This is a genomic window from Streptomyces diversicolor (assembly GCF_057537855.1).
This window is the reverse complement of the sequence record NZ_BAAJXA010000025.1, coordinates 1-114,632: the sequence shown is the minus strand read 5'-3', so window position 1 is coordinate 114,632 and position 114,632 is coordinate 1. Positions and strand designations below refer to the sequence as shown.

Sequence of the window (114,632 nt, the reverse complement as noted above, 5' to 3'; positions counted from 1 at the left end):
GGAGCTGGCGTTCTTCCCGGTGTGGTCCTACGCCCACCCGAAGGCCGTGGAGCTGGCCGAGCGGCTGGCCGACTACGCGCCGGGCGACCTGAACAAGGTCTTCTTCACCACCGGCGGCGGCGAGGCCGTCGAGACCGCCTGGAAGCTCGCCAAGCAGTACTTCAAGCTGACCGGCAAGCCCACCAAGCACAAGGTCATCTCCCGCGCGGTCGCCTACCACGGCACCCCGCAGGGCGCCCTGTCCATCACCGGCCTGCCGGGCCTGAAGGCCCCCTTCGAGCCGCTGGTGCCCGGCGCGCACAAGGTGCCCAACACCAACATCTACCGCGCCCCGCTCTTCGGCGACGACCCGGAGGCGTTCGGCCGCTGGGCCGCCGACCAGATCGAGCAGCAGATCCTCTTCGAGGGCCCGGACACCGTCGCCGCGGTCTTCCTGGAGCCGGTGCAGAACGCCGGCGGCTGCTTCCCGCCGCCGCCCGGCTACTTCCAGCGGGTGCGCGAGATCTGCGACCGGTACGACGTGCTGCTGGTCTCCGACGAGGTCATCTGCGCCTTCGGCCGGCTCGGCACGATGTTCGCGTGCGACAAGTTCGGCTACGTACCGGACATGATCACCTGCGCCAAGGGCATGACCTCCGGCTACTCCCCGATCGGCGCCTGCATCATCTCCGACCGCCTGGCCGAGCCGTTCTACAAGGGCGACAACACCTTCCTGCACGGCTACACCTTCGGCGGCCACCCGGTCTCCGCCGCGGTGGGCCTCGCCAACCTCGACCTGTTCGAGCGCGAGGGCCTCAACCAGCACGTGCTGGACAACGAGCCCGCCTTCCTGGCCACCCTGCAGAAGCTGCACGACCTGCCGATCGTCGGCGACGTCCGCGGCAACGGCTTCTTCTACGGCATCGAACTGGTCAAGGACAAGAACACCAAGGAGACCTTCGACGACGAGGAGACCGAGCGCGTCCTGTACGGCTTCCTCTCCAAGGCGCTCTTCGACAACGGCCTGTACTGCCGGGCCGACGACCGCGGTGACCCGGTCGTCCAGCTCGCTCCGCCGCTGATCTCCGACCAGGAGACCTTCGACGAGATCGAGCAGATCCTGCGCGCCACGCTGACGGAGGCATGGACCAAGCTCTGAGCGCCGAGCCCCGCACCTCGGCGCGGCGGTGCGGCTCCGCCCGCTCCGCGCCGCTGATCAGCTGATCGACGGCCCCGGTGTCGCCCGTTCGAATGAAGAACGGCGGCCCGGGGCCGTGTGCTGTCCGGCCACCCCGCGGCGGCTGCCTAGCGTGCCAGTGACCGATCGGCCCGGCCTTCGTTCCCCCGGAAGGGGGACCAGGCGCCGGGAACAGCGGATCAGAACCGAGGTGTACGCCCATGGAGGCCCCGCCGGACAACGACGTGCTCTGGGCACGCTCCCTGCACTTCACCCACCACGACGGCTCGCCCGCCCTCGGTGGTGTCTCGCTCGGTGTGCGGGAGGGCGAGATCATCGCAGTCAGCGGGCCGCGCGGCAGCGGCAAGACGACGCTGCTGCGCTGTCTGTCCGGGCTCCTGCCGGTCCGGCGCGGCGAGGTCTGGTTCAACAGCGCGCCCGTGCACACCATGGGCCCGCTGGCCCGGGAACGGCTGCGCCGCGACCGGTTCGGCTGGATCGACCCGGTGCCGGCCCTGCTCCCGGAGCTGAACGTGTGGGAGAACACCGCCCTGCCCCTGATGCTGCGCGGCACCAGCCGCCGCCGCGCCAAGACCGCCGCCCTGGAGTGGCTGGAACGGCTCGACGTCGGCCACCGGTCCCATCGGCATCCGCACCAGCTGCGGCAGTCCGAACGCCAGCGGGTCGCGATCGCCCGGGCGCTCGCCCCGGCCCCCACCGTGCTGTTCGCGGACGAGCCCACGGCCCCGCTGCACCGCGCCGACCGCGCCCAGGTGCTGCGCACGCTGACGACGGCCGCCCGCTCGCACGGCATCACCGTCGTCCTCGCCACCCACGACGCGGAGACCGCGGCCCTCGCCGACCGCACGGTGGCGCTGCTCGACGGGCGGCGCGTGACCACCGTGCACCTGCCGCCGGTCACCGAGTCGGAAGGCCGGGCGGCGTGCTCGCTCTCCGTCTGACCCGCGGCGCCCGTCCCGCGGTCCATCTGCGCCGCCTCCTGGTGGCGACGGCCGCGGCGGGCACGGGCTTCCTGCTGCTGAGCACCCTCGCCCATGCCCTGGCACACCCCGAGAACCCGACGGAGTCGGTGACCGGCCTGGCCTGGTGCGCGGTGCCGCTGGCCGCCACCGTCCACTTCGCGGTGGCGGTCGCCCGCACCGACCCGGGCACCAGGCCACGCCCCGGGCTCTCGGCACTCGGCCTCGGACCGGGCCGGCTGATGGCGATCTCGGTCCTGGCCACGGCCCTGTCCTGCACGCTGGGCTCGGCGGTGGCCCTGCTGGTCTTCCTCCATCTGCGCGGCGACCTGACGGGCATGCCCTTCGACGGGGCCGGGCGGCAGCTGCTGGCCGCGGGCGAGCCGCTGCCGTTGCCCGCCGCCCTCACCCTCCTCCTGCCGGTTCCGCTGATCGCGTCGGGCACGGTGGCCCTGGTGCTGCGGCCCCGGGGCGCCCGTCCCGCGCGGCCCGCGGCATGGACGTACGGCCGCTTCGGCTCCTACGGGCGGGCGCGCTCACCCGAGGCCCTGGGGACGCACCCCGCCTTCGCCGCCCGGTCGGCGGACGGCACCGTCCGACCGGCCGCCGCGACACGGGTCGTCAGTGCGGTGCCGGTCCCGCACCGGGGCGACACCGGGCAGCGGCCCGGCCGCTGGGACGAACGGCCCGCCCCGGTGGACGGCGAGCGGGACCCCGCACACCACGAACCGGCCGACGGCGCCCCCGCCGACCAGGCACCACCGGGCGCCGGCTGGACGCACGCCCTCACCGATCCGCGGCGCGCGCCCTCCGGCCTGCCCTGGGGCATCGCGGTCCTCGCCGTCGGCCTGAGCGTGGAGGCGTACGGCGACCCGTCCGCCGGCCCGGACCCCGCCCTGCCCGGTGTGCTGATCGGCTGGGCCCTGACCGCCGTGGGGCTGGTCCTGGCCGGCCCCGGCCTCACCCATCTGTGCGGCCGGCTGCTGCAGACGGCCCGGCCGGGCGCGCTGCGGCTGCTCGCCGGGCGGGCGCTGATGGCGGAGGCCGTCCGTATCGGCCGCCCGCTCGGCGTCGTCTGCGCGGCCGTCTCGGGCGCGTTGGCCCTCACTGTGTTCTCGTCGTTCTCGTCGTTCTCGTCGCTCTCGTGGCTCTCGTCGGAATCCTCCGTCGTCCCCTCCTCCGGCCCGCTCACGACCCTCGGCGTCCTGCTGGTCACCGGCTGCACCGTGGCGACCCTGCTGACGGCGGCCGTGGAGGTCCGGCAGTGCCGCGCCGACACCATCGACGCCCTGGTGCGGCTCGGCGCCCCCGCGACCCTGCTGCGCGGCGCCGCGGCCCTGCGCGCGGGCGCCCTGCTCGCCGTGTTCGGACCGCTCAGCGTGGCGGTGGCCGACCTGGTGGCGCTCCCGCTGGGCCGCTGAAGGATCCGCGCGGCGGCAGGACAGGGGTCCGCGCCCACCGATGAGTTTCCCCGCGGCCCCCGGTCTACCCCTCGAACGGCACACACCCGAGGGAAGAGGCCCCCATGTACCAGCAGATGATCTTCGTGAATCTCGCCACCGCCGACGTCGAGGCGTCGAAGAGGTTCTTCACCGAGCTGGGGTACACGATCAACCCGCAGTTCAGTGGGGACGACTGCGCCTGCGTCGTCATCAGCGACACCATCGTCGCGATGCTGCTCGGCAAGCAGCGCTACGCCGACTTCACCTCGAAGGAGATCGTCGACTCGGCCAAGGCCAGCGAGGTGCTGCTGTGTCTGAGCGCCGAAAGCCGCGAGAAGGTCGATGAGTTGGTGGACCGGGCGATCGCGGCGGGCGGCACGGCGAGCGGCACCCCCCAGGACCACGGCTTCATGTACGGCCGCGCCTTCGACGACCTCGACGGCCACACCTGGGAGGTCATGTGGATGGATCCGGCGGCGGTGCAGGGCTGACATCGCGCCGGGCGGCCGGATCGAATCGGTTCCGAAGTCATTGAAACCTCCCGGGAGTTAACAAGAGTGCAAAGCCGGCGCCCATGGGGGGCATCCGGATTGACAGTGCTTATGAACCGCTTATAGACCTGTGAGTCTCAAGGGGGTGCTGAAGCGGGACTTCGTCGTTGCCTCATCACCCCCGCAAGCCCCCCGCAGATGCACTCTGTAAAGGACAAACGTGTCCATAACTCGCCGTAGCGCACGTCGTTCCGTGCGCATTCTGGGTGTTGCCTCCGCGACCGTGGCGCTCGCACTGGGCGTCACCAACTCCGCGCTCGCCTGCAACATCAGTGAGTTCTCCGCCGAAGCCAAGTGCGACGGCACCAACGGCGTCATCGTCGTCACCGACAAGGACGCCTCCGGTACGCCCGCTGTCATCACCGTGTTCCTGGAGAACAACGGTGCCGACGAGAAGCAGGTCGGTGAGCCCCAGGAGATCAAGGGCTCGCGTGAGGGCACCACCGTCACGTTCACCGAGGACTGGAAGCCCAACGCGACGTACCGGATCCACGTCAAGGCCGGCAACCAGGTGGACGAGGACATCAAGCCCGACCTCACCACCCCGTCCACGGCCTGCAAGACCGAGGACACCCCGACCCCGACGCCGTCGGAGGACACTCCGTCGCCGTCGGAGTCCGAGTCCACTCCCCCTGCCGAGTCCGAGACCCCGACCCCGTCGGCCTCGCAGAGCACCAGCACCGCCCCGGCGGACACGTCGAGCAACGCGCCGTCCCCGGCGGCCGGTGACTCGAACCTCGCCGAGACGGGTGCGAACTCCAACACCGGTCTGATCGCCGGTCTGGCCGCCGCCTTCGTCGTCGTCGGCGGTGGCGCCGTGTTCTTCGGCATGCGCCGCCGCGGGGCGAACAGCGGTCGCTGACACCCCGGTTCGGCATTCCGCCGTGGCCCGTCCCCGCACTGCGGGGGCGGGCCACGGCCGTTCAGCCGAACGCCGTACGCTCCAGCCAGAACTCCAGCACCGCCCGCTCGCCCACGATCTCCAACTCCGGGCTGTCCAGCGGCAGTCGGCGGTAGGCAGCGAGCAGCACGGAGGTCAGCGGGCCGCGCAGGGCCACCGTCGCCCGCGCGTGGCCGCGGCTGTGCCGCACGCCGTCCTCGTCGAGGTGGATGAGCCATTCGGCATCGAGTCCGGGCGGGGCGTCGGTGGCGTGCAGATGGATGCTCCGGTCCGGGCCGCGCACATCGCGCGCCGGATCGCGCGCCATGGTGTGCTGCGCCCACTCCACCAGTTCCAGCCCCTCGTCGATCGCGTCGGCGGCGATGTCCGGCGCGACCTCGTAGGGCAGTCGGGCCGCCAGGGCGGCGTCCGCGCGGTGCACGGTGATCTCGTGTGCCGTCCGGCGGGCCCAGAAGCCCGAGGAGCGGTCACCGGCCCAGGCCCACACCTCGGTGTCGGGTCCGGCCTCGCGCAGCGCGTCCACCACCAGCCGGCCGCTGTCCGCTAACCACGCGTCCAGGACGGCGGGGGCGCTGCCCGGCCCCGGTCCCGCGAACTCCGGGACCTCGTCGCCCGGAATGTGCTCCTCGGCCCGGCCGGCGACGGTCGCGGCGACCCAGCGCAGGGCACCGCCGACGTGCCACACCAGTTCCTCAAGGCGCCAGTCCGGGCAGGTCGGCACGGGCGCGGACAGATCGGCGCCACCGGTCACCACGTCCCGCAACTGCGCTACCTGGCCGGCGATCTCATCGACGTAACGGTCATGGGCAAGACGGGCCATGGCGCTCACCCTAGAGGCACGGCCCTCAGTCCAGCACGACTGTTTCCGCCACATCGAAGACCACCCCGACCTCGGCCCCGGCCTCCGGGGCCGACCGCAGCGCGCACGCCGCCTCCAGGCGGGGCCCGTCCGCCGGCTGGAGATGGACGGTGACATGGGTGCCCCTGAAGGTGCGGGCAGTCACCGTGCAGCGCAGCCCCTCGTCCGCCGGTCCGAGCCGTACACCGGTGGGCCGCACCAGCAGGGTGCGCCGGCCCTGCGGCGCGGGCTCGGGCACCGGCAGCTTCCCCCACGGCGTGACCGCCACGCCGCCGGTGATCTGTGCGCCGACGACGTTCTCGAAGCCGAGGAAGCGCGCCACGAACTCGTCCGCGGGCCGCTGCCACACCTCAAGGGGCGTACCGGACTGGGCGATCCGGCCGTCGCGCATCACCACCACCCGGTCGGCGAGCGCGAATGCCTCCCCCTGGTCGTGTGTGACGGCGAGCACGGTGGTGCCCAACCGGCCGAAAAGCTCCCGCAGTTCGACCACCAGCCGCTCCCGCAGCGAGCGATCGAGCTGGCCGAGCGGTTCGTCCAGCATCAGCAGCCGCGGCCCGGGCGCGAGGGCCCGGGCGAGCGCCACCCGCTGCTGCTCGCCCCCGGAGAGCCGGTCCACGGCCCGCCGGGCGGCGCCCGGCAGCCCGACCAGTTCCAGCAACTCCCGTACGCCGGAGTGCTGCCGCTCCTTCGAGGCGCCGCGCATCCGCAGTCCGAACGCCACATTGCCGCCCACGTCCCGCTGCGGGAACAACTGGTGGTCCTGGAACATCAGGCCGACCTCGCGCCGGTGCGCGGGCACGCCCGTCTGGTCCCGCCCGTCGAGCAGGACCCGACCAAAGTCCAGGGGCTGCAGTCCGGCCACCGCCCGGAGCAGCGTCGACTTGCCGCTGCCGCTGGGCCCGAGCACACACACGATCTCGTGCTCGGCCACCTCCAGGTCCACGGCGTCGAGCACGGTCCGCCCGCCGAAGCGGACGGTCGCGGACATGAGGCTCAGCAGCATCAGAACTCCCCGCTCCGGTGCGGGCGCAGCCGTTCGAGCACCAGCAGGGCCGCCGCGCACACCACCATCAGAATCGTGGAAAGGGCCATCGCCTGGCCGTAGTTGAGGTCTCCGGGCCGGCCGAGCAGCCGGGCCACGGCGACCGGCAGCGTGGGGTTGTCGGGCCGGGCGATGAACACGGTCGCGCCGAACTCCCCGAGCGACACGGCGAACGCGAACCCGGCCGCGACCAGCAGCGCCCGCCGCACCAGCGGCAGATCGACCTCCCGCCACACCCGCCAGGGCGACGCCCCGAGCACGGCCGCCGCCTCCCGCAGCCGCCCGTCGACGGCCCGCAGCACCGGCAGCATCGTGCGGACCACGAAGGGCACGCCGACCAGTGCCTGCGCGAGCGGGACGAGGATCCAGGACTGCCGCAGATCCAGCGGCGGTTCGTCGAGGGCGATGAGGAATCCGAAGCCGACGGTCACGGCCGACACACCGAGCGGCAGCATCAGCAGCGCGTCGAAGCCCCGGACGACCCGGTCCGCGACGGGGACGCCCCCGGTCGGGCGGCGCCGGGAAGGGGGAAGCCGGGACAGCGCGGCGGCGGCCAGGGCGCCGATCAGCACCGCGATGGCGGTGGCGACGACCGCGTACCACAGGGAGTTGCCGACCGCCGCGATCGGCGCCACCAGGAACGTGCCGCCGTCCTCGTGGGTCAGGGCCTTGTAGTAGCGCAGCCCGGGGGCGTCGAGGGAGCGCTGCACCAGCACCGCGAGCGGCAGCAGGACGAGCGCCGTGACGGTGACGAGGACGCCGGCGAGCAGCGCCCACTGCCCCGCCCCGCGCGGCCGGCGCGCCGTCAGCGAGGCGTCGACCAGACGCAGCGCGGTCTCCCGCCGCCGTACCGTCCAGGCGTGCACGGCGAGGACCGCGCCCACCGCGGCGAACTGGACGAGGGTGAGGACCGCGGCCGTCGACAGGTCGAAGATCTGGGACGTCTGCCGGTAGATCTCCACTTCGAGCGTGGCGAAGGTGGGGCCGCCGAGGATCTGCACCACGCCGAAGGAGGTGAAGGTGAACAGGAACACCATCAGCGCCGCGGCGGCCACCGCCGGGGCCAGCGCCGGCAGGGTCACCTTGCGCCAGGCGGTCAGCGGCCCGGCACCCAGCATCCGCGCGGCCTCCTCCTGGCGCGGGTCGAGCCCGGACCACAGGCCGCCGACGGTGCGCACGACGACGGCGTAGTTGAAGAAGACGTGCGCGAGCAGGATCGCCCACACCGTGGTGTCCAGCCGTAGGCCCCACAGGTCGTCGAGGAGCCCGCCGCGCCCGACGAGGGCGAGGAACGCCGTGCCGACCACGACGGTCGGCAGCACGAACGGCACGGTGACCACGGCCCGCAGCAGCCGCTTGCCGGGGAAGTCGAGGCGCGCGAAGACATACGCGCCGGGCAGCGCCACCAGCAGGGTGAGCGCCGTGGAGGCGAGCGCCTGCCAGGTGGTGAACCACAGCACGTGCCGGACGTCGGAGCGGGTCACGACGTCCGTGATCCGCCCCAACTGCCAGGCGCCGTCCGGCTTCAGCCCGCGGGCGACGATCGCGGCCACCGGCCAGGCGAAGAAGACGGCGAAGAACGCGACCGGCCCGGCCATCAGCGCGAGCCGCGCCACGCTCCCCGTACGCCGCCCGCCCGGGCCCGCACCGGACGCTTCCTCGGGCCCGGTCGCCCGGGCCGCCTCGGCCGCCTCCGTGGCGTCGGCTACTTCAGTACGAGCGAGGTCCACGACTTGACCCACTGGTCACGGTTGGCGGCGATCCGGTCGGGCGCCAGAGTCTGGGGGTCCTTGGCCTGCGGGCCGTACTTCACGAACTCCTTGGGCACCTTCGCGTCCGCGCGCACCGGATAGACGTACATGGTGAGCGGCATGTCCTCCTGGAACTCCTTGCCGATCAGGAAGTCGAGCAGGGCCTTGCCGCCCGCGCTGTTGCGGGCGCCGGTGAGCAGTCCGGCGTACTCGGTCTGCCGGAAACAGGTGCCGGCGGCCACTCCGGTGGGCGCGGTGGCCGGCTTCGGGTCGGCGTAGACGACCTCGGCGGGCGGCGAGGAGGCGTAGGACACGACGAGCGGCCGGTCGCCGCCCGCCTTACGGCCGCCGGCCGAACCGGAGAACTCCTCGTCGTACGCCTGCTCCCAGCCGTCCACCACCTTGACGCCGTTGGCCTTGAGCTTCTTCCAGTACTCCGGCCAGCCCCCGTCGCCGTACCTGGCGGCGGTGCCGAGCAGAAAGCCGAGGCCCGGCGAGGAGGTGGCGGCGTTCTCGGTGACGAGGAGGTTCTTGTACGCGGGTTCGACCAGGTCGTCGAAGGTCTGCGGCGGGGTCAGCCCGTGCCGGTCGAAGTACTCCTTGTCGTAGTTGACGCAGATGTCGCCGGTGTCGACGGGGGTCACCCGGTGCCCGGACGTGCCGGACCTGAACTCGGGCCGCAGCCGGTCGGAGCCGCGGGCCTCGTACGGCTGGAACAGCCCGTTGTCCAGGGCCCGCGACAGCAGGGTGTTGTCGACGCCGAAGAAGACGTCGCCCTGCGGGTTGTCCTTGGTCAGGATCGCCTTGTTGACGGCCTGTCCGGCGTCGCCGTCCTTCAGGACCTTGACGGTGTAGCCCGACCGCTGCTCGAAATCCTTGAGGACGTTCTTCGAGACGGCCCACGAGTCGTGGCTGACGAGGGTGACGGTCTTGGAGTCCGCGGCGGTCCCGTCGTCGGTGGACCCGCACGCGGACAGCGTGACCAGCGCGAGCCCGGCCGCGGCGGCCACCAGGGTCTTGGTGTGCAACTGGATTCCTCCTGGGGTTGACCAGGAAGAGACGCGGCCCTGCCCGGACTCCGCGAGGGATGTCCGGGCAGGGCGCAACAGCTTGAGTGAGGACCGATCTCCCTACCCAGAATGACCTGGGCGAGGTTCGGAGGGTCTGCGGCCCGTGTGCCGCACTCTCAGCGCTGTGGCGCTCCCCTGTCGGAATATTCGGAATATGAAGTTTCGGAAGGCGAGGCTTCGGAAGCCGGTGTCGACGATAGGAAGGTGTGACGTGATGGACGCCCTCAGACTACCGTCCGGCTACCGCTCGGTGGCAGCCAGCTGACCGCAGGCGCCGTCGATCTCCTGACCGCGGGTGTCCCGGATGGTCACCGGCACCCCGTGCGCCTCGATGGCCGCCACGAATGCCTTCTCGTCCTCGGGCCTTGACGCGGTCCACTGCGAGCCCGGTGTCGGGTTGAGCGGGATCAGATTGACGTGCACGGGCCTGCCCTTGAGCAGCCGGCCGAGCCGGTCGCCGCGCCACGCCTGGTCGTTGATGTCCCGGATCAGCGCGTACTCGATGGACAGCCGGCGCCCGGACCGCGCGGCGTACTCGAAGCCGGCGTCCAGCACTTCCCGCACCTTCCACCGCGTGTTGACGGGCACGAGGGTGTCGCGCAGTTCGTCGTCGGGCGCGTGCAGCGAGATGGCGAGGCGGCACTTGAAGCCCTCGTCGGCGAACCGGTGGATGGCCGGGACGAGTCCGACGGTGGAGACGGTGATGCCGCGCTGGGACAGGCCGAGCCCGTCAGGCTCGGGATCGGTGAGGGCCCGGATGGCGCCCACGACCCGCTTGTAGTTGGCCAGCGGCTCGCCCATGCCCATGAAGACGATGTTGGACAGCCGGGCGGGGCCGCCCGGCACCTCGCCGTCCCTGAGGGCACGCATGCCGTCCACGATCTGGTGCACGATCTCGGCGGTCGACAGGTTCCGGTCAAGACCGGCCTGCCCGGTGGCGCAGAACGGGCAGTTCATGCCGCAGCCCGCCTGCGAGCTGATGCACATGGTCACCCGGTCCGGGTAGCGCATGAGCACCGACTCGACGAGCGTCCCGTCGAACAGCCGCCACAGGGTCTTGCGGGTGGTGCCCTGGTCGGTCGACAGATGCCGTACGACCGTCATCAGCTCAGGGAACAGCGCCTCGCGCAGCCGGGCCCGCGAGGCGGCCGGAATGTCGGTCCACTGCTCGGGGTCGTGCGTGTACCGCGCGAAGTAGTGCTGCGCGAGTTGCTTCGCCCGGAACGGCTTCTCACCGATCGCGGCGACCGCCTCCTTGCGTTCGGCGGGCGACAGATCGGCAAGATGCCGCGGCGGCCGCTGAGCACCGCGCGGGGCAACAAAGGTAAGTTCTCCGGGCTTAGGCATGGCCGTACCAGTGTCGCACGAGTGGCCTCGTGGCCACGCCGGTCGGTCGGTCCGGCGGTCCTGTGACGGTCGCCGACGGTCACCGCGACTGCTCCGGGCCTGCCCGGAGCGTGTACAGGGCCGCGCAGCGCCCCGCCGCCGACAGGGGTGCGGGGAAACTGCGCGGCCGGCCGCGACACGGCCATGGACCGGCAGACGGGGAGGCGAGCCGACAGGTGACGGCCGTCACCGCCCCGGCAGGAGAGGGTTCATGTGGAGCCGACGAACAGGACCATCAGCAGCCACACCACGGGCGCCGTCGGCAGCAGTGAGTCGAGGCGGTCCATGATGCCGCCGTGACCGGGGAGCAGCGTCCCCATGTCCTTGATGCCCAGATCCCGCTTGATCATGGACTCGCCGAGGTCGCCGAGGGTGGCGCTGGCCGCGACCGCGAGGCCGAGGAGAAGTCCCTGCCACCAGGCGCCGCCGTCGATCAGGAACTGCATGCACAGGGCGCCGGCGACCATGGCGAACAGCACCGCGCCGAGCAGCCCTTCGCGGGTCTTGCCGGGGCTGATCCGCGGGGCGAGCTTGTGACTGCCGAAGCGCCAGCCCACCGCGTACGCGCCGGTGTCGCTGACGACGGTGAGGATCAGGAAGGTCAGGACGCGGCGCGGGCCGTCGTCGGCGTCCAGCATCATCGCCACGAACGTGGCGAGGAACGGCACGTAGAACGCCGCGAAGACGCCCGCCGTGACGTCTCTGAGATAGCCCTCCGGCGGCTGCGTCATGCGCCATACGAGGACCGCGAGCGCGGTCAGCGCCATGGCCACCCAGGCGCCCTGGGCGCCGCGGACATAACCGGCGACGACCATCGCGGCGCCGCCGAGCGCCAGCGGGACCAGGGGTGCCCTGATGCCCTTGCGCTCCTGTAGCCGGTTGGTCAGCTCCCACAGCCCGACCACCACGGCGACCGCTATGACGCCGACGAAGACGGCCTTGACGATGAACAGGGACGCGAGGATGACCACTCCGAGCCCGATGCCGACGCCTATGGCGGCACCCAGGTCCCGGCCCGCACTCTTCTTCTGCGGTGCGGGAGCGGGCTGTCGGGCGTCGGGCATGGGCTCCGGATTCTGCGGCGCCGCCCCGTGGGGCCGCGCCGACGGGGTCTCGGTGTAGTACGCACCGTCGTGGTACGCACCGCTGCGGAACGTCTCGTCGCGGGCCGGGGGGCCGCTCAGCCGAGCGGCCCCCCGGTCCCGGTCCTGGTCTCCGCCCTGCGCGGGTACGTCGTCGGGGACGATGGGCATGGGGCGAGTCTGCTGCGCGTCATGCGCATCGTACGCGGGACCCGCCGGGGCGGCCCCCCGGCCGTACCCCTGACCGGGGCCGTGCTCGGCGGGCCCCCAGTACCCGGCTTGTGGCGGCGCCCCCCAGGAAGAGTCGTTCATCAGACCTCAAGCAGCTCCGCTTCCTTGTGCTTGAGGAGCTCGTCCACCTGGGCGACGTACTTCGCCGTGGTGTCGTCAAGCTCCTTCTCCGCACGGCGGCCCTCGTCCTCGCCGACCTCGCCGTCCTTGATCAGCTTGTCGATGGCTTCCTTGGCCTTGCGCCGCACCGAGCGGATGGAGATCTTGGCGTCCTCGGCCTTGCCCTTGGCGACCTTGATGTACTCGCGCCGGCGTTCCTCGGTGAGCTCGGGGAACACCACACGGATGATGTTGCCGTCGTTGCTGGGGTTGACCCCCAGGTCGGAGTCGCGGATCGCCTGCTCGATGTTGCGCAGCGCGCTCTTGTCGAACGGGGTGACGACCGCCATCCGCGGCTCCGGCACGGAGAACGAGGCCAGTTGGTTGATCGGCGTCGGCGCGCCGTAGTAGTCGGCCACGATCTTGTTGAACATGGCCGGGTGCGCACGGCCGGTGCGGATCGCGGCGAAGTCCTCCTTGGCGACCACGACGGCCTTCTCCATCTTCTCCTCGGCTTCGAGGAGGGTCTCTTCGATCACCACTTGCTCCTGCGTGTCTTGAGTAGGCCCGGCTGCGGTTCCTGGTCGGGGCCCACGGCCGGCTGCGTCGCGTCTTCTTCCTGCACGGTTCCCGACCGGGCAGGTCATTGTCCATCCCCCGGTCAGGGTCCGGGTGATTCTCCGGTCAGTGCCGACCGTCCTGGTCACCCACGAGTGTGCCGATCTTCTCACCCTTGACGGCACGGGCGATATTGCCCTCCGCGAGAAGCTCGAAGACAAGGATGGGCAGCTTGTTGTCGCGGCACAGCGTGATGGCGGTGGCGTCGGCGACCTTGAGGTCGCGGGTGATGACCTCGCCGTAGCCGAGGGAGTCGAACCGGACGGCGTCCGGGTTGGCCTTCGGGTCCGAGTCGTACACCCCGTCCACCCCGTTCTTGCCCATCAGCAGCGCCTCGGCGTCGATCTCCAGGGCGCGCTGGGCCGCGGTGGTGTCGGTGGAGAAGTACGGCATGCCCATACCGGCGCCGAAGATCACCACGCGGCCCTTCTCCAGGTGCCGCACCGCACGCAGCGGGATGTACGGCTCGGCGACCTGCCCCATGGTGATGGCGGTCTGCACCCGGGACTGGATGCCCTCCTTCTCCAGGAAGTCCTGGAGGGCGAGGCAGTTCATCACCGTGCCGAGCATGCCCATGTAGTCGGAGCGGGCCCGGTCCATGCCGCGCTGCTGGAGCTCGGCACCGCGGAAGAAGTTGCCGCCGCCGATGACGACCGCGATCTGCGCGCCGTCCCGGACGACGGCGGCGATCTCACGGGCGATCTTGTGCACCACATCGGGATCCACGCCCAGGCCCCCGCCACCGGAGAATGCCTCTCCGGACAGCTTCAGCAGAAACCGGCCGCGAACTTTGCCGTCGTCGCTCTTTTGGGGCTTGGTGGTCATGGGATCCGCCTCTTTCACGTGGTGCGCATGCGAAGAAGGCCATTGCCGATGGGGTCGCTCTTCGCTCCCATGCGCGGCAATGGCCTCCTCGTCAGATCTGCTGCCGTCCGCCGCGTGCCCGGGTGCGGCGGTGTGCGCGGACGACTGCTGTCGACCCTATCGGGGTCGCGTGTCGATCGCGGTACGGACTCAGATGCCGACCTTGATGCGCGTGAAGCGCTTCAGGGTGACACCGGCCTCCTCCAGGACCTTCTGGACCGACTTCTTGTTGTCGAGGGCGTACGGCTGGCCGAGCAGCGTCGCGTCCTTGAAGAAGCCGTTCAGACGGCCCTCGACGATCTTGCCGATCGCGGCCTCGGGCTTGCCCTCGGCGCGGGTGGTCTCCTCGGCGATGCGACGCTCGGACTCGACGACCTCGGCCGGGACGTCATCCTTGGAGAGGTACTTGGGCGCGAAGGCGGCGATGTGCTGGGCGACGCCCTTGGCGATCTCGGCGTTCGGCTTGTCGAGCTCGACCAGGACACCGATCTGCGGGGGCAGGTCGGGCATGGTGCGGTGCATGTACGCGGTCACGAAGCCGTCGGCGAACTGCGCGAAGCGGTCCAGGACGATCTTCTCGCCGAGGTTGGCGTTGGCCTCGTCCACGAACGCCTGGACGGTCTTGCCGGCCTCGATCTCGGAGGCGAGCAGCGCCTCGATGTCGGCCGGGGAGGTCTTCGCGACGTGTTCGGCGATCGCGCCGGCCACGGACTGGAACTTCTCGCCCTTGGCGACGAAGTCCGTCTCGCACTTCAGCTCGACGAGGACGCCGGAGGAGTTGTCGTCGGCGATGACCGAGACCACGGCGCCGTTCTCGGCGGAGCGGCCCTCGCGCTTGGCGACGCCCTTCTGGCCCTTGATGCGGAGCGCCTCGACGGCCTTCTCGACGTTGCCCTCGGCCTCGTCCAGCGCCTTCTTGCAGTCCATCATGCCGGCGCCCGTGAGCTCGCGGAGCTTCTTGACGTCGGCGGCGGTGTAGTTCGCCATGAGTCTGTGAATCTTTCTCGAAGTCTGGAGAATCGAAGATCTGCACGGTCTGCGATCTACATGTAGGGGCAGATCCCCGACTCGGTGCTGACCTACGGGTGAACGGCGGGAGCGGACTTCATGTCGCCGCTCCCGCCGTCAACGCTGGCGCTGACGGGGTCAGGCCTGCTCGCCCTCGGCGGCCGGCGCCTCAGCGGCGGCGGGAGCCTCCGCGGCCGGGGCCTCCGCAGCCTGGGTCTCCGCGGCCGGGGTCTCCGCGGCGGGAGCCTCCTCGGCCTTCTTCTCGCCCTCAAGCAGGTCGCGCTCCCACTCGGCCAGCGGCTCGCCCGCGGCCTTCTCGCCCTTGCCCTCGGTGGCGACACCGGAGCGGGCGATCAGGCCCTCGGCGACGGCGTCGGCGATCACGCGGGTGAGCAGCGTGACGGAGCGGATCGCGTCGTCGTTGCCCGGGATCTTGTAGTCGACCTCGTCGGGGTCGCAGTTGGTGTCGAGGATGGCGACGACCGGGATGTTGAGCTTCCGGGCCTCGCCGACCGCGATGTGCTCCTTCTTGGTGTCCACGATCCAGACGGCGCTGGGCACCTTCTGCATCTCGCGGATACCACCGAGGGTCTTCTCCAGCTTGGCCTTCTCGCGCGAGAGCACGAGAAGCTCCTTCTTGGTCAGACCGGAGGCGGCGACGTCCTCGAAGTCGATCTGCTCAAGCTCCTTCAGGCGCTGCAGACGCTTGTAGACGGTCGAGAAGTTGGTGAGCATGCCGCCCAGCCAGCGCTGGTTGACGTACGGCATGCCGACGCGGGTGGCCTGCTCGGCGATGGCCTCCTGCGCCTGCTTCTTGGTACCGACGAACATGACCGTGCCGCCGTGGGCGACGGTCTCCTTGACGAACTCGTAGGCACGGTCGATGTACGACAGCGACTGGAGCAGGTCGATGATGTAGATGCCGTTGCGCTCGGTGAAGATGAAGCGCTTCATCTTCGGGTTCCAGCGACGGGTCTGGTGACCGAAGTGGACGCCGCTCTCCAGCAGCTCCCGCATCGTGACGACGGCCATGGCCGTATCTCCTTGGGTTTCTCGGTTGTGCCGCGGATGCCGGACGGCTTCCGCGCCTGACGCCCACGTGCGCCGTTGCCACAGGGGGACCGAGGGGCGCTGACACCGTCGGACCGTTGCCGGCCGGTGGGTGTCGGGGCGTGCGAAGTCGACCCGGTGACCCGGGTCGCCACCAGAAGTGTACGGGACCGGCGGGGCACCGGGTGACGCCGCTGTCCACAACCGGTGAGTAGTCCACGGCTCCCGGCCATGATCGGCGCGGGTGCGGGACGGTTCTCGCATGAGTGCGATGCCGGCGATGCCTGCGGTACGAACCGCGCGGCCCCGACGAACAGTTCGGACCGGGCGGGCTCGGGGCGTACGTGGAAAGGGGTGCTGAGGGTGCGATGGGTGCCGGGTGTGCGTGGGGTGCTGGGTGCCGGGCCGGCTGAGGGTGCCCCATGTCTGATGCCGATGCGGGGCGTGCTTCAGGCGCTTCGAATGCTGGGCGTGCCGAGGTGGCCGGCGGTTTGGGCGGTGGTCATGGCGGCGGTGGTGACGGCGGCCCTGGGCTGTTCGGCCCTGCCGGCCCGGGCGCAGCCGCCGCGACCTGCGGCCCTGGCGCCCCTGCCCGCCGCTTCCCCACCCGCCGCTTCCCCGCCTCCCGCTCCGCCTCCTGCCGCGCCCCCGCCGGCCTCGGTCCCGGCGCTCGCCCGGTTCTGGCCGGTGGGGACGCGACCCGTCGTGGTACGGGGCTGGGAGCCCCCGGCCACGCCGTACGGACCCGGGCACCGGGGCGTCGACCTGGGCGCGCCACCCGGCGCTCCGGTACGGGCGGTGGCGGCGGGCCGGGTGTCCTTCGCCGGCCGGGTGGCCGGGCGGGGCGTGGTCGCGATCGAGCTGGCGGGCACGGAACTGCGGACGACCTACGAGCCGGTGGACCCGTCGGTGCGCACGGGCGACGAGGTGGCGGCGGGCGAGGTGGTGGGGCGGGTGGAACCGACCGGGTCGCACTGCACCGCCGGCACCTGTGTCCACTGGGGCCTGCTCAGCGGCGACACCTACCTGAACCCGCTCCTGCTGCTCCCCCCATGGCTGCTGCACCGGGGCCCGTCAAGACTGCTACCGATCCTGACCAGGCCACCCACCCAGGCACAGGGCCCCACCGCCACCGGCCCCCGAACGAACACTCAGCCCCGCACACCCGACACGGCCATCGCCACCACCGCGTCGCTGATCTCCGCACGACGCCCGGCCGCACCCGACTCAACCCACCGCGCCCCACCCCCACCCGGCCGAATTCAGCCCCGCACGCCCCGCAGGGCCATCGTCACGGCCGCGTCGGTGATGTCCTCGGGGGGCTCGGCCGCGCCCAGTTCGATGCGTCGGACCGCCGCGTCGACCACGCCCTGGACCAGCATCGCCGCCAGGCGCGGCTGGGCGTGGCCCAGCTCCTCCAGCGCCTCGACGATCATCGCGACGAGCCCGCCGTGCGCGGCCCGGATCTTCTCCCGCGCCCCGGCGTCCAGCTCGCTCGCCGAGATCGCCACGACGGCCCGGTGCCGCCGGTCCCCGACCAGCGCCAGCTGCGTGCGCACATACGCCTCGACCTTGCCCTCGGCCGAGTCCGCCCGCTCCATCGCCGCCGACACCTCGGCGGCCCACACGGGGAAGTCGACCTCGCACAGCTCCTCGACGACGGCGGCCCGCGAACGGAAGTACTCGTACACGGACGACCGGGCAAGACCCGTGCGTTCGGCGAGGGCCGGGAAGGTCAGCGCCTCCGTACCGCCCTCGGACAGCAGGCTCCGGGCCGCGTCCAGCAGGGCGGCTCGCTGCATCGACCGGTGCTCGGCCACGGAGGCCGCTCGAATCCTAGGCACGCCCACCACTGTACGGACGCGCCCGCCCCGACGGGAGTCGCACGGTGCCACGCGGAGCGTCCGCGCCGCTTGCCCCGCACGCCGGCGGGGGCGGCTCAGCGGCCAAAACTGGCCAGCTTCGCCCGCAGCTGGAGCACGGACTTGGTGTGGATCTGACTGACCCGGCTCTCGGTCACCCCCAGCACGTTCCCGATCTCGGCCAGGGTCAGGCCCTCGTAGTAGTACAGCGTCACCACGGTCTTCTCCCGGTCGGGCAGCGTGTTGATCGCCCGCGCCAGAAAGCGCCGCAGCTCCCGGTCCTCCGCGACCTCCACCGGGTTGTCCGCCGCGGTGTCCTCCAGCGTGTCCATGAGGCTCAGCCGGTCCCCGCCCTCGCCGCCCACATGCAGCAGCTCCTCAAGCGCCACCACGTTCGCCAGGGACAGCTGGCCGAAGACCGCGTGCAGCTCGTCGATCCCGATCCCCAGCTCCGCCGCCACCTCGCCCTCCGACGGCGTGCGCCGCAACCGCGCCTCAAGCGTCGCGTACGCCCGCTCCACGTTCCGCGCCTTCTGCCGCACCGAGCGCGGAATCCAGTCCAGCGCCCGCAGCTCGTCGATCATCGCGCCCCGGATCCGCGTGATCGCGTACGTCTCGAACTTGATCTCCCGGCCGATGTCGAACTTCTCGATCGCGTCGATCAGTCCGAACACACCGGACGACACGAAGTCCGCCTGCTCCACGTTCGGCGGGAGCCCCACGCTCACCCGTCCCGCCACGTACTTCACCAGCGGTGAGTAGTGCAGGATCAGCTGCTCCCGCAGCCGCTCGTCCCCCGTCGCCTTGTACGACCGCCACAGCTCGTCGAGCGTCGAGGGAGCGGGCGGCCGCGCGCTGCCACCGTCGCGGGCGGCTGGGGGGATGGCCGCCCGGTCGGACCCGGAGGTGTGCTGGGGCATTCGTCGCCTTGTGCCGTTCTGCCGTGAAGTGCCGTGAAGTGCTGTGGAGAAGGGTGCCTGGGTGGGCTGTCGGTCTGGTATCGAGTTGGGCCGGTCTGCGCCGGGGTCCTCGTGAGCGTAGCGTGACTGAGGAGTCGCGGTGTGCGAACCTCGGGGCTCCACCCGTGAACGGACCCGCTTCAGGACGCGCCCCGGCGGCCCCGGCACATCGCGGTGCGTGACCGGTGTGGCGGGTCAACTCCCAGAAATCCCAAGGACGTCGGGATTCCCCCGGACGGCCGAACACCCTCGGTCAGCAGCCGGCCCGACCGGCCCGGACCGATATCACCGCCTGGCGTGTCAACTTCCAGCCATCGCCGTGTCGTTCGACGTATCCAAGTGCTCTGAGTTCGTACAGCCTCGCGATCGCCTCGTCCGGTGTGGTCTGCGCGCCCGACGCGATCTCCCGCGGCTGTGCCGCCCGACGCGCCGGCAGGGCGGCCAGGACCCGCCGGGCGCCGGGTTCCAGCAGGTCGCGCGGGAGCACCGGGCCGCGCCGGGCCGGGGCCAGCTCGCCCATGTCCCCCACCAGCTCCACGACGTCCGCCGCATCGGTGACCAGCACGCCCTCCCCGCGCAGCAGCTCGTGCACACCCGCGGAGAGCGCGCTGGTGGCGGGCCCGGGCACGCCCATCGTGAACCGGCCGAGGCGCAGTGCCGCCCGCGCGGTGACCAGGGAGCCGCTGCGGTGGGCGGCCTCCACGACGACCGTGCCCCGGGTGAGCGCCGCGATCACCCGGTTGCGCAGGATGAACCGGCTCGGCGTCGGATGATCGCCGGGCGGCAACTCCCCCACCACCAGCCCCTGTTCCGCGATCCTGTCGATCAGCTCGGCGTGTCCGCGGGGGTAGGGCCGGTCGACGCCGCAGGCCAGGACGGCGACGGTGGCGCCGCCCGCGCCGAGGGCGCCCCGGTGGGCGGCGCCGTCGATGCCGTAGGCGCCGCCGGACACCACGACCCAGCCGCGCTCGGCGAGCCCCGCGGCGAGGGTGGCCGCCATGTGGGCGCCGTACTCGGTGCAGGCCCGGGCGCCGACGACGGCGACGGATCTGAGCGCCCACATCCGCAGGCTGGGCCGGCCGCGCAGCCACAGCCCCAGGGGCCGGGCGTCCCCGAGGTCGTCGAGCTGGGCCGGCCACTCGGCGTCCCCGGGGGCGACGAACCGCACCCCTGCGGCGCGCGCGATCTCCAGGTCCCGGCGCGGCTCGGCCCGTGCGGCGCGCGCCCGCAGGCCGGCCCAGCGCGTGCCGCTGACCCCCGGCAGCGGCACGCCGCCGTCCCGCAGCCGCCGGGCGACCTCCCTCACCCCGTACTCCCGCGCCCACCGGCCCCCGACCTCGTCACCGGGCTCGATGACCCGGGTGAGCAGCACACGCGAGAGCAGACCGTCGTCCGGTTCGGGGTCCGTGGTCACGCCGGTGCCCCGATGGCCATGGGCACGCCCCGTGGGACGCCGGTGCGCAGTTGCAGGGCGAGCGCGACGTCGGTGGCGTCGGGCCGGTCGTGACGGGCGAGGTCGGCCACCGTCCAGGCGACGCGCAGGACCCGGTCGAGCCCTCGGGCGGTCAGCACGCCCCGCTCCAGGTTCCGCTCCGCCTCGTCCATGGCCCCGCTCGCGGCGTGCCAGCGGCTGCGCAGCTCCCGTCCGGGCACTTCGCTGTTGGTCCGCCACGGACTTCCCGCGAACCGCGCGGCGGCACGCTCACGCGCCTCCCGGACCCGGTCGGCGACCGTCGCGGTGGGCTCCCCTCGCGCACCGGGCTGGGTGAGTTCGGCGCGTGTGACGGGATCCACCTCGACGCGGAGGTCGACCCGGTCGAGCAGCGGGCCGGACAGCCGCGCCTGGTAGCGGCGGATCGCCGACGGCGGGCACTCGCACAGCGTGTCCCGCTGCGAGAAACGCCCGCACGGGCACGGGTTGGCCGCCAGCACCATCAGGAACCGGGCCGGGAACCGGACCACTCCGGCGCTGCGCGCGATCACCACGTGGCCCGCCTCCAGGGGCTGCCGCAGGGCGTCCAGGGTCTGGCTGTGGAACTCTGGCGCCTCATCGAGGAAGAGCACGCCCCGGTGGGCCAGGGACACCGCCCCGGGGCGCGCGATGCCGGGGCCGCCGCCGACGAGGGACTGCATGGTCGCCGAGTGGTGCGGGGCGCAGTAGGGCGCGACATCGATCAGCGGTTTGCCCGGTGGCAGCAGCCCGGCCACCGAGTGGACGGCCGTGACCTCCAGTGATTCCTCGCGGCCGAGCCGGGGCAGCACGGCGGGCAGCCGCTCCGCCAGCATCGTCTTGCCCGCGCCGGGCGGTCCTTCGAGGAACAGGTGGTGACCTCCGGCGGCGGACACCTCCACCGCCGTGCGCGCCGAGTGCTGCCCCACCACGTCGGCGAGGTCGTGGTCGTGCTGGGCGGCGCCGATGCTGTGCATGCCGGTGGCCGCGCCGGTGCCGGGCACCCGCAGGCCGGCGAGGAGCGGATCCGGGCGGCCCAGGTCGTCGGGTTCCTCGTCGGGCACGGGTTCGTCCGTCAGCAGGGCGATCAGCTGGCGCAGGCTGCGGATGCCGAGCACCGACACGCCGGGCACCAGCGATGCCTCGGCCGCGGCGCACTCGGGCACCACCACCTGCTCGTATCCGGCGTCGGCCGCGGCGAGCACCGCCGGCAGGATGCCCCGGACCGGACGCACCCTGCCGTCGAGCCCCAGTTCGCCGATCATCATGATGTCGGCGAGCACCCTGGGATCGATCCGCTCGGCGGCGCCGAGGACCGCGCAGGCCACGGCGAGGTCGAAGCCGCTGCCTGCCTTCGGTACCGAGGCCGGGCTGAGGCCCACCGTGAGCTTCTTCTGCGGCCAGTCGGCGCCCGAGTTGACGACCGCCGCCCGGACCCGGTCGCGGCTTTCCGTCAGGCTCTTGTCCGGCAGCCCCACCAGCGTGAACGCCGCCACCCCCGGCTCCAGGTCGGCCTGGACCTCCACGACCACGCCCTCCACGCCCACCAGGGCCACGGAACACGTACGGGCGAATCCCATCTCAGGCCACCCCCCGCGCGTGCTCCACCACGGGGGCGCCGCGGTCCGGGAGGACGACTCCGACCAGGTCGATGCGGACGCCGCCGGGCGGGGCCCCGCCGTGGCTCTGGATCCAGCGTTCCGCGAGGTCACGCAGGCGTTCCGCCTTCTCCGGCGTCACCGCGGCCATCGGATGCTCGTAGCACCCGCCCCGGCGCGTCTTGACCTCGCAGACGACGAGCGCGTCCCCGTCCCGGGCCACGATGTCGATCTCGCCGGACCTGCCGCAGCGCCAGTTGCGCTCAAGGACCGTCATCCCGGCGTCGGTCAGCCGCCGCACGGCCAGATCCTCGCCGTACCTGCCGAGTGCGTTGCGTGCCTGATCCGGCCCCGGCGTCTGCTGTGACCGGTGCGGCCATTGTGACCGGTGCTCCTGCTGTGACCGGTGCGGCTGTTGCGACCGGTGCTCCTGCTGTGCGTTCATGTGGGCACCACCTCCGGCGCCCACCGTCGCGCACCCGGCCGCAAGCAGTTGATCTTGGTGGGTTACCCACCGGTTGTGGACAATCCCGTCACCCGCCCGGCAGCTCCAGATCGCTCTTGTTCAGCTCCTCAATGTTCACGTCCTTGAACGTCAGGACGCGCACCTGCTTCACGAAACGGGCCGGGCGGTACATGTCCCAGACCCAGGCGTCCGCCATGGACACCTCGAAGAAGACCTCACCCTGCACCGAGTGCACCTGCATCTCGTAGTCGTTGGTGAGGTAGAAGCGCCGCTCGGTCTCGATCACGTATTTGAACAGACCGACGACATCGCGGTACTCCCGGTAGAGCTTCAGCTCCATCTCGGTCTCGTACTTTTCGAGGTCCTCGGCGCTCATGGCATGTTCCCCTTCAGCCGTGCGATCCCACCATTGTGCGCCAGTCCCGCGCGCCTCTAGACGATTTCCGTGTCAAGGGTTATGGGACCGGCCGGGGGACCTTCGTCGAGCAGCGTCCGGAGCAGCTCGGCAAGTCTGGTCGGGTACACCGTCTCATGCGACCGGGCCAGTTCCCGACACGTCCACCAACGCGCTCCGACGACGCTGCGCCGCTCCAGCTCCGTCAGGGCCACCGCCTCGGTCGCCGTCTGCGTCGTACGGGCCAGGTAGTACCACTCGTCCTGGTCCCAGCGGCGGCCGGCGAACGGGAAGGAGCACCGGCGCCGCCACAGCACCGGACCGAGTGCGACATCGGTGATGCCGGTCTCCTCGGCCAGCTCCCGCAGCGCGGCCTGCTCGCGGGTCTCATCGCCCTCCAGGCCCCCGCCGGGCGTGAACCACCAGTCGTCGGCCGGGTCGTCCGGTTCGTGGCCGTGCAGCAGCAGGACGCGGTCGTCGGGGTCCAGCAGCACCACCCGGGCCACCTTGCGCAGACCGCCCGTGTACGCGTCCTCGCCCGCGTCCCGGGCCTCAGTGGACACCGGCGGGCTCCGGGCGGGTACGGGAGCGGCCCAGCCGCTTGGCGACCGGCCCGTAGGCGGCGCCGCCGAGGACCAGGACCGCGCCGACGACGATCAGGACGACGACGGTGCGCAGCGGGCCCGGCGCGGACAGGGTGCCCAGGGCCTCGAAGCCGGTGGGGGGCTTGAGCATGCCCTTCATGGGCCAGGCCACGGCGTCGACGCGGGCGGACACGGCACCGCGGGCGACGGTGCCGCGGGCGGCGTCGGTGAGGTGGGCGGTGGAGTCCAGGGAGCCCTGCCGCTCGTCGCCGAGGAGGAAGAGGCGGCCCTCGGGGACCTTGACCGTCGGGAAGTCCGTGATCTCGGCGAGGCTGCCCTTGGGGAGGTAGGGCTCCTCGATCTGTTTGCCGTTGACGGTCAGCTTGCCGTCCGTGCAGCAGCCGACGGTGTCGCCGCCGACCGCGACCACCCGCTTGACCACGTCGGAGTCGGTCACCCAGTTCGTGTCGCGGAAGACGACGACGTCGCCCCGGCGTATCTCGCCGCCGTCGACGCGCTGGGCGAGGACCCGGTCACCGGCGTCGATCGTCGGGGCCATCGAGCTCGTGGGCACGGTGTAGGGCCGGTAGACCACCGCCCCCCACGCGAATCCGCCGAGGAACAGCACCAGGCCCAGTGCCACGGCCACCCCTGACAGCCGCTGGCCGAGCGGGCTGCCGATCCGCTCCGCGCCGGTGCCGCGCGGGGCCGTATGTGTCGTGCTCTCGCCACCCATGGACCCGCACCCTACCCGGCGGTACCGAAGGGGGCCCAGCCTCCCTCCCGACTCGGCCGGGAGCGGGACCGGACCCAGGCTTCCCCAGACGCGCGGGCCCGGCCGTCCCCGCATCGTAGGGGCCCGGCCGTCCCCAGACGTGCGGGCGCTCAGCGGGTGCGGCTCGCCGTGGCGCGCCGACGGCGCCACACCGCCACCGGCAGTACGCCCACGAGCGCGACGCCCCCCGGTGCCACCGACAGCGAGGCGGCGCCGGAGGACCGCTGGTCGAGGCCGGACTGGTCGAAGGTGTCCGGGACCGGCAGGGTGCCCCAGCGGTTGATCGGCCATGCCTTGACGATGGCGCGGCCGACGACCTTGTCGACCGGGACCATGCCGTGGTTCTTGTCGGCCTGGTTGTAGCGGGAGTCACGGGAGTTCTGCCGGTGGTCGCCCATCACCCACAGGTAACCCTCGGGGATCTTCACCTTGAACTGGCCGCCCTGGTCGTCCATGCTGCACGGGGTGTTGCCGGGGTAGACATACGGCTCGTTCAGCGCCTTGCCGTTGACCAGCAGCGGGCCGGTGTTCTTGCACTCGACCGTGTCACCGCCGACGCCGACGACCCGCTTGATCAGGTCCTTCTCCTCCGCGGACGGCATCAGGCCGATCCAGCTGAGGACCTTCTGCACGGCGTTCGGAGTGGGCGTGGGCTCGCCCGCCAGCCAGTTGTCCGGGTCGTGGAAGACGACGACCTCGCCGCGCTCCGGCTCGGAGCCGAACCACGGGGTGAGCTTGTCGACCAGGACGCGGTCCCCCTGTTGCAGGGTGTTCTGCATCGAGTCCGACGGGATCGAGAACGCCTGCACCAGGAACGTCTTGATCAGCAGCGCGAGCACCAGCGCGATGCCGATCAGGATCGGCAGTTCCTTCCAGAAGGAGCGCGGCTTCTTCGGCCCGGGGGCCGCATCGCCCCGCTCCGCGGCGCTGTCCACCGGGGGCTCCCCGTCGGCAGCGGCGTCCTGCGCCGCCCCCGCGTCATTACCTGAGGTCACGGCGCCGCCCGAGGTGGGGCCGTTTGCTTCCACGGGGCGCCCGCGGTGTTCCTCGCCGTCGTGTCCCGACCGTGCGCCGACCGCCACATCCCCCACGCCAACTCCTTACTCTGTGCCGCCGCCTGCTCCGGGTACGGTGCAGGCCCACCACTCCCATAACGAGCGGGAGTTCCGCAGGAGTCGGGAGCTGGATCATTCCGTTCGGATCGTCGGAGGCAACCCTATGCGACAGCGGGGGAGCCGCGGTCGACCCCGACACGGAGTTCGACACGCTTGCGAAGGTTTTAGGTTCGGTCAGGCCGGACCAGTGGCCGATGGGCCAGCCGATGACCATGGCCCGGCCGACCACGGAGTCCACGGAGACCGTCCCGCCGTAGTCGGTGTCCTGGTGGGCGCGCGAGTCCGCGGAGTTGTCGCGGTGGTCGCCCATCACCCACAGCCGCCCCTCGGGGACGGTGACGTCGAACGGCGTCGCGGAGGGTGCGCTGCCGGGGTACAGGTAGTCCGTCTCGGCCAGGGGAACGCCGTTGACGGTCACCCGGCCCTGCGCGTCGCAGCACTTGACGTGGTCACCGCCGACGCCGATGACCCGCTTGATCAGGTCCTTCTCGTTGTCGGAGGGCAGCAGACCGATGAAGGTGAGCCCTTCCTTGATCTGCTTGACGCCGACAGGGTCGTTCTTCTTGGTGGTCTGCTCGTCGGCCAGCCAGCCGCCCGGATCGTGGAAGACGACGACGTCCCCGCGCTCCGGCTTGGAACCGAACCACGGGGTGAGCTTGTCGACCAGGACACGGTCGCCGATCCGGATCGTCTGCTCCATGGAGCCCGACGGGATCACGAACGCCTGGACGAGGAACGTCTTCAGGACCAGCGCTATCAGCACGGCCACACCGACCAGCAGCGGTATTTCGCGCACCGCGCTGCGTCTGCGCTTGCGCTTGACCTTGCGCTGGAGCTTGCGCCGCTCCGCGCGGGTGCGTCCGCCGCCGGGGCCGGCCGCGCGCCGGGCGCCGGTGGGCAGCAGGTTGTCGGCGGCGCCGCTGGGCACACCGCGCGGCTTGCCCCGGTTACCCATGCGTGTCCTCCGCGGCGGCGGGCACGCGCGCGTAGGCGGCCGGGCGGTGCAGGTGGGTCCAGTGGCCGAAGGGCCAGGCGATCCAGTCGGCGCGCCCGATCACCTCGCCGACGGGGACCATGCCGCCGCCCGGGGAGCCGAGGTGGTCGCGGGAGTCGCTGGAGTCACTGCGGTGGTCGCCGAGGACGAACAGCCTGCCCTCGGGCACGACGACGTCGAAGGGCACGGTGGACGGGCTGTCCCCGGGGTAGAGGAACGCCGTCTCGTCGACCGCTCGGCCGTTCACTTCGATCCTCCCCTCCTTGTCGCAGCACACCACATGGTCTCCGCCCACACCTACAACGCGTTTGATGTAGTCCGCGTCCCCGAAATAGCCGGTTCCGTCGAACACGACGACGTCGCCGCGCCGCGGTTCGGCACCGAAACGGTACGCCAACTTATTTACGACGACGCGGTCCCCGATCCTCAATCCGCCTTCCATGGACCCGCTCGGGATCTGGAACGGCTGCGCCACGAACGTGTTGAGGAGCAGCAGGAACAGCAGGCAGACGAAGAGGGTGAGGGTGATCCGTCCGCCGGGCAGCCAGTCGGTGAACCGCGAGACCAACGCGAAACGCGACCGTCCCTCCGTGCCCGTGGTTCCGGGTCTGGAGGTGCGGTCGCGTTGCGTCGGCTGCGCTTCGGTGTCCATCGGGGGCTGATGCTATCCGGCCCCGCCGCGAACTCCGACGAGCGTTCAGTTCTCGCGCTTCTCCTTGATCTTCGCGGCCTTGCCGCGCAGGTCGCGCAGGTAGTACAGCTTGGCGCGGCGCACGTCACCCTTGGTGACCAGCTCGATCTTCTCCACGATCGGGGTGTGCACCGGGAAGGTGCGCTCGACGCCGACGGAGAAGGAGACCTTGCGGACCGTGAAGGTCTCGCGGACACCGGAGCCCTGGCGGCGGATCACCACGCCCTTGAACTGCTGCACACGGGAGCGGTTGCCCTCGATGACGCGGACGTGCACGTTGACGGTGTCACCCGGGCGGAAGGCCGGGACGTCGCTGCGCAGCGACGCGGAGTCGACGGAGTCGAGCAGGTGAGACATGTCGTCTGCTTTCTTCGTCGATGCCACAGGTCATCGACGGGAACTAGATGTTCGGAAGGTGGGCCGTGCGGGTCGGGGCGGGCGTCGTGTCCCCCTGTGGCAGGGGCGCGCGCCGGACGGACGCACAACAGCCGCCTATTGTTCCATGCCCTGTGGCCTGCGCCAAAATCGGCCGTAGGGCTCACCGTCCGGGTCCGGTGCCCAGCCGAGGACGGCGAGCATTTCGCGGTCCTTCTTGTCGAAGGTCTTGGGGTCGCAGCGCTCGATGAGGTCGGGCCGGTTGGCCGTGGTGCGCTTCAGGGCCTCGTCCCTGCGCCAGCGGGCGATCCTCCCGTGGTGGCCGCTGAGCAGTACGTCCGGGATGTCACGGCCGCGCCAGACGGGCGGCTTGGTGTAGACGGGGCCCTCCAGGAGCGCGGCCATCGCGCCGGGCGCGAACGAGTCGTCCCGGTGGGACTCGGCGTTGCCGAGGACGCCGGGCAGCAGCCGTGCCACGGCCTCGGTGACCACGAGGACGGCCGCCTCCCCGCCGGCCAGCACATAGTCGCCGATGGACACCTCGTACACCGGCATCCGTGTCGCGTACTCGTCCGTGACGCGCCGGTCGATGCCCTCGTAGCGGGCGGGCGCGAAGATCAGCCAGGGGCGTTCGGAGAGTTCGACGGCCAGTTCCTGGGTGAAGGGCCGGCCGCTCGGTGTGGGCACGATCAGCGCGGGCGCGTGGGAGCCGGTCTCGTAGCCGTCGGCCAGCACGGTGTCCAGAGCGTGCCCCCACGGCTCGGTCTTCATGACCATGCCGGGGCCGCCGCCGTACGGGGTGTCGTCGACCGTGTTGTGGCGGTCGTACGTCCAGGTCCGCAGGTCGTGCACGTGCACGTTCAGCTGACCGCGCGCGCGTGCCTTGCCGACGAGGGAGACGTTCAGCGGTTCCAGGTACTCGGGGAAGATCGTGACGACGTCGAGCCTCATGTGCCGTCGTCCCCCGACTGTGCGCCGCGTCCCTCGGCGGCTTCCTCCGCGCGGTCGTCGATGAGGCCGGGCGGGGGCGCGATGACGGCCTTCTGCTCCGCCAGGTCGATCTCGGTGACGATCTCCTCCACGAAGGGGATCAGCACCTCGTCCCCGTCGGGCCGCTCCACGATGAGCAGGTCCTGCGAGGGCAGATGCGAGACCTCGGTGATCCGGCCGACCTGTGTGCCGTCCTCGGTGACCACGTCGAGGTCGATCAACTGGTGGTCGTAGTACTCGTCCTCGCCCTCGGGCAGCGCGTCCGGGTCGATCTCGGCGATCAGGAGGGTGTTGCGGAGGGCTTCGGCGCCGTTGCGGTCCTGGACGCCCGCGAAGCGCAGGAGCAGACGGCCGCTGTGGACGCGGCCCGTCTCGATGGTGAGCGGTCCCGCGGCGGCGGGATCGGTGGCGAGCACGGCACCGGGCGCGAGCCTGAGTTCCGGCTCGTCGGTGCGTACCTCGACGGTGACCTCACCCTTGATGCCATGGGCACGGCCGATCCGTGCGACTACCAGCTGCACGTGTCCAATTCTCCTGTCGGTCTCCTGCTCATACGACTGCGGGCCGGGGACGGCCAGTGGCCCTCCCCGGCCCGAGCCGGTTGCGAAAAGCGTCAGCGGACGTGGTCGACGTCGACGAGGTCGACGCGGACTCCGCGGCCGCCGATGGCACCCACGACGGTGCGCAGGGCGCGTGCGGTGCGGCCGTTGCGGCCGATCACCTTGCCGAGGTCGTCGGGGTGCACCCGGACCTCCAGGACGCGCCCGCGACGCAGGTTGCGCGAGGCGACCTGCACATCGTCGGGGTTGTCGACGATGCCCTTCACGAGGTGCTCAAGCGCCTCTTCGAGCATGCTGCTCAGGCCCCGGTCGACTCGGAGGACTCGGCGGCGGCCTCGTCCTTCTTCTCGGCCTTCTTCTTCTGGGTGATCGCCTCACCCTTGCCCTCGTCCTCGCCGCCGAGCGCCTCGAACGACGGACGCGTGCTCTTCGGCTCGGCGACGAGCAGCGGCGCCGGAGCGGGCTCGCCCTTGAACTTCTGCCAGTCGCCGGTCTTCTTCAGGATGGCGAGCACGGGCTCGGTCGGCTGCGCGCCGACACCGAGCCAGTACGCCACACGCTCGGCGTCCACCTCGATGACCGACGGGTGGTAGGTCGGGTGGTACTTGCCGATCTCCTCGATGGCCCGGCCGTCACGGCGGGTACGGGAGTCGGCGACGACGATGCGGTAGTGAGGCGAACGGATCTTGCCCAGACGCTTCAGCTTGATCTTGACTGCCACGGGAGTGGGTTCTCCTGGATTTGACGTGGTGGGGCACAACGAGATGCCGCGTGGGGTTGCGGTGCCCGAGTGGCCCGATGGACGCGTCAGCCGGAGGAGAGAGGGGTCCTGTGCGGCTGTCGAGTACAGCTAGCCATTGTGCCACACCCCGCGGGTCGCTCTCGGCCAGGTGGAAGTGCGCGCGGGCAGGCCGCAGTGGCACCCGGCGTGGGGGTGAGTCACGCCGGGTGCGCCGCCCGGTGCCGTGCGATGGCCGGTCGGCCCGTGCCGCCCCCGGCACGGGCCGACCGGCCGGCGAGGCCACTTCCGGCACCCACGAGATGCCGGTACACCGCGGCCCGCGGATCAGGCCGCTCCCACGACCTCCGGGATCCGGAACGGCTTGCCGCAGCCGCCGCACATGATCGGCGCCTGCGCCAGCACCGACGGGACCACCCGGACGTTGCGCCCGCAGTCGCAGACGGCCTTGACGCGGACGCCGCCCCCGGAGGACCCGTGCCGTGCGGCCGGCCCGCGGAAGGTGCGGGAGGTGTCCGCGGAGGTGGCCGCCATATGGGCCTTGAGGGCGCGCTGAAGCCGCTCCATGGTCGGGCGGTAGCGCCGCTTCGCCTCGGGGTTGAGCGTGACCAGCGAGAAACCGCTGCTGGGATGCGGCTCGTCGGGGTGGTCCAGACCCAGCTCCTCGGCGATGGCGAGGAATCTCCGGTTGTGGTAGCGGCCGGCTCGGGAGGTGTCGCGTACGCCGCGGGCGGCGGCGATGCCATGGACTGCCTCATGGAGCAGTCGCTCGAAGGAGAGTTCGTGTCCGCACGCGGACGACGACTCCCCGATCAGGGACTCTGGCGCGGCAAGGTCCGGCAGCTCGGGGTGGTACCGCTGAATGTCGGCCCACGCCTGCGCCAGCTCTGCGGCGAGAACAGGTGGTGTCTGTGTCGTGCTCACGTAATGACAACGAGCCAGAGTGCCGCTGTGTTCCGATTCCGGGGCATCCCAAATAATTTGCACGTACCCGTCAGTTGCCGCTGATGCGTCCTGACGAGGGCGGGTGCGCTGATCTGCACAGAAGCGGAACAGCTCGTATCAAGCCGGTACGTAGTCCGACGTAGGACCCGGCGCGTGGATCGTGTTCGCGCGCCGGGGCGGCCGGCGTCGGCTGATGCGCAAGAGGCGTTTCGGTCGCTCTCGCGGCGAACGCGTGGTGTCAGTATGCGCGCGCGACGACCGCGACGTTACCGGGGGCGTCGTCCGCGTCCGGCACCGACCCGTCCGCGGCGACCAGACACCGTACGGTGACGGCGTGCTCGGCCAGCCTGGCCTCGCCCTCCTCGCCGAGATCGGCCCACGGGATGCGCGCCCAGCCGCCGGCACCGGCGGCCTCGACGGCCTCCTCGACGGTGGTCACGTCGGTGGTGCGGGACTCGCGGCGCTGCCTGGCCTGTCTCAGGAGCAGCGCCTGGTCCTCTTCGAGGATCTGCGGAAGCAGCCCGGCCAGCGCGTCCAGGGCGACCGGCGCCTTGCCACCGGGGATCCGGCGGGCCAGCATCGCCGTGCCGTTCTCCACATCGCGCGGGCCGACCTCGATGCGGACCGGCACGCCCTTCAGCTCCCAGTCGACGGCGCGCCGCCCGAACGGGGTGTCCGTGCGGTCGTCCACCCGGACCCGGATCCCGGCCGCCTTCAGCCGGTCGCCGATCTCGCGGACCTTGGCCAGGACCGCCTCGTCGTCCTTGACCGCGAGCACGACGGCCTGGGTCTGCGCCAGGCGGGGCGGGACGCGCAGCCCGTCGTCGTCGCCGTGCATCATCACCAGGGCGCCGATCATGCGGGTGGTGGAGCCCCAGGAGGTCTGCCACACATACTCCTGCCGGCCGTCCTTCGACAGGTACTGGGTGTGGAAGACCTTGGCGAAGTTCTGGCCGAGTTCATGGCTGGTGCCCAGTTGCAGGGCCTTGCCGTCGCCCATCATGCCCTCCAGGGTGAGGGTGTTGACGGCGCCGGCGAACCGCTCACGCGCGGTCTTGCGGCCCGCCAGGACGTCCATGGCGAGGACGTTCTCCATGAAGTCGGCGTACACGTTCCGGTGGATGTGCGCCGCGTAGTCCCGGGCGTCCTCGTAGGTGGCGTGCGCGGTGTGGCCCTCCTGCCACAGGAACTCCGTCGTGCGCAGGAAGACCCGCGGGCGCAGCTCCCAACGCACCACGTTCGCCCACTGGTTGATCAGCAGCGGCAGATCGCGGTAGCTCTGCACCCACTTGGCGAAGTAGTCGTTGACGATCGTCTCCGAGGTGGGCCGGACGACGACGGGCTCCTCCAGCTCCTTGCCGCCGGCGTGGGTGACGACGGCCAGCTCCGGCGCGAAACCCTCGACGTGCTCGGCCTCCCGGGTCAGGTACGACTGCGGGATGAACAGCGGGAAGTAGGCGTTGGCGGCACCGGCCTCCTTGATCCGGGCGTCCATCTCGGCCTGCATCCGCTCCCACAGCCCGTACCCGTACGGTCGGATCACCATGGTGCCGCGCACCGGACCGTTGTCGGCCAGCTCGGCCTTGTTGATCAGATCCTGGTACCAGCGGGGGAAGTCGACCGCCCGGGGTGTGAGAACGGGTGCCTTTGCCATGGCGCGATGGTACGGGTCCACGTTGCCGGGATGTGAATTCTCGCCACAGCCGCCCGGACGCCGCAAACCGGGCCCCACGACCCCTGGACGCCGTCGCGAGCCGGGAGTTACCTGGCATACGTGGAGAGTGCGAGCGCACGGCACGGGGGCCACGCAACGCGCACACCGGCAACCTTCGGCGGATTGGGGCGCTTATCCATGACACCTACGCTCGTGCGGCAGCACCCGTCCCCCGCGGGGCCCGCGCCCCGTACGGACCGGGGTGCACGCGCGCGTGACTGGTCCGAGATCCAGGAGCGGATGCTGGTCCCGCTCCACGAGTCCGTCTACGAACGTCTTGAAGTGGGCCCCGCCACCCGGCTGTTGGGCCTTCGCTGCGGTTCCGGGCTCGCCCTGCTGACGGCGGCGTTGCGAGGGGCCACGGTGACCGGCGTGGACTCCGGCCGGCCCGAACTGCTCGCCCTCGCCCGACAGCGCCTGCTGCCGGAGACCCGGGAAACACCGCAGACGCCGCAGACGCCGCGTACCCGCGCGCGTGCGCGCGCCCGGATCGTCGACGGCGGGCCCGCGGACGCGGCCGACGCGACGACGCCCGCGTTCACCCTGGTGACCGCCTTCCAGCCGATCGGGTGCACGACGGGCGACGCCGCGGAACTCGGCGACCTGCTCACCGCCGCGGTGCCGCTGGCCGAGCGCGGGGCGGCCGTGGTGCTGACCGGCTGGGGCCCGCCGGAGCGCTGCGCCACCTCCAGCGTGCTGCGGGTGGCCGCCAAGCTGGCCGATCCCCTGCGCGGCGCGGGCAGTTGGCGACCGGCCCGGCGCGACGACCTGGAGGAGGCCGCCCAGCGGGCCGGGCTGCGGCCGGACGGTTCGGGGCGGGTGGCCTGCCCGTTCGGGTACGCGGACCTCGACAGCGCGGTACGCGGACTGCTGTCGACGGGGCTGTTCGACGCGGCGATCGCGGCCACCGACCAGGTGCAGGTGGACAAGGAACTGCGGGAGGCGCTGCATCCCCATCGGCGGCAGGACGGCACGGTATGGATGCCGAACGTCCTGCGCTATCTGATCGCCCGCGTTCCGTAGCCGCCCGGCCCGAGGCGCACGGCGAAGACGCACAACGGCGGGCCGCACTTTGGCCGGAAACCCGCGGTGCCGGACGACCGGCTTCGCCGCCACGGTGACGCGGTGCCGGGTCGGGTCCCCCCGCTGCCGGTCGACGCCGAGGGCGTCCTTCCCGCCGAAGCGGGAGGGACGCCCTCACGGTCGCGCGCGGCCTCAGCCCATGAACTTCTTGAACTCGTCCGGCAGTTCGAACTCCTGCCCGCCCTGCTGCGGCAGACCGAAGGCGCCGCCCTGCTGGGCCGCTGCCTCACGCCGCTGGGCCGCCTCCAGCTCCTGCTGCTTGCGCTTCATCGGGTTGCCCGAGCGCTGCTTGCCCTTGGCCTTCTTCGGCTGCTTCTTGGTCCGGCCGGGGCCGCCGCCCATGCCCGGGATCCCCGGCATGCCGGGCATGCTGCCGCCCTGGGCCATCCGGGACATCATCTTGCGCGCCTCGAAGAACCGTTCGACAAGCCCCTTGACCGCGCTGACCTCGACACCGGAACCCTTGGCGATCCGAGCGCGGCGCGAGCCGTTGATGATCGTGGGGTCCTGGCGCTCCCCCGGGGTCATCGACTTGATGATCGCGGCGGTGCGGTCGACGTCCCGCTCGTCCAGGTTGTTGATCTGGTCCTTGATCTGCCCCATGCCGGGCAGCATCCCGAGCAGCTTGCTGATGCTGCCCATCTTCCTGACCTGCTCCATCTGGGCCAGGAAGTCGTCCAGGGTGAAGTCCTGGCCCTTCTTGGACGCCAGCTTGGAGGCCATCTTCTCGGCCTCTTCCTGGCTGAACGTCTTCTCCGCCTGCTCGATCAGGGTGAGCAGGTCACCCATGTCGAGGATGCGGGAGGCCATCCGGTCCGGGTGGAAGGCGTCGAAGTCCTCCAGCTTCTCCCCGTTCGACGCGAACATGATCGGCTTGCCGGTGATCTGCCGGATCGACAGGGCCGCACCGCCGCGGGCGTCGCCGTCGAGCTTGGAGAGCACCACGCCGTCGAAGCCGACGCCGTCACGGAATGCCTCGGCGGTGTTGACGGCGTCCTGGCCGATCATCGCGTCGACGACGAAGAGGATCTCGTCCGGGGAGACCGCGTCCCGGATGTCCGCGGCCTGCTGCATCATCTCCTGGTCGATGCCGAGGCGGCCCGCGGTGTCCACGATCACGATGTCGTGGACCTTGGACTTCGCGTGGTCGATGGAGTCCTTGGCGACCTTGACCGGGTCGCCGACGCCGTTGCCCGGCTCGGGCGCGTAGACCGCGACGCCGGCGCGCTCGGCGACGACACTGAGCTGGTTGACGGCGTTCGGGCGCTGGAGGTCGGCGGCGACGAGCAGCGGCGAGTGGCCCTGTTCCTTGAGCCAGCGGCCGAGCTTGCCCGCGAGGGTGGTCTTACCGGCGCCCTGGAGACCGGCCAGCATGAGCACGGTGGGCGGCTGTTTGGCGAAGCGCAGTCGGCGGGTCTCACCGCCGAGAACGGTCACCAACTCGTCGTTGACGATTTTCAGGACCTGTTGGGCGGGGTTCAGCGCCCGGGAGACCTCGGCGCCGAGGGCCCGCTCCTTGACGTTCTTGATGAACGTCCGCACGACGGGCAGGGCCACGTCCGCTTCGAGGAGCGCGATGCGGATCTCGCGCGCCGTGGCGTCGATGTCCGCCTCGGACAACCTGCCCTTGCCGCGGAGGTTTTTGAAAGTCGCGCTGAGGCGGTCGGAGAGGGTATCGAACACGGTGGCGTCGGTCCTCGGGGTCGGAGTGGGTTCGGGGCTGCCCTCCAGGGTATCCGGCCCCGCAAGCGAATCGGTCCCGCCCGCTGGATACGGCGCACCCGACGTGACCGTGAGGTCACGCGCGCAGTGTCTCCTCCAGTGCGCGAGCCGTCGATGCCGCGTCCTGGGCCGGCAGCGGCGTGCCCGCCTCCGTGGTGACGTAGAACGCGTCCACCGCGTTGGAGCCCAGCGTCGACACGTGCATGCTGCGCACCCGCACCCCCGCCTTCTCCAGGGCCATCCCGATCCGGTACAGCAGCCCAGGCGCGTCCTGGGCCCGTACCTCGATCACCGTCGCGTGATGGGAGGCCGCCGGGGCGACCGTCACCCGCGGCGGCGGGGCCACCCAGCCGCGCCGGCGCGGATAGGCCGCGTCGCGTTCGGCGAGGCGGCCCGCGATGTCCAGGGTGCCGTCCAGCGCCCGCACCAGGTCGGCGCGCAGCCGCGCCGCCTGCGGCAGCGATCCGTACTCCGCCGCGACCCGCCAGTTCAGCAGCAGGACCGAGCCGTCGTCGACGTCGTCCGGCAGCCGCAGGGCCCGCAGCTCCGCCGTGCGGACCGTGAGGCGGTGGACGGCGAGGACGCCGGCCACCGCGGGCAGCACACCCGGCTGGTCGGGCACCGCGATGAGGAGTTCGACGCCCAGCGGCTCGGGCTCGCCCGCGGGCTCCTGGGTGACGGGTTCCGTCTGCGCGCGCAGCGCGAGCACCGGTCCTTCGGTGCGGAACGCCTCGATGGCGAGCCGTTCCTGTTCGACGGTGGGCGCGGCGGCCTCGGGCTCCTCGGGCGCGTCCCCGGCGAGCACGGCGGCGACCCGTTTCACCAGGTCGGCGACCAGGGAGCCGCGCCAGGACGACCAGGCGGCCGGCCCTGTGGCCAGCGCGTCCGCCTCGGTCAGCGCGTGCAGAAGCTCCAGCGTGCCCTGGGTGCCGACCGCGTCGGCGACCGCGCGCACGGTGGCCGGGTCCTCCAGGTCGCGCCGGGTGGCGGTCTCGATCAGCAGCAGGTGATGCCGTACGAGGGCGGAGAGCACGGCGGCCTCGGCGCGGTCGAAGCCGATGCGCGTGGCCACGTCCTTGGTGATGATCTCGCCGGCCACGGAGTGGTCGCCCGGCCAGCCTTTGCCGATGTCGTGCAGCAGGGCGGCGACCAGCAGCAGGTCGGGGCGGCCGACCCGGCGGGTCAGCTCGGAGGCGCGGACCGCCGTCTCGATCAGATGCCGGTCCACGGTCCACACATGGACGGCGTTGCGCTGCGGGCGGCAGCGCACCCGCTCCCAGTCCGGCAGCAGCCGCGTGATCAGGCCCTCGGCTTCCAGGGCCTCCCAGACGTCCACCGTCGGACGGCCCGAGCCGAGCAGGGTGACGAGCTGTTCGCGGGCCTCGGCGGGCCAGGGCGTGGGCAGCGGGCGGACGGTGGCCGCCATGCGCCGTACGGCGTGCAGGGAGAGCGGGAGGCCGGCCTGCGCGGCGGCTGCCGCGGCGCGCAGCGCAAGCACCGGGTCGCGTTCGGGGCGGGCGGTGCGGGCGAGCACCACCTCGCCGTCCTGCTCCACCACGCCCTCGGCGAGCGGCGAGCGTTCGGTGACCGGCTTGCCGCCCAGCGCCCTCCCGTCGCCTGCCACCGCCCTTCTGAGGAAGTCGCTTCGCTCCCGTGCCAGTTTGCGCAGCCGCGGGCGCACGGCGCGCGACCGCAGGACGCGCCCCACTTCGCGCCAGGTGACGTCACTCGCGTACGCGATGACGCGCGCCGCCTCGTACACCTGCCGCAGCAGTGTGTCGGCGTCCAGCAGGCCCAGGTCCGCCGCCACCTGGTCCTGCTCCTGGAGGGCGAGGCGGTCGGTGGCGCGGCCGGTGGCCAGGTGCAGGGCGTCCCGGACGTCGAGCAGCCGTCGCCGGGCGTCCGCCAGGCCCTCGCGGGGCGCGTCCGCGAGCCAGGACGCGGCGACGGCGCGCAGCGCGGTGGCGTCCCTGAGGCCGCCGCGGGCCTCCTTGAGGTCCGGTTCCAGGAGGTACTGCAGCTCGCCCTGGCGTGCGGCGCGCTCGGCGCACAGCTCCTGGAGTTCGGGCAGGCGTTTCGGCGCCTGGTTGCGCCAGTCGGCGAGCACGGCGGTGCGCAGTGCGGTGGTGAGTCCGAGATCGCCCGCGATGTGCCGGGCGTCGAGCAGGCCGAGCTGGACCTTGAGGTCGTCGCCTGCCGTCCTGCGGGCCTCCGACGGCGTACGCACGGAGTGGTCGAGGGCGAGGCCGAGGTCCCAGACCGGGTACCAGATGCGGTCGGCCAGGGCGGCGACCGCCTTGGTGTCGCCGCCGTCGTGCAGCAGCAGGAGGTCGAGGTCGCTGCGCGGGGACAGCTCGCCGCGGCCGTAGCCGCCGACGGCGACCAGGCAGACGCCCCTGAGGTCGTCGGCCGCCGCGGTGAACAGGCCGCTCAGCCAGTCGTCGGTCAGCTCGGCGAGGGCCGCACGGCGCGGCGGCCCGGACCGCGCCCCCTCGGTGAGGAGGCGCAGCCGGGCCGCCGCGTAGCCGCCGGGTCCCGAGTGCTCCGCGTCTTTCCGAAGATCCGTACCCGTCACCCAGCGACTCCTGTCCTTGATCGTCGGACGGCCTTGTGTCGGACGGCGCGTCCGGTCAGAGTGCGTCCGGGCCGCGCTCGCCGGTGCGGACCCGGACGGCCGTCTCGACCGGCAGGGACCAGACCTTGCCGTCACCGATCTTGCCGGTGCGGGCCGCCTTGACGATGACGTCGATCAGCTGCTCGGCGTCGTCGTCCTCGGCCAGCACCTCGATACGGATCTTGGGTACCAGGTCGACGGTGTACTCGGCGCCGCGGTAGACCTCGGTGTGTCCCCGCTGCCGTCCGTAGCCACTCGCCTCGGTGACCGTCAGACCGTGCACCCCGAAGGCCTGCAGGGCTTCCTTGATCTCGTCGAGCCGGTGGGGCTTGACGACGGCGGTGATGAGCTTCATGCGTCCACCTTCTTGCTCTGCGTGGCGGTCAGGGAGGGCGCGGCGGTGCCGACGACTCCGCCGCCGGCGCCGCTGAAGTCGTATGCGGTCTCGGCGTGCTCGGCCTGGTCGATCCCGGAGACCTCTTCGTCCTCGGTGACCCGCATGCCGATGGTCCTGTCGAGGAGGAAGGCGAGGACAGCCGAGGCGATCAGGGAGTAGGCGAGGACGCCGAAGACGCCGGCGCACTGCTTCCAGAACTGGTCGAGGCCACCACCGTAGAACAGGCCCTTGACGTCGGACTGGCCCTTGCCGCTGGCGAAGAAGCCGATGAGCAGGGAGCCGACGATGCCGCCGACCATGTGGACGCCGACCACATCGAGGGAGTCGTCGTAGCCGAACCTGTACTTCAGGCCCACGGCCATCGCGCACAGGACGCCGGCGACGACGCCGACGGCGATCGCGCCGAGCGGGGAGACGGCGCCGCCGGACGGGGTGATCGCGACCAGTCCCGCGACCGCGCCGGAGGCGGCGCCCAGCGTGGTGAACGCGCCGTGCCGGATCTTCTCGTAGGCGAGCCAGGCCAGCATGGCGGCGGCGGTGGCGACCTGGGTGTTGACGAACATCAGCGCGCCGACGCCGTCCTCGTTGCCGAGCCAGGAGCCCGCGTTGAAGCCGAACCAGCCGAACCACAGCAGACCGGCGCCGAGCATGACCAGCGGAAGGCTGTGCGGGCGCATCGGGTCCTTCTTGAAGCCGACGCGCTTGCCGATGACGAGGATCACGCCGAGTGCCGCGGCACCCGCGTTGATGTGGACCGCCGTACCGCCGGCGAAGTCGATCACACCGAGGTCGAAGGCCCAGCCGCCGGAGCCCCACACCCAGTGCGCCACGGGGAAGTAGACGACCGTGGCCCACAGCACCAGGAAGACGGCCCAGGCGGAGAACTTCACGCGGTCCGCGAGGGCGCCGCTTATCAGGGCGGGCGTGATGATCGCGAACATCAGCTGGAAGACCGCGAAGACGAAGACCGGGATGGTGTAGCCGTCCCAGAGGGCCAGCTTGTCGATCCCGCTGAAGCCGACGAAGTCGGAGGTCCAGCCGACGATGGAGCCCTTGTCGGCGCCGAAGGCCATGGAGAAGCCGTAGAGGACCCACAGGATGGTGACGATGCCCAGGCTGATGAAACTCATCATCAGCATGTTCAGGGTGCTCTTGACCCGGACCATGCCCCCGTAGAAGAAGGCCAGGCCCGGGGTCATGAGCATCACCAGGGCGGAACAGATGAGCATGAAGCCTGTGTCCGCGGCGGACAGCTTGGGTGCCTCCGCGGCAAGCGTGATGGCTGGTGCCATCGGCGTCTCCTCGTCGGTTGGTACGGCCCGTGCGGGCGAAGCCTGAGTGTGGTCCGGTCATGAGGGGTGGGCCGGTTATGCGCCCTGAGACTGGCGCAGCGCCGTTTCGGTCGAGGCCCCTCGTTGTTTCACCGGAGTGACGAAGGCGCCGTGCGTGTTACGCGTCGATGAACTGCCGGATTCGGACGGCGTCCGTCGTTATCGTGGCGCAACCTTCTGCGCGGGAAACGGACCGGCCGCGGGCGACCCTCCGATGACCTGGCGTGGGGGAGCCGAGTCGGGCTGTGCGGGAGGGCCGGCCGCGGCCGGGGTTCTGGGGGGGTCAGACCGCTTCCGCGGCCTCCGGGAGGGTGCCGGCGAGCTGGTCGGTGAGGTCGATGACCTCGGCGAGGTCGCCGAAGTCGCGCACGGCCGTGTCGACGGTCTTCCGGATGCGCGTGTTCACCCGCTCGGAGCGCACCTTCTTGGCGACGCTCATCGCCTGTGCGGCGTACGCCGTGCCCTGCTCGGGCTCGCGGCGCAGCAGGTGCACGGTGGCCATGCCGATCAGGTTCAGTGCGTACGACCGCTGGTGCTCGTGGTCCGTGGCGAACAGCTCGACGGCCCGCTGCATCAGGGGCTCGGCCAGGGAGGCGTAGGCGGGGCTGCGGCCGGCCACATAGGCGAGGTCACGGTAGGAGTGGGAGTTCTCGCCGTACAGCTCGGCCTCGGAGAAGAAACGGATCCAGTCGGGGTCCGGCTCGTCCCACTCGTCGGCCTCGGCGAAGGCGTCCTCGGCCATCCGGACCGCCCGCTTGCACTTGCCCGGCTGCCCCATGTTGGCGTAGGCGCGGGCCTCCATCGCATACAGCATGGACTGGGTGCGCGGGCTCGCGCAGTCCCGGCTGCCGTACTGGGCGAGGTGGATCAGTTCCAGGGCGTCGTCGGGCCGGCCCAGATGGATCATCTGCCGGCTCATGCTGGAGAGGATGTACGAGCCGAGGGGCTTGTCGCCCGCCTCCTTGGCGGCGTGCAGGGCGAGGACGAAGTACTTCTGCGCGGTGGGCTGGAGCCCGACGTCGTAGCTCATCCAGCCGGCCAGTTCGGCGAGTTCGGCGGCGACCTTGAAGAGCTTCCTGGTGGTGGCCTCCGGCTGGGGTTCCTGGAGCAGGTCGGTCACCTCGTGCAGCTGGCCGACGACCGCCTTGCGGCGCAGGCCGCCGCCGCACTGGGCGTCCCACTGGCGGAACATCATCGCGGTGGAGTCCAGCAGGTCCAGCTCGGGCTTGGACAGCCGGCCGGGGCGCCGGGACTCGGCGGGGGCCTGGGGTCCGGACCGCGGGGAGGGCGGCGAGGGGACGAGCCAGCGCTGCATCGGCTCGATCAAGGAGGGGCCCGCGGACACGGTCAGCGAGTTCCCGAGGAAGCCGCGCCGCGCCAGCATGAGGTCGCTGCGCGAGAACTCGCTGAGCAGGGCCACCGTCTGCGGGCCCGTCCAAGGCAGGTCGACGCCGGTCGCGGAGGGTGTGGGGCGGGCGGTGCGCAGGCCGAGGTCATCGACGGAGACGACGCAGCCGAACCGCTCGGAGAACAGCTCGGACAGGATCCGGGGGATCGGCTCGCGGGGGTTCTCGCCGTCCAGCCAGCGGCGCACCCGGGAGGTGTCCGTCGAGATGTGGTTGGCGCCCAACTGGCGGGCCCGGCGGTTCACTTGGCGGGCCAGCTCGCCCTTGGACCAGCCGCTGCGCACGAACCACGATCCCAACAGCTCATTGGGGCGCCTGTCAGCGTTCGTCCCGCCACCGCCGTTGCCGCCCACTGGAACGCCCCCATTCCTGAGACCACTTGTCACCGCGTGCGCCAAGCCCTATCAGAATGCCGGTGGGCAAGGCCGCCCGTCCGGCGATTCTCACCCTTCGAACGGGAGGCCGAGATGCCTCCGGCATACCCGAAGGTGCATGTGCCCCGGGCCTCGTGCACTCAAAGTAATCCTACGATCACCCGCCCAGCCATGGCGATCCCGGAAACGCCACCATTCGCCACCCCTTCGAATGAACTCACTGTCACCCAGGCACGATTCACTTGACATAGGACGGCTGAAAGTAGATGCAGCGGTGCACTCGGGGGCGCGCAGCTCCCTGTGTACCACCGGGGACGCTTCATGGCGCCGCTCGGCTCCCGTGGGAAGCGGGGGTAGACGGAGCCATATGGTCACGTTCCGCTTCCGTCTCGTTCCACGTCGTAACCATCGGCGTGCCGGACCCGTTGGAGGGGGCATGGGCTTCACGATCGGCGGCATTCGCGAGATCCGCTCCGGTACCTGGCGGCGCGGCCGCTCGTCGGAGTGCACCACGGTCGCCGAGTTCACCGGACTGTGGGGCTGGGACGTGGTGCCGGGCGCGCGGACCGTGGGGGGCACGTGTTCCTGCGGCCGCGCGGACTGCCGTGCGCCGGGCGCGCATCCCCTGGAGTTCGCACCCCTGATCCCCGCCGGGGCCACGCTCGACGAAGTCACCAAGTCCTGGGGCGAGTTCCCCGGCGCCGCGGTGATGCTGCCGGTCGGCCGCGCGTTCGACGTGCTGGAGGTGGCCGAGCCCGCCGGGCGGCGGGCCCTGGCCCGCCTGGAGCGGATGGGTCTGCCCCTGGGGCCGGTCGTCGCGACCCCCGACGGCCGCGCCCAGTTCCTGGTCGCCCCCGGTGCCGCCGCCGGGCTCCCCGCGCTCCTCTACCGCCTGGGCTGGGACGACCCGTCCGCGCTCGACCTGCGCGGCCTCGGCCCCGGCGAGTACATCACGGCGCCGCCCTCCGACCGGGGCGGACTGGGATCGGCCCACTGGCTCCGCCCGCCGGCCCTCGACACGGCGACCAGCCCCCCGGCGGCCCGCCTGCTCCTGGGCACCCTGGCCTACGTGGCCCACCGCTCCCGCCCCTGACCCCCCGCGGGCCACCGCGCGGAGGCATTCGGGGGTTCCCGGACCGGCGTGCCGGACGGAACGCCGACGAAGCCGACGAAAGGGATGCCGCGGGCGGCCGGACACGAGCCGCCCGGCCCGCCCGGACGGTTCGGCCCGCACCACCCCGAACCGCGCGACCAACCACGACGTACCACCCACACCCGGCCTTCTTCGCCGGCGCCAGGGCGCCGCCGCCGGTGGCGCACACCGGCGCGCGGCCCTTCGCGCCGGTTCCCACCCGCACCCGACAACACACCCGCACCACCCCCGGGGGCGCGGGGAACTGCGCAACCAACCACTTACTACCCGCGCCCGACAACGCGACGGCACCCCCCACCCCCGCCGCCGAAAACGCCCGGGTGGGGGCCGGGGCGGGCGCCGGTTGCCTTGTGGGGGGTGTCGCGGGTGGGGGTCACTCTCCGATCAGGGCGTCCACGAACGCCTCCGGCTCGAACGGCGCCAGATCGTCCGCGCCCTCGCCGAGCCCGACGAGCTTGACCGGGACGCCCAGCTCGCGCTGGACGGCGACCACGATGCCGCCCTTGGCCGTGCCGTCGAGCTTGGTCAGCACGATGCCGGTGATGTCGACGACCTCGGCGAAGACCCGGGCCTGTACCAGCCCGTTCTGCCCGGTGGTGGCGTCGAGGACGAGCAGCACCTCGTCCAGCGGGGCGTGCTTCTCGACTACGCGCTTGACCTTCCCCAGCTCGTCCATGAGCCCGGTCTTGGTGTGCAGCCGCCCGGCGGTGTCGATGAGCACCACGTCGACGCCCATCTCCTTGCCCTCCTTCACCGCGTCGAACGCGACGGAGGCGGGATCCCCGCCCTCCGGCCCGCGCACGGTGTAGGCGCCGACCCGCTCGCCCCAGGTCTGCAGCTGGTCGGCGGCGGCGGCCCGGAAGGTGTCCGCGGCGCCGAGGACGACCGTGCGCCCGTCGGCGACCAGGACACGGCCCAGCTTGCCGGTGGTGGTGGTCTTGCCGGTGCCGTTGACGCCGACGACCATGACGATCCCCGGCTTGCGGCCCTCCGGCTCGGTCTTCACCGTACGGTCCACATCGGCGCCGACCAGCTTGAGCAGTTCCTCCCGCAGCAGCCCGCGCAGTTCCTCGGGGGTGCGGGTGCCGAGCACCTTCACGCGCTCGCGCAGGCCCTCGACCAGTTCCTGGGTGGGCTGCACACCGACGTCGGCGGTCAGCAGAGTGTCCTCGATCTCCTCCCACGTCTCCTCGTCCAGGTGCTCGCGCGACAGCAGCGTGAGCAGCCCCTTGCCGAGGGCGTTCTGCGAGCGGGACAGGCGGGCGCGCAGCCGCACCAGGCGGCCGGCGGTGGGTTCCGGGACCTCGATCTCGGGCGCCGGCAGCTCTTCGACGGCCGGCGGTTCCTCGACGGCCGTCGGGGCCGAGCCGCCCGGGAGATCCACCTCCTCGATCGTGCGGCGCGACTCGTCGTGCGGCGTCTCGGCCTCGTCGCCGACGTGCGGCTCGGCCGGTGGGGCGGTGATGTCGGGCGCGGCGGGTGGCGGCGGGGGCAGCGACCTGCGGCGCCGGCTGCCGATGACCAGCCCGCCGATCGCGCCGAGCACGACCACGGCGATGACTACAGCAAGGATGACGGTTTCCATAACCCGACCAGTATCAGCCATGGGTCCCGGCCGGACCCAGCTTGTGCGCTCCTCCAGGCAGCAAAGGTCACTTCAGGACGTTTGCGACTTACGTACCATGGTGTCCCATGGGTGCCACCACCGGCCACGACGGCGCCGGCCGCCCCGCAGCGGAACCTCGCGGGGGCCCTGGCCTTGAATCCCGCGCCCTCGAACCGGTCCCGCCCGGCGAACGCCGCGCGGGCCCGCGACCTCGCTCCCACCTGAATCGCCGCCGACATCACGGTCCGGCCGCTGACCATGGGCGCGGCCCTGACGGTGCCGTACGGCGGACGCCGGCGGCGACGTCGCTCCTCAGGGGTGCCGGACGGGGCGGGGGTGGCCCAGAGGTCCACGGCTCTGGCTGTCTGACGCATCGTCAGCTAACGTCCCCCGCGACCGCACCTACCACCCGGTGACAGGGGGACCTGCCATGCCCGCAACGGTCGTCCGTTTCAACCTGGTCGAACCCGGCGCCACCCCCGCCGCGCTCGCCGCCCGCTACCGGGCCGCCCTGGAGATGGCCGGCTACGCCGACGAGCAGGGCATCACCACCATCCAGACCGAGGAGCACCACGGCGTCGCCGACAACTGGATGCCATCGCCGTTCGTGTTCGCGGGCGCGGTGTTCGGGGCGACACGGCAGATCGCGGTCACGGTGTCCGCGGCCATCGGCCCGCTGCACGACCCGCTGCGGCTGGCGGAGGACATCGCCGTGCTCGATCTGCTGAGCGGCGGCCGGCTGGTCACCGTCGCCGGGATCGGGTACCGGCCCGAGGAATACGTCCGCAGCGGCGTGGACTGGAAGCGGCGCGGCCGGCTCCAGGACGAGCTGCTGGAGACCCTGCTGAACGCGTGGACCGGCGAGGAGTTCGAGTACCGGGGCCGGACGGTCCGGGTCACCCCGCGTCCGTGCACCGAGCCGCACCCGCTGCTCCTGGTCGGCGGCTCCTCCCGGGCCGCGGCCCGCCGTGCGGCCCGGCTCGGCCTGCCGTTCTTCCCCAGCGCGCACCTGCCGGAGCTGGAGGCGTACTACAAGGAACGGCTGGTCGAGTACGGCACGCAGGGCTGGACGATGATGCCCGCCGCCGAGACCCCGCTGCTGCACATCGCCGAGGACCCGGACCGGGCGTGGGCCGAGTACGGCCGGTACTTCCTGCACGAGGCCCGCACGTACGCGTCCTGGCAGTCCGGGGACATCCGCTCGGCGGTGCGCTCGGCGGCCACGACGGTGGACGAGCTGCGCGCGGAGGGCGTGTACCGGATCCTCACCCCCGAGGAATGCGTGGCGCAGGACCTCGACAACCTGGTCCTGCACCCCCTGGCAGGCGGAATGCCCCTGGACGAGTCCTGGCGCAGCCTCCGCCTGTTCACCACCCGGGTACTCCCGTCCCTGAAGAACTGACCCATTGCAGCACGCGGCTCCACGGGCGCCCCAAAGGGGCGCGGGGAACGGCGCGCCCAGCCACAACGAACCCACAGCCGACCGACGCCCCATGGCGCCCAGTCCCGCCCGCGCCCACCCACAAGGAAGCCGCACACTGACGCCGGCCCGTCTCGGCCCAACCGGCGGAGCCCTCCGCTGAACCGGCGGAGCCCTCAGCCCATCTCCTCCAGCGCCTTGCCCTTCGTCTCCTTGACGAACTTCAGGACGAACGGGATGGAGAGCGCGGCGAACACCGTGTAGATCACGTAGGTCGCGGACAGGTTCCAGTCGGCCAGCGAAGGGAAGCTCGCGGTGATGGCCCAGTTGGCGATCCACTGCGCGGAGGCGGCCACGCCCAGCGCGGCGGCACGGATCCGGTTCGGGAACATCTCGCCGAGGAAGACCCAGACGACCACGCCCCAGGAGAGCGCGAAGAAGAGGACGAAGACGTGGGCGGCGATCAGGGCCACCCAGCCCTGCGTGGCCGGCAGCTTCCCGTCGACCAGGTGGTGGGAGAACGCCCATGCCTCCAGCGCGAGGCCGACGACCATGCCGACCGACCCGATGAGCGCGAGCGGCTTGCGGCCGATGCGGTCCACGAAGATCATCGCGATGACGGTGCCGACGATGTTGATGATCGACGTGGTGAAGGAGTACAGGAACGAGTCCGTCGGGTCGACGCCGACCGACTGCCACAGCGTCGAGGAGTAGTAGAACGCGACGTTGATGCCCACGAACTGCTGGAACACCGACAGGCCGATGCCGATCCAGACGATCGGCTTGAAGAAGAAGGAGCCGCCGAGCAGGTCCTTGAAGGTGGACCGGTGCTCGCTCCGCATGGCGTGCTCGATCTCGGCGACCCTGGCGTCGAGGTCGACTCCCTTGCCCTCGACCTCGGCGAGGATCTCGCGGGCCCGCTCGCGCCTGCCGACGGAGAGCAGGAAGCGGGGCGACTCAGGGATGGCGAAGGAGAGCAGGCCGTAGAGGGCGGCCGGGATGACCATGACGCCGAGCATGACCTGCCAGGCTTCCAGACCCATCAGCTTGCCGCGCTGGTCGCCGCCGGCGGCGTTCAGCAGACCCCAGTTGACCAGCTGCGACACGGCGATGCCCACCACGATCGCGGCCTGCTGGAAGGAGCCGAGCCGGCCGCGGTAGGCCGGCGGGGCGACCTCGGCGATGTAGGCGGGGCCGATGACCGAGGCCATGCCGATGGCGAAGCCGCCGACGATCCGCCAGAAGGCGAGGTCCCAGAGCGCGAACGGCAGCGCGGAGCCGACGGCGCTGACCGTGAAGAGGAGCGCGGCGATCTGCATGCAGCGGATGCGGCCGATGCGGTCCGCTATCCGGCCCGCGGTCGCGGCGCCGACGGCACAGCCGATCAGGGCGATGGCGATGACCTGGGCGAGGGCCGCGGAGCCGATGTCGTAGCGGCTGCGGATGGCCTCCACGGCGCCGTTGATCACGGAGCTGTCGTATCCGAAGAGGAAGCCGCCCATCGCGGCCGCCGCCGCGATGAAGACGACGTGCCCGAGGTGGTCGGGGTGGGCCGTTCCGGCCCCTGACTGGGGTGCCTGCGCTGTGCTGGTCACGTTGATACTCCTCGGGCCGCCGGCAACGCCGCCGGGGTGGGGGTGAGCCCTTCAGGTACCAGTGGCACACAAGATCAAACCGCTCACACCTGAAGACAAAAACAACCTTGCAGAGACTATGTCTTCAAGTTTCGAAGTCAAGAGTGGATCAATGTGACCTCCGAGACAGATATCCGCCCCGATTCGAGTTCATTTCTTGAAGTGAGGGTCAGCGGAGCCGCTGCGAGATGACCTTCGACACACCGTCGCCCTGCATGGAGACGCCGTAGAGCGCGTCGGCGACCTCCATCGTGCGCTTCTGGTGGGTGATCACGATCAGCTGGGAAGCCTCCTGCAACTCCTGCATGATGCGGATCAGCCGCTGGAGGTTGGTGTCGTCGAGGGCGGCCTCGACCTCGTCCATGACGTAGAAGGGGCTGGGCCGGGCCTTGAAGATGGACACGAGCAGCGCGACGGCGGTGAGCGAGCGCTCCCCGCCGGACAGCAGGGACAGCCGCTTGACCTTCTTGCCCGGTGGCCGGGCCTCCACGTCCACGCCCGTGGTGAGCATGTTGTCCGGGTCGGTCAGCACGAGCCGCCCGTCGCCGCCCGGGAAGAGCCGGCTGAAGACGCCCTCGAACTCCCGGGCCGTGTCCCGGTACGCCTCCGTGAAGACCTGCTCGACGCGCTCGTCGACCTCCTTCACCACTTGAAGCAGGTCGGCGCGCGTCTTCTTCAGGTCCTCCAACTGCTCGCTGAGGAACTTGTGCCGTTCCTCCAGCGCGGCGAACTCCTCCAGGGCGAGCGGGTTCACCTTGCCGAGCTGCTGGTAGGCGCGCTCGGCGGCCTTCAGCCGCCTCTCCTGCTCGGCGCGCACGAACGGCCGCGGACGATTGCGCGGGTGCTCCGGGTCGTCGGGCAGCTCCTCGCCCTCGGCGGGCGGTGAGGGCGGCACGGGCTGGTGCGGGCCGTACTCGCCGACGAGCCCGGCAGGCTCCACGCCCAGCTCCTCCAGCGCCTTGGTCTCCAGCTGCTCCATCCGCAGCCGCTTCTCCGCGCCGAGCACTTCGCCCCGGTGCACCGAGTCGGTCAGCTTGTCGAGTTCGGCCTTGAGGTCACGCCCGGCGTTCCGGGCGGCGGTCAGCTCCTGCTCCCGGCGCGCCTTGGCCGCCTCGGCGGCGGTGCGCTCCGCGTCGGCCCGGCCCAGCGACACCTCGACGTGCGCGAGCAGCTGCCGCGCGCCCAAGGCCACGGCCTGCGCCACCGACGCCTCGTACCGCAGGCGGGCGCGGCGCTGTTCGGCACGCGCGCGTGCCTCGCGTTCGGCGCGGGCGCCCCGGTCGAGCGCGTCGGCCCGGCCGGCCAGCCCCTTGACCCGCTCCTCGTGGGTGCGCACCTGGAGCCGTGCCTCCATCTCGGTCTGCCGGGCGTTGGCACCGTCGGCGGCCAGCCGGTCCCGCACGGAGGTGTCGGGCTCCTCCTCGATCGGCATCTCCTCGGCGACGGCGAGCCGTTCGGCCAGCTCCTCGGCCTCCCGCACGGCCCGGTCCAGTGCCTCCTGTGCCCGGGCCGCCGCCGCGGTGGACCGCTCGGCCTCGCCGGCCGCGCCCCGCGCCTGCCCGGCGAGCCGCCCGAGCTGCTGGGCGACGGCCGACTTCTCCCGGTCGGCGGCCCGGCGCCGCTCCCCCAGCTCCTCCACCAGCGCGGCGCGCTCCCGGCGCCGCTCCTGAGCCGCGCCCTGCGCCTCGGCCAGCGCCGCGCACCGCACGCCCAGCTCGTCGAGTTCGGCGGCCGCCTCGTCGACGGACGCCTGCACCTCCAGCAGGCTCGGCGCCCCGGCCGACCCGCCGTGCGCCACATGGGCGCCGAGCAGATCGCCCTCGGCGGTGACGGCGGTCAGCTCGGGGTGCGCCTGGACCAGGTCCTCGGCGTCTTCGAGGGTGCCGACCACGACGACGCCGCGCAGCAGCCGCCGCACGGCGGGCATCAGCTCGGCGGGGCCCTGGACGAGATCGGCGGCGTAGGGGGGTCCGTCCGGGCGCGGTTGCCGCGGTACGTCGTCGGGGGCCCCGCCGAGCAGCAGCGCCGCGCGGCCCGCGTCCTGCTTGCGCAGCAGCCGGATGGCGTCCGCGGCCGTGGCGGGCGTGGTCACCCCGATGGCGTCCGCCGCCGCGCCGAAGGCCGCCGCGAGCGCGGTCTCGTGGCCCGGCGCCACGGTGAGCAGTTCCGCCGCCGGGCCGAGCACGCCGGTGAGCCGGTCCCTGGCCCCGAGCAGCGCGCCGGTGCCGTCCTTGCGGCGCAGGCCGAGCGCCAGCGCCTCGTGCCGGGCCTGGGTCGCGGCGCGCCGGCGCTCCGCCGCGGTGGCCGCCTCCCGCGCGGCCGTCAGCGCGGACTCCGCCTCGGCCAGCGCCGCCTTCGCCGCGTCGTGCCGCTCGGCGAGTTCGGCGTCGCCGGCGTCGAGCCCGTCGACCTCGGCCTTCAGCGCCTCGTACTCCTCCTGTGCCCGTACGGCCCGCTCCTGGGCCTCGTCCCGTGCCGCGGCCAGCCGGTCGATCTCGGACTGGGCCGCGGCGGCGCGCGAGCGGGCCGCGTTGACCTGCCCGTTCAGCCTGGCCAGGCCCTCGCGGCGGTCGGCGATGGCGCGTGCCACGTCCTTCAGGCGGCGTTCCTCGACGGCGAGTTCGCGTTCCAGTTCGGCGCGGTGGGTGACGGTGTCGTCGAGGGCGCGCTGGGCCGCCTCCAGGGCCGCCTCCAGCTCGGCCTCCTGCTCACGGATGCGGGCGGCCTCCCTTTCCATGTCCTCCGGGTCCCGGCCGCGCCGCTCCTCGGGCGGTGCGGCCGTGGCGCTCTTGACCCGTGCGTCGGCCAGCGAGATCGTGCCGCGTACCCGCTCGGCCAGCTGGGACAGCTCGTACCAGGTCTGCTGGGCGCGCTGCAGCCGGGGCGTGAGCCGGCGCACCTCGTCCTCCAGCAGCGCCTCGCGCTGGAGCGCCTTCCTCAGTTCCTGTTCGGCGGCCTCCTTGCGCTCCTTGAGCGCGGCCTCGTCGGCGATCTCGGCCTTCAGCGCCTCGCGCAGCCGTACCAGGTCGTCGGCGAGCAGCCGCAGTCGCGCGTCCCGCAGGTCGGCCTGGATCACGGCCGCCCGGCGCGCGACCGCCGCCTGCCGGCCGAGCGGTTTGAGCTGGCGGCGCAGCTCGTCGGTGAGGTCCTGCACGCGCGCGAGGTTGGCCTGCATCGCGTCCAGTTTCCTGAGCGCCTTCTCCTTGCGCTTGCGGTGCTTGAGGACGCCGGCGGCCTCCTCGATGAAGGCGCGGCGGCCGGTGGGATCGGCGTGCAGGACGGAGTCCAGCTGGCCCTGGCCGACGATGACGTGCATCTCGCGGCCGATGCCGGAGTCCGACAGCAGTTCCTGGATGTCGAGGAGGCGGCAGGTGTCGCCGTTGATCTGGTACTCGCTGCCGCCGTTGCGGAACATGATCCGCGTGATGGTGACCTCGGAGTACTCGATGGGCAGCGCGCCGTCGGAGTTGTCGATGGTCAGGGACACCTCGGCCCGGCCGAGCGGCGGGCGGCCTGTGGTGCCGGCGAAGATGACGTCCTCCATCTTGCCGCCGCGCAGCGACTTGGCGCCCTGCTCGCCCATGACCCAGCTGAGCGCGTCGACGACGTTGGACTTGCCCGAGCCGTTCGGTCCCACGACGCACGTGATCCCCGGTTCGAACCGGAGCGTGGTCGCCGAGGCGAACGACTTGAACCCGCGCAGGGTCAGGGCCTTGAGGTGCACGCCGGTGGACTTTACCCGCCGCCGCTATCTCACTGCATGAACCCTCGCAACCTCGCGGTTTCACGCATGAACATGCAGGGCACACCACACGTTAAAGACGGTGAAAGGATGCGCGGGGCAGAGAAGGGGCCCGGGCGGCGGAACCGGGCAAGAAAGAAGGGACGCCGAGGCGTCCCTTGCAACTCTGACAACTTAGCGGTTGATACGGGCGGCCCAACCACTGCGTATGCCGTCGTGGAGCGATGCAGTGATCAGGTGAGCGCAGGCTCCGCCTGGTGTGCGTCGATGCTCTCCATGATCCTGTCGTGAGAAGCGGCAGCCGTCAGCGCCTCGTTCTCGGCCTGGATCCGTACGAGCTCGGATTCCAGGTCCTGGACGCGCTGCTGGAGCCGTCGCATCTCGGCGAGGAGTCGAGGGTCGGAGCCGCCGACGTAACCGAGAAGCGCCTTTGCCATGATGGATGGTCCTCCACACTGAGTGACCGACCGAAGCGGTGTGGGTCGTGAGGGATTCGCACCCGCGGTGCTTGACACTGTCGAGTGTTGCTCTGCCGATGCTCCATGCCAAACAGCTAAGGTGCGCGGGGCTTTCAGCGTCTCACCAAAAAGTTTGACGGTCAACACGATCACGCCCCGTATCGGCGCTCGTCCCGGGGGCGCGCGGCCCATGGAGGGGCTGCGCGGCTGCTCCTGCGGGGTCCTCAGGGCGTGGCGATCAGTTGTGCTGGGGAGCCTGCCACGACCTGGCGTTCTTGGCAACCACCAGGTCATTTCCGCTTCGGGCGGGTGCCTGCGGCAGGTCCGTCCGCCGCGGCCCGCGGCGCCTGGCCGTGGGGGTCAGCGTACGGCGAATCCCTCGTAGCCCCCGCGGGGTGTGTCCCATATCTCGGTGACGCCGTCCACCCGCCCGGGCGTGTCGCCGCGCCGCAACCAGTCGAGGAGTCCTTCGCAGCCCTCCCGGGGGCCCTCGGCGACCACCTGGACCCGTCCGTCCCCCAGATTGAGAGCAAAACCACTCAGGCCGCCGATCTCCAGGGCCTTGGCGCGCGTGAACCAGCGGAAACCCACGCCCTGGACGTGTCCGCGCACCCAGGCAACCAGCCGTACTTCCTCGCTCATGGCTGCAACCTAACCGGCCAATGTCTCCAGGGGCACTTCCGCCCCAGGCGCCATGCGGTACCGTCCCGACCCAATGAATCTCATATGAAACTCACTCGATCGAGTGAGTTGGGTTGGCCCACGGGATCTCATGGGGGGTCGACCGCGAGACCGAGGAAGGCCAGGACATGGGACGCCACCGACGCTCCGCCGCCGGCCGCGCCACGGGTCGCGCCCCGGGTGTCATCCCGCCGCGCGGCTCCGCTCCGCGGACCCCCGACTCGCGGTACGCGCACCTGGACGGCCGCGCCCCGCTGGGCATCGCCCCCTATCTGAACCCGGGCGCGTACACCGAGGCCGACGCGAGGAGCACGGCGTACCTGTACGCGACGGACGACGGCCGCGTCCTCGGTCCGGACGGCGGTCACAGACCCAGGCCGGACGGTGGTCACGGACGCGGGGCCTACGGCGATGACGGACCCGGCGCAGCCGGCGGTCACGGACGCGGGGCGGACGGCGGTCACGGCCTCAGGGCGGACGGCCACGGCTTCTTCGCGGCGGAGTTCGCCGCCGCGGACGACGACACGGCCCGTGAGCGCGGGCACCGGCGCAAGAAGAAGGCCGCGACACCGGTGCGCACGGGTCTGCTCGGCGTCTCCGCCGCCGTCGCCCTCGGCACGGTCGCGGTGGCCACGGGCCTGGTGCCCGGACTGGACGACTACAAGATCGGCGGCACCGGCGGCAGCGACAACGTGCAGGCCGACGGGGTGCCCGGCAACACGGCCACCGAGCAGGGCGGCACCTCCGGCAGCGCCGCACCCGGCCGCGACACCGGCCTGAGCACCGGCCCCGAAACCCCCGGGGCGTCCTCTGCCGCGCCGTCCGCCCCGGCCTCGTCGGCGCCCGCCCCGTCCCGGACGGCGACGACGACGAAGCCGGCGGCCACGGCCACGCCGACGAAGCCCCGGACGGAGCGGCCGTCGGCGCCGGCCGCCGCGGAGCCGGCGGAACCGACGAAACAGGCGTCCGCGCAGGCGACGGTCTCCGCGCGGGCCGCCGCCGAGGCCGAGGTGCTGCGGCTGGTCAACGAGGAGCGGGCGAAGGTGGGCTGCGACGCCCTGGCGGCGAACGGCGCGCTGGCCCGGCTGGCCGGGGCGTTCAGCGAGGACATGGCCGCGCGTGACTTCTTCGACCACACCGACCCCGACGGGGCGACCCCGTGGGACCGGGCGACCGCGGCCGGCGTCACCGGCCTCGGCGGCGAGAACATAGCCCGGGGCCAGGCCGACGCGGCCGCCGTGATGGCCGCCTGGATGGACAGCCCAGGGCACCGGGCGAACATACTGAACTGCGACTTCAAGACCCTGGGCGTCGGCGTGCACTTCGCCTCGGGCGGCCCCTGGTGGACCCAGGACTTCGGCTACTGACCCGGTCCGGGCCGTAGCGCTGTCTTTCGGTTAGTGCAATCTACCGGTTAGCGCTGTGCTCACGTACGCTTGCGTCATGACCGCGACCCAGGAGCGCCCCTCGGAGCGGCGCCTCCCGTACGACGTGTTCGCCCGGGCCTGCCCGTCGCGCGGCACGCTGGAGCATGTCACGGGACGCTGGGGCGCGCTCGCCCTGGGCGCCCTGCACGAGGGCTCGTACCGCTTCAACGAGTTGCGCCGCCGTGTCGACGGCGTGAGCGAGAAGATGCTGTCGCAGACGCTGCACGCGCTGGAGCGCGACGGCCTGGTGCACCGCGAGGCCCAGCCGACGAACCCGCCCCGGGTGGACTACGAGCTGACGGCCCTGGGCCGTGAGGTCGCCGAGCGGCTGCTGGCCCTCATCCACTGTGTGGAGGGCTCCATGGACGACATCCTGACCGCCCGCGCGGCCTACGACGCCCGTACCGCTACCCCCTGACGCGCGGCGGGCGCTGGCACGTCGGGCAGAAGTAGCTGGACCTGTTCATCCAGGGGCGGCGGCGTATCGGTGTGCCGCAGCGCCGGCACGGCAGCCCCTCGCGCCCGTACGCGTCCAGGGACCGGTCGAAGTAACCGGATTCGCCGTTCACGTTGACGTAGAGGCTGTCGAAGCTGGTGCCGCCGACGGCGAGGGCCGCGTTCAGCACGTCCCGCACATGGCCCAGCAACTCGGCCGTGCGCGGCCGGGTGAAGTGCGCCGTCGGACGCTCGTAGTGGATCCGGGCCCGCCAAAGGGCCTCGTCCGCGTAGATGTTGCCGACGCCGCTGATCAACGACTGGTCCAGCAGGGCCCGTTTGATGGTGGTCCGCTTCCGGCGCAGCGCCCGGTGGAAGGCGTCGTCGTCGAAGAGCGGATCGAGCGGGTCGCGGGCGATGTGCGCGATGACGTCGGGCAGCCCCTCGGGCGTGGTGGGGTGCAACGACAGCCCGCCGAAGGTGCGTTGGTCGACGAAGCGCAGCTCGGTGCCCAGGTCGTCGGCGAACCGCACACGGATCCTCAGGTGCTTCTCGTCCGGCGCCGCGTGCGGCCGGACCAGCAGCTGACCGCTCATCCCGAGATGGGCCAGGACCGACTGGTCCGTGTCCTCCAGCGGCAGCCACAGGTACTTGCCCCGGCGGCGGGGAACGCCCATCCGGTGGCCCTTGAGGCGGTGCGCGAAGTCGTCGGCGCCGGCCACGTGACGGCGTACGGCACGCGGGTGCAGCACCTCGGTCTCGGCGACGGTGCGGTGCGCGACCCACCGCTCCAGACCGCGGCGTACGACCTCGACCTCGGGCAACTCGGGCATGGGACCCCCGTGACGGACCGTGTGGGAAGCCGAGCGCCCGCCCCCCGTCGGGGGGGGCGGGCGGTTCGGATGTGCTGGTGGTCAGGCGGGCGCGGCCGTCGCGTCGGGGTCGTCGCCGGCGGCCTCGCCTGCCGCGTCGACGGCCTGCGCGGCGCCCTGCCCCGTCTTGGCGCGCTCGTCCGCCGCGGCCCGGATGGACCGCCAGGCGGACTCGGCGGCCTGCTGCTCCGCCTCCTTCTTGCTGCGGCCGGTGCCGGTGCCGTACGAGACGCCTCCGACGCGGGCGGCAGCAGTGAAGGTCTTCTCGTGATCGGGTCCGGTCTCCGTGACCAGGTACTCGGGCACGCCGAGCCCTTCCATCGCGGTCAGTTCCTGGAGGCTGGTCTTCCAGTCCAGGCCGGCTCCGAGGTTGGAGGACTTCTCGATCAGCGGGTCGAAGAGCCGGTGCACCAGCTCGGACGCCGCGTCGAGGCCCTGGTCGAGATAGACCGCGCCGATCACCGCTTCGAGGGTGTCGGCGAGGATGGATGCCTTGTCCCGGCCGCCCGTGCCCTCTTCACCGCGGCCGAGCCGGATGAAGGAGCCCAGTTCGAGACCGCGGCCCACCTCCGCGAGCGCACGCGAGTTCACCACCGCGGCCCGCAGCTTGGCCAGCTGGCCCTCGGGCAGGTCGGGGTGGATGCGGTACAGCGTGTCCGTGACGACGAGGCCGAGGACGGAGTCCCCCAGGAACTCCAGCCGCTCGTTCGTCGGCAGACCGCCGTTCTCGTACGCGTAGGAACGGTGGGTCAGTGCTCGCACCAGAAGGGCGGACTCGACCTTGTAGCCGAGCCGCCCTTCCAGAAGCGTGTGGGACGAGGCCGTGTTGTCCGCTGGTCCGCTTCCGCTCACGCGGGAAGAGTTCTTCTTCGGCGTGGACACAGTGCCTCTCACCAGCCGCTCAGACCTCTAGAACCTGGCGCTTGTTGTAGGTGCCGCACGACGGGCACGCGATGTGCTGCTGCTTGGGCTCGTGGCAGCGCTCGCACGCAACCAGGGTGGGGACCGCAGCCTTCCACTGCGACCGGCGGTGGCGCGTGTTGCTGCGCGACATCTTCCGCTTCGGAACAGCCACGGCTACTTCTCCTGCTTCTCGTCGGCGCGTGCTGATCGAGGCACGTCGCCGCCCATCTCGTCCTTCTCGCCGTCCGTCATGGTGTCGGCGAGTCCCTGCAAAGCCGCCCACCGGATGTCGACGGCGGCGTGGTGGTGGTCCGGTTCGTCCGCGAGCCGTGCTCCGCACTCGGAGCACAGGCCCGGACAGTCGTCCCGGCACACCGGCTGCATCGGCAGTGCGAGCACCACCGCATCGCGCAGCACGGGTTCGAGGTCGATGAGTCCGTCCTCGACGAAGAGCCTGCTCTCGTCGTCCTCGGCGTCGTCGCCCGGTTCCGCGATCACACGGCCCCGGTCGTCGGCGTCAGGGTACGAGAACATCTCCTGGAAGTCCGCTTCGAGCCGCAGCTCGACCGGCTCCAGACACCTTACGCACTCCCCCTGGGCGGTGGCACGGGCGGTACCCGTGACGAGCACCCCTTCCATGACCGACTCAAGTCGGAGTTCGAGCTCCACCGGGGCGCCTTCCGGTACCCCGACGACCCCCTGCAGACCGAAGTCCCGGGGGGCGTCGACCGTGCGGGTCAGCCGCTGGAGCGCGCCCGGACGCCGCCCCAGCTCGTGTGTGTCGAACACGAACGGGTTGCGGTGGTCGAGGCGGGTGTTGGCGGCCATTCCTGCTTTCGGTCTTCTGAACTCAGAGGGACGCCGCCCGGCGGTGTTCCGGGGCAGCGCTGATCGCGGATGTGGGTGCGACCGAAGAGCCAGGATACTGGACCTTTCGCTCACGGCCCAATCCGCCGCCGGCTACAGGCCCCGGCCCTGCTCGTAGGCGCGCAGCTGCTCGGCGCTGATCATGCTGGTGTCGAAGAGGCTGGTCTCGTCGAGGGCGTAGCCCTGCTGGGCCGGCGGCCGGCCTTGGGCGTCCTGGCCGCCCTGGGCGTCCTGCGCCTGGTCGTAGCCGGCCCGCTGGGCGTCGTAGCCCTGGAAGGCGGCGTCCGCGGCCGGGGCGTAGCCGGGGGCGGCGTACGGGTCGCTGTGCTGGTAGCCGTACGGGTCCTGCTGGGCGTAGCCCTGCCGGCCCTGCTGGTGCGGGAAGCCGGCGTACGGGTCGGGCTGGGGCTGGTAGCCGTAGGCGGGCTGGGGCTCGTATCCCGCGGCGGGCTGCTGCGCGGGCTGTGGCGGCGCGGGCTGCCGCTGTGCCGGCGGCTCGGTGGGGGCGTCGGCCAGGGCCGCGAGGTCGGCGAGGTAGTCGGCGTCGCTGGAGTGCTGGTAGGTCGTCGTGTCGTCGGCGAGGGCGCCGAGGTCGTCGGTGGCGATGCGGCCGTGCAGCTTCTGGCGGCCGCGGCCGACGGCCTCCAGGGTCTTGGCCAGCACCGCCTCGAAGGCGCCGAGCTTGACGTCCACGTACTCGTCGGCGGTGCGCCGCAGGGTCTCCGGGTCGTGGCTGCGCTCGGGGGCGTCCTCGTCCTCGTAGCCGGCCTCGTCCAGGCCGGGGCCGGTGCCGAGCAGCTTCTCGCGGCCGCGGCCGACGGAGCCGAGGGTCTTGGTGAGGACGACCTCGAAGTTGGCGAGCTTGGAGTCCACGTAGTCGTCGGCCTCGGCCCGGATCTCCTCGGCCTCCTTGCGTGCCTCGGCGAGGATCCGGTCCGCCTCGGACTGGGAGCGGCGGGCGATCTCGGTGCCGGAGACCAGCGAGCCGCGCTCGGCGTGCGCGTTCTGGATGATCTGCTCGGCCTCCTGGCGGGCCTGCTCGACCATCTGCTCACGGCCGCCGATCAGCTCCTGGGCCTGGGCGAGGGAGCCGGGCAGGGCCTGGCGCACCTCTTCGAGCATCGCGAGCAGGTCGGCGCGGTTGACCACGCACGACGCCGACATGGGCATGGCCCGGGCGCTGGAGACCGCGGCCACGATCTCGTCGAGCTTCTTCTGCACGTCCACCTGTGCTCGCCACTCTCTACAGCTGTGTTGGAGACGGACGGGACGACTGTAGCCCCATCAGTCCTTGCGGAGGCGCTTGTTGAGGGCGTCGAGGACCACCGGGGGCACCAGGTGCGAGACGTCGCCACCCCATGTCGCGACCTCCTTGACGAGGGAGGAGGACAGGAAGCTGTAGGTGGGGTTGGTGGGCACGAAGAGGGTTTCCACGCCGGACAGACCGTTGTTCATCTGCGCCATCTGCAACTCGTAGTCGAAGTCGCTGACGGCGCGCAGGCCCTTGACGATGGCGGGGATGTCGCGCTCCTTGCAGAAGTCGACGAGCAGGCCGTGGAAGGACTCGACCCGGACGTTGCCGTACTCGGCGGTGACCTGGCGGATCAGGTCGATCCGCTCGTCGATCTCGAACAGGCCCTTCTTGGACTTGTTGATCATGACCGCGACATAGACCTCGTCGTACAGACGGGAGGCGCGGGAGATGATGTCGAGATGTCCGTTGGTGATGGGGTCGAACGACCCGGGACAGACGGCGCGGCGCACTTGTGATCCCTCGCTCTCCGATCCGGTCATCGTGCGTCTTCGCACGTAGAGGCGGCGCGACCGTACCAAAACGTTCCCTCGCCGTAGCGACGGGCCCGGAGCGCTTCGAAACCGTCCGGCCAGTGGAAATCCCCGCCTCTGGTGCTGCGCTCCACGGTGACGAGGGCTTGCGTGGCGAGCCAGCCCCCCGTGCGGAGTGTGAGCAGGATCTCCCGAAGATCGTCGTCTGATACGGCGTACGGGGGATCGAGGAAGACGATGTCGTACGGCTCGGCCGGCGCCGGCGTGCGCACGACCTGCTCCGCGCGGCCCGCCCTGACCTCGGCGCCCGGCAGGCCCAGGGCGCGCACGTTCTCGCGGACCGTGCGGGCGGCCCGGGCGTCGGCCTCGACGAGCAGCGTGTGGCCGGCCCCGCGGGACAGCGCCTCAAGGCCGACGGCGCCCGAGCCCGCGTAGAGGTCGAGGACGCGCTCGCCGTCCAGGGGGCCGCCCAGCAGGGACTGCCAGGTGGAGAAGAGCCCTTCACGCGCCCGGTCGGAGGTGGGGCGGGTTCCGTTGCCCGGCGGAACGGCCAGACGGCGTCCGCCGGCCCGGCCGGCGATCACGCGGGTCATCTCGGGTCCTTGTCGGGGTGCTGGGGCACGGGGTGTGCCCCGGTGGTGGCGCTCCCAGTGTCTCAGCCCTTGTCGAGGTACTGCTCACGCTCCTCGTCCAGCAGGGCGTCCAGCGCCGTCCGCAGCCCGGGCAGCCGCTCCAGTGCGGGGTCGGCGGCGACCACCGCGGCCGCCTCCTCGCGGGCCTCCGCGATGATCTCCTCGTCCTCGATGACGGCGAGGACCCGCAGGCTGGAGCGGGCGCCGGACTGGGCCTGGCCGAGGACGTCGCCCTCCCGGCGCTGTTCCAGGTCGATGCGGGACAGTTCGAAGCCGTCGAGGGTGGCGGCGACCGCGTTCAGCCGCTGGCGGGCCGCGCTCGCCTCGGGCATCTCGGTGACCAGCAGGCACAGCCCGGGTGCCGAGCCACGGCCGACACGGCCGCGCAGCTGGTGCAGTTGGGACACGCCGAAGCGGTCCGCGTCCATGATCACCATCGCGGTGGCGTTCGGCACGTTGACGCCGACCTCGATGACGGTCGTGGCCACCAGGACGTCGGTCTCGCCGGCCGCGAAGCGCCGCATGACCGCGTCCTTGTCGTCGGGCTGCATCCGGCCGTGCAGGATCTCGACCCTCAGGTCGCGCAGGGGGCCGGCCGAGAGCTGGGCGGCCACGTCCACGACGGCCAGCGGGGGCCGCTTCTCGGCCTCGTCCTCCGGCGACTTCCCGGCGCCACTCTTCTTCGGATCGTCTCCCTCGTCGCCCTCGTCGCCGTCGTCGCCGATGCGCGGGCAGACGACGTACGCCTGATGCCCGCCCGTGACCTCCTCGCGCACTCGCTCCCAGGCGCGCGCGAGGAAGTGGGGCTTGTCGGCGGCCGGCACGACATGGCTCGCGATCGGTGAACGCCCGGCGGGCAGTTGGTCGAGTACGGAGGTCTCCAGATCGCCGAAGACGGTCATGGCGACGGTCCGCGGGATCGGCGTCGCCGTCATGACCAGCAGATGCGGGGGCTGCCTCCCCTTGCCGCGCAGGGCGTCGCGCTGCTCCACGCCGAAGCGGTGCTGCTCGTCCACGACGACCAGGCCGAGGTCGTGGAACTGCACCTTGTCCTCGATCAGCGCATGCGTGCCGATCACGATCCCGGCCTCCCCGGTGACCAGGTCGAGCAGCGCCTGCCGGCGGGCCGCGGCGCCCATGGAACCGGTGAGCAGCACCACCTTGGTTGCCTGTTCCGCGCCGCCCAGCATGCCCCCCTCGGCCAGCTCGCCCATCATCTCCACGATCGAGCGGTGGTGCTGCTGGGCCAGCACCTCGGTCGGCGCGAGCATGGCTGCCTGACCGCCCGCGTCCACGACGGCGAGCATGGCGCGCAGGGCGACCATGGTCTTCCCGCTGCCCACCTCGCCCTGGAGCAGCCGGTGCATCGGGTGGTCGGTGGCCAGGTCGTCGAAGATCTCCTGGGAGACCTTGCGCTGGCCGTCGGTGAGCGTGAAGGGCAGCCGGTCGTCGAAGGCGGCCAGCAGGCCGTCGGGGGTGGGTCTGCGCGGCACGGCGGGAAGCTGGGCGTCGGCGTGCCGGCGGCGGGCGAGGGCCACCTGGAGGACGAATGCCTCGTCCCACTTGAGGCGGGCGCGGGCGTCGGCGATGTCCGCCTTGGTGTGCGGGCGGTGGATCTTGAGCAGGGCCTCGGGCAGGGAGACCAGGCCGCGGCCCTCGCGCAGGGACTCGGGCAGCGGGTCCACGGCGTCGCCTGCGCCGGGCAGCACCGTCTGCATCGCCTTGCCGATCTTCCAGGACTCCAGCTTGGCGGTGGCCGGGTAGATCGGGATCAGGGCGCCGGCCCAGCTCTCCGCGGTCTCCGCGGCCTCGTCGTCGGCGCCGCGCAGCAGTTCGTACGCCGGATGGGCGAGTTGGAGCCGCCGGTTGAAGACGGAGACCTTGCCCGAGAACATCGCGCGGGTGCCCGGCAGGAGGTCCTTGTGCGGCTTGTGCACGCCGTTGCCGAAGAAGACCAGTTGGAGCCGCCCGCTGCCGTCCGTGATCGTCACCTCCAGCCGCTGGCCCTTGCCGCGGGGGGCCCTGGCGGAGGCGAAGGTGTGCAGCCGGGCGTCGGCGACCTGGGCGACCACCGTGACGTGCTCGTCCATCGGGAGGTCGGCGAGGTGGGTGAGCTGCCCGCGCTCCTCGTATCTGCGGGGGTAGTGGTGCAGCAGGTCGCCGACGGTGCGCAGGCCGAGGTGCTCGGCCATCACCTTCGCGGTGGCGGGGCCGAGCACTGACCTCAGCGGTTGGTTCAGTGGTTCTTTCAGTGCGGGCACGAGATCCATTGCACACCACGTCACCGACAATGCCGTATACGTCGGGGGAAACCCCTGGTCAGGCGGGCTGTTCGGGCTCTAGGATGACGCGCTCAGGACCATGCCCGCGGCCACCGCCTCACCGGACCGCCCGACCCCGCGCCGTCGCGAAGTCCCCCCACCGGCGCTGCGACGATGGACTCCCAGACCTCACAGCAGTCCCAGGCATCCCCATCACCTCATACGTTCCAGGTCGACCTGCGTGGACTGGTGGACCTGCTCTCCCATCACCTGTACTCCAGCCCGAGGGTCTATCTGCGCGAGCTGCTGCAGAACGCCGTGGACGCCATCACCGCCCGGCGGGCCGAACAGCCCGGCGCCCCGGCCCGGGTGCGGCTGCACGCCGACGGCCGCACCCTGCGCGTGGAGGACACCGGCGTCGGGCTCACCGAGCCGGACGTGCACGCCCTGCTGGCGACGATCGGCCGCAGCTCCAAGCGGGCGGACGGCCTTCAGGAGGCACGCTCGGACTTCCTCGGCCAGTTCGGCATCGGGCTGCTCGCCTGCTTCCTGGTCGCCGAACGCATCCGCGTGGTCAGCCGCAGCGCCCGCACGCCCGGCGCCCCGCCCGTGGAGTGGACCGCGCGCGACGACGGTTCGTACACGGTGCGGACCCTGCCGGACGCCGAGCGGCCCGAGGCGGGCACCACCGTCCACCTGGTGGCGCGGGCCGGGGCCGGCGCCTGGCTCGCGCCCGAGCGGGTCCGCGCGCTGGCCCGGGAGTTCGGTTCCCTGCTGCCGTACGACGTGCGGGTCGGTGACGAGCCGTTCACCGATCTGCCGGCGCCCTGGGACCGCGCCCACCCCACCCCGGCGGCCCGCCGGGTGGCGCTGGCCCGGTACTGCCACGACCTGTTCGGCTTCACCCCGCTGGACTCCATCGACCTGGACGTGCCGCTGGCCGGTGTCCGCGGGGTGGCGTATGTGCTGCCGGATGCGGTCAGCCCCGCCCAGCGGGCCACGCACCGGGTGCACCTGAAGGGGATGCTGCTCACCGAGCGCGCCGAACAGCTGCTGCCCGACTGGGCGTTCTTCGTGCGCTGCGTGCTGGACACGGACAGCCTGCGGCCCACCGCCTCACGGGAATCGCTCTACGAGGACGAGACCCTGGCCGCCGTGCGGGACGCGCTCGGCGAGCGGATCCGCTCCTGGCTGACCGCACTGGCGGCGAACGACCCGGAGCGGCTGGCCGGCTTCCTGTCGGTGCACCACCTCGGCGTGAAGTCCCTGGCGCGGCACGACACGCAGATGCTGCGCACGATGCTGCCATGGCTGCCCTTCGAGACGACCGACGGGCGGCTGTCCCTTGAGGAGTTCGCGCGGCGCCACCCGGTGGTGCACTTCACGCGCGCGGTCGAGGAGTACCGGCAGGTCGCGCCGATCGCGTCCGCGCAGGGCATCGGCGTGGTCAACGGCGGCTACACGTACGACAGCGAACTGGTCGCGGCCCTGCCGTCGGTGCGCCCGGGCACGGTGGTCGCCGAACTGGACGCGGACACCGTGACCGCCCACCTGGACGCGGTCGACCCGGCCGAGGAGCTGGCCCTGTCCGGGTTCCTGGCCGCCGCCCGGGCGAGGCTCGACCCGCTGGGCTGCGATGTGGTCCTGCGCGCCTTCCACCCGCTGTCCGTGCCCGCGCTGCACCTGGACGACCGGGCGGCCCGGCACGAACAGGCCCGCGCCGAGGCCGAGGAGCAGGCCGACGACCTGTGGGCGGGCATCCTCGGCTCGCTGCGCGGCAGCGCCCCGCGCGCGCGTCTCGTGCTCAACCACCTCAGCCCGCTGATCCGCAGGATCGGCGCACTGAAGGACGCCGAGCTGATCGGCACGGCCACGGAGTCCCTGTACGGGCAGGCGCTGCTGATGGCGCAGCGCCCGCTGCGGCCCGCCGACTCCGCACTGCTCAACCGCGCGTTCATCGGCCTGCTGGAGTGGGCCACACACGGGGAGGACGGTCGCCGATGAGCGGCATCACGGACTTCGACGCGCTGCGCCGGGCGATGGCCGAGAACGGCGAGCGGCCGGAGGGCCCGGCCCGCAACGCGCGCGCGGAACAACTGCTCGCCGACGCGGAGCGGCTGGACATCCCGCTCGCCGTCATCGAAGCGCTCGGACACCAGCTGAAGGTCTACAACTACAGCTCCGAGAAGGACAAGATGTTCGTCCCGTTCGCGCGGCTGCTGCGCATGTGGGACGAGCGCCCGGAGGACTTCGACGCCTACGAGACCCACTCCCTGCACTGGGTCTTCAAGTGGATGTCGGCCGGCATGCTGGACCAGCCGCACATCCCGCTCGCCTCCGTCGAGAGGTGGCTGGCCGAGATGGCGCACCGCTACCGGCTGGCCGGGTACTCCGAACGGGCCGTGCACGCGGCCGAGTTCGGCGTCGCCGCGCACATCGGCGACCTGGACCGCGCCGAGCGGGCGTACGCGGCGTGGCTGGCCGCCGACCGGGACGACATGGCCGACTGCCACGCGTGCGAACTGCACGGGCAGGGCGGCTGGCAGGTGCGGCGCGGCCGGGACGCCGAGGCGATCGAGCTGTGGCGGCCGGTCCTGGCGGGCGAGTACACCTGCGCCCACGAGCCGCACACCATCCTCGCGTCCTCCCTGGCGCCGCTGCTGCGCCTCGGCCGCGCGGAGCAGGCCCGCGCCCACCACCTGCGCGGCTTCCGGCTGGTGCGGCCCATGGAGAGCATGCGCGGCGCGTACGCGGACCATGTCGAGTTCTGCGCGCTGACCGGCAACGAGGCGCGCGGCCTGGAACTGCTCGCCGAGCGTCCGGCGTACTTCACGGACACCGGGCAGCCACGCAGCCGGCTGGACTTCCTCGCCGTGGTGACCCTGCTGATGGACCGCATGACCGAGCTGGGGCTCGGCGGACAGCGGGTGCCCGGCCCGGACGGACGGGCGTGGACCGCGGGGGAACTCGCCGCCCACGCGCGCGCGAAGGCCCTGGAGCTGGCCGCGCGGTTCGACCGGCGCAACGGCACTTCGTACGTCGGCGAGCGCACGCGCGCGCGGATGGCGCAGCGCCCGCTCGTGGAACGGCTGCCGCTGGGGGTGCGCACGGCCGTCGCGCGCACCCCCGCACCGCCCGCGCCCGCCGCGGCCCCGGCCACCCCGGCGGCCGAGCCCGACCTGCCCGCCCTGCTCGCCGAGGCACGGCGGCTGACGGACACGCTGCGGCCGCACGCCGTCGAGGCGTGGGCGGCGTTCGCCCGAGCCGCCGAGGGCACAGAGGGCACAGAGCTGGACGCGCGCACGCGCGCGGAGATCGCCGACCACGCCGCGATGGACCACGGCCCCGACGGCGTCGAGCTGTTCGAACGGGCCGCCGAGCTGTACGCGGAGGCGGGCGACCCCGGGGAGGCACTGGCGGCACGCGCGCGTGCCGCGTACGTACGCGCCCTGTCGGGCCGCATCGCCGAAGGGCTCGCCGCGGTCGCCGGTCCCTACGACGACGTGCTCGCGCTGTACGCCGAGGACGCCACCGGCCTGCGGCAGACGGCGGCGGTGCTGATGAGCCGGGCGCGGATCCTGATGCGGCGGCTGTACGAGGGGCATGACGAGACGCCGGACGCCGCCCCGGCCGCCGAGCGGGCCGTACGGGAGCTGCTGGCGCTGGTCGACGGCCGCACGGAGGGCGACGTACGGCTGGTCTCGCGCCTCGCCGAGGGGCGGGCGATGCTCGCGCAGCTCGCCGAGCACTCCGGGGACGTGGACGCGGCGGCCGGCCTGTTCCGGCAGGCCGTGGACCGGTACGTGGACGCGGGGCTGCCGTGGTTCGCGGTGGAGTACGAGGCACGGCTGGCCGCCCTCGCCCACCGGCGCGACGACATGGCGGAGGCGGAGCGTGCGCTGCGGGCGGCCCTGGAGCACGGCGGGCCGTATGTGGAGGCCGTCGGCCGGGCCCAGCTGCACCTCCAGCTCGCCGAGGTCGTCGGCGGCCGTGGCGAGCTGCGGGAGGCGGCGGAGCATGCGCTGGAGGCGGCGCACTGGGCCGACGAGGCCGCGCAGAGCGGCACGCTGGGCTCCTGGGCCCGGCACCAGCTGGGCGGCTTCCTGCTGCGCCAGGGACGGTTCGCGGAGGCCGCCGAGGTGCTGGAGTCGGCGCTGCCCGACCTGAGGGCCGAGACGCACGGCGAGGGCGCGATCGTGCAGACGCAGTGGTGGCTCGGGGACTGCTTGAGCGAGCTGGGCGAGCACCGGGCCGCCGCCGAACGCCGGCTGGAGGCCGCCGAGATCGCCCGGCACTGGCCCGAGCAGCACGATCACGCCACGCTCGCCCATCTCGCCGCCGAGTCCCTGGGGCAGGCCGGGCTGCCCGCCGAGGCGGAACGGGCCTATGCGCGCGCGGGCGACCTGTGGCGCTCGCTCGGCGATGTCCACGGCCTGGTGCGCTCGCTGCGCGCCCGGGCGTGGCTGGCGCTGGGCGACGAGGCCGGGGCCGACGGGGCGCGGGAGCTGATGGCCGAGGCGGTCCGGGAGTGCGCGGCGGCACGGGAGGCGGCGGGCGACGAACCGGCCCGGCATCGGCTGACCTTCGAACTCGCGCACACGCACCGGCAGTTCGGCGATCTGCTGGCCCGTTCGGTGGCCGAGGAGGCCGACGACGACGCGATCCGGGCCGCGTTCGAGGACGCGCTGTCCCAGATCACGCTGGCGATCGAGGTGTTCGCGGTGCAGTCCGGCGAGGCCCTGCACGAACGCACCGGAGCCGAACTGGCCGCGGGCTGGCTGGAGGCCGACCTGGGCCGCCCGGCCGCGGCGGCCGTACGCGCGCGTGCGGTGCTGGAGGCGTACGCGGGGGCCGACGAGGCGGACCGGACGGTACGGGAGCGGCGGGCGGAGGCGGCCCAGATGCTGGACCTCGCGACCCGGCAGGAGGAGGACTGACGTCCGGGGCCGGGCGGGTGAGCGGACCGTCCGGGGCCGGGCGGGTGAGCGGGCCGCGTCAAGCACGGCTTCCGCCTGGTCGCCCGCGTGCCCGTGGCGGCCGGCGCGGCCCGCCTCCCGGTATGCGTCACTCTGCGTCTGTTTCCGCCGCTCCCCGCCGCTCCCCGCCGCTCCCCGTCGCTCCCGTCTCTCCCTGTGCCTCCAGTCACCGGGCGACACCCGGCATCGCTTGACGCCGCTTGGCGTCACTTGACGTCACTCCACGCCGACCAGGAGCAGTGCTCCCTGCCGCCCTCCTCGGTAGACGACCGTGTCGACCGCGAGGTACGACTCGCGCACGCGTGCCTCCAGCCGGTCGGCGGCCTCGGGGGGCGCGTCGTCGCCGAGGACGATGGTGACCAGCTCCCCGCCGGCCTGGAGCATGCGGTCCAGGACGGCCTCGGCGGTGGCGGTGACGTCCGAGCCGATCACCGCGACATCGCCCTCGATGAGGCCGAGGACGTCACCGGCCTGGCAGATGCCGGCCATGGTCCAGGACTGCCGTTCGGCGACCGTGACCTCGGCGTAGCGGGTGGCGCCCGCGGCGGAGGTCATCTGGACGACGTCCTCGTCGAAGCGGCGCTCCGGCTCGTGCACGGCGAGCGCGGCGATCCCCTGGACCGCTGAGCGCGTCGGGATGAGGGCGACCCGGACGCCCTCGGCGCGGGCCTGCTCGGCCGCCGCGGCGGCGGTGTGCCGCAGTTCGGCGTCGTTCGGCAGCAGCACGACCTCGCGCGCGTGGGCCCGCCGTACCGCCTCGACCAGCTCGCCGCTCGCGGGCGGCTCGCCGGGACGGGCCAGCACGGTGGTGGCCCCGGCCTCGGTGTACAGCCCGGCCAGTCCCTCGCCTGGGACGACCGCGACGACGGCCCGCTGCACCCGCTCCCGGGGCGGCAGCGCGCCGCCGCGGGTGTGGACGTCGCCACGGCCGAAGCGGGTGATCCGGATCCGGTACGGCCGCCCGGCCTCGACGCCCGCCTCCACCGCGGCGCCCGCGTCGTCGACGTGCACATGGACGTTCCACAGCCCGTCGCCGCCGACCACGACGAGGGAGTCCCCGAGCCCGTCGAGCCGGTCCCGCAGCCGGTCCACGGCGGCGTCGTCGGCCTCCAGCAGATAGATCACCTCGTAGCCGGGGCCGCCCGGCTCAGCACCGCCCCGGCACCCGGCGTCCTCGGCACCGGCCGCCTGGGGCCCGGGCTCCGGTGCGGCGGGCCGCTCCGTGTCCGTGCCGGGCGCCACGCGCGCGTACGCCCCGCGTACCGGAACCGCTGCGCCCGGTGCCTCGCCGGTGAACGTCTCGACCAGGGCGGCGAGCACCGCCACCAGTCCCCTGCCGCCCGCGTCCACCACCCCGGCCCGCGCCAGGACGGCCAGCTGCCCCGGGGTCGCCGCCAGCGCCGTGCACGCCCCCGCGTAGGCGGCCCGCGCCACCGCCCCGCAGCCGCCCTCGACGTCCCCGGCCGCTTCCGCCGCCGCCGAGGCGACCGAGAGCACGGTGCCCTCGACGGGATGGGCCACGGCACGGCGGGCGGAGTCGGCGGCGTGCCGCAGGGCGAGCCGCAGCTCGGGCCCGTCGATGTGAGCCGTCTCACCCGGGCCGCCCGTACCGTCCGGGCCGGCGCCGGCGGTGAGCACCTGCGCCATGCCGCGCAGCAGCTGCGCGAGGATCGTCCCGGAGTTGCCACGGGCCCCGATCAGGGCGCCGTGCGCCATGGCGTGCAGGGCCTCGGCCGGCGACGGCGCGGCGCCCTGCCCGGCGCCCGCCTCGTACCCGGAGAACACCGCCTCGACCGCGGCGGCCGCCGACTCCAGCGTCAGGTACAGGTTCGTCCCCGTGTCGCCGTCCGCCACCGGGTAGACGTTGATCGCGTCGATCTCCTCCCGGGCCCGGCCCAGCGCCCGGAGCGCGTGACCGCACCAGCTGCGCACCGCGAGAGCATCGAAGAATGTCTGCGGCACCTGGGCCACCTGCGCCTCCCTGAGCCGGCCGAACTGGACGCAGCGTAGACCCAGGACCCCCGCGGACCCGAGCAGGGCCGCGCACGGGCCCTGAGCTGCCATGGTAGTTTCGTGGTACGGGCGCAGCCGTTGTATGCTGCTCCGGTTGCCCGATCCTGATCGGGCCATTCCCCCTGGCAACGCCACTCAAGATCTCGGATCCAAGGATCTGGATCCCGGCATGCCGGGATCAACCGTAAGTGCATCTGAAGTCTTTGGAGTGACCCGTGGCTGCCAACTGCGACGTCTGCGGCAAGGGGCCGGGCTTCGGCAACAACATCTCGCACTCGCACCGCCGTACGTCCCGTCGCTGGAACCCGAACATCCAGCGTGTGCGTACCGTGGTCGGCGGGACGCCGAAGCGCGTGAACGCCTGCACCTCGTGCATCAAGGCCGGCAAGGTCTCGCGCTGACGCACTGCTGAGCGCGCGGCCACCGTCGGTTCGCCGCATCGAGCCGGTCCACTTCCGGGTGGGCCGGCTTTTTGCCGTGTCCGTACGCCGTGGTACCGCCCCCGTGCCGCCATGTGCCCGCGCGGGTCCTCAGTCCTGCCGCAGGCGCCATCCGTGGTCCACGGGGCCGATCCCGTCGCCCAGTGCGAACCCGCCCACGATGGCCCCGGTGACGTACTCCTTGGCCGCGGCCACCGCCTCCGGCACGGACCGGCCCTGCGCCAGCCCCACGGCGATCGCGGACGCCAGCGTGCAGCCGGTGCCGTGCGTGTGCCGGTTGTCGAGCCGGGGCGAGCGCAGCCAGTGCTCCCGCGTACCGTCCGTGAGCAGGTCCACGGCGTCCCCGGGCAGATGCCCGCCCTTGATCAGCACCCAGGCCGGCCCGTACGCCAGCAAGGCCGCGGCGGCCTCGCGCATCCCGGACTCCGACGTGACGCGCACGCCGGTGAGTTGGGCGACCTCGTCCAGGTTCGGGGTGACCACCGCCGCCACCGGCAGCAGCCTCCCGCGCACCGAGTCCAGGGCCGTGGCGGCCAGCAGCGGGTCGCCGTGCTTGGAGACGCCCACCGGGTCGACGACCGCGGGCGCGTCGGTCCCGCCGATCAACTCGGCCACCGCCTCGACGAGTTCGGCGGAGCCCAGCATCCCGGTCTTCACGGCCTGGACGCCGATGTCGTCCACGACACTGCGGTACTGGGCCCGCACCGCCGCCACCGGCAGCTCCCAGACGCCCTGCACCCCGAGCGAGTTCTGCGCGGTGACCGCGGTGATCACGCTCATGCCGTGCACCCCCAGCGCCAGCATGGTCTTCAGATCGGCCTGGACGCCCGCTCCCCCGCCGGAGTCGGAGCCGGCGACCGTCAGCACCCTCGGTGGCGGGCTCATGACTCGATGCCCCCGAAGTGGTCCCAGCCGCCCTTGCTGGTCCAGGGCGCCCCGTCGACCGTGACCTGCGGCAGCGCCGAGGGGTTCAGGACCTCGCCGATCACCTTCCAGCGGGCCGGCAGCTTCACGTCCGGCGGGAAGGTCGCCACGATCGCATGGTCCTCGCCGCCCGTCAGCACCCACTGGAGCGGGTCGACGCCGACGGCCTGCCCGATGTCGTTCATCTGGGACGGGATGTCGATGGCGCCGGACCGGATGTCGATGCGGACCTTGCTGGCCTCCGCGATGTGCCCGAGGTCGGCGATCAGCCCGTCGCTCACGTCGCACATCGCGGTCGCGCCAAGACCCGCGGCGGCCGGACCCGCGTGGTAGGGCGGCTCGGGGCGCCGATGGGCCTCGACGAAGGCGCGCGGCGAGCGGAAACCCCGGGAGAGCACCGCGTACCCGGCGGCGGACCAGCCGAGCCAGCCGGTGACCGCGACGAGGTCGCCGGGCTGCGCGCCCGCCCGGGTCACCGGCTCCTGGTTGCGCAGATCGCCGAGCGCGGTGATCGACACCATGATCGTGTCACCGCGCACCACATCGCCGCCGACCACCGAGGCGCCGGCGACCTGGCACTCGTCGCGCAGTCCGTCCATCAGCTCGCTGGGCCAGGTGACCGGGAGTTCGGCGGGCACGACCAGGCCGAGCAGCAGGGCGGTGGGCACGGCGCCCATGGCCGCGATGTCGGCGAGGTTCTGCGCGGCGGCCTTGCGCCCCACGTCGTACGCCGTCGACCAGTCGCGGCGGAAGTGCCGCCCCTCCAGCAGGATGTCGGTGCTCGCCACCACCCGGCGGTCGGGCGCTGCGACCACCGCGGCGTCGTCGCCGGGCCCCACCCGGACCGCCGGGGTGGTCGTCAGACGGGAGGTGAGCTCCCTGATGAGCCCGAATTCCCCCAGCTCACCAACAGTGCCCTTCATTTCCCTTTCGCCCCTTCTGTACCTGTCCGCGCCCGCTCGCGCTCCATCGTCGTCCTCGATACGGTCGAGACGGCCGTCAACTTCCGTCGTGCCCGCACCCCGGCGCGCGGTCCCCGCTCTCCACAGGTCTCCCCGTGGCGAGCGGCGACGCGATACCGTGGCGTTCCTTTTCCCCACATGATCCTCGTGGCCGCCCTGGAGGTTCCGTGGTACAGGCGTACATCCTGATCCAGACGGAGGTCGGCAAGGCGTCGACCGTCGCCGAGACGATCAGCAAGCTCCCTGGAGTGATCCAGGCCGAGGACGTGACGGGACCTTATGACGTCATCGTGCGCGCACAAGCGGACACCGTGGACGATCTGGGCCGCATGGTGGTCGCCAAGGTCCAGCAAGTGGACGGCATCACCCGCACCCTGACCTGCCCGGTCGTCCATCTGTAGCCCCCGTCTACCCTTGGCCGGTGAACATCTTCCGTCGCCGGTTCCTCGGTCTGCCCGCGCTGGCCCTGCTGATCTCCGTCGCGGGCTGCTCCTCAGCAGACGACGACGCCACCGTCGCGGTTCCCAGCCCGGACGCGAAGACGGCCGGGTTGTGTCAGAACCTGGACAAGGCGCTGCCAGGGACGCTGGACGGACGGAGCCGCAAGGACCCCGAGCCCCGGTCCGCCTTGACGGCGGGCTGGGGAAGCCCGGCGATCATACTGCGCTGCGGTGTCACCCGGCCGCCGAAGATGATCGACCCCGCGGTCGCGAAGGGCGACGACCCCGACGCGATCAGCGGCGGTGTGAACGGCGTCGACTGGCTGATGGAGAAGCAGTCCGACGGGTCGATGCGGTTCACCACGGCCAACCGCGAGGCGTATGTGCAGGTGACACTGCCGAAGGCGGACGCCGACCGGTCGAGTTCAGCGGTACTGGTCGCCCTGGCCCCGGCGGTGAAGAAGGCGATCCCCGAGGGAATCGCCTCAACGACCTGACCGACCCGCGCCCCCGAGGGGCGCGGGGAACCGCGCGACCAGCCACGACGTACCCGCAGCCGACGACGCGTCCGCGGACACCCGAGGGCGTTGACCGGCTGGACCCGCGGAGCGTGCCGCGTTCAGCGAAGCCCCGTCGAACGCCGCAGAGCGGCCCGTACCAGCAGGTCCACCAGTTCCGGATAGCTGATCCCGGACGCCTGCCACATCTGCGGATACATCGAGATCGGCGTGAAGCCGGGCATCGTGTTGATCTCGTTGATCACGAACTCGCCGTCCTCGGTGAGGAAGAAGTCCGCGCGGACCAGTCCCTCGCAGGATGCCGCCTCGAAGGCCGCCACGGCCAGCCGCCGCACCTCGGCGGTCTCCTCCTCGGACAGCGGCGCGGGCACGATGCCGGGTGTGGAGTCGATGTACTTGGCCTCGAAGTCGTAGTACGCGTGCGCGTCCGGCGGCGGGATCTCGGCCGGTACGGAGGCCCGCGGCCCGTCCTCGAACTCCAGCACCCCGCACTCGATCTCGCGGCCCCGCAGCGCGGCCTCGACCAGGATCTTCGGGTCGTGCGCCTGGGCCTCGGCGATCGCCTCGTCCAGCCCGGACAGATCGTCGACCTTGGTGATGCCGATCGACGACCCGGCGCGCGCGGGCTTCACGAACAGCGGCCAGCCGTGCTCCCCGGCGAAGTCGACGATCCGCTTGCGGGCCGCGGACTCGTCCCGCGCCCACTCCCGGGGCCGGATCACCAGGTACGGGCCGACCTTGAGCCCGAAGGAGGTGAGGACCCGCTTCATGTACTCCTTGTCCTGGCCGACGGCCGAGGCGAGCACGCCCGAACCCACGTAGGGCACACCGGACAGTTCCAGGAGCCCCTGGAGGGTGCCGTCCTCGCCGTACGGGCCGTGCAGCACCGGGAAGACCACGTCGACCTCGCCCAGCGCCTTCGGCACGGAGCCCGGCTCGCTGTAGACGACCTCGCGGTTGCCGGGGTCGACGGGGAGGACCACGGCGCCCTCGCTCGACTCGGCCAGTTCCTCGACGTCGGGCGTGCGCCGTTCGGCGATGGCCATGCGTTCGGGGGCGTCCGCGGTGAGCACCCAGCGCCCGTCCCGCGTGATGCCGATCGGCAGCACGTCGTACTTGGTGCGGTCGATGGCGCGCAGTACGGCGCCCGCGGTGACCATGGAGATCCCGTGTTCGGAGCTGCGCCCGCCGAACACGACGGCCACACGCGGCTTGCGAGGCTGCTGCCCGGGGCTCTGGGGGAGGTTCTCGGTGCTCATATCGCGTTGAGAGTACCCGTTGGCAGAGGTCGGAGACAGCGTCGACCCCGAACGCAAACGGACCAAATACGGCCCGGTTCGCTCAGCGTCGTTCGGGTTTGGCGCTGCGCGACATCAGTTCCTTGAGGGCCACCACCGGCGGCTTGCCCTCGTGCACGATGCCGACGACCGTCTCGGTGATGGGCATGTCGACGCCGTGCCGACGGGCCAGATCGAGCACGGACTCGCAGGACTTGACGCCCTCGGCGGTCTGGCTCGTGACCGCGATGGTCTCCTCCAGGGTCATGCCCTTGCCGAGGTTGGTGCCGAAGGTGTGGTTGCGGGACAGCGGCGAGGAACAGGTGGCCACCAGGTCGCCGAGGCCCGCGAGTCCGGAGAAGGTCAGCGGATCGGCGCCCAGCGCCGCGCCGAGCCGGGTGGTCTCGGCGAGCCCGCGCGTGATCAGCGATCCCTTGGCGTTGTCGCCGAGCCCCATGCCGTCGGCGATGCCCACGGCCAGGCCGATGACGTTCTTCACCGCGCCACCCAGCTCGCAGCCCACCACGTCCGTGTTGGTGTACGGACGGAAGTAGGGCGTGTGGCAGTGGGCCTGGAGCCGCCGGGCCACCGCCTCGTCGGTGCAGGCGACGACGGCCGCCGCGGGCATCCGGGCGGCGATCTCACGGGCCAGGTTGGGGCCGGTGACCACGGCGATCCGGTCGTGGCCGACCTTGGCGACGTCCTCGATCACCTCGCTCATCCGCATCGTGGAACCCAGTTCCACGCCCTTCATGAGGGAGACGAGGACCGTGTCGGGCGCGAGCAGCGGCACCCAGGCGGCGAGGTTGTCGCGCAGCGTCTGCGAGGGCACCGACAGGACCGTGAAGTCGGCGCCCGCGGCGGCCTCGGCGGGGTCGACGGTGGCCCGCAGGTTCGCCGGCAGCTCGACCCCGGGGACATAGTCGGGGTTGGTCCGCGTGGAGTTGATCGCCTCCGCGACCTCCGGGCGCCGGGCCCACAGGGTGACCTCGCACCCCGCGTCGGCCAGCACCATCCCGAACGCCGTGCCCCATGAACCGGCGCTGAAGACCGCCGCCTTGACAGGCTCGCTCACTTGCCGCCGTCCCCTTCCTGACCGGTCTGCGCGCGCGTCCTGCGCCGCTGCTCGATGCGCTCCCGGCGCGGATCGTACGGCGTATCGGGCGCCTTCTCGCCGCGGATCTCCTCCAGCTGGCGGGTGATGGCGGCCATGATGACCTCGGTGGCCTCCTTGAGGACGTCCGCGGTCATCTCCTGGCCGTAGAAGCGCGACAGGTCCACCGGCGGGCCCGCGAGCACGCGGTGCGTCTTGCGCGGCAGGAGGTTCGGCTTCTTGGCGTACGGCGGGAGCAGTTCGTTGCAGCCCCACTGGGCGATGGGCACGACCGGGCACTTGGTCTGCAGGGCCACGCGCGCGGCGCCGGTCTTGCCGGTCATGGGCCAGCCGTCCGGGTCGCGGGTGAGGGTGCCCTCGGGGTAGAAGGCGACGCACTCGCCGCGCTCCACCGCGTCGATGGCGGCCCGGAAGGCGCTGAGCGCGTCGGTGCTCTCCCGGTACACGGGGATCTGCCCGGTGCCGCGCATCGCGGCGCCGACGAATCCCTTCTTGAAAAGACCGCTCTTCGCCAGGAATCGCGGCACCCGTCCGGTGTTGTACTGATAGTGCGCGTACCCGAGGGGGTCGATGTGGGAATTATGGTTCACCGCGGTGATAAATCCGCCCTCGGCCGGAATGTGCTCCATTCCACGCCAGTCCCGCTTGATCAGAACCACCAGCGGCGGTTTGCAGATCACCGCGGCGAAGCGGTACCAGAAGCCGATTCTGCGGCGGGACACTCGTCCACCTTCCTCTAGAGCCTGGGGAGCCGGACAAGTGTCGCTCCAGGCCGCCGGTCTGTCGAGAACACCGTACGCCCCGCCACCGGGGCCGCCCGATGACCCGGGTGACAATGAGCGCGACGAGAGAGGGACGGTACGCCGGTGCAGTGGACCTTGGTCATCCCCCTGAAGCCCTTGGCGCTGGCCAAGAGCAGGCTCTCGGACACCGCCGCCGACGGGCTGCGTCCGGGACTGGCCCTGGCGTTCGCGCAGGACACGGTGGCGGCGGCGCTGGCCTGTGCGGCGGTGCGGGATGTGGCGGTCGTCACGGACGACGCGTTGGCCGGCCCGGAGCTCGCGGCACTGGGCGCCCGTATCGTCCCGGACGAGCCGGGCGACGGTCTGAACGCGGCCCTGGCGCATGCGGCCGAAGTCGTCCGGTCGGCACGCCCGAAAGCCCCGGTGGCGGCGCTGAACGCCGATCTGCCGGCCCTGCGCCCGCCGGAATTGGCCCGGGTGCTCGATGCCGCGGCGAAATTCCCGCGCGCCTTTCTCCCCGATGCCGCCGGAATCGGTACGACGCTGCTTGCGGCGGCTCCGGGCCGGGAATTGCGCCCGGCTTTCGGCGGCGATTCCCGTGCCCGGCACGGTGCGTCGGGTGCGGTGGAACTCCGGCTGGACGCGGTGGACTCGGTACGGCAGGACGTGGACACCGGCGACGATCTGCGGGCGGCGCTGGCGCTCGGCGTGGGCCCGCGCACCGCGGCGGCGGCCGCGGGACTGCTGATCCCCGGGCAGTAGGCTGCCGCCATGCAGGCGACCGCGTACACGTACGACCCCGAGACCCGCAGCGGGCAGGTGCTGCTGGACGACGGCACCCCGGTGCCCTTCGACGCGCCGGCGTTCGACGCGGGCGGGCTGCGGCTGCTGCGGCCGGGGCAGCGGGTGCGGATCGAGACGGAACCGGCGGCCGGCACCGGCCCCGGCCTGCGGATCACCCTGGTGACCCTGCAGACGCTCTGAGCGGCGAATGGGGCGCCGCGAGCACCGAAAAAGCCCCCTGGACGCGCCGCGGGCCGGGCTCCCGAGGGAGTCCGGCCCGGCGTGTGAGTGCCCCGGGTGCCCTTACGCCTTGCGGGCGGTGGCCTTCTTGGCGGTGGTCTTGCGAGCCGTCGACTTCTTGGCCGGAGCCTTCTTCGCGGGGGCCTTCTTGGCCGTCGCCTTCTTGGCGGTGGCCTTCTTCGCCGTGGTCTTCTTGGCGGCCGCCGTCGTCTTCTTGGCGGTCGTCTTCTTCGCCGCGGCCTTCTTGGCGGCCGGCGTGGTCTTCTTGGCCGGCGCCTTCTTCGCCGCGGCCTTCTTCGTCACTGCCACGCCCTTCTTGGCGGCGGTCTTCTTGGCGGCGGCCTTCTTGACCGTGGCGGAAGCACCGCCGGTCAGGCTGCCCTTGGGTGCCTTCTTGACCGAGACCTCGCCGCCACGCGGGAGCTTCTTCGAGCCGCTCACCAGGTCCTTGAAGCCCTGACCGGCACGGAAGCGCGGCACCGAGGTCTTCTTGACCCGAACCCGCTCGCCCGTCTGGGGGTTACGGGCGTAGCGGGCGGGGCGGTCCACCTTCTCGAAGGACCCGAAGCCGGTGACCGAGACCCGCTCGCCCGCGACGACCGCGCGGACGATGGCGTCCAGGACATGATCGACAGCATCGGCGGCCTGCTGGCGGCCGCCCATCTTGTCGGCAATCGCTTCTACGAGCTGCGCCTTGTTCACGTCTTCCCCTTCGGAGACATCGCCAGAACGAAAGTGATCTAGCTTTTTCGCACGTTAGGCAGATATATACCGCAAATCAAACACGAAACGGGCTAATCACCCTTGTGCCGCAACGGACTCGGTCCTCTCGGACTTGTTCAGCGTTCCTCTTCGGGGATTCGACCCGCGTCGAGGTCCGCGGTGAACCGGTCGAGCCGCCTTGCCGCGTCGGCGAGATCGTGCTTGGCCGCGGCCGTAATGACCAGCAGCTTCCGGGTCAGCGCCATCCGTACGCCCTCCGGGACTTGCAGTGCGCGCACCCTTGTGTGCGCTTCCTTCAGTTGGTCCGCGACCGCCGCATAGAGCTGGAGTTGGCCGTCGTGTTCCATGCACAGATTGTGCCATCTGGGGCGAGTTGTCGCCTGCCCAGGGGGCAACTGCCGCCGCTCAGGCCCCTCCGGACGCCCGCACGATCCAACGCCCCGCCGGACGTCTACCCCGCTGATCACCCACGTAACGTGGGGAGTTGAGAGACGGACGGGGGCGGTCGGGGGCCGTTCGGGTGCAGACATGGCTGTACCCCCAATCGTGGCGATCGGGGGTACAGAGGGGGTGTTGGCGTGGCCGAAACTCGACCTGCCGGGCCGGTTGGCTCAGACCTTCAGCGTCCGCGGCTTGTGGGCGGGCCGCTTCGCCTCGTACGCGGCGATGTCGGCCTCGTTCTGGAGGGTGATGGAGATGTCGTCCAGTCCGTTCAGCAGCCGCCAGCGGGAGTTCTCGTCCAGCTCGAAGGAGGCGGTGATGCCCTCGGCGCGCACCTCACGCGCCTCAAGGTCCACAGTGACCTCAGCAGTGGCGTCCTTCTCGGTCAGCTCCCACAGCGCGTCCACGATCTTCTGCTCCAGGACCACCGTGAGCAGGCCGTTCTTCAGCGAGTTACCGCGGAAGATGTCGGCGAACCGGGCGGAGATCACCGCCTTGAAGCCGTAGTTCTGCAGCGCCCAGACGGCGTGCTCACGGGAGGAGCCGGTGCCGAAGTCGGGGCCGGCGACCAGCACGGTCGCGCCCTGCCGCTCGGGCCGGTTGAGGACGAACTCGGGGTCCTTGCGCCATGCCTCGAACAGCCCGTCCTCGAATCCGTCCCGCGTCACCTTCTTCAGCCAGTGGGCGGGGATGATCTGGTCGGTGTCGACGTTGCTGCGGCGCAGCGGGACGGCCCGGCCGGTGTGCGTGGTGAATGCTTCCATGGCTCTCAGACTCCAGCGGGCGTACGGGTGTCGGCGTCGGACAGATCGGCGGGGGACGCCAGGTGGCCCATGACCGCCGTGGCGGCCGCGACCTGCGGCGACACCAGGTGGGTCCGGCCGCCCTTGCCCTGCCGGCCCTCGAAGTTGCGGTTGGAGGTGGACGCGGAGCGCTCACCCGGCGCGAGCTGGTCGGGGTTCATGCCCAGACACATCGAGCAGCCCGCGTGCCGCCATTCGGCGCCGGCCTCCTTGAAGACCACGTCCAGGCCCTCGGAGACGGCCTGCAGACCGACCCGCGCGGAGCCCGGGACGACCAGCATCCGTACGCCGTCGGCGACTTTGCGGTCCTTGAGGATGCCGGCGGCGGCGCGCAGGTCCTCGATGCGGCCGTTGGTGCACGAACCTACGAAGACGGTGTCCACCCGGATGGAACGCAGCGCCTGCCCGGCCTCCAACCCCATGTATTCCAGGGCCTTTTCGGCGGCCAGCCGCTCCGAGGCGTCGTCGTACGAAGCCGGGTCGGGGACCGCCGACGAAAGGGGCGCGCCCTGGCCGGGGTTGGTGCCCCAGGTGACGAACGGCGAGAGCTCGTCGGCCTTGATGACCACCTCGGCGTCGAAGACCGCGTCCTCGTCGGTGCGCAGCGTCTTCCAGTACTCCACCGCGGCGTCCCAGTCGGCGCCCTCGGGGGCGTGCGGGCGGCCCTTGAGGTAGGCGAAGGTGGTCTCGTCGGGGGCGATCATGCCCGCGCGGGCGCCGGCCTCGATCGACATGTTGCAGATGGTCATCCGGGCCTCCATCGACAGCTTCTCGATGGCGGAGCCGCGGTACTCCAGGATGTAGCCCTGGCCGCCGCCGGTGCCGATCTTCGCGATGATCGCCAGGATCAGGTCCTTGGCGGTGACGCCCGCGGGCAGTTCGCCCTCGACCGTGATCGCCATGGTCTTCGGGCGGGCCAGGGGCAGCGTCTGGGTGGCCAGCACATGCTCCACCTGGGAGGTGCCGATGCCGAACGCCAGCGCGCCGAAGGCGCCGTGCGTGGAGGTGTGGGAGTCGCCGCAGACGACCGTCGCACCGGGCTGGGTCAGGCCCAGCTGAGGTCCGACAACGTGCACCACGCCCTGCTCGACGTCGCCCAGCGGGTGCAGCCGCACCCCGAACTCGGCGCAGTTCTTGCGCAGGGTCTCCAGCTGGGCACGGGAGACCGGGTCGGCGATCGGCTTGTCGATGTCGAGGGTCGGGGTGTTGTGGTCCTCGGTCGCGATGGTGAGGTCGAGGCGGCGCACCCGGCGGCCGTTCTGCCTGAGGCCGTCGAAGGCCTGCGGGCTGGTCACCTCGTGCAGCAGGTGCAGATCGATGAAGAGGAGATCGGGCTCGCCCTCGGCGCGCCGGACGACATGGTCGTCCCAGACCTTCTCCGCGAGTGTCCTACCCATCGCTTTCCCTCCGGCCGGCAGTGCTGCACCGGCCCAACTAGAGATTTCTCCGGAAACGGCGCCCGCGCCCCTGTTCCCCGGGCGTCCGCCGCCAAGCCCGTCGGTCCGCGGGCCACTGTGTCTTCCAGGGTGGCGTGTTCCACCGAAAATTGAACTTGCGTTTCACAGAGTGAGACGCGAGTATCGTTGCATGGACAACAGTAGCGGCGTCGGCGTTCTGGACAAGGCGGCCCTCGTCCTGAGCGCTCTGGAGTCCGGTCCGGCCACCCTCGCGGGTCTGGTCGGCGCCACCGGACTGGCACGACCCACGGCCCATCGGCTGGCCGTGGCGCTGGAACACCACCGCATGGTGGCACGCGACATGCAGGGCCGTTTCATCCTCGGACCGCGGCTGGCCGAGCTGGCCGCGGCGGCGGGCGAGGACCGCCTGCTGGCGACGGCGGGCCCGGTGCTCACGCACCTGCGGGACATCACCGGAGAGAGCGCACAGCTCTACCGGCGCCAGGGCGACATGCGCATCTGTGTGGCCGCCGCGGAACGGCTGTCCGGACTGCGGGACACGGTCCCGGTCGGCTCCACGCTCACGATGAAGGCGGGCTCGTCCGCGCAGATCCTGCTCGCCTGGGAGGAGCCGGAGCGGCTGCACCGCGGTCTGCAGGGCGCACGCTTCACCGCGACGGCCCTGTCCGGCGTGCGGCGCCGCGGCTGGGCCCAGTCCATCGGCGAGCGCGAGCCGGGCGTGGCGTCCGTCTCCGCGCCGGTGCGCGGGCCCTCGAACCGCGTAGTGGCGGCCGTGTCCGTCTCCGGCCCCATCGAGCGACTTACCCGGCACCCGGGCCGTATGCACGCCCAGGCGGTCATCGACTCCGCCGCCCGCCTCTCCGAGGCCCTGCGCCGCTCAGGCTGACCACAACCAACCGCGCCCCCCGTCGGACCCCAGCCCCAACGCCGCGGCCCCACCCGACGGGGCCCCACCCCACCCAGGACCCCAAGGAACCACACACGCCCCAGGGGCGCGAGGAACTGCGCGACAAGCCACATACGACCCGCAGACAAACAACCCCCAGCACACCCCCAAGGGGCGCGGGGAACTGCGCGATCAACCACATACAACCCGCACACGAACAACACCCAGCACCCACCCCAGGGGCGCGGGGAACTGCGCGACAAGCCACAACGCACCCGCACTGGAGGAACGGCCGAAGCCCCGCAGGGAGCCGCGACCAACCCCAGACGACCAGCAACCCGAGCAACAGAAACGGCCCCCCACCCCAGCACACCGGCTAAGGCGAAGAGCCATCGTCCCGTACCCCCGACCGGATTCGAACCGGCGCTACCGCCTTGAGAGGGCGGCGTGCTAGGCCGCTACACAACGGGGGCGAGGATCATGCGTTTCCGCAGATCCGAGCTGGTCTACCTGGACTCGAACCAAGACTAACTGAACCAGAATCAGTCGTGCTGCCAATTACACCATAGACCAATGATGGTTTAGACCAGTTCAGTACCCCCGACCGGATTCGAACCGGCGCTACCGCCTTGAGAGGGCGGCGTGCTAGGCCGCTACACAACGGGGGCCCAAGCGTCCCGAGAGGATCGGGACCGTACCCCCGACCGGATTCGAACCGGCGCTACTGCCTTGAGAGGGCAGCGTGCTAGGCCGCTACACAACGGGGGCTTGCGGATGAGATCCGCGGATGCAGATGAGCTCTGCGAGCTGGCCTACCTGGACTCGAACCAAGACTAACTGAACCAGAATCAGTCGTGCTGCCAATTACACCATAGGCCACTGGAACGCAAGCCCCTGAGGGGATCTTGTTCTAGCTGTGCGCCCGGTTCCTTGGCCTTCCGGCCCGCTCACCGCGGCGCAGGAAGAACATTACCCGAAGGTGGACGGGGCTCCAAAACGGGTATCCGCGCGGACGATCGCGGGAAGTTCGGCCAGCGAGGAGATCCGGTGGGCCGCGGCGACGGCCGCGGCGGCGGCCGGCGCCCCGCCGCGGTCGATCCACACGGACAGCAACCCGGCGTCGGCCGCGCCCCGTCCGTCGATCTCCGGGTGGTCGCCGACGTACGCCACCTCGTGCGGTGGCAGGTCCAGGGCCGCGCAGGCCGCCAGGAACGCCTCCCGGGCGGGCTTGGAGACGCCGAGTTCCGCCGCGCACAGGACCGTCTCGAAGCGGTCGCGCACCTTGAGGGCGCGCAGCTTGTGCTCCTGGACGTGGATGCTCGAATTGGACAGCACGGCGTGCCGGTGTCTTGCGGCAAGGGCGTCGAGGACGGGCAGCACGTCGGGGAACAGGCTCCAGGCGGCCTCGTAGTGCGCGATGTAACGCCGAAACCACGCCTCGGCCTCGTCGTCGGTCAGCTCCGCCCCGAGGAAGTCCCGCACCCGGTCCCGGCGCTGCTCCTCGAAGCCGGCCTCACCGGCTCCGAACCGCGCCCACTGCAGGTCGGTGATCTCCCGCCAGCGCGCGAGGGCCTGCTCCACGCCGTCGTACGCGTGCAGCAGGCCCTCCGCCGCCAGGTGGGCCCGCATGCCGGCCCGGTCGGCGGACGTGTAGTCGAAAAGGGTGTCGTCGACGTCCCAGACCACGGCTCGGATGCTCATGGGCCGACGGTAGCGCGCGGCCGGGCCGCGCGCCGCCGTCATGCGCCGTGCCGTTATGCCGTGAGCCGTGCCAGGGCCGCGTCGACGCGGGCCAGCGTCCGCTCCTTGCCGAGCACTTGCAGGGACTCGAACAGGGGCAGGCCGACCGTGCGGCCGGTGACCGCGACCCGCACCGGGGCCTGGGCCTTGCCCAGCTTGAGACCGTGGGCCTCGCCGGCCGCCAGGACGGCCTCCTTCAGCGAGTCCGGGGACGTCCAGTCGGCGGACTCCAGCCTCTCCCGGGCCGTGCGGAGCAACGCGTCGGAGCCCTCCTTCATGGCCTTCGCCCAGCTCGCCTCGTCGAAGACCGGCTCCGGCAGGAACAGGAAGTCGACGTTGTCGGTGATCTCCGACAGGACCTTCAGACGGGTCTGCGCGTGCGGGGCGATGGCCTGCCACTTCGTCTCGTCGAAGCGCTCGGGCGCCCAGGGCGCGAACGGGGCCTGGAGCCAGGGGCGGCAGCGCTCGGTGAAGTCCTTCACGTCCAGCAGCCGGATGTGGTCGGCGTTGATGGCCTCGCACTTCTTCAGGTCGAAGCGGGCCGGGTTGGGGTTCACATCGGCGATGTCGAAGGCCGCGACCATCTCGTCGACGGTGAAGATGTCCTGGTCGGCGGAGAGCGACCAGCCGAGCAGGGAGAGGTAGTTGAGCAGCCCCTCGGGGAGGAAGCCGCGCTCCCGGTAGAGGTTCAGGGACGACTGCGGGTCCCGCTTGGAGAGCTTCTTGTTGCCCTCGCCCATCACGTACGGGAGATGGCCGAACTCCGGGATGCCCTGGGCGATGCCCAGCTCGATCAGGGCCTTGTAGAGGGCGATCTGGCGTGGGGTGGAGGAGAGCAGGTCCTCGCCGCGCAGAACGTGGGTGATCTCCATGAGGGCGTCGTCGACCGGGTTGACCAGCGTGTACAGCGGGGCGCCGTTGGCGCGGACGATGCCGTAGTCGGGCACGTTCTCCGGGGTGAAGGTCAGCTCGCCGCGGACCAGGTCGGTGAAGGTGATCGTCTCGTCCGGCATGCGGAAGCGCACGATCGGGGTGCGGCCCTGGGCCTGGTACTGCTCGACCTGCGCGGCGGTCAGGTCGCGGCAGTGGCCGTCGTACCCGGAGGGCCGGCCGGCCGCGCGGGCCGCCTCACGGCGGGTGTCCAGCTCCTCCTGGGAGCAGTAGCAGTGGTAGGCGTGGCCGGCGTCGAGGAGCTTGGCCGCGACGTCCCGGTAGAGGTCCATGCGCTGCGACTGGCGGTACGGCGCGTGGGGGCCGCCGACCCCCGGGCCCTCGTCCCAGTCGAAGCCCAGCCAGCGCATCGCGTCGAGCAGCTGGTCGTAGGACTCCTCGGAGTCCCGGGCCGCGTCGGTGTCCTCGATGCGGAAGACGAGCGTGCCCTGGTGGTGCCGGGCGAACGCCCAGTTGAACAGGGCGGTGCGGACCAGGCCCACATGGGGGTTACCGGTGGGCGAGGGGCAGAAACGGACGCGTACGGGGGATGGGGGTACCCCCTGCTTGAGCGAAGCCGAGAGCTTGGGGGAGGGTGCGCTAGCCACGCTTGACAACCTTGTTGGTGAGAGTGCCGATGCCTTCGATGGTGACGGCGACCTCGTCGCCGACGTTGAGGGGGCCGACCCCAGCGGGGGTGCCGGTGAGGACCACGTCGCCGGGGAGCAACGTCATGGCCTCGGTGATGTTGACGATCAGGTCCTCGATGGGGTGGATCATCTCGCTCGTGCGGCCCAGCTGGCGCTGTTCGCCGTTGACGGTGAGCTGGAGGGTGAGGTCGTTCGCGCGCTGCAGGTCCAGGCCGGTCTCCACCCAGGGGCCGAGCGGGCAGGAGGTGTCGAAGCCCTTGGCCCTGGCCCACTGCTTCTCGCGCCGCTGGACGTCACGGGCGGTGATGTCGTTGGCGCAGGTGTAACCGAAGATCACGTCCTTGACGCGGTCGCGCGGTACCTCGCGGCACATCCGGCCGATGACCACGGCCAGTTCGGCCTCGTGGTGCAGTTCCGTGGAGAACGACGGGTACTGGATCTCGTCGCCGGGGCCGATCACCGAGGTGGACGGCTTGAAGAAGGCGAACGGGGCGTCGGGCACCGCGTTGCCGAGTTCTTTCGCGTGCTCGGCGTAGTTGCGGCCGAAGGCCACGACCTTGTTGGGGAGCACCGGCGGGAGCAGCCTGACCTTGCTCAGCGGGACCTTGGTCCCGGACAGTTCGTGGTCCGCGAACGGGATGCCCTTGATGATGTCGAGGACGAGTTCGTCCTGCTTGTCGCCCTCGACCGCGCCGAAGGCGACGTTCCCGTCGATGGAGAACCTGGCGATGCGCACGGGATGCTCGCGCCCCTTAACTGAGAAGACCCGTGTCTTGGCTGAGAAGACCCGCGTCGGCTTGCGACCGGCTGGATGTCGGCCGGGAGTCTGACGCTCCAGGCTAACGCGGCACGGAGGCCGTGACCTCGCGGATTACCGGACACGCGGATGACCGGTCACGGCGAAGGGCGCCACCGCGGAAGTGGCGCCCGTGCCGCCCGGGCCCCGATGCCCGTGCCACACAGCCCGGAGTGAGCGCAGCGCGCGCCGGAGCCCTGATCGCCGTGCCGCCGGGGACCGGGACGCCCCGCGGACGACGAGACGGCCCGACGAAGCCCCGATATACCCGTGCCACACAGCCCGGGACGGGCGGGGCGAGCCGCCGGGGCACCGATGCCCGTGGCCACAGCCCGGGGTGGGCAGGGCGGACCGGCGGGGCCCCGACGGCCGTCCGGCGGGCCGGGCCGCGCGGTGCGCGGCCCGCGCGCGCATTACTCCGCGGGGGTGGCCGCGGCCGGGATCTCCATGAGGACCGTGCGCCGCGGGTTGGCGGTCTGGGCCGGCAGGTCGAGGGAGTGCTCCGGCCGTTCCGGTGCCCGCAGCTCCTCGGCGTCGTCGAGGTGGGCGAGAGTGGTGCGACGCGGGTTGGCTATGGTGCGGAACATCATCGTGGTCTTCACGGTTGTAGGAGCCCTGTCCTGTGTGGGTTGGCAGATACTTCCCTCTTGTAAAGCGTCAGGCTAAACATCCGATTCCCCGGAGCCGTCGTGAAGCGCCCGTGATGAGCGTGTGAGTTTGCTCACGAATCCAGGCACAAACCGGTCAATCCTGACCGTCAACTCGCCTCAGCGAAACGGACATTGCGGCCCTGAACCTGGCATTCCGCTCCTGATCATCGCGACTGGGACAGGGTCCGGCGGTCGTCGACTCGCTGGAGTAAGTCCGTTATGTGCGAGATCTTTTTCCACGTCTCGTGACCCCGCACTCACACGCTGTCACAGAGGTCATGTACCGGCCCACGGGCCTTGTTGGAGATCCGGCACTGTGCTGGAATTCCACGGACCGCCGCGGGATCGAGCCGGCGCAGGGGGCGCGAAGCAGCGCCGAGTGGCGGCGAGACAGGGGGAGCCAGCGCCGGTCACTCACGACCACCTGGGGGGCGTATTCAGGGCGCTCCCCGACAACGCCGACACCGCCCGTCCGCTCACGCGGAGGGGCGCCTGGTCCAGAGGTTGCGACGCTAGTGCAGGGACGTTTCAAGAGGGATGGCAGCGCTCCGGCGGAGCCGGAGGCGCACGGCGGGACCGACCGCGGCGCCTCGCCCCAGCACGCCCAGAACCCGGGCCCGGCCCCGTCCGGCGACGGCGGAGAGCGCCCCGGGCGCCCCGCTGCCCCGTCCACGCCGCCGAGCCCCGCGCCGCCGGTCAAGCCCGCCAAGGGCCCGACCGGCCCCGGATCGCGCATAGCCCTGCGCAACTGGCGTATCTCCACGCGTCTGGTGTCGCTGCTCACGCTTCCCGTGGTCGCGGCCACCTCGCTGGGCGCGCTGCGCATCAACCAGTCCATGGACGACATCCAGCAGCTCGACAACATGAAGCTGCTGACGGCCATGACGAAGCAGGCGACCGAACTCGCCGCGGCGCTCCAGGAGGAGCGCGACCAGTCCGCGGGACCGCTGGCGCACGGCCTGAAGACGGACAACTTCACCGTCAAGGGCTACCAGGACCGCACCGACCGGGCCCTGACCAACTTCCTCAACGCCTCCGAGGACATCGATGCCGCGAGCAAGCACGGCAACCTCCAGGGCGTCCGCGACAGCCTCGTCGGCCTGGCCGGCCAGCTGGACAACCTGGCCAAGATCCGCCGCTCCGCGTACCAGTCCAAGGACAACTCGACCCAGACGGTCGAGGCGTACCACCGGCTGATCACCCAGCTGATCGGCCTCTCCTCGGACATGGCGCAGGCGTCCAGCAACCCGGAGATGATCCAGCGCACCCGCGCCCTGGCGGCCTTCTCCACCGCCAAGGAGTACGCGTCCGTGCAGCGCGCCGTCATCGCCGCGGCCCTGCCCGACACCAACAAGACGCTCGGCAACCTCTCCGACAACGACCGGCTCTACGGCGATTCGGCGCTGCAGAGCGAGTCCTCCGAGCTGAACATCTTCCGCAAGCTCTACTCCGAGCAGGGCGCCGAGGAACTCCTCAAGCCCATCGACGAGGGCAACCCGACCATCGAGTCCGCGGACACCTACGCCAAGCGCGCGCTGGGCGGCGAAGAGGGCATCAACGGGCTGCCGAAGCGCTCCTACCGCGACTGGGTCGACGACAGCTCGACCAAGATCGAGCAGATGAAGAAGATCGAGCACACGCTGCTCGAAGAGATGGAGCAGAAGGCCCGCGAGCTGCGCAGCGCCACCGAGCGCGACGCGATCATCTCCGGTGCGCTGATCCTGCTCGTCCTCGGTGTCTCCCTGGTCGGCGCGTTCGTCGTCGCCCGGTCCATGATCCGCTCGCTGCGCCGGCTCCAGGACACCGCGACCAAGGTCGCCCAGGACCGGCTGCCCGAGCTGGTCAAGCAGCTGTCCGAGTCGGACCCGCAGGACGTCGACACGTCCGTGGAGTCGGTCGGTGTGCACTCCCGGGACGAGATCGGCCAGGTGGCCGCGGCCTTCGACGACGTGCACCGCGAGGCGGTCCGCCTCGCCGCCGAGCAGGCCCTGCTGCGGGGCAACGTCAACGCGATGTTCACCAACCTCTCGCGCCGCTCCCAGGGCCTCATCCAGCGCCAGCTGTCGCTCATCTCCGAACTGGAGTCCCGCGAGGCCGACCCGGACCAGCTGTCCTCGCTGTTCAAGCTGGACCACCTCGCCACGCGTATGCGCCGCAACGGCGAGAACCTGCTCGTCCTCGCCGGTGAGGAGCCCGGCCGCCGCTGGACCCGCCCGGTCCCGCTGGTCGACGTGCTGCGCGCCGCCGCCTCCGAGGTGGAGCAGTACGAGCGGATCGAGCTGGCCTCGGTGCCGACCACCGAGGTCGCCGGACGCGTCGTCAACGACCTCGTGCACCTGCTCGCCGAGCTGCTGGAGAACGCGACCTCGTTCTCCTCGCCGCAGACGAAGGTCAAGGTCACCGGTCATGCGCTGCCCGACGGCCGGGTGCTGATCGAGATCCACGACACCGGCATCGGCCTCTCCCCCGAAGACCTCGCGGCGATCAACGAGCGGCTTGCCTCGCCGCCCACCGTGGACGTCTCCGTCTCCCGCCGCATGGGCCTGTTCGTGGTCGGCCGGCTGTCGCAGCGGCACGGCATCCGCATCCAGCTGCGCCCGTCCGACTCGGGTGGCACGACGGCGCTGGTCATGCTGCCCGTCGATGTCGCCCAGGGCGGCAAGAAGCCCGCTCCGGGCAAGCCGGGCGTGCCCGCCACGGGCGGCCCGGCCGCCGCGCAGGCCGCCGCGGGCGCGGCGGCGGCCCGGCGGGGAGCCGCCCAGGGCGGCCCGGGTCCGCTCGGTGCCGGTGCGCCCGGCGGTGGTGGCCGGCTCGGCGCCGGATCCGGTCCGCGCGGCCAGGTCGGCGCCGGCCAGGGTCCGCGGGCCGCGCTGCCCGGCACGGGTCAGGGCAGCCGGCCGGGAGCGCCCGGCGGCGCACGCGGACCGCAGCAGGGCCCGCCCACCCCGGCCGGGGCGGGCGCCGGAGCCTTCGGCGGACAGGCGCCGGGCGCCCCGCAGGGCCTGCAGGCGGCCGGCGCGGGCGGACCCGAGCAGGATGTCTTCGGCGGCCGTCCTCCGGTGCCCCCGCAGCGTGGCGGCGGCGACCAGGGCAGGCAGCCGCAGCTGCCGCCGCGCGGCGGGCCGCGGGCCGAGCTGCCGGGCGGCAACCCGCAGCCGCGCACGCCCAGCTGGAGCGACGAGAACGCGCAGCCGCCGCTGTCCCGGGCCTCGCTCGACACCCCGCGCGGCCATGACGAGCAGGATCCGGCGCAGACTTCGCGCATGCCGCGGTTCGACGACCGCCAGGGCCCCGGCTCGACGGCGGAGATGCCGGCGATCCCCGCGGGCGACGCCTCCCAGGGCCCGGCCGCCACGGGCGAGTTCCCCCGGCCGGACTTCACCGGTGCGAACGGCTCGCAGAACACCGGCCAGTTCGCCCGCTCCGGCTTCGACGCCCCGCAGGGCGGCGGCTCGTTCGGCCGCCCGGGCGGGCCCGGCCGGCAGGACTCGGGCCAGTTCGTGCGCTCCGACGTCTTCGGCACGCCGGGCGGCCGGCAGGACGCCCCCGCCCCGGACCGGTTCGCCGCCCAGCAGGCGTACGACGACGGTTCCACCGGGCAGTTCCCGGCGCAGGGCTACGACAACGGCTCCACCGGCCAGTTCCCCGCGCAGAGTTACGACAACGGTTCCACCGGCCAGTTCCCCGCGCAGGGCTACGACAACGGTTCCACCGGTCAGTTCCCAGCGCAGAGTTACGACAACGGCTCCACGGGTCAGTTCCCCGCGCAGGGCTACGACAACGGCTCCACCGGCCAGCACGCGCTGCCCGGCCGGGCGGGCCAGCAGCACACGGGCCAGCAGCACACGGGCCAGTTCGAGCGGCCGCAGACCAACGGCCGGGGCACCGACTTCTCCGGGCAGCGCCCGGCGGTGCCGCCGCGGCGCGCGCGCCGTCAGGAGCCGGAGGCGCTGCCCCCGGCGAGCGGTCCCGGAGACGGCCGTACTCCGCTGTACGACAACCTGGAGACCAACTGGTTCCGCGGCGGCCAGCAGGGCAACGGCCCGGCTCCGGCCGGGCAGCAGCCGCAGGGCGGACCGGCTCCTTCGACGGGCCCGCAGCGTCCCGTCACGAGTTCCTGGCGCAGCTCGCCGAACGACGAACTCGTCCGGCAGGCCGAGCGGGTGCGCCAGCCCGCGGCGGGCGGGGTCACCACCTCCGGCCTGCCGCGCCGGGTACCCCGGGCGAACCTCGTCCCGGGCACGGCTCAGCAGCAACAGCACCAAAGCGGTCCGCAGGTCTCACGTGCGCCCGACGACGTGCGTGGCCGGCTGACCAATCTCCGTCGGGGTATCGCGCAGGGTCGTCAGGTCAACAACGGCCAGACCGGCAGCTTCCCGAGCCCCACTCACCAGCAGGAGCGTTAGTTGAGCCAGATGAGCCAGGCGGCACAGAATCTCAACTGGTTGATCACCAACTTCGTGGACAACACCCCCGGGGTGTCCCACACCGTCGTCGTGTCCGCCGACGGACTCCTTCTGGCGATGTCGGAAGGCTTTCCCCGGGACCGGGCCGACCAGCTCGCGGCCGTCGCCTCCGGGCTCACCTCGCTGACCGCCGGGGCCTCCCGGATCTTCGAGGGGGGCGATGTGTCGCAGACGGTCGTCGAGATGGAACGCGGGTTCCTCTTCCTCATGTCCATCTCGGACGGCTCGTCCCTCGCCGTCCTCGCCCACCCCGAGTGCGACATCGGCCTCGTCGGCTACGAGATGGCGCTCCTCGTCGACCGCGCGGGCGCCGTCCTCACGCCCGACCTGCGCGCCGAACTACAGGGCAGTCTGCTCCACTGACCGGCCCCGGATCCACCCAGCTCACCAAATCACCGTCCGGCCGCCACAAACCCCCCACCGGCCCCGTCAGACGGCACGACTGACCGACCTGCTGTCCCGCCCGGAGGATTCATGACCCCGCCCACCGCCTCTCATGATCCGTACGCGGAGCCGTACGGGGACGAGGGCGACCAGCCGCTGGTACGTCCCTACGCGATGACCGGCGGCCGGACCCGGCCGCGCTACCAGCTCGCCATCGAGGCACTGATCAGCACCACGGCCGACCCGGCAGCGCTCATGGGGCTGCTCCCGGAGCACCAGCGCATCTGCCACCTGTGCCGCGAGGTGAAGTCCGTGGCCGAGGTGTCCGCGCTCCTCACCATGCCCCTGGGCGTGGCCCGGATCCTGGTCGCCGACCTCGCCGAGGCCGGCCTGGTCGCCATCCACCAGCCGGGTGGCGACGAGAACAACGGCGGTGCACCGGACGTGACACTGCTCGAAAGGGTGCTCAGTGGACTTCGCAAGCTCTGACGGGGGCCGGGCCACCACCTCCGCGAAGATCGTGGTGGCGGGTGGCTTCGGCGTCGGCAAGACGACCTTCGTCGGTGCCGTCTCCGAGATCAACCCGCTGCGCACGGAGGCCGTGATGACGTCCGCCAGCGCGGGCATCGACGACCTCACCCACACCGGGGACAAGACCACCACCACGGTGGCCATGGACTTCGGCCGCATCACGCTCGACCAGGACCTGATCCTGTACCTGTTCGGCACCCCCGGCCAGGACCGGTTCTGGTTCATGTGGGACGACCTGGTGCGCGGCGCCATCGGCGCCGTGGTCCTGGTGGACACCCGCCGGCTCGCCGACTGCTTCCCCGCGGTCGACTACTTCGAGAACAGCGGTCTGCCGTTCGTCATCGCGCTCAACGGCTTTGACGGCCACCAGCCGTACACCCCCGACGAGGTGCGTGAGGCGCTGCAGATCGGGCCGGACACGCCGATCATCACGACGGACGCCCGGCACCGGGCCGACGCCAAGAGCGCGCTGATCACACTGGTCGAGCACGCCCTCATGGCACGGCTGAGGTAGCACTCAAGTCGGCAGTGAGATACGGCAGTTGTCGTACGGACAGCGGAGCGGGCTGTGGCTTTTGACACGGTCGGCTCCGCTGTTCATAACGTTTCGGCAGAGGAATCGGATGGTACGGCCACGCGTCGCGGTCGACCGGTGCCGCTGCGCTCACAAAGGCCCCGTCTTTTGACGGGGCTCGCTCTTTATGACCGTTTTATCTGCGGTCCGGGTCACTCGGAATCCATGGTTTTCACTGTTTGGATGTGCGCTGGTCGTCGTGCTGGAATGCCTGAACTGCCCATTAGTCAAAGACGTACTCAGTAGCTGAGTGGGGCTGAGTGGTCCCTGACCCACGGGGCTCTGAGAGACTGCGGCACGATGTAGGTGCCGGCCGCCGAGAGGTTGTTGGTCGAGTGAGGCGAAGCAAGAGCGGTCCCGAGCCGTCGGCCCGGGGAAACTTCACCCCGCCGCCGCGCGCTGCGGCGCCCACCCCTGTGCCCGGCCCGGAGCGGTCGGCGGCCCCCGCCCCACGCGGCGGCCGCCTGTCTCCGCGCAACTGGCGGGTGCCCACCCGGCTGAACGCGATCCTGCTGATACCCGTGGTGGTCGGTCTCGTCATGGGCGGCTTCCAGGTGAAGAGTTCGATCGACACCTGGCAGCAGGCCAGGGACGCGGAGAGCACCGCCCGCCTGGTCCGCGCCGCCCTCACCTATGCCGACGCCCTCTACGTCGAGCGTGACGTCTCCGCGGCGCCCCTGCTGCTGAACACCGACAAGGACACCGTCACCGAGGCCCGCAAGAAGACCGACCAGGCCGCCGCCGCCTTCGACGAGGCCGCCCAGGGCATGCCGCACAAGGCCGGCCTTGAGCGGCGTCTGAAGCTGTTCCGGCAGGAGGAACCGAAGCTCCAGGGCCTGCGCGCGAGCGCCTACACCACCAAGCTCACCGGCGTGAACACCGAAGAGGGATACGTCGGCATCGCCCATCCCCTGATGGAGTTCGCCAACGAACTCGGTCTGGGCACCGGCAACATCACCTCCTACGGCCGTACCGTCTACGCCATCTCGCTGACCAAGGCCGCGCTGTCGCTGGAGCGTTCCATCGGCATGCATCTGCTGGTCAAGCCCGGCCCGGACGCGCCGAACCTGGCCACCCAGCGGGTCGCCCTGTCCTCCTACGCCTATCTGGAGCGGGTCGCCGTCGAGGAGTACCGCGCCGGTGGCACCGAGGCGGACGCGCAGAAGCTCGTCGACGCCGAGAAGAAGATCAAGGCCGACGGCGCCGCGCTGGCCCAGGAGGCCAGGGCCAAGGACCCGAAGTACGTGGCCCCGCCGTCCAACACGACCACGATGGTCTCGGCCGTGGCCACGCTGCCGGACACCGGTGCGCTCGCCCGTGAGCAGCTCGCCCAGAAGGGCATCACCGCGCAGAACTGGTGGGCGGTCAACACCCTCAAGTTCAACGCGTACCGCCAGATCGAGGCTGACCTGGCCGACAAGGCGGTGAGCGAGGCATCCGTCATCGCCGACGACGCCCGGACCTCCGCGCTCATCACGGGTGCCGCGGTCGTGGTCGCGCTGCTCGTCGCGTTCATCCTGGCCGGTGCCGTCGCCCGGCAGATGAGCCGCTCCATGCGGCAGCTGCGCAACGCCGCCTTCGGCATCGCCGAGCAGCGCCTGCCGATGCTGGTCGACCAGCTCTCGCGCACCGACCCGGGCCGCGTCGACACCCGGGTCGCACCGATCCCGATCGCCTCGACCGACGAGATCGGCGAGGTCGCCCGGGCCTTCGACCAGGTCCACCGCGAGGCCGTCCGGCTCGCCGCCGAGCAGGCCCTGCTGCGGGGCAACATCAACGCGATCTTCACCAACCTCTCGCGCCGCAACCAGTCGCTGATCGAGGGCCAGCTGACCCTGATCACCGACCTGGAGAACAACGAGGCCGATCCCGACCAGTTGGAGAACCTGTTCCGGCTGGACCATCTGGCGACCCGTATGCGGCGCAACGGCGAGAACCTGCTCGTCCTCGCGGGCGAGGAACCCGGCCGCCGCTGGGACCAGCCGGTACCGCTCATCGACGTGCTGCGCGCCGCCTCCTCCGAGGTGGAGCAGTACGAGCGCATCGAACTGTCCGGTGTGCCGGAGGCCGAGATCCACGGCCGCGCGGTCACCGACCTCGTGCATCTGCTGGCCGAGCTGCTGGAGAACGCGACGACGTTCTCCTCTCCGCAGACCAAGGTTCGCGTCACCGCCACCCGGCTGCCGGACGGTCGGATCATGATCGAGATCCATGACAAGGGCATCGGCCTGACCGCCGAGGACTTCGCGGACATCAACCACAAGCTCGCCAACCCGCCGACCGTGGACGCGGCGGTCTCCCAGCGCATGGGCCTGTTCGTGGTCGGCCGGCTGTCCGACCGGCACGGCATCCGCGTCCAGCTGCGGCCCTCCGGAGAGCAGGCAGGCACCACCTCCCTGGTCATGCTCCCCGACGCCATCACCCATGGCGGTGGCGGTGAACAGCCCCTGGACCGCGAGGAGTTCACGGTCTCGCAGATCATCCCGGAGCAGCAGTTCCAGGGCGAGAACTTCACCCAGCAGGCGCCGATGCGCACCGCCGCCGAACTCGGCTTCGACGACAGCCGCTACCCCGAGGTCCCCGACGACATCCGCGAACTGGACCCGGTGGGCCGCTCGCTGATGCGCGAGGAGCGCCGCGCGGCCCTGGAGTCCCAGGCGCAGGACCCGGCCCAGCCCGCCCAGGCGCAGCCGGAGACCCCCGAGGCGCCGTCCTACGTCGAGGAGTTCGGCACCCCGGCCTACGACACCGGCGGTAGCGGCTACCAGGAGCAGCCCGCGGCCTACGACCCGCAGCCGGCCTACGAGGAGCCGGGCCGTGCGGCGTACGACGAGCAGTACTTCGCCACGGGCGGCGGCCTCCCGCAGGGCGACGCCTTCCCGGCGGGCGGCGGCCTTCCCCAGGGCGATGCCTTCCCGGCAGGCGGCCTTCCTCAGGGCGATGCCTTCACGGCGGGCGGCGGCTACCCGGAGCCGTCCTATGCGGAGCCCGTCGCGGAGCAGCAGTCCGGCGCCCACGCCGCCGCGGCCGACTCCTTCCGCCCCTTCGAGGAGCAGCCCCAGCAAGGAGGCTGGCCGCAGCAGGACGGTTACCACAACGGCTATCCGGCCCAGTACGCTGCCGAAGCGGAATCCGCGCAGGCCGGTGACGTGACGGAGCGGGACCGCGTAGGCTTCGACCGTCCGGGACCGGCTTCCTCCGCCGTCCACGAGCTGACCGACGCCGGGCTGCCCCGCCGCGGATCCACCGCGAGCGGTCCGAACGGCAACGGCGCGGGCGGCGAGGCGGGCGCGCACCAGGAGCCGTCGGCTCCCGCACCGCAGAGCAACGGCGAGGGCGTCTGGCGTTCGGCCAACGACGAGCGCTGGCAGCAGGCGTCGCAGCTGCGCAAGCCCAAGGCAGGCGGGGTCACCGCCTCCGGTCTGCCTCGGCGGGTGCCCAAGGCCAACCTGGTCGAGGGCGCCGCGGAAGCCACCCCGCAGGGAGGCCCACAGGTCTCCCGTGCCCCGGAAGACGTCCGGGGCCGGCTGAGCAACCTGCGTCGGGGCGTCCAGCGCGGACGCAACGCGGGCGCAGGCAGTGAAACGAACGGCCAGGGCTTCGGTCCTGACAGCACCTACGACCAGGAGCGTTAGTGTGAGCCCGATGAGCCAGGCGGCACAGAACCTGAACTGGTTGATCACCAACTTCGTGGACAACACCCCGGGGGTGTCCCACACGGTGGTGGTCTCCGCCGACGGACTCCTTCTGGCGATGTCCGAAGGCTTTCCCCGCGACCGCGCCGACCAGCTCGCGGCCGTCGCCTCCGGTCTGACGTCACTGACGGCAGGCGCCTCCCGGATCTTCGAGGGGGGCAGCGTGAATCAGACGGTTGTGGAGATGGAGCGGGGATTCCTCTTCATCATGTCCATCTCAGACGGCTCGTCCCTCGCAGTCCTGGCACACCCGGAGGCGGACATCGGCCTCATCGGGTACGAGATGGCGCTTTTGGTAGACCGTGCGGGCACGGTTCTCACCCCGGATCTCCGCGCGGAGCTCCAGGGCAGCCTTCTCAACTAACAGACAGACGGTGCGTTTTCGGGTCCCGGGGCCGTAAGGTTTCGGGACGCGGCTTCCCAGGGACGGGTGCCCGGCACGGTCGGAGGAGGAGAAAAGTGGCAACACCCCCAAGCGGTTCGTCTGCGGGCAACTGGTCGTACGGCCCTGCCCAGGGCCACGGCGACGGTTCGGCGAACCGGTACAACTTCCCCTCCACCCCGAGCCACCAGCAGCCGTACGCACCGCAGGGCCCCGGCCCTTCGCCGTACGACCAGCCGCCGGCGCCGCGCATCCAGCCGGTGCAGCCGCAGCGCCGTCCCGAGCCGGCGCCCGCCTCGGCGGCGAACAACCCCCTGGTGCGTCCGTACGCCATGACCGGCGGACGGACCCGCCCGCGGTACCAGCTCGCCATCGAGGCGCTGGTGCACACCACCGCGCAGCCGCACCAGATGCAGGGCCAGTTGCCCGAGCATCAGCGGATCTGCCACCTGTGCCGAGAGATCAAGTCGGTCGCCGAGATCTCGGCGTTGCTGACCATCCCCCTCGGCGTGGCCAGGATCCTCGTCGCCGACTTGGCGGAGGCGGGCCTGGTCGCCATCCATCAGCCCGGCGGCGACGAGAACGCCGGTGGCCAGCCAGACGTGACACTGCTCGAAAGGGTGCTCAGTGGACTTCGCAAGCTCTAGCGGCGGTCCTTCCCGCTCCACCACCTCCGCGAAGATTGTGGTGGCGGGCGGCTTCGGCGTGGGTAAGACCACGTTCGTCGGCGCCGTCTCGGAGATCAACCCGCTGCGCACAGAGGCCGTCATGACGTCCGCTTCGGCAGGCATCGACGACCTCACCCACACCGGGGACAAGACGACCACCACGGTCGCCATGGACTTCGGCCGCATCACCCTGGACCAGGATCTGATCCTCTACCTGTTCGGCACCCCCGGCCAGGACCGGTTCTGGTTCATGTGGGACGACCTGGTGCGGGGCGCCATCGGCGCGATCGTGCTGGTCGACACGCGTCGGCTGGCCGACTGCTTCCCGGCGGTCGACTACTTCGAGAACTCGGGGCTTCCCTTCGTCATCGCCCTGAACGGCTTCGACGGAAATCAGCCGTACTCGCCCGACGAGGTGCGGGAGGCGTTGCAGATCGGGCCGGACACGCCGATCATCACGACGGACGCGCGGCATCGGGCGGATGCCAAGAGTGCGTTGATCACTCTCGTGGAGCATGCGTTGATGGCTCGGCTGCGCTGAGGTCTTTCCGCGGCTCGGCTACGGGGTGCCGCCGGCGGTTGTGCGCCGTCTGCGGGTGCGTCGTGGCCACTCGCGCCGTTCCCCGCGCCCCTATCGGGGCGCGCCCCCTGCGTTCGAAACATTCCGGCTCCGGTGGGTACGGCCACCGGGGTGCCACTCATGGTTGTACGCCGTCTGCGGGTGCGTCGTGGCCACTCGCGCAGTTCCCCGCGCCCCTATCGGGGCGCGCCCCCTGCGTTCGGAAGGTCCCCGGCTCCGGCGGTACGGCTACGGGGGTGCCACTCATGGTTGTACGCCGTCTGCGGGTGCGTCGTGGCCACTCGCGCAGTTCCCCGCGCCCCTGTCGGGGCGCGTCTCCCTTTGGCCCAATGCCAAGAAGGGGCCCCTCTACTAAGAGGGGCCCCTTCTTGTTTGGGGCTCAGTGCCAGCTGTGGGGGGCTCGGAAGCCTGGCTCGCGGTCGAGGCGGCGCCAGCCGGCCTTGGCGCGGCCTCGGTGCGCGGGGGCAGCCGCAACGCTGCGGGCTGCGGCACGGGCCAGCAGGATCGCCGTTATGGCGGCGACCTCCTCGGGCTCGGCGTGGCCCTTCTCGACGCGGATGTCGGGAGTGTTCATGGCTGTCAGTCTCCGTGAGAGAGGTTTCCGCGCGGGAACCAGTGGGTTACCGCGGGTCCGCCGGGGTCACTGCGGCGGGTTGCCGTGCTTGCGCGAGGGCAGGTCGGCGTGCTTGGTGTGCAGCATCGCCAGGGACTTGGCCAGCACCTCGCGGGTCTCGGCCGGGTCGATGACGTCGTCCACCAGGCCGCGCTCCGCCGCGTAGTACGGGTGCATCAGCTCGGCCTTGTACTCCTTGACCATCTTCTGCCGCATGGCCTCGGGGTCCTCGGCCTCGGCGATCTGCCGGCGGAAGATGACGTTGGCCGCGCCGTCCGCGCCCATCACCGCGATCTCGTTGGTGGGCCAGGCGTAGGTCAGGTCGGCGCCGATGGACTGGCTGTCCATGACGATGTACGCGCCTCCGTACGCCTTGCGGAGGATGAGCGAGATCCTCGGCACGGTCGCGTTGCAGTAGGCGTACAGCAGCTTCGCGCCGTGCCGGATGATCCCGCCGTGCTCCTGGTCGACACCGGGGAGGAACCCAGGGACATCCAGGAAGGTGACGATCGGGACGTTAAAAGCGTCACACATCTGGACAAAGCGCGCAGCTTTTTCACTCGCCTCGATGTCCAGCACACCCGCGAGCACCTGCGGCTGGTTGGCGACGATGCCGACGACCTGTCCGTCGATGCGGGCCAGCGCGCAGATGATGTTGCGGGCCCAGCGCTCGTGGACCTCCAGGTACTCGCCGTCGTCGACGATCTCCTCGATGACCTTGGCCATGTCGTAGGGGCGGTTGCCGTCCGCCGGTACCAGGTCGAGCAGGGCCTCGCTACGCCGGTCCACCGGGTCGGCGGACTCCGCGCGCGGCGGGTTCTCGCGGTTGTTCTGCGGCAGCAGCGACAGGAGGTAGCGCACCTCCGCGATGCAGGTCTCCTCGTCGTCGTAGGCGAAGTGGCACACGCCGGAGGTCTCGGCGTGCACATCGGCCCCGCCCAGGCCGTTCTGGGTGATCTCCTCGCCGGTGACCGCCTTGACCACGTCGGGTCCGGTGATGAACATCTGCGAGGTCTCACGGACCATGAACACGAAGTCGGTGAGCGCCGGGCTGTAGGCGGCGCCTCCGGCGCACGGCCCGAGCATCACGCTGATCTGCGGGATGACACCCGACGCCTTGGTGTTGCGCTGGAAGATGCCGCCGTAGCCGGCCAGCGCGGAGACACCCTCCTGGATCCGGGCGCCCGCGCCGTCGTTCAGGGACACCAGCGGGGCACCGGCCGCGATGGCCATGTCCATGATCTTGTGGATCTTCGTGGCGTGCGCCTCGCCCAGCGCGCCGCCGAAGATCCGGAAGTCATGGGCGTAGACGAAGACCGTACGGCCCTCCACGGTGCCCCAGCCGGTGATCACACCGTCCGTGTACGGCTTCTTGGCCTCCAGGCCGAACCCGGTCGCCCGGTGCCGGCGCAGCTGCTCGACCTCCTGGAAGGACCCCGCGTCCACAAGCAGCTCGATCCGCTCCCGAGCCGTCAGCTTGCCCTTGGCGTGCTGGGCCTCGGTCGCCTTCTCGCTGGGGCCCGCCAGCGCCCGCGCACGGATGTCGTGCAACTCGGCGACCCGCCCGCGCGCGTCCGCCGGTTCACCGGCCGGCTCACCCGTCGTCTCTTCCAAAACGGTCATGTAGCGACCTTACGAAGGACACCAAGAAAAGCGAGCCGTCGACTCCGTACAGTCTCCGGCCCGTTTTCCTGGTACCCCTGAACAGAACCTCACCGCCATGCAGCCGTTCCGACTGCTCAGAGGGTGTCGCGCTTGTGGAGATGCGACAAGGTCGTCACCGGGGAGCCATCCCCTATTCGCGCGCGGCACATGCCATCGCCGGAGTGACGGGGACCCTCGGACGGCGGTCCGTGCAGAGCCTAGCGGTACGGCCGTCCCGTCGGGCAATCGCGTGACACAGCGCATGGGAGGCGACACGCCGACGGATGATGTTGAACATTGAACCGGATGGGTCTACGGTTTTCACCGACAGCTCATTGAACCTTCAACATCAATGATCTCTTCGTCCCCAAGGAGCACGAGATGGGCATCTTCGGCAACAAGCACGCCGACCCGACCACCGCCGCGGCGACGGTGAGCCCCGACCTGGCCTCGGTCACCGGCGACTACACGGTCGACCCCGCCCACACCACGATCGGCTTCGTCGCCCGCCACGCCATGGTCACCAACGTCAAGGGCAGCTTCACGGAGCTGTCCGGCACGCTGCACCTGGACGGCACCGACCCGACCAAGTCGACCGCCTCGCTGGACATCACGATGGACAGCATCGACACCGGCAACGCCGACCGGGACGGCCACCTGAAGTCGGCCGACTTCTTCAAGACCGACGAGTTCCCGACGATGACCTTCCGCTCCACCAAGGCGGAGTTCCTCGGCGGTGACGAGTACCGCATCACCGGTGACCTGTCCATCCTCGGCGTCACCAAGCCGCTCTCCATCGACCTTGAGTTCAACGGCTCCGCCAAGGACCCCTTCGGCAACGAGCGCGTCGGGTTCGAGGGCAAGGCGGAGATCCTGCGCTCCGAGTGGGGTCTGACCTGGAACGCGACCCTGGAGACTGGCGGTGTCCTGGTCTCCGACAAGATCAAGCTGAACTTCGACATCTCGGCGATCAAGAACGCCTGAGCCGCCGGTCCCTTTCGGGACGGGCCTCAGAATCCGCCGCCGAAATCGCCGCCGCCCCCTCCCCCATCGCCTCCCCTGTCGAAGCCGCCGTCGCCGAACCCGCCCCCGAAGTCGTCGGGGTCGAAGTCGGCGCCCGACACATCACCGCCCTGGTAGCCGCCCGCGCCGAAGTCGCCGGCGCCGGTGCCGTAGTCGGCCGCGTACGCCGGGGCGGCCAGCGCGCTGCCGAGCAGCGTGCCGACGAGGAGGCCGGGCAGGATGCCGCCGCCGAAGTAGCCGCCCGCCCAGGGGCCGTAGACCGGGCCCGCCTCCCAGTAGGGGCGGCGGCCGTGCTCGGTGTCGACCTCGCGGACCGCCGGGTCCCGGCCGTCGGCCAGGCGAGTGGCGTCGGCCGCGCAGACCGGCACCTCGCGCGCGGTGCCGCCGGGCGGGGTCCAGGTGGCATCGGTGACCGAGGGCCCGTGGCGGGGGTCGAAGAAGCAGGGCGGGCGGCGGGCCGGCAGCGGGCGGCCCTCGCGGCGGGCGGACAGCTGCGCCAGCGAGAAGCGGCCGTCCTCCAGGGCCTGGGTGACGGCGCGCACGTCCTCGGGTCCGCGGGCGTCGGCCATGTACTGCTTCGCCTGCTCGTAGGCGTCCAGCGCCCGCTCGTAGTCCGCGCGCATCGCGTCGTCGGCCCCGGCCTCGGCCGGGTGGAAGTCCAGCCGGTCCAGTTCCTCGCCGAACGCGGTGATGTCCTCGTCCACGACCACCCGCAGCCGGTCGAGGGCGGCCCGCTGCTCCTGCTCCTGGTGCCGACGGCCGCGCCGCACCAGGGCGTACGCGCCGAGCCCGCCGGCGACCAGCACGGCGGCCGTGACGATCAGCGCCGTACCGGATGTACCGCCGGCGCCGCGCGAGGAGCCCCAGGACGCGGGGGCCCGCCCACCCATGTGGGCGAGGGCACGGTCGGTGAAGTCGGTCAACTGGGTGCCGGCACTCTCACCCTGGACGCTGGTGACGAGGTTGCGCACGGCCGTGCGGGACAGGACCGAGGAATCGGCGCGGGCGTCGAAGCGGTCGCCGAGCCGCACGGCGTACAGACCGGTGACGCCGGTGGCGGTGCGCAGGTCGGTGAACAGGTTCCGGGTGGGCTGGCCGGCCGGCAGGACGGCGATGAAGACGGGCTTGCCGGCCGCCTCGATCCGGCCGCTCAGCGCCCGCGCGTCCGCCGCCGACAGCTGTCCGGTGGCCGCCGGGTCGACGTACACCGGGCCCTTGCGGAGGGCGGCCGCGATGGACGAGACGTCGGTGGCCGCCGCGGCGCAGGGCGCGAGCGTGGTCATGGCGATGAGCGCCAAGACGGCCAGCAGCAGCGCCGGGAGGCTTCGGGCCCGTCGTACGGCCTCGGGTGCGGCCCTCGGGACGGCCTTCATCCTTCGACGCTACCCGAAGCCTCCCCCATCCGGTTGTTCGTGCTCATGGCCTCGACCACGGCCGCTGTCCGTCCCTTCAGAGGCTGCGGGCGGTGATGTCGCCGCGGGAGGTGGTGGCGCGGATGTCGAGTTCGGCGGTGCCGTCGTTCTTGAGGGCGTTGCTGATGCGTCCGTAGCCGGTGTCGGCGTCCAGGGCGGCCGAGACACCGGCAGCTGCGCCGACCGTGATGTCGCCGGACTGGGTGCGGAGCACGACCGTGCCGCGCACGGCCTCGGTGATCCGGATGTCGCCCCTCGCGGTGCCGATCTCCGCGGGACCGCTCAGCCGGCCGACCTCGACGTCGCCGTCGAGCGCGGTGAGGCGGACGCTGGCGGCCTCGTCGATCTTGATCTGGCGGTACGCGCCCTCGAAGACGACGTCGCCGAGGCGGCCGACGCCGCGGAGTTCGGAGCCGGCGGCCTTGCCCTCGATACGGGAGCCGGCGGGCAGCTGAACGGTGACCTCCAGGGACCCGGACGGGCCGAACAGCTGGTTCTTGGGCTCGGGGGTGTGGATCCGCAGGACGCCGTCGGCGCAGGAGACGGCGGTCTGCTCGGCGGTCCGGACGTCGCGGCTCTTGGCCGGGTCGGCGGGCCGGACCTCGACGGTGGTGTCGGCGCGGTCGGCGGCGATGACCTGGATGCGGCCGGCGGGGATGTCGAGGACGGCGGAGATCGGGGCGGGGGTGTCGAACTTCTGCATCATGCTCTCCCGTTTCGGTTCGTCGTTTCCGATACGAGAAACGCTACGTTGCTTTCCACATCACGACAACGCGTTCGTTGCATAGAATCGGCATTTACGCAGGTAGAAGTAGTTAAATCGTTGCAACGGACGCGTCGATAACGCAACGATGGCCACTCCGATCATTGCAATGGATGTGAAGTGAACGCTAGGGTCGCGGGAACGGGGACCACCACGAGGGATCACCAAGGAGATCGCGATGCCCGGAGGCAGGCTCACCCAGCAGGAACGCCGGCAGATCGCGCTGGGGCTGGCCGACAGCCTCCCCTACGCCGAGATCGCCCGCCGCCTGGACCGACCGACCTCGACCGTCACGCGTGAGGTGATGCGCAACGGCGGCCCCACCGCCTACCGCGCCGACCTGGCCCACCGCGCCACCGAACAGCGCGCCCGCAGGCGAAGGCCCGCCTCCTCCCGAAGGCCGGAGTCGGTGCCCCAGCCACACGGACGCGACGCCGAGGCCGTGGCCGAGTACGAGGAGACGCTGACCACCGTCCTCATGGCCTCGGGCCTGCCCAAGATGACGGCCCGGGTGCTGACCTGCCTGTTCACCACGGACGCCGGCAGCCTCACCGCGGCCCAGCTCGCCCAGCGCCTCCAGGTCAGCCCGGCGTCCATCTCCAAGGCGATCGCGTTCCTGGAGGGCCAGAGCCTCGTCCGCCGGGAACGCGACGAGCGCCGGCGCGACCGCTACGTCGTGGACGACGAGCTCTTCTACCAGGCGACGATCGCCGGCGCCCGGTCCAACGACCAGCTCGTGCGGACCGCGCGCCAAGGCGTCGCCGTTCTCGGCCCCCACACCCCGGCCGCCACCCGGCTGGAGAACATCGCCCGCTTTCTCGACTTCATCAGCGAGAGCATCACCCGGGCCGCCGAGCAGGCCCGCGCGGTCTTGCATGCGTCCTCGCCCCGCGGGTAGGGGCGCGAGGTGTCGGGCGGCTGCGGCGGCTTCGTGGCTGGTCGCGCCGTTCCCCGCGCCCCTTTGGGGATCGGGGCGTTGGGTGGGCACCGTTGGGGCGGTGGCCCACCCCGGGGGTTACTTCGCTGGTTCCACTCCTGCTCGGAGCAGGCCGTAGGTGTAGGCGTCCTCCAGGGCCTGCCAGGAGGCTGCGATGACGTTTTCGGCCACGCCCACCGTGGACCATTCGCCGCTGCCGTCGGAGGTGGCGATCAGGACGCGGGTCGTGGACTGGGTGCCGTGCTTGCCTTCCAGGATGCGGACCTTGTAGTCGACGAGGTCGAGCTTGGCGAGCTGCGGGTAGATCTTCTCCAGCGCCACCCGCAGGGCCCGGTCGAGGGCGTTGACCGGGCCGTTGCCCTCCGCCGTGGCGACGATGCGCTCGCCCTTGGCCCAGAGCTTGACCGTGGCCTCGTTGGCGTGGGTGCCGTCGGGGCGGTCCTCCACGATGGCCCGCCAGGACTCGACCCGGAAGTAGGTCAGGGGCCTGCCCTCGGCCTCCGCGCGCAGCAGCAGCTCGAACGAGGCGTCCGCCGCCTCGTAGGTGTAGCCCTTCAGCTCGCGTTCCTTGACTCGTTCGACGACCCGGCCGACCAGTTCGCGGTCGCCGCTCAGGTCGATGCCGAGTTCTCTGCCCTTCAGCTCGATGGAGGCGCGGCCCGCCATGTCGGAGACCAGCATGCGCATGGTGTTGCCGACCCGTTCGGGGTCGATGTGCTGGTACAGGTCCGGGTCGACCTTGATGGCCGAGGCGTGCAGCCCGGCCTTGTGGGCGAAGGCGGAGACGCCGACGTACGGCTGGTGGGTGGACGGGGTGAGGTTGACGACCTCGGCGATCGCGTGCGAGATGCGCGTCGTCTCGCGCAGCCGGCCCTCCGGGAGGACCTTCTTGCCGTACTTCAGCTCCAGGGCCGCGACCACCGGGAACAGATTGGCGTTGCCGACCCGCTCGCCGTAGCCGTTCGCGGTGCACTGCACATGGGTGGCGCCGGCGTCCACGGCCGCGAGGGTGTTGGCGACCGCGCAGCCCGTGTCGTCCTGGGCGTGGATGCCGAGCCGGGCGCCGGTGTCCGCGAGGACCGTGGCCACCACGGCCTGGATCTGGGCGGGCAGCATGCCGCCGTTGGTGTCGCACAGCACCACCACGTCGGCGCCGGCCTCCGCGGCGGTCCGCACGACGGCCTTCGCGTACTCGGGGTTGGCCCGGTAGCCGTCGAAGAAGTGCTCGCAGTCGACGAACACCCGGCGGCCCTGCGCGCGCAGGTGGGACACGGTGTCGCGGACCATCTCCAGGTTCTCGTCGAGCGTGGTGCGCAGCGCCAGCTCCACGTGCCGGTCATGTGACTTGGCGACCAGCGTGATGACCGGGGCGCCGGACTCCAGGAGCGCCCTGACCTGCGGGTCCTCCGCGGCCTTGGCGCCGGCGCGACGAGTCGAGCCGAACGCGACGAGCTGGGCGTGCCGGAAGTCGATCTCCTGCCGGGCGCGGGCGAAGAACTCGGTGTCGCGGGGGTTGGCGCCCGGCCACCCGCCCTCGATGAAGCCCACTCCGAAGTCGTCCAGGTGCCGTGCGATGGCGAGCTTGTCCGCGACGGTGAGGTTGATGCCCTCGCGCTGCGCGCCGTCGCGCAGCGTGGTGTCGAAGACGTGGAACGAGTCGTCGAGCTCGCTGGTTTCCGTCTCGGTCATGGTCTCAAGGCTCCTGTTTGGGATCTCGGTCGTACCGGAATGACCGGCTCCACCGTCCCCCCAATACTCCCCCGCGCTCCGTTCCCGGCTGACGATGGGCCGGGAAACGAAAAAACCCCTCGCGGGTGCGAGAGGTCTGCGCGCGGGTCGAGGACGACGGTGGCCACCCGTACCTGGTCGTACGTGGTGGTCACTGCGGACCGGCGCGCCTGCTGCCAATAATCATGGCGAACGAGAGCACGGGGGCAGTGTGGCACATTCCGCCCCCGGCTCACCGCCCGTCTCAGGATGCGGTCGTCACACGAGACGCCTCGCGAGACGGCACCCGGGTCAGATCCAGGTCCTTCGTCTCCCGCATGGTGATGTACACCACGAGGGACACCCCGGCGCAGCCGGCCACATACCAGAAGAAGCCGGACTCCGCGCCCGCGTTCTTGAACCACAGGGCGACGTATTCCGCCGTGCCGCCGAACAGGGCGTTGGCGATCGCGTAGGGCAGCGCCACGCCGAGCGCGCGTACCCCGGTCGGGAACAGCTCCGCCTTCACGCACGCGTTGATGGAGGTGTAGCCGGTGACCACGACGAGCGCGAGCAGGGCGAGGCCGAGGGCGGGCCAGTAGCCGTCCGCGTGCTTCAGCAGGGTCATGATCGGCACGGTGAGCACGGTGGAGCCGACCGCGAAGGTGATCAGCAGGGGGCGGCGGCCGATCCGGTCGGAGAGCCGGCCCGCGAGGGGTTGCAGACAGGCGAAGACGATCAGCGCGGTGAAGGAGACGAGGGTGGCGGTCTCCTTGGCCAGGCCCGCCGAGTTCGACAGGTACTTGGTGAGGTAGGTGGTGTACGTGTAGTAGGCCACGGTGCCGCCCATGGTCAGCGCGATGACCAGGAACGCCTCCCGCCGGTGCCGCCACAGGGCGCGCAGGGTGCCGCGCTCCTCGCTGCCCGAGGTGTCCTCCGCGTACACCTCGGTCTCCAGCATGGTGCGGCGCAGGTAGAAGACGACCGCGGCGCCGAGCGCGCCCACCACGAACGGGATGCGCCAGCCGTAGCCGTGCAGCGCGTCGTCGGACATGGTGCGCTGCAGGACGATCAGCAGGCCGAGGCCGGCGATCTGGCCCGCGGTCATGGACACGTACTGGAAGCTGGAGGCGAAGCCGCGCCTGCGCGGGTCCGTCGCCTCGGTGAGGTAGGTGGCGCTGGCCGCGTACTCGCCGCCCACCGAGAGTCCTTGCAGCAGACGGGCGACGAGCAGTACGAGCGCGCCGCCGTAGCCGGCCACCGCGTAGGTCGGCGCGGCGGCGATGAGCACCGCGGACGCGGACATCAGCGTGACCGTCAGGGTCAGCGCGGCCTTGCGTCCCCTGCGGTCGCCCACCCGGCCCAGCAGCCAGCCGCCGACCGGGCGCATGAAGAAGCCGACGGCGAAGATGCCCGCTGTGTTCATCAGCTGGGCGGTGGGGTTGCCGCTCGGGAAGAACGCCCCGGCGAAGTAGGTGGCGAAGCTCGCGTACACGAACCAGTCGAACCACTCGACCATGTTGCCCGCCGAGCCGATCCAGATCCTTTTCCAGTGCTCTCGTCCCATGGACGTAACGTGCCGGGGGTTCGCAGGTGCGACAAGAGCGAACCGCATTGTGTTCATTGCGTTCACGGCCGTGTGCGGGCCCCGGCCGCCGGTGCCGTCAGGCGTCCCGGGGCTCCGGCGGGCCCAGCGACTCGTCCAGGAACTCCCGTACGTGGCCGAGGATCTGGGCCCGGCTGGTGCCGCGCAGGCCGACCGCCACATGGATGGAGAAGCCGTCGAGGAGGGCGCGCAGCCGGGCGGCGAAGCGGTCGGCGTCCACGGGCCGGAACGCGCCGTGCGAGACGCCCTCGGCGATCAGGGCGACGAGGTCGCGGTGCCAGGCGCCCTCGATGGCGGCCTGCCGGTCGCGGGCGTCGTCACCGGCGGCGGCCTGCGAGCCGTTCCAGACCTCCAGCCAGAGCGTCCAGTGCGGATCGCGGTGGCCGTCGGGAACGTACAGGTCGACGTAGGCGTCGAGGCGGGCACGTACCGCCGCGCGGCGGGTGAGCAGCCGGCCGCGCTCGACGCCGAGCCGGCCCTCGCTCCACTCCAGGGTCTGCAACAGCAGTTCGTCCTTGGAGCGGAAGTAGTAGAGGAGGTGGCCGCTGCTCATGCCGACCCGGTGGCCGAGGGCCGCCATGGTGAGCTTGTCCAGACCGCGCTCGGCGATCATGTCCATGGCAGCGGCGAGCACGTCCTCGCGGGGCGGGGCCTGTCTGCGCCCACCGGCCATGTGCGCTGCTCCTAGATCCTCGGCTGCTGCTGGGTGACGCAGTGGATGCCACCGCCTCCGGAGAAGATCGTACGCGCGTCCACGAGCGTGACCGTGCGCTCCGGGAAGAGGCGGCGGAAGATCCCGGCCGCCGTCTCGTCGCGCGGGTCGCCGAACGCGCACAGCACGACGCCGCCGTTGCACAGGTAATGGTTGATGTAGGAGTAGTCGGCCCAGCGGCCGTCGGCCTCAAGGACGGTGGGCGCGGGCACCTCGACCACCTCCAGGGCGCGGCCCCGCGCGTCCCGCTGGGCCCGCAGCAGACCGATGACCTCACGGGTCACCTCGTGGTCGGGGTGGGCCGGGTCCGGCTGGGAGTGCGCGACCACGACGCCCGGACGGGCGAACGCCGCGACGATGTCGACGTGCCCGAGGGTGCCGAAGCCGTGCGGGGGGTAGTCGCCGGTGAGGCCGCGGGGCAGCCAGATCGCCTTGCGGGTGCCGAGCTGGGCGTGGATCTCCGCCTCGACCTGCTCCTTCGTCCAGTGCGGATTGCGTTCGGCGCCGAGCTGGACCGTCTCGGTCAGCAGCACGGTGCCCTCGCCGTCGACGTGGATCGCGCCGCCCTCGTTGACCAGCGTCGAGGCGTACGTCTTCGCGCCCGCGAGGTCCGCGACATACGCGGCGATCTTCGCGTCGTGTTCCCAGCGGGCCCAGTCCTGGGCGCCCCAGCCGTTGAACGTCCAGTCCACTGCGGCCAGTTCACGGCCGTCGGTGAGGAACGTGGGCCCGATGTCGCGCATCCAGGCGTCGTCCAGGTCACGCTCGACGGTGCTCACATCCGGCCCGAGCAGGGAGCGTGCGGCGGCGGACTGCCCCGGGCCGCACACCACCGTGACCGGCTCGAAGCGGCGCACGGCGCGGGCGACCGCGGCCCACGCGGCGCGGGAGGCGGCGAGATCGTCCGGGTCCTCGAAGGTGGGGTTGGGGCCCGGCCAGGCCATCCAGGTGCGCTCGTGCGGCGCCCACTCGGCGGGCATGCCGAAACCGTCGGCCGCGGGGGTGTTCATAGGGGGTCCTTGTCTGCCGACGTCACAGGAAGTACAGGCGGTTGAGGGAGACCGAGTCGGCGGGCGCCGAACGCAGCGGCTCCCCGTCGAGGGTGACAAGACCGGTGCGCCCGTCGACATCGACCGCTCCGATACGGGTGTTGCGGCGCAGGTCGGCCGGACCGATGCCGCGGGTGCCGCGGACGGCGACCCTGCGGCGGCGCGTCGGCAGCGTGTCATGGCCCTGGTCGAGGGCGGCACGCGCGACGAAGGCGACGGACAGGTCGGCGGGTGTCGCCCCGTACGCCCCGAACTGCGGGCCCAGCACGAGGGGTTCGCAGGTGTCGGTGGCCGCGTTGGGGTCGCCCACCACCCCGTACGCCGGGAAGCCCGCCTTGAGCACGAGCTGCGGTTTGGCGCCGAAGTACTCCGGCCGCCACAGCACGATGTCGGCGAGCTTGCCGGTCTCGATCGAGCCGATCTCGTGCGCGAGACCGTGCGCGATCGCGGGATTGACGGTCAGCTTGGCGAGGTAGCGCAGGACCCGCTCGTTGTCGTCGCCCTCGGGCGCGCCCCACTCGGCCTGCCCCGCCTGCTGTGCCTGCCCCGCCTGCTGTGCCTGCTCTGCTTTCATCTTGCCGGCCATCGCGAACGTGCGCCGCACGGTCTCGCCCGCCCGGCCCATGCCCTGCGCGTCCGAGGAGGTGATGCCGATCGCGCCGAGGTCGTGCAGCACGTCCTCGGCGCCCATGGTCCCGGCGCGGATGCGGTCGCGGGCCAGGGCCGCGTCGCCGGGCAGGTCGGCCTTGAGGTCGTGGACGGAGACGATCATGCCGTAGTGCTCGGCGACCGCGTCCCGGCCGAAGGGCAGGGTGGGATTGGTGGAGGAGCCGATGACGTTCGGCACCCCGGCCATCTTCAGCACGTTCGGCACATGCCCGCCGCCGCAGCCCTCGATGTGGAAGGCGTGGATGGTGCGCCCCTCCAACACCCGCAGGGTGTCCTCGACCGACAGGCACTCGTTCAGCCCGTCGCTGTGCAGGGCCACCTGGACGTCGTGCTCCTCGGCGACACGCAGGGCGGTGTCCAGCGCCCGGGTGTGGGCGCCCATGTCCTCGTGCACCTTGAAACCGCTCGCGCCGCCCTCGGCCAGCGCCTCCACCAGGGGCGCCGGGTCGGAGGACGAACCCCGGCCCAGGAAGCCGATGTTGACGGGCCAGGCGTCGAAGGCGTTGAACGCGTGCCGCAGCGCCCACGGCGAGTTGACGCCGACACCCCACACCGGCCCGAACTCCTGCCCGATCACGGTGGTCACGCCGGAGGCCAGCGACGCCTCCATGATGCGCGGCGACAGCAGATGGACATGGGTGTCGACGGCGCCCGCGGTGGCGATCAGCCCCTCGCCCGACACGATCGACGTGCCGGTGCCGACCACGACGTCGACCCCGTCGAGTGTGTCGGGATTGCCGGCCCGCCCAATCGCGTGGATGCGTCCCTCGCGGATGCCGATGGACACCTTGCGGATGCCGAGGACCGCGTCGACCACCACGACGTTGCTGATCACCACGTCGCAGGTGGCGCGGACGGCGGCGGCCTTGAGGTGCAGACCGTCCCGGGCGGTCTTGCCGAACCCGGCCAGGAACTCGTCGCCGTAGCGCTGCGCGTCGGACTCGACGCGGATCACCAGCCCGGAGTCGCCGAGACGGATGCGGTCGCCGGCCCGGGGGCCGTGGGCGGCGGCGTACTCGTACGGGTTCACCGGCCGGCTCCCAGATATCCGCAGGCGGCTGCCCTGCGCAACGCCTCTTCCTTCGCGCCCGGGGCGTCCAGCGGGCCGTCGACGAGCCCGGCGAAGCCGATCGCGATCCGGTCGCCGCCGATGGGCACCAGCCCCACCTCGGCGCGCTCCCCCGGCCCGAACCGCACGGAGGACCCCGCGGGTACCGCCAGCCGCATGCCGTAGGCGTCGGCGCGGGGGAAGTCGAGCCGCGGGTTCGCCTCGAAGAAGTGGAAGTGCGACGTGACGGAGACCGGTACGGCCGCGGTGTTGGTGACGGTCAGCCGCAGGGCGGGCGCCGGTTCGGTGTGCTCGGGGCCCGGCACCAGGGCGCCGGGGGCACGCTCGCCGAGCCCGCCGCCGACGATCGGGTCGGTGACCACCGCGAGTCGACTGCCGTCGTCGAAGACCGCCTCCACATGCACCTCGGTGACCACGTCTGCGACGCCGGGCAGCACGTCGTCCGGGCCGAGGACCGCACGGGCCGCCTCGATGGCCTCCGCGAGCCGGCTGCCGTCGCGGGCGGCCTCGCACACGGTGTCCGCGATGAGCGCGGTTGCCTCCGGCACGTTCAGCCGCAGGCCGCGGGAGCGGCGGGTGCGGGCCAGTTCGGCTGCCCCGAACAGCAACAGCCGGTCACGTTCCGTGGGGGTCAGCCTCATGATGCGGACGCCTCTCGCTGCGCTGGCTTTGAGCGACACTCTAAATGAAGGTTGCCTGGTAGGGAAGGCTCTTGGTGGACTTGCCCGTCTGATTTCGAACGCTGGTCAAATTCGGGGGCGGATGGGTGCGGTGTGGGGGACGCGGGCGCCTAAGAGCTCGGGGGTTTGGACTCGTTGGCGGGTGCGGGAGTTGTGTGGTTGCTCGCGCCGTTCCCCGCGCCCCTTCAGGGGGCGCGCCTGCCTCCGGCGGGGGCGGGGGCGCCCACGAACTCGGGGAGTCGGGCTCGTCGGCGGGTGCGGGGATTGTGTGGTTGCTCGCGCCGTTCCCCGCGCCCCTTCAGGGGGCGCGCCTGCCTCCGGCGGGGGCGGGGGCGCCCACGAACTCGGGGAGTCGGACTCGTCGGCGGGTGCGGGGATTGTGTGGTTGCTCGCGCCGTTCCCCGCGCCCCTTCAGGGGCGCGCCTGCCTCCGGCCGGGGGGGGCGGGGGCGCCCACGAACTCGGGGAGTCGGACTCGTCGGCGGGTGCGGGAGTTGTTTGGTTGCTCGCGCCGTTCCCCGCGCCCCTTCAGGGGGCGCGCCTGCCTCCGGCGGGGGCGGGGGCGCCCACGAACTCGGGGAGTCGGACTCGTCGGCGGGTGCGGGAGTTGTGTGGTTGCTCGCGCCGTTCCCCGCGCCCCTTCGGGGGCGGGCCCCCCACCGGCCCCCGCGGGGGGCGGTGGGGGGCGTTGGGGGTCAGGTCAGGGGGTGCATCCAGGTGTGGGGGTCCTCGGTGATGCCGCGCTGGATGTCCAGGAGGGCCTGGCGGAGTTCCAGGGTGACCTTGCCGGGCTCGCCGTCCGACTGCTTCCACTCGGCGCCCGCGCGCTTGACCGTGCCGACCGGGGTGATGACCGCGGCGGTGCCGCAGGCGAACACCTCGGTGAGGGTGCCGTCCTCCGAGTCCCGCTGCCACTGCTCGATGGAGACGCGGGCCTCCTCCGACTCGTAACCGAGGTCGCGGGCCACGGTCAGCAGGCTGTCACGGGTGACGCCCTCCAGGATCGAGCCGCTGAGGGTCGGCGTCACGATCTTGTCGCCGTACACGAAGTACAGGTTCATGCCGCCCAGTTCCTCGACCCACCGGTGCTCGACCGCGTCGAGGTAGCAGACCTGGTCGCAGCCCTCGGCCGCCGCCTCCGCCTGCGCGAGCAGCGAGGCGGCGTAGTTGCCGCCCGTCTTGGCGTCGCCCATGCCGCCCGGGACGGCGCGGACCCGGTTCTCGGAGACCCAGATGGAGACCGGCTTGACGCCCCCGGCGAAGTACGCGCCTGCCGGGGAGGCGATGACGAGGAACAGATACTCGTTGGCGGGCTTCACACCCAGCCCGACCTCGGTCGCGATCATGAAGGGCCGCAGGTAAAGGGACTCCTCGCCACCGTGTGCGGGCACCCAGTCCTTGTCCTGCCTGACCAGGGCGTCACACGCCTCGATGAACGTCTCGACCGGCAGTTCGGGCATGGCAAGCCGGCGGGCGGAGCGCTGGAAACGCCTGGCGTTCTGGTCCGGGCGGAAGGTCGCCACGGAGCCGTCGGGGCGGCGGTATGCCTTGAGACCCTCGAAGATCTCCTGCGCGTAGTGCAGGACGTTGGTGGCCGGGTCGAGAGGGATCGGCGCGTACGGAACGAGCTGGCCGTCATGCCAGCCCCGGCCCTCGGTCCACTTGATCGTCACCATGTGGTCGGTGAAGTGGCGGCCGAATCCGGGGTTGGCGAGGATCGCCTCCCGCTCCGCTGCGGGCAGCGGGTGGGCGGAGGGCTTGAGCTCGATCGTGGGCGTCGTCATGAGTGGTAGTCCTTCACCGGTTGTAGTGACGGGCCGCGCTCACGTCCGCCCGGCCGGCGGCCGGTGCTAGGACGTCCGAGCATTCCCTCATGCCGCGGCTCCGCGTCCGATTATCGCGCGGGGCACAGGCGGAAGGAATCGGGGTGAATGCGGCCCAGGGGTCGATGGTGGCACCCGGCGGGGACATGGGGAAGCCGCCGGGCGCCTGAGCCACCCGGCGGCTTGGTGCAGCGCGGCGGGGCTCAGCCGGCTACGCGTACGCGGAGCGCGTCGCCGATGCCCGAGGTGCTGCGGGCGGGGCCCGCGGCGCGCTCCGCGAGGTCGGCGGAGACGGCGTCCTCGATGCGGTCCGCCTCGGTGTCGTAGCCGAGGTGGCGCAGCAGCAGCGCGACGGACAGGACGGTGGCGGTGGGGTCCGCCTTGCCCAGGCCGGCGATGTCCGGGGCCGAGCCGTGCACCGGCTCGAACATGGACGGGTACGCGCCGCTCGGGTTGATGTTGCCGGAGGCGGCCACGCCGATGCCGCCGGAGACGGCCGCGGCGAGGTCGGTGATGATGTCGCCGAAGAGGTTGTCGGTGACGATGACGTCGAACCGCTCGGGCTGGGTGACCAGGTAGATGGTGGCGGCGTCGACGTGGATGTACTCGGTGGCGACCTCGGGGTACTCCGCGGCCACCTTGTTGAAGATGTTCGTCCACAGGTGCCCGGCGAAGGTCAGCACGTTGTTCTTGTGGACCAGCGTGAGCTTCTTGCGCGGGCGGGCCTGGGCACGGGCGAAGGCGTCGCGGACCACGCGCTCCACACCGAAGGCGGTGTTGACGGAGACCTCGGTGGCCACCTCGTGCGGGGTGCCCGTGCGGATGGTGCCGCCGTTGCCCGTGTAGGGGCCTTCGGTACCCTCGCGGACGACGACGAAGTCGATCTCGGGCTGGCCGGCCAGCGGGGTGGCGACACCGGGGAGCAGCTTCGACGGACGCAGGTTGACGTGGTGGTCGAAGGCGAAACGGAGCTTGAGCAGGAAGCCGCGCTCCAGGACGCCGGAGGGGACCGACGGGTCGCCGATCGCGCCGAGCAGGATGGCGTCGTGCTGCTTCAGCGCGTCGAGGTCGGCGTCGGTCAGGGTCTCACCGGTGGCGTGGTAGCGCCGGGCCCCGAAGTCGTACTCCTTGGTCTCCAGCTTCACATCCTGCGGCAGGACGGCGGAGAGGACCTTGAGGCCCTCGGCCACGACCTCCTGGCCGATGCCGTCACCGGGAATCACTGCGAGATTGATGCTGCGAGACATGTCGGCACCCTACTCCTCGTCCCATGAGATGACACACCCCGTCCGCCATACGGACACCCCGGGGACCGCTCGGACGGGTGAACGCCTCAGCGCTTCGGCGGGTGTTCACCCGGATGTGGGGCGGTTGTCGGCTGCCGGTGGGAAGTTCGTCGTCATGGAGACCCCCGACTTCGGCATCCCGCGGCGGCTGGCGAGCCGGATGAGCATGGCCGAGCAGCACGAGTATCTGCGGACCCGGCTGTCCCGGCGCCGCACCCTGGTGACGGCGGGCGCGGTGGCCGGCGGGCTGCTGACCGGCTGCTCGGGCCCGTCCGGCCCGGCGTCCGCGCCGGCCTCCGGTCCCGCCGCGGCGACCTCGCGGGTCGCGGGCGCCGCGATCGCCCCGTTCGGCCGTCATCTGGCGTTCGGCGCCGACCCGAAGACCCGGATGCGGATCTCCTGGCAGGTGCCGTTCGCCGTCCGCCGGCCGTTCGTGCGGGTCGGGTCGCGCCCCGACGAGCTGAGTCGCCGGATCGACGCGGAGCTGCGCGACCTGCGCACGCCGGGCCTGGCAGGGGTGCGTCCGGCGGTGGAGCAGTACTACGTGCACGCGGCCCTGGACGGTCTGCGTCCCGGCACGACGTACTACTACGGCGTCGGCCACGACGGCTGGGACCCCGCCTCCCCCACCCACCGCTCGACGATCGCCTCCTTCCGCACCGCGCCCGCCACCCCGGAGCGCTTCGTCTTCACGGCCTTCGGCGACCAGGGCGTGAGCCGGAGCGCGAGCGCCAACGACGATGTCCTGCTGCGCCGGCGGCCGGCCTTCCATCTGCACGCGGGCGACATCTGCTACGCGGACGCCAACGGCACCGGCAGCACGTCGGACGGCTACGATCCGCGGTACTGGGACCTGTTCCTGAAGCAGACCGAGCCGGTCGCCCGGTCCGTTCCCTGGATGGTGACGACCGGCAACCACGACATGGAGGCGTGGTACTCCCCGGACGGCTACGGCGGCCAGCTCGCCCGCTTCTCCCTGCCGGACAGCGGCTTCGATCCGCACGGAACCCCGGGCGCGTACTCCTTCGTGTACGGCAATGTCGGCTTCGTGGCGCTGGACGCGAACGACGTGTCGTACGAGATCCCGGCCAACCTCGGGCACACGGACGGCCGGCAGACGAAGTGGCTGGACCGCACCCTCGGCGAGCTGCGCGCGGCGCGGGACGTCGACTTCGTGGTCGTCTTCTTCCACCACTGCGCGTACTCCACCTCGACGCACGCCTCCGACGGGGGCGTGCGGGACGCCTGGCTGCCGCTGTTCGCACGGCACCAGGTGGACCTGGTGATCAACGGGCACAACCATGTGTACGAGCGGACCGACGCGGTGCGCGGCGGCGCGGTCGGCCGGGCGGTGCCGATCGGCGGGTCCACGGATCCGACCCGGGACGGGATCGTGTACGTCACCGCGGGCGGCGGCGGCCGGAACCTCTACTCGTTCCCCTCCGGGGTCGGCGACAGCTATGAGGGGCAGGTCACCCGGCACGACGCGGTGCCGAGCTTCCACTGGACGAGGTCCCGGGACACCGAGGCGGAGACGGTGGAGTGGTCCCGGGTGCGCTACACCGGCTTCTCCGTCCTGGAGGTGGCGGCCGAGGCGGGCGCGGCCGCGCGGCTGACGGTGTCCGCGCTGGCGCAGAACGGCGACCGGATCGACCACTTCGAGGTGCGGCGCGGCCGGTAGGGCCGCGGGGGGGAACACACTGGGGGGGGGGTGCTTTTCGTGGAGGGTGTGGAGGGGGGGGGGGGGGGGTGTGGTGGAGGATCTCGACAAGTTGGCATGTACCCG

The 114,632-nt window shown here is 71.7% G+C and carries 101 protein-coding genes, 5 tRNA genes and 1 pseudogene (1 of these 107 running past the window's edge); 30 read left to right on the top strand and 77 right to left on the bottom strand.

Annotation, left to right across the window (positions count from 1 at the left end; all coding sequences use genetic code 11):
- The 5 genes from AC27LF_RS27870 to AC27LF_RS27850 form a co-directional block, all read left to right on the top strand.
- A protein-coding gene (locus AC27LF_RS27870; RefSeq protein WP_479659045.1) for an aspartate aminotransferase family protein crosses the window boundary here: on the top strand, positions 1-1,138 show its 3' portion. The gene continues 245 nt to the left of window position 1, outside the view; only the last 1,138 of its 1,383 coding nucleotides appear in the window; its start codon lies off the left edge, out of view; it ends in the stop codon at positions 1,136-1,138.
- Positions 1,139-1,377: 239 nt separating this feature from the next.
- Positions 1,378-2,118 (top strand): ABC transporter ATP-binding protein, encoded by a 741-nt coding sequence (locus tag AC27LF_RS27865; RefSeq protein WP_404027555.1) that lies wholly within the window; start codon positions 1,378-1,380, stop codon positions 2,116-2,118.
- Positions 2,100-3,557: a hypothetical protein gene (locus tag AC27LF_RS27860; RefSeq protein WP_479659046.1), complete on the top strand. Its 1,458-nt coding sequence runs from the start codon at positions 2,100-2,102 to the stop codon at positions 3,555-3,557. The genes AC27LF_RS27865 and AC27LF_RS27860 overlap by 19 nt, the downstream gene beginning before the upstream one ends.
- 104 nt (positions 3,558-3,661) lie before the next feature.
- The gene (locus AC27LF_RS27855) at positions 3,662-4,069 is read left to right on the top strand and encodes a VOC family protein (RefSeq protein WP_479659047.1); all 408 of its coding nucleotides are present in this window, start codon (positions 3,662-3,664) and stop codon (positions 4,067-4,069) included.
- Between the two features lie 220 nt (positions 4,070-4,289).
- On the top strand, positions 4,290-4,991 hold the full coding sequence (locus AC27LF_RS27850; RefSeq protein ID WP_479659048.1) for an LAETG motif-containing sortase-dependent surface protein: 702 nt from the start codon (positions 4,290-4,292) through the stop codon (positions 4,989-4,991).
- Between the two features lie 61 nt (positions 4,992-5,052).
- Here AC27LF_RS27850 and AC27LF_RS27845 read toward each other — a convergent pair whose 3' ends face one another.
- The 10 genes from AC27LF_RS27845 to rpsB form a co-directional block, all read right to left on the bottom strand.
- Positions 5,053-5,850: a maleylpyruvate isomerase family mycothiol-dependent enzyme gene (locus AC27LF_RS27845; RefSeq protein ID WP_479659049.1), complete on the bottom strand. Its 798-nt coding sequence runs from the start codon at positions 5,848-5,850 to the stop codon at positions 5,053-5,055.
- Between the two features lie 25 nt (positions 5,851-5,875).
- Positions 5,876-6,895, bottom strand: a complete 1,020-nt coding sequence (locus tag AC27LF_RS27840) for an ABC transporter ATP-binding protein (protein ID WP_479659050.1) — start codon at positions 6,893-6,895, stop codon at positions 5,876-5,878.
- Positions 6,895-8,532 carry an ABC transporter permease gene (locus tag AC27LF_RS27835; protein WP_479659118.1) on the bottom strand — a complete coding sequence of 546 codons (1,638 nt, stop codon included), beginning with the start codon at positions 8,530-8,532 and terminating at the stop codon, positions 6,895-6,897. The genes AC27LF_RS27840 and AC27LF_RS27835 overlap by 1 nt, the downstream gene beginning before the upstream one ends.
- 107 nt (positions 8,533-8,639) lie before the next feature.
- Complete coding sequence (locus AC27LF_RS27830; RefSeq protein ID WP_479659051.1) at positions 8,640-9,713, bottom strand: thiamine ABC transporter substrate-binding protein; 1,074 nt, start codon at positions 9,711-9,713, stop codon at positions 8,640-8,642.
- Positions 9,714-9,995: 282 nt separating this feature from the next.
- Positions 9,996-11,102, bottom strand: coding sequence for a dual-specificity RNA methyltransferase RlmN (gene rlmN / locus AC27LF_RS27825; RefSeq protein WP_479659052.1), 1,107 nt, complete (start codon positions 11,100-11,102; stop codon positions 9,996-9,998).
- 248 nt (positions 11,103-11,350) lie between these two features.
- Complete coding sequence (locus tag AC27LF_RS27820; RefSeq protein ID WP_479659053.1) at positions 11,351-12,535, bottom strand: phosphatidate cytidylyltransferase; 1,185 nt, start codon at positions 12,533-12,535, stop codon at positions 11,351-11,353.
- Positions 12,535-13,092, bottom strand: coding sequence for a ribosome recycling factor (frr, locus tag AC27LF_RS27815; protein ID WP_351735682.1), 558 nt, complete (start codon positions 13,090-13,092; stop codon positions 12,535-12,537). The genes AC27LF_RS27820 and frr overlap by 1 nt, the downstream gene beginning before the upstream one ends.
- A 145-nt stretch (positions 13,093-13,237) precedes the next feature.
- Positions 13,238-13,996 (bottom strand): UMP kinase, encoded by a 759-nt coding sequence (gene pyrH, locus AC27LF_RS27810; protein ID WP_479659054.1) that lies wholly within the window; start codon positions 13,994-13,996, stop codon positions 13,238-13,240.
- A 189-nt stretch (positions 13,997-14,185) separates the two neighbouring features.
- Positions 14,186-15,022: a translation elongation factor Ts gene (gene tsf / locus AC27LF_RS27805; RefSeq protein ID WP_479659055.1), complete on the bottom strand. Its 837-nt coding sequence runs from the start codon at positions 15,020-15,022 to the stop codon at positions 14,186-14,188.
- A 159-nt stretch (positions 15,023-15,181) separates the two neighbouring features.
- Positions 15,182-16,075, bottom strand: a complete 894-nt coding sequence (rpsB, locus tag AC27LF_RS27800; protein ID WP_479659056.1) for a 30S ribosomal protein S2 — start codon at positions 16,073-16,075, stop codon at positions 15,182-15,184.
- A gap of 522 nt (positions 16,076-16,597) precedes the next feature.
- Between rpsB and AC27LF_RS27795 the strand changes: the two are divergent.
- Positions 16,598-17,197 (top strand): annotated as a pseudogene (locus tag AC27LF_RS27795) (murein hydrolase activator EnvC family protein); the annotation flags it as partial.
- Between the two features lie 158 nt (positions 17,198-17,355).
- Here the strand turns inward: AC27LF_RS27795 and AC27LF_RS27790 are convergent.
- The 18 genes from AC27LF_RS27790 to proS all read right to left on the bottom strand — a co-directional run bounded on the left by AC27LF_RS27790 (position 17,356) and on the right by proS (position 32,244).
- A complete protein-coding gene (locus AC27LF_RS27790; RefSeq protein WP_479659119.1) occupies positions 17,356-17,913 on the bottom strand; it encodes a TetR/AcrR family transcriptional regulator in 558 nt (185 codons plus the stop codon).
- Between the two features lie 119 nt (positions 17,914-18,032).
- The gene (whiG, locus tag AC27LF_RS27785) at positions 18,033-18,875 is read right to left on the bottom strand and encodes an RNA polymerase sigma factor WhiG (protein ID WP_388712397.1); all 843 of its coding nucleotides are present in this window, start codon (positions 18,873-18,875) and stop codon (positions 18,033-18,035) included.
- A 292-nt stretch (positions 18,876-19,167) separates the two neighbouring features.
- Complete coding sequence (dprA, locus tag AC27LF_RS27780; protein WP_479659057.1) at positions 19,168-20,328, bottom strand: DNA-processing protein DprA; 1,161 nt, start codon at positions 20,326-20,328, stop codon at positions 19,168-19,170.
- A complete protein-coding gene (locus AC27LF_RS27775) occupies positions 20,325-21,944 on the bottom strand; it encodes a YifB family Mg chelatase-like AAA ATPase (protein ID WP_479659058.1) in 1,620 nt (539 codons plus the stop codon). The genes dprA and AC27LF_RS27775 overlap by 4 nt, the downstream gene beginning before the upstream one ends.
- 1 nt (position 21,945) lies before the next feature.
- Positions 21,946-22,407, bottom strand: a complete 462-nt coding sequence (locus AC27LF_RS27770; RefSeq protein WP_479659059.1) for a YraN family protein — start codon at positions 22,405-22,407, stop codon at positions 21,946-21,948.
- 88 nt (positions 22,408-22,495) lie between these two features.
- The gene (locus AC27LF_RS27765) at positions 22,496-22,804 is read right to left on the bottom strand and encodes a DUF2469 domain-containing protein (protein ID WP_003965949.1); all 309 of its coding nucleotides are present in this window, start codon (positions 22,802-22,804) and stop codon (positions 22,496-22,498) included.
- Between the two features lie 56 nt (positions 22,805-22,860).
- The gene (locus AC27LF_RS27760) at positions 22,861-23,385 is read right to left on the bottom strand and encodes an NUDIX hydrolase (protein WP_479659060.1); all 525 of its coding nucleotides are present in this window, start codon (positions 23,383-23,385) and stop codon (positions 22,861-22,863) included.
- Positions 23,375-24,142: a signal peptidase I gene (gene lepB / locus AC27LF_RS27755; protein WP_479659061.1), complete on the bottom strand. Its 768-nt coding sequence runs from the start codon at positions 24,140-24,142 to the stop codon at positions 23,375-23,377. Before lepB (AC27LF_RS27755) ends, AC27LF_RS27760 begins: the two co-directional genes overlap by 11 nt.
- A gap of 149 nt (positions 24,143-24,291) precedes the next feature.
- Positions 24,292-25,272 (bottom strand): signal peptidase I, encoded by a 981-nt coding sequence (gene lepB / locus AC27LF_RS27750; RefSeq protein ID WP_479659062.1) that lies wholly within the window; start codon positions 25,270-25,272, stop codon positions 24,292-24,294.
- On the bottom strand, positions 25,163-26,251 hold the full coding sequence (gene lepB / locus AC27LF_RS27745; protein WP_479659063.1) for a signal peptidase I: 1,089 nt from the start codon (positions 26,249-26,251) through the stop codon (positions 25,163-25,165). The genes lepB (AC27LF_RS27750) and lepB (AC27LF_RS27745) overlap by 110 nt, the downstream gene beginning before the upstream one ends.
- The gene (lepB, locus tag AC27LF_RS27740) at positions 26,244-26,942 is read right to left on the bottom strand and encodes a signal peptidase I (RefSeq protein ID WP_479659064.1); all 699 of its coding nucleotides are present in this window, start codon (positions 26,940-26,942) and stop codon (positions 26,244-26,246) included. Before lepB (AC27LF_RS27740) ends, lepB (AC27LF_RS27745) begins: the two co-directional genes overlap by 8 nt.
- Before the next feature lie 45 nt (positions 26,943-26,987).
- The gene (gene rplS / locus AC27LF_RS27735) at positions 26,988-27,338 is read right to left on the bottom strand and encodes a 50S ribosomal protein L19 (protein WP_121890862.1); all 351 of its coding nucleotides are present in this window, start codon (positions 27,336-27,338) and stop codon (positions 26,988-26,990) included.
- 135 nt (positions 27,339-27,473) lie between these two features.
- Positions 27,474-28,307 (bottom strand): tRNA (guanosine(37)-N1)-methyltransferase TrmD, encoded by an 834-nt coding sequence (trmD, locus tag AC27LF_RS27730; RefSeq protein WP_479659065.1) that lies wholly within the window; start codon positions 28,305-28,307, stop codon positions 27,474-27,476.
- The gene (rimM, locus tag AC27LF_RS27725) at positions 28,304-28,867 is read right to left on the bottom strand and encodes a ribosome maturation factor RimM (RefSeq protein ID WP_479659066.1); all 564 of its coding nucleotides are present in this window, start codon (positions 28,865-28,867) and stop codon (positions 28,304-28,306) included. The genes trmD and rimM overlap by 4 nt, the downstream gene beginning before the upstream one ends.
- A 92-nt stretch (positions 28,868-28,959) precedes the next feature.
- Positions 28,960-29,199, bottom strand: a complete 240-nt coding sequence (locus tag AC27LF_RS27720; protein ID WP_003973401.1) for an RNA-binding protein — start codon at positions 29,197-29,199, stop codon at positions 28,960-28,962.
- A 5-nt stretch (positions 29,200-29,204) separates the two neighbouring features.
- Positions 29,205-29,627 carry a 30S ribosomal protein S16 gene (rpsP, locus tag AC27LF_RS27715; RefSeq protein ID WP_351735651.1) on the bottom strand — a complete coding sequence of 141 codons (423 nt, stop codon included), beginning with the start codon at positions 29,625-29,627 and terminating at the stop codon, positions 29,205-29,207.
- A 345-nt stretch (positions 29,628-29,972) separates the two neighbouring features.
- Entirely contained in the window at positions 29,973-30,569 is a 597-nt protein-coding gene (locus AC27LF_RS27710) for a hypothetical protein (RefSeq protein ID WP_383088423.1), read from the bottom strand.
- A 259-nt stretch (positions 30,570-30,828) separates the two neighbouring features.
- The gene (gene proS, locus AC27LF_RS27705) at positions 30,829-32,244 is read right to left on the bottom strand and encodes a proline--tRNA ligase (RefSeq protein ID WP_479659067.1); all 1,416 of its coding nucleotides are present in this window, start codon (positions 32,242-32,244) and stop codon (positions 30,829-30,831) included.
- Between the two features lie 198 nt (positions 32,245-32,442).
- On the opposite strand from proS, the gene AC27LF_RS27700 reads away from it, so the two are divergent.
- Entirely contained in the window at positions 32,443-33,327 is an 885-nt protein-coding gene (locus AC27LF_RS27700; RefSeq protein ID WP_479659068.1) for a class I SAM-dependent methyltransferase, read from the top strand.
- Positions 33,328-33,519: 192 nt separating this feature from the next.
- Here the strand turns inward: AC27LF_RS27700 and ffh are convergent, their stop codons facing one another.
- The 5 genes from ffh to nsdA form a co-directional block, all read right to left on the bottom strand.
- Entirely contained in the window at positions 33,520-35,070 is a 1,551-nt protein-coding gene (ffh, locus tag AC27LF_RS27695; RefSeq protein WP_479659069.1) for a signal recognition particle protein, read from the bottom strand.
- A 115-nt stretch (positions 35,071-35,185) separates the two neighbouring features.
- Positions 35,186-37,684, bottom strand: a complete 2,499-nt coding sequence (locus AC27LF_RS27690) for a [protein-PII] uridylyltransferase (protein ID WP_479659070.1) — start codon at positions 37,682-37,684, stop codon at positions 35,186-35,188.
- Between the two features lie 55 nt (positions 37,685-37,739).
- Positions 37,740-38,078 (bottom strand): P-II family nitrogen regulator, encoded by a 339-nt coding sequence (locus tag AC27LF_RS27685; protein WP_003997576.1) that lies wholly within the window; start codon positions 38,076-38,078, stop codon positions 37,740-37,742.
- The gene (locus AC27LF_RS27680; protein WP_479659071.1) at positions 38,075-39,412 is read right to left on the bottom strand and encodes an ammonium transporter; all 1,338 of its coding nucleotides are present in this window, start codon (positions 39,410-39,412) and stop codon (positions 38,075-38,077) included. The genes AC27LF_RS27685 and AC27LF_RS27680 overlap by 4 nt, the downstream gene beginning before the upstream one ends.
- 322 nt (positions 39,413-39,734) lie before the next feature.
- Positions 39,735-41,210 carry a transcriptional repressor NsdA gene (gene nsdA, locus AC27LF_RS27675; protein WP_479659072.1) on the bottom strand — a complete coding sequence of 492 codons (1,476 nt, stop codon included), beginning with the start codon at positions 41,208-41,210 and terminating at the stop codon, positions 39,735-39,737.
- Positions 41,211-41,667: 457 nt separating this feature from the next.
- On the opposite strand from nsdA, the gene AC27LF_RS27670 reads away from it, so the two are divergent.
- Positions 41,668-42,324 (top strand): bifunctional DNA primase/polymerase, encoded by a 657-nt coding sequence (locus tag AC27LF_RS27670; protein WP_479659073.1) that lies wholly within the window; start codon positions 41,668-41,670, stop codon positions 42,322-42,324.
- A gap of 433 nt (positions 42,325-42,757) precedes the next feature.
- Here AC27LF_RS27670 and ftsY read toward each other — a convergent pair whose 3' ends face one another.
- The gene (gene ftsY / locus AC27LF_RS27665; protein WP_479659074.1) at positions 42,758-43,969 is read right to left on the bottom strand and encodes a signal recognition particle-docking protein FtsY; all 1,212 of its coding nucleotides are present in this window, start codon (positions 43,967-43,969) and stop codon (positions 42,758-42,760) included.
- A 451-nt stretch (positions 43,970-44,420) separates the two neighbouring features.
- Between ftsY and AC27LF_RS27660 the strand changes: the two genes are divergently transcribed.
- Positions 44,421-45,392 carry an LLM class flavin-dependent oxidoreductase gene (locus AC27LF_RS27660; RefSeq protein WP_479659075.1) on the top strand — a complete coding sequence of 324 codons (972 nt, stop codon included), beginning with the start codon at positions 44,421-44,423 and terminating at the stop codon, positions 45,390-45,392.
- Positions 45,393-45,586: 194 nt separating this feature from the next.
- Here AC27LF_RS27660 and AC27LF_RS27655 read toward each other — a convergent pair whose 3' ends face one another.
- From AC27LF_RS27655 to AC27LF_RS27640, 4 genes are all read right to left on the bottom strand, one after another.
- Entirely contained in the window at positions 45,587-47,005 is a 1,419-nt protein-coding gene (locus AC27LF_RS27655) for a sugar porter family MFS transporter (RefSeq protein WP_479659076.1), read from the bottom strand.
- Positions 47,006-47,213: 208 nt separating this feature from the next.
- Positions 47,214-50,768 (bottom strand): chromosome segregation protein SMC, encoded by a 3,555-nt coding sequence (smc, locus tag AC27LF_RS27650; RefSeq protein ID WP_479659077.1) that lies wholly within the window; start codon positions 50,766-50,768, stop codon positions 47,214-47,216.
- Positions 50,769-51,019: 251 nt separating this feature from the next.
- A complete protein-coding gene (locus AC27LF_RS27645; RefSeq protein WP_055623302.1) occupies positions 51,020-51,223 on the bottom strand; it encodes a hypothetical protein in 204 nt (67 codons plus the stop codon).
- Between the two features lie 381 nt (positions 51,224-51,604).
- Positions 51,605-51,886, bottom strand: a complete 282-nt coding sequence (locus AC27LF_RS27640) for an acylphosphatase (RefSeq protein ID WP_479659078.1) — start codon at positions 51,884-51,886, stop codon at positions 51,605-51,607.
- Positions 51,887-52,053: 167 nt separating this feature from the next.
- Between AC27LF_RS27640 and AC27LF_RS27635 the strand changes: the two genes are divergently transcribed.
- Positions 52,054-53,292, top strand: coding sequence for a CAP domain-containing protein (locus AC27LF_RS27635; RefSeq protein WP_479659079.1), 1,239 nt, complete (start codon positions 52,054-52,056; stop codon positions 53,290-53,292).
- Positions 53,293-53,368: 76 nt separating this feature from the next.
- Entirely contained in the window at positions 53,369-53,770 is a 402-nt protein-coding gene (locus AC27LF_RS27630; RefSeq protein ID WP_479659080.1) for a winged helix-turn-helix transcriptional regulator, read from the top strand.
- Here the strand turns inward: AC27LF_RS27630 and mutM are convergent.
- The 8 genes from mutM to recG form a co-directional block, all read right to left on the bottom strand.
- Positions 53,760-54,620: a bifunctional DNA-formamidopyrimidine glycosylase/DNA-(apurinic or apyrimidinic site) lyase gene (gene mutM, locus AC27LF_RS27625; RefSeq protein WP_479659081.1), complete on the bottom strand. Its 861-nt coding sequence runs from the start codon at positions 54,618-54,620 to the stop codon at positions 53,760-53,762. The genes AC27LF_RS27630 and mutM overlap by 11 nt on opposite strands.
- Positions 54,621-54,701: 81 nt before the next feature.
- On the bottom strand, positions 54,702-55,553 hold the full coding sequence (rnc, locus tag AC27LF_RS27620; protein WP_479659082.1) for a ribonuclease III: 852 nt from the start codon (positions 55,551-55,553) through the stop codon (positions 54,702-54,704).
- A gap of 7 nt (positions 55,554-55,560) precedes the next feature.
- Positions 55,561-55,734, bottom strand: a complete 174-nt coding sequence (rpmF, locus tag AC27LF_RS27615) for a 50S ribosomal protein L32 (protein ID WP_003951102.1) — start codon at positions 55,732-55,734, stop codon at positions 55,561-55,563.
- A 2-nt stretch (positions 55,735-55,736) separates the two neighbouring features.
- Entirely contained in the window at positions 55,737-56,390 is a 654-nt protein-coding gene (locus tag AC27LF_RS27610; protein WP_479659083.1) for a YceD family protein, read from the bottom strand.
- Between the two features lie 132 nt (positions 56,391-56,522).
- The gene (locus AC27LF_RS27605; RefSeq protein ID WP_479659084.1) at positions 56,523-57,656 is read right to left on the bottom strand and encodes a F0F1 ATP synthase subunit B; all 1,134 of its coding nucleotides are present in this window, start codon (positions 57,654-57,656) and stop codon (positions 56,523-56,525) included.
- A 57-nt stretch (positions 57,657-57,713) separates the two neighbouring features.
- Positions 57,714-58,193, bottom strand: coding sequence for a pantetheine-phosphate adenylyltransferase (gene coaD / locus AC27LF_RS27600; protein WP_351735754.1), 480 nt, complete (start codon positions 58,191-58,193; stop codon positions 57,714-57,716).
- Between the two features lie 26 nt (positions 58,194-58,219).
- Positions 58,220-58,807 (bottom strand): 16S rRNA (guanine(966)-N(2))-methyltransferase RsmD, encoded by a 588-nt coding sequence (rsmD, locus tag AC27LF_RS27595; protein WP_479659085.1) that lies wholly within the window; start codon positions 58,805-58,807, stop codon positions 58,220-58,222.
- A 62-nt stretch (positions 58,808-58,869) separates the two neighbouring features.
- Positions 58,870-61,116 (bottom strand): ATP-dependent DNA helicase RecG, encoded by a 2,247-nt coding sequence (gene recG, locus AC27LF_RS27590; RefSeq protein WP_479659086.1) that lies wholly within the window; start codon positions 61,114-61,116, stop codon positions 58,870-58,872.
- Between the two features lie 165 nt (positions 61,117-61,281).
- Here recG and AC27LF_RS27585 point away from each other — a divergent pair, with 165 nt between their 5' ends.
- Positions 61,282-63,111, top strand: a complete 1,830-nt coding sequence (locus AC27LF_RS27585) for an HSP90 family protein (RefSeq protein WP_479659087.1) — start codon at positions 61,282-61,284, stop codon at positions 63,109-63,111.
- A complete protein-coding gene (locus tag AC27LF_RS27580) occupies positions 63,108-66,044 on the top strand; it encodes a tetratricopeptide repeat protein (protein ID WP_479659088.1) in 2,937 nt (978 codons plus the stop codon). The genes AC27LF_RS27585 and AC27LF_RS27580 overlap by 4 nt, the downstream gene beginning before the upstream one ends.
- Positions 66,045-66,299: 255 nt before the next feature.
- Here the strand turns inward: AC27LF_RS27580 and AC27LF_RS27575 are convergent, their stop codons facing one another.
- On the bottom strand, positions 66,300-68,054 hold the full coding sequence (locus tag AC27LF_RS27575; protein WP_479659120.1) for a DAK2 domain-containing protein: 1,755 nt from the start codon (positions 68,052-68,054) through the stop codon (positions 66,300-66,302).
- 257 nt (positions 68,055-68,311) lie between these two features.
- Between AC27LF_RS27575 and rpmB the strand changes: the two genes are divergently transcribed.
- Positions 68,312-68,497 carry a 50S ribosomal protein L28 gene (rpmB, locus tag AC27LF_RS27570; protein WP_003993230.1) on the top strand — a complete coding sequence of 62 codons (186 nt, stop codon included), beginning with the start codon at positions 68,312-68,314 and terminating at the stop codon, positions 68,495-68,497.
- 129 nt (positions 68,498-68,626) lie between these two features.
- On the opposite strand, the gene thiD is transcribed toward rpmB, so the two are convergent.
- A complete protein-coding gene (gene thiD, locus AC27LF_RS27565; protein WP_479659089.1) occupies positions 68,627-69,421 on the bottom strand; it encodes a bifunctional hydroxymethylpyrimidine kinase/phosphomethylpyrimidine kinase in 795 nt (264 codons plus the stop codon).
- On the bottom strand, positions 69,418-70,383 hold the full coding sequence (locus AC27LF_RS27560; protein ID WP_388712496.1) for a thiamine-phosphate kinase: 966 nt from the start codon (positions 70,381-70,383) through the stop codon (positions 69,418-69,420). Before AC27LF_RS27560 ends, thiD begins: the two co-directional genes overlap by 4 nt.
- A 206-nt stretch (positions 70,384-70,589) precedes the next feature.
- Here AC27LF_RS27560 and AC27LF_RS27555 point away from each other — a divergent pair, with 206 nt between their 5' ends.
- Both AC27LF_RS27555 and AC27LF_RS27550 read left to right on the top strand, forming a co-directional pair.
- A complete protein-coding gene (locus AC27LF_RS27555) occupies positions 70,590-70,823 on the top strand; it encodes an Lrp/AsnC family transcriptional regulator (protein WP_030952852.1) in 234 nt (77 codons plus the stop codon).
- 20 nt (positions 70,824-70,843) lie between these two features.
- On the top strand, positions 70,844-71,359 hold the full coding sequence (locus AC27LF_RS27550) for a DUF3515 domain-containing protein (RefSeq protein ID WP_479659090.1): 516 nt from the start codon (positions 70,844-70,846) through the stop codon (positions 71,357-71,359).
- Positions 71,360-71,481: 122 nt separating this feature from the next.
- On the opposite strand, the gene AC27LF_RS27545 is transcribed toward AC27LF_RS27550, so the two are convergent.
- The 3 genes from AC27LF_RS27545 to AC27LF_RS27535 all read right to left on the bottom strand — a co-directional run bounded on the left by AC27LF_RS27545 (position 71,482) and on the right by AC27LF_RS27535 (position 74,493).
- A complete protein-coding gene (locus AC27LF_RS27545) occupies positions 71,482-72,639 on the bottom strand; it encodes a D-alanine--D-alanine ligase family protein (protein WP_479659091.1) in 1,158 nt (385 codons plus the stop codon).
- 82 nt (positions 72,640-72,721) lie between these two features.
- The gene (locus AC27LF_RS27540; protein ID WP_479659092.1) at positions 72,722-73,732 is read right to left on the bottom strand and encodes an NAD(P)H-dependent glycerol-3-phosphate dehydrogenase; all 1,011 of its coding nucleotides are present in this window, start codon (positions 73,730-73,732) and stop codon (positions 72,722-72,724) included.
- Positions 73,729-74,493, bottom strand: coding sequence for a lysophospholipid acyltransferase family protein (locus AC27LF_RS27535; protein ID WP_479659093.1), 765 nt, complete (start codon positions 74,491-74,493; stop codon positions 73,729-73,731). The genes AC27LF_RS27540 and AC27LF_RS27535 overlap by 4 nt, the downstream gene beginning before the upstream one ends.
- A gap of 144 nt (positions 74,494-74,637) precedes the next feature.
- On the opposite strand from AC27LF_RS27535, the gene cofC reads away from it, so the two are divergent.
- A complete protein-coding gene (cofC, locus tag AC27LF_RS27530; RefSeq protein WP_479659094.1) occupies positions 74,638-75,276 on the top strand; it encodes a 2-phospho-L-lactate guanylyltransferase in 639 nt (212 codons plus the stop codon).
- Positions 75,277-75,285: 9 nt separating this feature from the next.
- Positions 75,286-75,498 (top strand): hypothetical protein, encoded by a 213-nt coding sequence (locus tag AC27LF_RS27525; RefSeq protein WP_404027437.1) that lies wholly within the window; start codon positions 75,286-75,288, stop codon positions 75,496-75,498.
- Between the two features lie 102 nt (positions 75,499-75,600).
- On the opposite strand, the gene AC27LF_RS27520 is transcribed toward AC27LF_RS27525, so the two are convergent.
- The 4 genes from AC27LF_RS27520 to leuC form a co-directional block, all read right to left on the bottom strand.
- Positions 75,601-76,239 (bottom strand): HU family DNA-binding protein, encoded by a 639-nt coding sequence (locus tag AC27LF_RS27520; RefSeq protein ID WP_479659095.1) that lies wholly within the window; start codon positions 76,237-76,239, stop codon positions 75,601-75,603.
- A 137-nt stretch (positions 76,240-76,376) separates the two neighbouring features.
- Complete coding sequence (locus tag AC27LF_RS27515) at positions 76,377-76,607, bottom strand: SCO5555 family protein (RefSeq protein WP_479659096.1); 231 nt, start codon at positions 76,605-76,607, stop codon at positions 76,377-76,379.
- A gap of 264 nt (positions 76,608-76,871) precedes the next feature.
- Positions 76,872-77,465: a 3-isopropylmalate dehydratase small subunit gene (gene leuD, locus AC27LF_RS27510; RefSeq protein ID WP_479659097.1), complete on the bottom strand. Its 594-nt coding sequence runs from the start codon at positions 77,463-77,465 to the stop codon at positions 76,872-76,874.
- A 5-nt stretch (positions 77,466-77,470) separates the two neighbouring features.
- Positions 77,471-78,901, bottom strand: a complete 1,431-nt coding sequence (gene leuC, locus AC27LF_RS27505) for a 3-isopropylmalate dehydratase large subunit (protein ID WP_479659098.1) — start codon at positions 78,899-78,901, stop codon at positions 77,471-77,473.
- 190 nt (positions 78,902-79,091) lie between these two features.
- Here leuC and ndgR point away from each other — a divergent pair, with 190 nt between their 5' ends.
- On the top strand, positions 79,092-79,808 hold the full coding sequence (gene ndgR / locus AC27LF_RS27500; protein ID WP_190018680.1) for an IclR family transcriptional regulator NdgR: 717 nt from the start codon (positions 79,092-79,094) through the stop codon (positions 79,806-79,808).
- Between the two features lie 400 nt (positions 79,809-80,208).
- On the opposite strand, the gene AC27LF_RS27495 is transcribed toward ndgR, so the two are convergent.
- The 9 genes from AC27LF_RS27495 to AC27LF_RS27455 form a co-directional block, all read right to left on the bottom strand.
- Positions 80,209-80,281 (bottom strand) — tRNA-Glu (locus AC27LF_RS27495).
- A gap of 28 nt (positions 80,282-80,309) precedes the next feature.
- Positions 80,310-80,381: transfer RNA gene (locus tag AC27LF_RS27490), tRNA-Gln, on the bottom strand.
- Between the two features lie 22 nt (positions 80,382-80,403).
- Positions 80,404-80,476, bottom strand: a tRNA-Glu gene (locus AC27LF_RS27485).
- A 27-nt stretch (positions 80,477-80,503) separates the two neighbouring features.
- Positions 80,504-80,576, bottom strand: a tRNA-Glu gene (locus tag AC27LF_RS27480).
- A 39-nt stretch (positions 80,577-80,615) separates the two neighbouring features.
- Positions 80,616-80,687: transfer RNA gene (locus AC27LF_RS27475), tRNA-Gln, on the bottom strand.
- 90 nt (positions 80,688-80,777) lie between these two features.
- A complete protein-coding gene (locus AC27LF_RS27470) occupies positions 80,778-81,509 on the bottom strand; it encodes an HAD family hydrolase (RefSeq protein WP_479659099.1) in 732 nt (243 codons plus the stop codon).
- 53 nt (positions 81,510-81,562) lie between these two features.
- Positions 81,563-83,086, bottom strand: a complete 1,524-nt coding sequence (gene gltX, locus AC27LF_RS27465; RefSeq protein ID WP_479659100.1) for a glutamate--tRNA ligase — start codon at positions 83,084-83,086, stop codon at positions 81,563-81,565.
- Complete coding sequence (locus AC27LF_RS27460) at positions 83,079-83,864, bottom strand: fumarylacetoacetate hydrolase family protein (protein ID WP_479659101.1); 786 nt, start codon at positions 83,862-83,864, stop codon at positions 83,079-83,081. The genes gltX and AC27LF_RS27460 overlap by 8 nt, the downstream gene beginning before the upstream one ends.
- Positions 83,865-84,337: 473 nt before the next feature.
- Positions 84,338-84,526 carry a hypothetical protein gene (locus AC27LF_RS27455; RefSeq protein WP_479659102.1) on the bottom strand — a complete coding sequence of 63 codons (189 nt, stop codon included), beginning with the start codon at positions 84,524-84,526 and terminating at the stop codon, positions 84,338-84,340.
- 563 nt (positions 84,527-85,089) lie between these two features.
- Here AC27LF_RS27455 and AC27LF_RS27450 point away from each other — a divergent pair.
- From AC27LF_RS27450 to AC27LF_RS27415, 8 genes are all read left to right on the top strand, one after another.
- Positions 85,090-88,980 carry a sensor histidine kinase gene (locus AC27LF_RS27450; protein WP_479659103.1) on the top strand — a complete coding sequence of 1,297 codons (3,891 nt, stop codon included), beginning with the start codon at positions 85,090-85,092 and terminating at the stop codon, positions 88,978-88,980.
- A 9-nt stretch (positions 88,981-88,989) separates the two neighbouring features.
- A complete protein-coding gene (locus AC27LF_RS27445; protein ID WP_404027637.1) occupies positions 88,990-89,403 on the top strand; it encodes a roadblock/LC7 domain-containing protein in 414 nt (137 codons plus the stop codon).
- A gap of 111 nt (positions 89,404-89,514) precedes the next feature.
- On the top strand, positions 89,515-89,913 hold the full coding sequence (locus AC27LF_RS27440) for a DUF742 domain-containing protein (RefSeq protein WP_121890765.1): 399 nt from the start codon (positions 89,515-89,517) through the stop codon (positions 89,911-89,913).
- Positions 89,894-90,469 carry a GTP-binding protein gene (locus AC27LF_RS27435; protein WP_054219273.1) on the top strand — a complete coding sequence of 192 codons (576 nt, stop codon included), beginning with the start codon at positions 89,894-89,896 and terminating at the stop codon, positions 90,467-90,469. The genes AC27LF_RS27440 and AC27LF_RS27435 overlap by 20 nt, the downstream gene beginning before the upstream one ends.
- Before the next feature lie 395 nt (positions 90,470-90,864).
- Complete coding sequence (locus AC27LF_RS27430; protein ID WP_479659104.1) at positions 90,865-94,164, top strand: sensor histidine kinase; 3,300 nt, start codon at positions 90,865-90,867, stop codon at positions 94,162-94,164.
- 10 nt (positions 94,165-94,174) lie between these two features.
- Positions 94,175-94,588 (top strand): roadblock/LC7 domain-containing protein, encoded by a 414-nt coding sequence (locus AC27LF_RS27425; protein ID WP_004983065.1) that lies wholly within the window; start codon positions 94,175-94,177, stop codon positions 94,586-94,588.
- A 95-nt stretch (positions 94,589-94,683) separates the two neighbouring features.
- The gene (locus tag AC27LF_RS27420) at positions 94,684-95,253 is read left to right on the top strand and encodes a DUF742 domain-containing protein (RefSeq protein ID WP_479659105.1); all 570 of its coding nucleotides are present in this window, start codon (positions 94,684-94,686) and stop codon (positions 95,251-95,253) included.
- Positions 95,234-95,815: a GTP-binding protein gene (locus tag AC27LF_RS27415; protein ID WP_029183992.1), complete on the top strand. Its 582-nt coding sequence runs from the start codon at positions 95,234-95,236 to the stop codon at positions 95,813-95,815. Before AC27LF_RS27420 ends, AC27LF_RS27415 begins: the two co-directional genes overlap by 20 nt.
- A 418-nt stretch (positions 95,816-96,233) precedes the next feature.
- On the opposite strand, the gene AC27LF_RS27410 is transcribed toward AC27LF_RS27415, so the two are convergent.
- Both AC27LF_RS27410 and AC27LF_RS27405 read right to left on the bottom strand, forming a co-directional pair.
- Positions 96,234-96,428, bottom strand: coding sequence for an acyl-CoA carboxylase subunit epsilon (locus tag AC27LF_RS27410; protein WP_479659106.1), 195 nt, complete (start codon positions 96,426-96,428; stop codon positions 96,234-96,236).
- Positions 96,429-96,494: 66 nt separating this feature from the next.
- Positions 96,495-98,090 (bottom strand): acyl-CoA carboxylase subunit beta, encoded by a 1,596-nt coding sequence (locus tag AC27LF_RS27405; RefSeq protein ID WP_479659107.1) that lies wholly within the window; start codon positions 98,088-98,090, stop codon positions 96,495-96,497.
- A 402-nt stretch (positions 98,091-98,492) separates the two neighbouring features.
- Between AC27LF_RS27405 and AC27LF_RS27400 the strand changes: the two genes are divergently transcribed.
- A complete protein-coding gene (locus tag AC27LF_RS27400) occupies positions 98,493-99,095 on the top strand; it encodes a YceI family protein (protein WP_479659108.1) in 603 nt (200 codons plus the stop codon).
- A 26-nt stretch (positions 99,096-99,121) separates the two neighbouring features.
- Here AC27LF_RS27400 and AC27LF_RS27395 read toward each other — a convergent pair whose 3' ends face one another.
- Both AC27LF_RS27395 and AC27LF_RS27390 read right to left on the bottom strand, forming a co-directional pair.
- Entirely contained in the window at positions 99,122-100,507 is a 1,386-nt protein-coding gene (locus tag AC27LF_RS27395; protein WP_479659109.1) for a hypothetical protein, read from the bottom strand.
- Between the two features lie 76 nt (positions 100,508-100,583).
- On the bottom strand, positions 100,584-101,249 hold the full coding sequence (locus AC27LF_RS27390) for a DUF4097 family beta strand repeat-containing protein (protein WP_479659121.1): 666 nt from the start codon (positions 101,247-101,249) through the stop codon (positions 100,584-100,586).
- A gap of 238 nt (positions 101,250-101,487) precedes the next feature.
- On the opposite strand from AC27LF_RS27390, the gene AC27LF_RS27385 reads away from it, so the two are divergent.
- A complete protein-coding gene (locus AC27LF_RS27385; RefSeq protein WP_479659110.1) occupies positions 101,488-102,207 on the top strand; it encodes a helix-turn-helix domain-containing protein in 720 nt (239 codons plus the stop codon).
- 117 nt (positions 102,208-102,324) lie between these two features.
- On the opposite strand, the gene cimA is transcribed toward AC27LF_RS27385, so the two are convergent.
- The 8 genes from cimA to AC27LF_RS27345 all read right to left on the bottom strand — a co-directional run bounded on the left by cimA (position 102,325) and on the right by AC27LF_RS27345 (position 112,807).
- Complete coding sequence (gene cimA / locus AC27LF_RS27380; RefSeq protein ID WP_479659111.1) at positions 102,325-103,935, bottom strand: citramalate synthase; 1,611 nt, start codon at positions 103,933-103,935, stop codon at positions 102,325-102,327.
- A gap of 283 nt (positions 103,936-104,218) precedes the next feature.
- Positions 104,219-105,520 carry an MFS transporter gene (locus tag AC27LF_RS27375; protein ID WP_479659112.1) on the bottom strand — a complete coding sequence of 434 codons (1,302 nt, stop codon included), beginning with the start codon at positions 105,518-105,520 and terminating at the stop codon, positions 104,219-104,221.
- A 97-nt stretch (positions 105,521-105,617) separates the two neighbouring features.
- The gene (locus tag AC27LF_RS27370) at positions 105,618-106,232 is read right to left on the bottom strand and encodes a TetR/AcrR family transcriptional regulator (protein WP_479659113.1); all 615 of its coding nucleotides are present in this window, start codon (positions 106,230-106,232) and stop codon (positions 105,618-105,620) included.
- Positions 106,233-106,243: 11 nt separating this feature from the next.
- On the bottom strand, positions 106,244-107,281 hold the full coding sequence (locus AC27LF_RS27365; RefSeq protein ID WP_479659114.1) for an agmatine deiminase family protein: 1,038 nt from the start codon (positions 107,279-107,281) through the stop codon (positions 106,244-106,246).
- A 22-nt stretch (positions 107,282-107,303) separates the two neighbouring features.
- Complete coding sequence (locus AC27LF_RS27360) at positions 107,304-109,019, bottom strand: urease subunit alpha (RefSeq protein WP_479659115.1); 1,716 nt, start codon at positions 109,017-109,019, stop codon at positions 107,304-107,306.
- Entirely contained in the window at positions 109,016-109,699 is a 684-nt protein-coding gene (gene ureA, locus AC27LF_RS27355) for an urease subunit gamma (protein WP_479659116.1), read from the bottom strand. Before ureA ends, AC27LF_RS27360 begins: the two co-directional genes overlap by 4 nt.
- A gap of 733 nt (positions 109,700-110,432) precedes the next feature.
- Positions 110,433-111,521, bottom strand: a complete 1,089-nt coding sequence (locus AC27LF_RS27350) for a branched-chain amino acid aminotransferase (protein WP_479657209.1) — start codon at positions 111,519-111,521, stop codon at positions 110,433-110,435.
- A 242-nt stretch (positions 111,522-111,763) separates the two neighbouring features.
- Positions 111,764-112,807: a 3-isopropylmalate dehydrogenase gene (locus AC27LF_RS27345; RefSeq protein WP_479657210.1), complete on the bottom strand. Its 1,044-nt coding sequence runs from the start codon at positions 112,805-112,807 to the stop codon at positions 111,764-111,766.
- A 154-nt stretch (positions 112,808-112,961) separates the two neighbouring features.
- Between AC27LF_RS27345 and AC27LF_RS27340 the strand changes: the two genes are divergently transcribed.
- A complete protein-coding gene (locus tag AC27LF_RS27340) occupies positions 112,962-114,527 on the top strand; it encodes a purple acid phosphatase family protein (RefSeq protein ID WP_479657211.1) in 1,566 nt (521 codons plus the stop codon).
- Positions 114,528-114,632: the final 105 nt, after the last annotated feature.

What these genes read in the sequence shown, in the direction of transcription:
- lepB (WP_479659064.1), bottom strand. Translation starts at nt 26,942, where the DNA reads ATGGACACCGAAGCGCAGCCGACGCAACGCGACCGCACCTCCAGACCC.
- AC27LF_RS27440 (WP_121890765.1), top strand. Translation starts at nt 89,515, where the DNA reads ATGACCCCGCCCACCGCCTCTCATGATCCGTACGCGGAGCCGTACGGG.
- AC27LF_RS27640 (WP_479659078.1), bottom strand. Translation starts at nt 51,886, where the DNA reads ATGAGCGAGGAAGTACGGCTGGTTGCCTGGGTGCGCGGACACGTCCAG.
- AC27LF_RS27585 (WP_479659087.1), top strand. Translation starts at nt 61,282, where the DNA reads ATGGACTCCCAGACCTCACAGCAGTCCCAGGCATCCCCATCACCTCAT.
- AC27LF_RS27405 (WP_479659107.1), bottom strand. Translation starts at nt 98,090, where the DNA reads ATGACCGTTTTGGAAGAGACGACGGGTGAGCCGGCCGGTGAACCGGCG.
- rplS (WP_121890862.1), bottom strand. Translation starts at nt 27,338, where the DNA reads ATGTCTCACCTGCTCGACTCCGTCGACTCCGCGTCGCTGCGCAGCGAC.
- AC27LF_RS27685 (WP_003997576.1), bottom strand. Translation starts at nt 38,078, where the DNA reads ATGAAGCTCATCACCGCCGTCGTCAAGCCCCACCGGCTCGACGAGATC.
- lepB (WP_479659061.1), bottom strand. Translation starts at nt 24,142, where the DNA reads ATGGGTGGCGAGAGCACGACACATACGGCCCCGCGCGGCACCGGCGCG.
- rlmN (WP_479659052.1), bottom strand. Translation starts at nt 11,102, where the DNA reads ATGCCTAAGCCCGGAGAACTTACCTTTGTTGCCCCGCGCGGTGCTCAG.
- recG (WP_479659086.1), bottom strand. Translation starts at nt 61,116, where the DNA reads ATGGATCTCGTGCCCGCACTGAAAGAACCACTGAACCAACCGCTGAGG.
- AC27LF_RS27395 (WP_479659109.1), bottom strand. Translation starts at nt 100,507, where the DNA reads ATGAAGGCCGTCCCGAGGGCCGCACCCGAGGCCGTACGACGGGCCCGA.
- pyrH (WP_479659054.1), bottom strand. Translation starts at nt 13,996, where the DNA reads ATGACCACCAAGCCCCAAAAGAGCGACGACGGCAAAGTTCGCGGCCGG.
- mutM (WP_479659081.1), bottom strand. Translation starts at nt 54,620, where the DNA reads ATGCCCGAGTTGCCCGAGGTCGAGGTCGTACGCCGCGGTCTGGAGCGG.
- AC27LF_RS27845 (WP_479659049.1), bottom strand. Translation starts at nt 5,850, where the DNA reads ATGGCCCGTCTTGCCCATGACCGTTACGTCGATGAGATCGCCGGCCAG.
- AC27LF_RS27375 (WP_479659112.1), bottom strand. Translation starts at nt 105,520, where the DNA reads ATGGGACGAGAGCACTGGAAAAGGATCTGGATCGGCTCGGCGGGCAAC.
- leuD (WP_479659097.1), bottom strand. Translation starts at nt 77,465, where the DNA reads ATGGAAGCATTCACCACGCACACCGGCCGGGCCGTCCCGCTGCGCCGC.
- AC27LF_RS27350 (WP_479657209.1), bottom strand. Translation starts at nt 111,521, where the DNA reads ATGACGACGCCCACGATCGAGCTCAAGCCCTCCGCCCACCCGCTGCCC.
- AC27LF_RS27660 (WP_479659075.1), top strand. Translation starts at nt 44,421, where the DNA reads ATGCCCGCAACGGTCGTCCGTTTCAACCTGGTCGAACCCGGCGCCACC.
- whiG (WP_388712397.1), bottom strand. Translation starts at nt 18,875, where the DNA reads ATGCCCCAGCACACCTCCGGGTCCGACCGGGCGGCCATCCCCCCAGCC.
- AC27LF_RS27410 (WP_479659106.1), bottom strand. Translation starts at nt 96,428, where the DNA reads ATGAACACTCCCGACATCCGCGTCGAGAAGGGCCACGCCGAGCCCGAG.
- AC27LF_RS27630 (WP_479659080.1), top strand. Translation starts at nt 53,369, where the DNA reads ATGACCGCGACCCAGGAGCGCCCCTCGGAGCGGCGCCTCCCGTACGAC.
- AC27LF_RS27385 (WP_479659110.1), top strand. Translation starts at nt 101,488, where the DNA reads ATGCCCGGAGGCAGGCTCACCCAGCAGGAACGCCGGCAGATCGCGCTG.
- AC27LF_RS27390 (WP_479659121.1), bottom strand. Translation starts at nt 101,249, where the DNA reads ATGCAGAAGTTCGACACCCCCGCCCCGATCTCCGCCGTCCTCGACATC.
- AC27LF_RS27545 (WP_479659091.1), bottom strand. Translation starts at nt 72,639, where the DNA reads ATGAGCACCGAGAACCTCCCCCAGAGCCCCGGGCAGCAGCCTCGCAAG.
- proS (WP_479659067.1), bottom strand. Translation starts at nt 32,244, where the DNA reads ATGGCAAAGGCACCCGTTCTCACACCCCGGGCGGTCGACTTCCCCCGC.
- AC27LF_RS27700 (WP_479659068.1), top strand. Translation starts at nt 32,443, where the DNA reads ATGACACCTACGCTCGTGCGGCAGCACCCGTCCCCCGCGGGGCCCGCG.
- AC27LF_RS27645 (WP_055623302.1), bottom strand. Translation starts at nt 51,223, where the DNA reads ATGGCAAAGGCGCTTCTCGGTTACGTCGGCGGCTCCGACCCTCGACTC.
- cimA (WP_479659111.1), bottom strand. Translation starts at nt 103,935, where the DNA reads ATGACCGAGACGGAAACCAGCGAGCTCGACGACTCGTTCCACGTCTTC.
- AC27LF_RS27680 (WP_479659071.1), bottom strand. Translation starts at nt 39,412, where the DNA reads ATGGCACCAGCCATCACGCTTGCCGCGGAGGCACCCAAGCTGTCCGCC.
- leuC (WP_479659098.1), bottom strand. Translation starts at nt 78,901, where the DNA reads ATGGGTAGGACACTCGCGGAGAAGGTCTGGGACGACCATGTCGTCCGG.
- AC27LF_RS27365 (WP_479659114.1), bottom strand. Translation starts at nt 107,281, where the DNA reads ATGAACACCCCCGCGGCCGACGGTTTCGGCATGCCCGCCGAGTGGGCG.
- AC27LF_RS27370 (WP_479659113.1), bottom strand. Translation starts at nt 106,232, where the DNA reads ATGGCCGGTGGGCGCAGACAGGCCCCGCCCCGCGAGGACGTGCTCGCC.
- rsmD (WP_479659085.1), bottom strand. Translation starts at nt 58,807, where the DNA reads ATGACCCGCGTGATCGCCGGCCGGGCCGGCGGACGCCGTCTGGCCGTT.
- AC27LF_RS27840 (WP_479659050.1), bottom strand. Translation starts at nt 6,895, where the DNA reads ATGCTGCTGAGCCTCATGTCCGCGACCGTCCGCTTCGGCGGGCGGACC.
- ftsY (WP_479659074.1), bottom strand. Translation starts at nt 43,969, where the DNA reads ATGGAAACCGTCATCCTTGCTGTAGTCATCGCCGTGGTCGTGCTCGGC.
- AC27LF_RS27720 (WP_003973401.1), bottom strand. Translation starts at nt 29,199, where the DNA reads ATGCTCGAAGAGGCGCTTGAGCACCTCGTGAAGGGCATCGTCGACAAC.
- AC27LF_RS27770 (WP_479659059.1), bottom strand. Translation starts at nt 22,407, where the DNA reads ATGAACGCACAGCAGGAGCACCGGTCGCAACAGCCGCACCGGTCACAG.
- thiD (WP_479659089.1), bottom strand. Translation starts at nt 69,421, where the DNA reads ATGAGCCCGCCACCGAGGGTGCTGACGGTCGCCGGCTCCGACTCCGGC.
- AC27LF_RS27855 (WP_479659047.1), top strand. Translation starts at nt 3,662, where the DNA reads ATGTACCAGCAGATGATCTTCGTGAATCTCGCCACCGCCGACGTCGAG.
- tsf (WP_479659055.1), bottom strand. Translation starts at nt 15,022, where the DNA reads ATGGCGAACTACACCGCCGCCGACGTCAAGAAGCTCCGCGAGCTCACG.
- AC27LF_RS27345 (WP_479657210.1), bottom strand. Translation starts at nt 112,807, where the DNA reads ATGTCTCGCAGCATCAATCTCGCAGTGATTCCCGGTGACGGCATCGGC.
- AC27LF_RS27610 (WP_479659083.1), bottom strand. Translation starts at nt 56,390, where the DNA reads ATGGCCGCCAACACCCGCCTCGACCACCGCAACCCGTTCGTGTTCGAC.
- AC27LF_RS27340 (WP_479657211.1), top strand. Translation starts at nt 112,962, where the DNA reads ATGGAGACCCCCGACTTCGGCATCCCGCGGCGGCTGGCGAGCCGGATG.
- AC27LF_RS27775 (WP_479659058.1), bottom strand. Translation starts at nt 21,944, where the DNA reads ATGGGATTCGCCCGTACGTGTTCCGTGGCCCTGGTGGGCGTGGAGGGC.
- AC27LF_RS27425 (WP_004983065.1), top strand. Translation starts at nt 94,175, where the DNA reads ATGAGCCAGGCGGCACAGAACCTGAACTGGTTGATCACCAACTTCGTG.
- AC27LF_RS27865 (WP_404027555.1), top strand. Translation starts at nt 1,378, where the DNA reads ATGGAGGCCCCGCCGGACAACGACGTGCTCTGGGCACGCTCCCTGCAC.
- AC27LF_RS27470 (WP_479659099.1), bottom strand. Translation starts at nt 81,509, where the DNA reads ATGAGCATCCGAGCCGTGGTCTGGGACGTCGACGACACCCTTTTCGAC.
- AC27LF_RS27400 (WP_479659108.1), top strand. Translation starts at nt 98,493, where the DNA reads ATGGGCATCTTCGGCAACAAGCACGCCGACCCGACCACCGCCGCGGCG.
- AC27LF_RS27525 (WP_404027437.1), top strand. Translation starts at nt 75,286, where the DNA reads ATGCAGGCGACCGCGTACACGTACGACCCCGAGACCCGCAGCGGGCAG.
- AC27LF_RS27835 (WP_479659118.1), bottom strand. Translation starts at nt 8,532, where the DNA reads ATGGCCGGGCCGGTCGCGTTCTTCGCCGTCTTCTTCGCCTGGCCGGTG.
- AC27LF_RS27820 (WP_479659053.1), bottom strand. Translation starts at nt 12,535, where the DNA reads ATGAACGACTCTTCCTGGGGGGCGCCGCCACAAGCCGGGTACTGGGGG.
- AC27LF_RS27765 (WP_003965949.1), bottom strand. Translation starts at nt 22,804, where the DNA reads ATGAGCGCCGAGGACCTCGAAAAGTACGAGACCGAGATGGAGCTGAAG.
- AC27LF_RS27560 (WP_388712496.1), bottom strand. Translation starts at nt 70,383, where the DNA reads ATGAAGGGCACTGTTGGTGAGCTGGGGGAATTCGGGCTCATCAGGGAG.
- AC27LF_RS27670 (WP_479659073.1), top strand. Translation starts at nt 41,668, where the DNA reads ATGGGCTTCACGATCGGCGGCATTCGCGAGATCCGCTCCGGTACCTGG.
- lepB (WP_479659063.1), bottom strand. Translation starts at nt 26,251, where the DNA reads ATGGGTAACCGGGGCAAGCCGCGCGGTGTGCCCAGCGGCGCCGCCGAC.
- AC27LF_RS27635 (WP_479659079.1), top strand. Translation starts at nt 52,054, where the DNA reads ATGGGACGCCACCGACGCTCCGCCGCCGGCCGCGCCACGGGTCGCGCC.
- rpsB (WP_479659056.1), bottom strand. Translation starts at nt 16,075, where the DNA reads ATGGCCGTCGTCACGATGCGGGAGCTGCTGGAGAGCGGCGTCCACTTC.
- AC27LF_RS27580 (WP_479659088.1), top strand. Translation starts at nt 63,108, where the DNA reads ATGAGCGGCATCACGGACTTCGACGCGCTGCGCCGGGCGATGGCCGAG.
- AC27LF_RS27515 (WP_479659096.1), bottom strand. Translation starts at nt 76,607, where the DNA reads ATGGAACACGACGGCCAACTCCAGCTCTATGCGGCGGTCGCGGACCAA.
- ndgR (WP_190018680.1), top strand. Translation starts at nt 79,092, where the DNA reads ATGGACAACAGTAGCGGCGTCGGCGTTCTGGACAAGGCGGCCCTCGTC.
- trmD (WP_479659065.1), bottom strand. Translation starts at nt 28,307, where the DNA reads ATGAGGCTCGACGTCGTCACGATCTTCCCCGAGTACCTGGAACCGCTG.
- ureA (WP_479659116.1), bottom strand. Translation starts at nt 109,699, where the DNA reads ATGAGGCTGACCCCCACGGAACGTGACCGGCTGTTGCTGTTCGGGGCA.
- AC27LF_RS27445 (WP_404027637.1), top strand. Translation starts at nt 88,990, where the DNA reads ATGAGCCAGGCGGCACAGAATCTCAACTGGTTGATCACCAACTTCGTG.